This window comes from Kribbella yunnanensis (assembly GCF_039529655.1).
In the GTDB taxonomy this organism is placed as follows: domain Bacteria; phylum Actinomycetota; class Actinomycetes; order Propionibacteriales; family Kribbellaceae; genus Kribbella; species Kribbella yunnanensis.
Genome location: NZ_BAAANF010000008.1, coordinates 101607 through 213524 on the forward strand (window position 1 = coordinate 101607; position 111918 = coordinate 213524).

108 protein-coding genes, 8 tRNA genes and 2 pseudogenes (1 of these 118 cut by a window edge) are annotated in these 111918 nt (G+C 67.0%); 63 read left to right on the top strand and 55 right to left on the bottom strand.

Annotated features, from left to right (window positions below; translation table 11 throughout):
• The first annotated feature begins 117 nt into the window (after positions 1-117).
• Together ABD231_RS11915 and ABD231_RS11920 are read left to right on the top strand one after the other, a co-directional pair.
• Positions 118-1200, top strand: a complete 1083-nt coding sequence (locus ABD231_RS11915) for an FAD-dependent monooxygenase (RefSeq protein ID WP_344149497.1) — start codon at positions 118-120, stop codon at positions 1198-1200.
• A 15-nt stretch (positions 1201-1215) separates the two neighbouring features.
• Entirely contained in the window at positions 1216-2091 is an 876-nt protein-coding gene (locus ABD231_RS11920) for a phosphoribosylaminoimidazolesuccinocarboxamide synthase (protein ID WP_344149499.1), read from the top strand.
• On the opposite strand, the gene ABD231_RS11925 is transcribed toward ABD231_RS11920, so the two are convergent.
• The 6 genes from ABD231_RS11925 to ABD231_RS11950 are packed head-to-tail and all read right to left on the bottom strand — an operon-like array spanning position 2088 to position 7098.
• A complete protein-coding gene (locus tag ABD231_RS11925; RefSeq protein ID WP_344149501.1) occupies positions 2088-2618 on the bottom strand; it encodes a hypothetical protein in 531 nt (176 codons plus the stop codon). The two genes, ABD231_RS11920 and ABD231_RS11925, sit on opposite strands and share 4 nt — an antisense overlap.
• Positions 2619-2620: 2 nt before the next feature.
• Positions 2621-3244, bottom strand: a complete 624-nt coding sequence (locus ABD231_RS11930) for a CDP-alcohol phosphatidyltransferase family protein (protein WP_344149503.1) — start codon at positions 3242-3244, stop codon at positions 2621-2623.
• Entirely contained in the window at positions 3241-4572 is a 1332-nt protein-coding gene (locus ABD231_RS11935; RefSeq protein ID WP_344149505.1) for an FtsX-like permease family protein, read from the bottom strand. The genes ABD231_RS11930 and ABD231_RS11935 overlap by 4 nt, the downstream gene beginning before the upstream one ends.
• On the bottom strand, positions 4572-5915 hold the full coding sequence (locus ABD231_RS11940; protein WP_344149507.1) for an FtsX-like permease family protein: 1344 nt from the start codon (positions 5913-5915) through the stop codon (positions 4572-4574). Before ABD231_RS11940 ends, ABD231_RS11935 begins: the two co-directional genes overlap by 1 nt.
• The gene (locus ABD231_RS11945) at positions 5915-6586 is read right to left on the bottom strand and encodes an ABC transporter ATP-binding protein (RefSeq protein ID WP_344149509.1); all 672 of its coding nucleotides are present in this window, start codon (positions 6584-6586) and stop codon (positions 5915-5917) included. Before ABD231_RS11945 ends, ABD231_RS11940 begins: the two co-directional genes overlap by 1 nt.
• Positions 6583-7098, bottom strand: a complete 516-nt coding sequence (locus ABD231_RS11950) for a PadR family transcriptional regulator (RefSeq protein WP_344149511.1) — start codon at positions 7096-7098, stop codon at positions 6583-6585. Before ABD231_RS11950 ends, ABD231_RS11945 begins: the two co-directional genes overlap by 4 nt.
• A gap of 116 nt (positions 7099-7214) precedes the next feature.
• Between ABD231_RS11950 and purS the strand changes: the two genes are divergently transcribed.
• The 5 genes from purS to ABD231_RS11975 all read left to right on the top strand — a co-directional run bounded on the left by purS (position 7215) and on the right by ABD231_RS11975 (position 13002).
• Positions 7215-7466: a phosphoribosylformylglycinamidine synthase subunit PurS gene (gene purS / locus ABD231_RS11955; RefSeq protein WP_344149513.1), complete on the top strand. Its 252-nt coding sequence runs from the start codon at positions 7215-7217 to the stop codon at positions 7464-7466.
• On the top strand, positions 7463-8131 hold the full coding sequence (purQ, locus tag ABD231_RS11960; RefSeq protein ID WP_344149515.1) for a phosphoribosylformylglycinamidine synthase subunit PurQ: 669 nt from the start codon (positions 7463-7465) through the stop codon (positions 8129-8131). Before purS ends, purQ begins: the two co-directional genes overlap by 4 nt.
• Positions 8131-10206 (top strand): hypothetical protein, encoded by a 2076-nt coding sequence (locus ABD231_RS11965; protein WP_344149517.1) that lies wholly within the window; start codon positions 8131-8133, stop codon positions 10204-10206. Before purQ ends, ABD231_RS11965 begins: the two co-directional genes overlap by 1 nt.
• A complete protein-coding gene (gene purL / locus ABD231_RS11970) occupies positions 10196-12457 on the top strand; it encodes a phosphoribosylformylglycinamidine synthase subunit PurL (RefSeq protein WP_344149519.1) in 2262 nt (753 codons plus the stop codon). The genes ABD231_RS11965 and purL overlap by 11 nt, the downstream gene beginning before the upstream one ends.
• 68 nt (positions 12458-12525) lie before the next feature.
• Entirely contained in the window at positions 12526-13002 is a 477-nt protein-coding gene (locus ABD231_RS11975) for a DUF1707 SHOCT-like domain-containing protein (RefSeq protein ID WP_344149521.1), read from the top strand.
• Here the strand turns inward: ABD231_RS11975 and ABD231_RS11980 are convergent.
• Entirely contained in the window at positions 12991-13971 is a 981-nt protein-coding gene (locus tag ABD231_RS11980; RefSeq protein WP_344149523.1) for a LacI family DNA-binding transcriptional regulator, read from the bottom strand. The genes ABD231_RS11975 and ABD231_RS11980 overlap by 12 nt on opposite strands.
• A 90-nt stretch (positions 13972-14061) precedes the next feature.
• Here ABD231_RS11980 and ABD231_RS11985 point away from each other — a divergent pair, with 90 nt between their 5' ends.
• The 5 genes from ABD231_RS11985 (at position 14062) to ABD231_RS12005 (ending at position 19534) form a co-directional block, all read left to right on the top strand.
• Positions 14062-16491, top strand: coding sequence for a beta-L-arabinofuranosidase domain-containing protein (locus tag ABD231_RS11985; RefSeq protein WP_344149525.1), 2430 nt, complete (start codon positions 14062-14064; stop codon positions 16489-16491).
• Positions 16492-16501: 10 nt separating this feature from the next.
• Entirely contained in the window at positions 16502-17218 is a 717-nt protein-coding gene (locus ABD231_RS11990) for a methyltransferase family protein (RefSeq protein WP_344149527.1), read from the top strand.
• A 73-nt stretch (positions 17219-17291) separates the two neighbouring features.
• Positions 17292-18335: a DUF1707 domain-containing protein gene (locus ABD231_RS11995; RefSeq protein WP_344149529.1), complete on the top strand. Its 1044-nt coding sequence runs from the start codon at positions 17292-17294 to the stop codon at positions 18333-18335.
• A gap of 9 nt (positions 18336-18344) precedes the next feature.
• Positions 18345-18890 carry a GNAT family N-acetyltransferase gene (locus ABD231_RS12000; RefSeq protein ID WP_344149531.1) on the top strand — a complete coding sequence of 182 codons (546 nt, stop codon included), beginning with the start codon at positions 18345-18347 and terminating at the stop codon, positions 18888-18890.
• Positions 18887-19534, top strand: coding sequence for a cupin domain-containing protein (locus ABD231_RS12005; RefSeq protein WP_344149533.1), 648 nt, complete (start codon positions 18887-18889; stop codon positions 19532-19534). The genes ABD231_RS12000 and ABD231_RS12005 overlap by 4 nt, the downstream gene beginning before the upstream one ends.
• On the opposite strand, the gene ABD231_RS12010 is transcribed toward ABD231_RS12005, so the two are convergent.
• The 6 genes and pseudogenes from ABD231_RS12010 to ABD231_RS12035 form a co-directional block, all read right to left on the bottom strand.
• The gene (locus ABD231_RS12010) at positions 19531-21435 is read right to left on the bottom strand and encodes an HPr family phosphocarrier protein (RefSeq protein ID WP_344150109.1); all 1905 of its coding nucleotides are present in this window, start codon (positions 21433-21435) and stop codon (positions 19531-19533) included. The two genes, ABD231_RS12005 and ABD231_RS12010, sit on opposite strands and share 4 nt — an antisense overlap.
• Before the next feature lie 51 nt (positions 21436-21486).
• Positions 21487-21888, bottom strand: a pseudogene (gene dhaM / locus ABD231_RS12015) (dihydroxyacetone kinase phosphoryl donor subunit DhaM); the annotation flags it as partial.
• Positions 21885-22496, bottom strand: coding sequence for a dihydroxyacetone kinase subunit DhaL (gene dhaL / locus ABD231_RS12020; protein ID WP_344149535.1), 612 nt, complete (start codon positions 22494-22496; stop codon positions 21885-21887). The gene dhaL and the pseudogene dhaM, both read right to left, overlap by 4 nt.
• Positions 22493-23497 (bottom strand): dihydroxyacetone kinase subunit DhaK, encoded by a 1005-nt coding sequence (gene dhaK / locus ABD231_RS12025; RefSeq protein ID WP_344149537.1) that lies wholly within the window; start codon positions 23495-23497, stop codon positions 22493-22495. Before dhaK ends, dhaL begins: the two co-directional genes overlap by 4 nt.
• Before the next feature lie 40 nt (positions 23498-23537).
• On the bottom strand, positions 23538-23669 hold the full coding sequence (locus tag ABD231_RS12030; RefSeq protein ID WP_344149539.1) for a hypothetical protein: 132 nt from the start codon (positions 23667-23669) through the stop codon (positions 23538-23540).
• Between the two features lie 113 nt (positions 23670-23782).
• Positions 23783-24343 (bottom strand): RNA polymerase sigma factor, encoded by a 561-nt coding sequence (locus ABD231_RS12035; RefSeq protein WP_344149541.1) that lies wholly within the window; start codon positions 24341-24343, stop codon positions 23783-23785.
• A 91-nt stretch (positions 24344-24434) separates the two neighbouring features.
• Between ABD231_RS12035 and ABD231_RS12040 the strand changes: the two genes are divergently transcribed.
• A complete protein-coding gene (locus ABD231_RS12040; RefSeq protein ID WP_344149543.1) occupies positions 24435-26180 on the top strand; it encodes a protein kinase domain-containing protein in 1746 nt (581 codons plus the stop codon).
• 276 nt (positions 26181-26456) lie between these two features.
• Here ABD231_RS12040 and ABD231_RS42155 read toward each other — a convergent pair whose 3' ends face one another.
• The 5 genes from ABD231_RS42155 to ABD231_RS12060 all read right to left on the bottom strand — a co-directional run bounded on the left by ABD231_RS42155 (position 26457) and on the right by ABD231_RS12060 (position 30861).
• On the bottom strand, positions 26457-26927 hold the full coding sequence (locus ABD231_RS42155) for an RICIN domain-containing protein (RefSeq protein ID WP_425554171.1): 471 nt from the start codon (positions 26925-26927) through the stop codon (positions 26457-26459).
• Between the two features lie 160 nt (positions 26928-27087).
• Positions 27088-27819 carry a hypothetical protein gene (locus ABD231_RS12045; protein WP_344149545.1) on the bottom strand — a complete coding sequence of 244 codons (732 nt, stop codon included), beginning with the start codon at positions 27817-27819 and terminating at the stop codon, positions 27088-27090.
• 116 nt (positions 27820-27935) lie between these two features.
• Positions 27936-28643 (bottom strand): hypothetical protein, encoded by a 708-nt coding sequence (locus tag ABD231_RS12050; protein WP_344149547.1) that lies wholly within the window; start codon positions 28641-28643, stop codon positions 27936-27938.
• A 43-nt stretch (positions 28644-28686) separates the two neighbouring features.
• Complete coding sequence (gene ybiA / locus ABD231_RS12055) at positions 28687-29247, bottom strand: riboflavin biosynthesis intermediates N-glycosidase (RefSeq protein ID WP_344149549.1); 561 nt, start codon at positions 29245-29247, stop codon at positions 28687-28689.
• 183 nt (positions 29248-29430) lie between these two features.
• A complete protein-coding gene (locus tag ABD231_RS12060; RefSeq protein ID WP_344149551.1) occupies positions 29431-30861 on the bottom strand; it encodes a family 43 glycosylhydrolase in 1431 nt (476 codons plus the stop codon).
• A 139-nt stretch (positions 30862-31000) separates the two neighbouring features.
• Between ABD231_RS12060 and ABD231_RS12065 the strand changes: the two genes are divergently transcribed.
• The 14 genes from ABD231_RS12065 (at position 31001) to ABD231_RS12130 (ending at position 45305) form a co-directional block, all read left to right on the top strand.
• A complete protein-coding gene (locus ABD231_RS12065; RefSeq protein WP_344149553.1) occupies positions 31001-31225 on the top strand; it encodes a hypothetical protein in 225 nt (74 codons plus the stop codon).
• A gap of 103 nt (positions 31226-31328) precedes the next feature.
• Complete coding sequence (locus ABD231_RS12070; protein WP_344149555.1) at positions 31329-34037, top strand: patatin-like phospholipase domain-containing protein; 2709 nt, start codon at positions 31329-31331, stop codon at positions 34035-34037.
• A 263-nt stretch (positions 34038-34300) separates the two neighbouring features.
• Positions 34301-34534, top strand: coding sequence for a hypothetical protein (locus tag ABD231_RS12075; RefSeq protein ID WP_344149557.1), 234 nt, complete (start codon positions 34301-34303; stop codon positions 34532-34534).
• Positions 34535-34700: 166 nt separating this feature from the next.
• Positions 34701-36029 (top strand): FGGY-family carbohydrate kinase, encoded by a 1329-nt coding sequence (locus ABD231_RS12080; RefSeq protein ID WP_344149559.1) that lies wholly within the window; start codon positions 34701-34703, stop codon positions 36027-36029.
• Positions 36026-36631 carry a histidine phosphatase family protein gene (locus ABD231_RS12085; protein ID WP_344149561.1) on the top strand — a complete coding sequence of 202 codons (606 nt, stop codon included), beginning with the start codon at positions 36026-36028 and terminating at the stop codon, positions 36629-36631. The genes ABD231_RS12080 and ABD231_RS12085 overlap by 4 nt, the downstream gene beginning before the upstream one ends.
• Positions 36628-37419 (top strand): DeoR/GlpR family DNA-binding transcription regulator, encoded by a 792-nt coding sequence (locus tag ABD231_RS12090; protein WP_344149563.1) that lies wholly within the window; start codon positions 36628-36630, stop codon positions 37417-37419. Before ABD231_RS12085 ends, ABD231_RS12090 begins: the two co-directional genes overlap by 4 nt.
• Positions 37420-37432: 13 nt before the next feature.
• Positions 37433-38887: an FGGY family carbohydrate kinase gene (locus tag ABD231_RS12095; RefSeq protein WP_344149565.1), complete on the top strand. Its 1455-nt coding sequence runs from the start codon at positions 37433-37435 to the stop codon at positions 38885-38887.
• Complete coding sequence (locus tag ABD231_RS12100; RefSeq protein ID WP_344149566.1) at positions 38887-39912, top strand: 2-hydroxyacid dehydrogenase; 1026 nt, start codon at positions 38887-38889, stop codon at positions 39910-39912. Before ABD231_RS12095 ends, ABD231_RS12100 begins: the two co-directional genes overlap by 1 nt.
• Positions 39913-39980: 68 nt before the next feature.
• Positions 39981-40856, top strand: a complete 876-nt coding sequence (locus ABD231_RS12105) for a carbohydrate ABC transporter permease (RefSeq protein WP_344149567.1) — start codon at positions 39981-39983, stop codon at positions 40854-40856.
• A complete protein-coding gene (locus tag ABD231_RS12110; protein WP_344149569.1) occupies positions 40853-41668 on the top strand; it encodes a carbohydrate ABC transporter permease in 816 nt (271 codons plus the stop codon). Before ABD231_RS12105 ends, ABD231_RS12110 begins: the two co-directional genes overlap by 4 nt.
• 2 nt (positions 41669-41670) lie before the next feature.
• Positions 41671-42978 (top strand): ABC transporter substrate-binding protein, encoded by a 1308-nt coding sequence (locus ABD231_RS12115; protein ID WP_344149571.1) that lies wholly within the window; start codon positions 41671-41673, stop codon positions 42976-42978.
• Positions 42975-43712, top strand: coding sequence for a glycerophosphodiester phosphodiesterase (locus tag ABD231_RS12120; protein WP_344149573.1), 738 nt, complete (start codon positions 42975-42977; stop codon positions 43710-43712). Before ABD231_RS12115 ends, ABD231_RS12120 begins: the two co-directional genes overlap by 4 nt.
• A 43-nt stretch (positions 43713-43755) precedes the next feature.
• Positions 43756-44949, top strand: coding sequence for a Gfo/Idh/MocA family protein (locus tag ABD231_RS12125; RefSeq protein ID WP_344149575.1), 1194 nt, complete (start codon positions 43756-43758; stop codon positions 44947-44949).
• 17 nt (positions 44950-44966) lie between these two features.
• Positions 44967-45305 (top strand): VOC family protein, encoded by a 339-nt coding sequence (locus tag ABD231_RS12130; protein WP_344149577.1) that lies wholly within the window; start codon positions 44967-44969, stop codon positions 45303-45305.
• 244 nt (positions 45306-45549) lie between these two features.
• On the opposite strand, the gene ABD231_RS12135 is transcribed toward ABD231_RS12130, so the two are convergent.
• Entirely contained in the window at positions 45550-45960 is a 411-nt protein-coding gene (locus ABD231_RS12135) for a hypothetical protein (protein WP_344149579.1), read from the bottom strand.
• On the bottom strand, positions 45957-46640 hold the full coding sequence (locus ABD231_RS12140; RefSeq protein WP_344149581.1) for a GntR family transcriptional regulator: 684 nt from the start codon (positions 46638-46640) through the stop codon (positions 45957-45959). Before ABD231_RS12140 ends, ABD231_RS12135 begins: the two co-directional genes overlap by 4 nt.
• A 131-nt stretch (positions 46641-46771) precedes the next feature.
• On the opposite strand from ABD231_RS12140, the gene ABD231_RS12145 reads away from it, so the two are divergent.
• From ABD231_RS12145 to ABD231_RS12180, 8 genes are read left to right on the top strand one after another with little or no spacing between them, the layout of a single operon-like run.
• Positions 46772-49483, top strand: a complete 2712-nt coding sequence (locus ABD231_RS12145) for a UxaA family hydrolase (RefSeq protein WP_344149583.1) — start codon at positions 46772-46774, stop codon at positions 49481-49483.
• An 11-nt stretch (positions 49484-49494) separates the two neighbouring features.
• On the top strand, positions 49495-50385 hold the full coding sequence (locus ABD231_RS12150) for a fumarylacetoacetate hydrolase family protein (protein ID WP_344149585.1): 891 nt from the start codon (positions 49495-49497) through the stop codon (positions 50383-50385).
• Entirely contained in the window at positions 50382-51833 is a 1452-nt protein-coding gene (locus ABD231_RS12155; protein ID WP_344149587.1) for an aldehyde dehydrogenase (NADP(+)), read from the top strand. The genes ABD231_RS12150 and ABD231_RS12155 overlap by 4 nt, the downstream gene beginning before the upstream one ends.
• A complete protein-coding gene (locus tag ABD231_RS12160) occupies positions 51830-53773 on the top strand; it encodes an IlvD/Edd family dehydratase (protein ID WP_344149589.1) in 1944 nt (647 codons plus the stop codon). Before ABD231_RS12155 ends, ABD231_RS12160 begins: the two co-directional genes overlap by 4 nt.
• Complete coding sequence (locus ABD231_RS12165) at positions 53773-55068, top strand: nickel pincer cofactor-dependent isomerase, group 22 (protein WP_344149591.1); 1296 nt, start codon at positions 53773-53775, stop codon at positions 55066-55068. Before ABD231_RS12160 ends, ABD231_RS12165 begins: the two co-directional genes overlap by 1 nt.
• Positions 55062-55931 carry a U32 family peptidase gene (locus ABD231_RS12170; RefSeq protein ID WP_344149593.1) on the top strand — a complete coding sequence of 290 codons (870 nt, stop codon included), beginning with the start codon at positions 55062-55064 and terminating at the stop codon, positions 55929-55931. Before ABD231_RS12165 ends, ABD231_RS12170 begins: the two co-directional genes overlap by 7 nt.
• Positions 55928-57301: an FAD-binding oxidoreductase gene (locus ABD231_RS12175; protein ID WP_344149595.1), complete on the top strand. Its 1374-nt coding sequence runs from the start codon at positions 55928-55930 to the stop codon at positions 57299-57301. Before ABD231_RS12170 ends, ABD231_RS12175 begins: the two co-directional genes overlap by 4 nt.
• Entirely contained in the window at positions 57298-58578 is a 1281-nt protein-coding gene (locus ABD231_RS12180) for an alpha-L-fucosidase (protein ID WP_344149597.1), read from the top strand. Before ABD231_RS12175 ends, ABD231_RS12180 begins: the two co-directional genes overlap by 4 nt.
• Before the next feature lie 353 nt (positions 58579-58931).
• Here the strand turns inward: ABD231_RS12180 and ABD231_RS12185 are convergent.
• The 9 genes from ABD231_RS12185 to ABD231_RS12225 form a co-directional block, all read right to left on the bottom strand.
• Positions 58932-59015: transfer RNA gene (locus tag ABD231_RS12185), tRNA-Tyr, on the bottom strand.
• 4 nt (positions 59016-59019) lie between these two features.
• Positions 59020-59108 (bottom strand) — tRNA-Ser (locus ABD231_RS12190).
• A gap of 38 nt (positions 59109-59146) precedes the next feature.
• Positions 59147-60343, bottom strand: coding sequence for an RtcB family protein (locus ABD231_RS12195; RefSeq protein ID WP_425554172.1), 1197 nt, complete (start codon positions 60341-60343; stop codon positions 59147-59149).
• 106 nt (positions 60344-60449) lie between these two features.
• Positions 60450-60522, bottom strand: a tRNA-Gln gene (locus ABD231_RS12200).
• 33 nt (positions 60523-60555) lie between these two features.
• The gene (locus ABD231_RS12205; protein WP_344149599.1) at positions 60556-61002 is read right to left on the bottom strand and encodes an HNH endonuclease; all 447 of its coding nucleotides are present in this window, start codon (positions 61000-61002) and stop codon (positions 60556-60558) included.
• A gap of 65 nt (positions 61003-61067) precedes the next feature.
• Positions 61068-61141: transfer RNA gene (locus tag ABD231_RS12210), tRNA-Leu, on the bottom strand.
• A 35-nt stretch (positions 61142-61176) separates the two neighbouring features.
• A tRNA-His gene (locus ABD231_RS12215) sits at positions 61177-61250 on the bottom strand.
• A gap of 2 nt (positions 61251-61252) precedes the next feature.
• Positions 61253-61326, bottom strand: a tRNA-Arg gene (locus tag ABD231_RS12220).
• Positions 61327-61369: 43 nt separating this feature from the next.
• A tRNA-Pro gene (locus ABD231_RS12225) sits at positions 61370-61445 on the bottom strand.
• A 519-nt stretch (positions 61446-61964) separates the two neighbouring features.
• On the opposite strand from ABD231_RS12225, the gene ABD231_RS12230 reads away from it, so the two are divergent.
• Positions 61965-62040, top strand: a tRNA-Thr gene (locus ABD231_RS12230).
• A 91-nt stretch (positions 62041-62131) separates the two neighbouring features.
• On the opposite strand, the gene ABD231_RS12235 is transcribed toward ABD231_RS12230, so the two are convergent.
• Together ABD231_RS12235 and ABD231_RS12240 are read right to left on the bottom strand one after the other, a co-directional pair.
• The gene (locus ABD231_RS12235) at positions 62132-63478 is read right to left on the bottom strand and encodes a tyrosine-type recombinase/integrase (RefSeq protein ID WP_344149601.1); all 1347 of its coding nucleotides are present in this window, start codon (positions 63476-63478) and stop codon (positions 62132-62134) included.
• Complete coding sequence (locus tag ABD231_RS12240; RefSeq protein WP_344149603.1) at positions 63475-63969, bottom strand: hypothetical protein; 495 nt, start codon at positions 63967-63969, stop codon at positions 63475-63477. Before ABD231_RS12240 ends, ABD231_RS12235 begins: the two co-directional genes overlap by 4 nt.
• A 147-nt stretch (positions 63970-64116) precedes the next feature.
• Here ABD231_RS12240 and ABD231_RS12245 point away from each other — a divergent pair, with 147 nt between their 5' ends.
• From ABD231_RS12245 to ABD231_RS12280, 8 genes are all read left to right on the top strand, one after another.
• Positions 64117-64314, top strand: coding sequence for a helix-turn-helix domain-containing protein (locus ABD231_RS12245; RefSeq protein ID WP_344149605.1), 198 nt, complete (start codon positions 64117-64119; stop codon positions 64312-64314).
• On the top strand, positions 64304-65092 hold the full coding sequence (locus ABD231_RS12250) for a hypothetical protein (RefSeq protein ID WP_344149607.1): 789 nt from the start codon (positions 64304-64306) through the stop codon (positions 65090-65092). Before ABD231_RS12245 ends, ABD231_RS12250 begins: the two co-directional genes overlap by 11 nt.
• A 280-nt stretch (positions 65093-65372) precedes the next feature.
• Positions 65373-65660, top strand: a complete 288-nt coding sequence (locus ABD231_RS12255) for a hypothetical protein (protein WP_344149609.1) — start codon at positions 65373-65375, stop codon at positions 65658-65660.
• Positions 65647-65841, top strand: a complete 195-nt coding sequence (locus ABD231_RS12260) for a hypothetical protein (protein ID WP_344149611.1) — start codon at positions 65647-65649, stop codon at positions 65839-65841. The genes ABD231_RS12255 and ABD231_RS12260 overlap by 14 nt, the downstream gene beginning before the upstream one ends.
• Positions 65842-65858: 17 nt before the next feature.
• On the top strand, positions 65859-66389 hold the full coding sequence (locus ABD231_RS12265) for a hypothetical protein (RefSeq protein WP_344149613.1): 531 nt from the start codon (positions 65859-65861) through the stop codon (positions 66387-66389).
• A gap of 464 nt (positions 66390-66853) precedes the next feature.
• Positions 66854-67240, top strand: coding sequence for a P27 family phage terminase small subunit (locus tag ABD231_RS12270; RefSeq protein ID WP_344149615.1), 387 nt, complete (start codon positions 66854-66856; stop codon positions 67238-67240).
• Positions 67224-67472: a hypothetical protein gene (locus ABD231_RS12275; protein ID WP_344149617.1), complete on the top strand. Its 249-nt coding sequence runs from the start codon at positions 67224-67226 to the stop codon at positions 67470-67472. Before ABD231_RS12270 ends, ABD231_RS12275 begins: the two co-directional genes overlap by 17 nt.
• Before the next feature lie 124 nt (positions 67473-67596).
• Positions 67597-71256: a phage tail tape measure protein gene (locus tag ABD231_RS12280; RefSeq protein ID WP_344149619.1), complete on the top strand. Its 3660-nt coding sequence runs from the start codon at positions 67597-67599 to the stop codon at positions 71254-71256.
• A 14-nt stretch (positions 71257-71270) separates the two neighbouring features.
• Here the strand turns inward: ABD231_RS12280 and ABD231_RS12285 are convergent, their stop codons facing one another.
• The gene (locus ABD231_RS12285) at positions 71271-71462 is read right to left on the bottom strand and encodes a hypothetical protein (RefSeq protein WP_344149621.1); all 192 of its coding nucleotides are present in this window, start codon (positions 71460-71462) and stop codon (positions 71271-71273) included.
• A gap of 168 nt (positions 71463-71630) precedes the next feature.
• On the opposite strand from ABD231_RS12285, the gene ABD231_RS12290 reads away from it, so the two are divergent.
• Entirely contained in the window at positions 71631-72392 is a 762-nt protein-coding gene (locus tag ABD231_RS12290; protein WP_344149623.1) for a GntR family transcriptional regulator, read from the top strand.
• On the opposite strand, the gene ABD231_RS12295 is transcribed toward ABD231_RS12290, so the two are convergent.
• The 3 genes from ABD231_RS12295 to ABD231_RS12305 all read right to left on the bottom strand — a co-directional run bounded on the left by ABD231_RS12295 (position 72389) and on the right by ABD231_RS12305 (position 73241).
• A complete protein-coding gene (locus tag ABD231_RS12295; protein ID WP_344149625.1) occupies positions 72389-72619 on the bottom strand; it encodes a helix-turn-helix domain-containing protein in 231 nt (76 codons plus the stop codon). The genes ABD231_RS12290 and ABD231_RS12295 overlap by 4 nt on opposite strands.
• 134 nt (positions 72620-72753) lie before the next feature.
• Complete coding sequence (locus ABD231_RS12300; protein ID WP_344149627.1) at positions 72754-72996, bottom strand: hypothetical protein; 243 nt, start codon at positions 72994-72996, stop codon at positions 72754-72756.
• Between the two features lie 5 nt (positions 72997-73001).
• Positions 73002-73241 carry a hypothetical protein gene (locus ABD231_RS12305; protein WP_344149629.1) on the bottom strand — a complete coding sequence of 80 codons (240 nt, stop codon included), beginning with the start codon at positions 73239-73241 and terminating at the stop codon, positions 73002-73004.
• A gap of 551 nt (positions 73242-73792) precedes the next feature.
• Between ABD231_RS12305 and ABD231_RS12310 the strand changes: the two are divergent.
• Both ABD231_RS12310 and ABD231_RS42160 read left to right on the top strand, forming a co-directional pair.
• Positions 73793-75304: pseudogene (locus ABD231_RS12310) on the top strand (TOTE conflict system archaeo-eukaryotic primase domain-containing protein); the annotation flags it as partial.
• 136 nt (positions 75305-75440) lie between these two features.
• Entirely contained in the window at positions 75441-75992 is a 552-nt protein-coding gene (locus tag ABD231_RS42160) for a DEAD/DEAH box helicase (RefSeq protein ID WP_425554173.1), read from the top strand.
• A gap of 416 nt (positions 75993-76408) precedes the next feature.
• On the opposite strand, the gene ABD231_RS12315 is transcribed toward ABD231_RS42160, so the two are convergent.
• From ABD231_RS12315 to ABD231_RS12340, 6 genes are all read right to left on the bottom strand, one after another.
• Positions 76409-77386: a nucleotidyl transferase AbiEii/AbiGii toxin family protein gene (locus ABD231_RS12315; RefSeq protein WP_344149633.1), complete on the bottom strand. Its 978-nt coding sequence runs from the start codon at positions 77384-77386 to the stop codon at positions 76409-76411.
• Positions 77379-78035: a type IV toxin-antitoxin system AbiEi family antitoxin domain-containing protein gene (locus ABD231_RS12320; protein WP_344149635.1), complete on the bottom strand. Its 657-nt coding sequence runs from the start codon at positions 78033-78035 to the stop codon at positions 77379-77381. The genes ABD231_RS12315 and ABD231_RS12320 overlap by 8 nt, the downstream gene beginning before the upstream one ends.
• Positions 78036-78288: 253 nt before the next feature.
• Positions 78289-80919, bottom strand: coding sequence for a PKD domain-containing protein (locus ABD231_RS12325; RefSeq protein WP_344149637.1), 2631 nt, complete (start codon positions 80917-80919; stop codon positions 78289-78291).
• A 565-nt stretch (positions 80920-81484) separates the two neighbouring features.
• The gene (locus ABD231_RS12330; protein ID WP_344149639.1) at positions 81485-81847 is read right to left on the bottom strand and encodes a ribonuclease E inhibitor RraB; all 363 of its coding nucleotides are present in this window, start codon (positions 81845-81847) and stop codon (positions 81485-81487) included.
• 8 nt (positions 81848-81855) lie between these two features.
• On the bottom strand, positions 81856-82350 hold the full coding sequence (locus ABD231_RS12335; RefSeq protein WP_344150113.1) for a DNA-3-methyladenine glycosylase: 495 nt from the start codon (positions 82348-82350) through the stop codon (positions 81856-81858).
• A gap of 55 nt (positions 82351-82405) precedes the next feature.
• The gene (locus ABD231_RS12340; protein ID WP_344149641.1) at positions 82406-83347 is read right to left on the bottom strand and encodes an LLM class F420-dependent oxidoreductase; all 942 of its coding nucleotides are present in this window, start codon (positions 83345-83347) and stop codon (positions 82406-82408) included.
• 145 nt (positions 83348-83492) lie between these two features.
• On the opposite strand from ABD231_RS12340, the gene ABD231_RS12345 reads away from it, so the two are divergent.
• The 5 genes from ABD231_RS12345 to ABD231_RS12365 all read left to right on the top strand — a co-directional run bounded on the left by ABD231_RS12345 (position 83493) and on the right by ABD231_RS12365 (position 87053).
• Entirely contained in the window at positions 83493-83816 is a 324-nt protein-coding gene (locus tag ABD231_RS12345) for an NIPSNAP family protein (RefSeq protein WP_344149643.1), read from the top strand.
• On the top strand, positions 83813-84778 hold the full coding sequence (locus ABD231_RS12350; RefSeq protein ID WP_344149645.1) for an RNA polymerase subunit sigma-70: 966 nt from the start codon (positions 83813-83815) through the stop codon (positions 84776-84778). Before ABD231_RS12345 ends, ABD231_RS12350 begins: the two co-directional genes overlap by 4 nt.
• Positions 84779-84857: 79 nt before the next feature.
• Complete coding sequence (locus ABD231_RS12355) at positions 84858-85220, top strand: YciI family protein (protein ID WP_344149647.1); 363 nt, start codon at positions 84858-84860, stop codon at positions 85218-85220.
• Positions 85217-86446, top strand: a complete 1230-nt coding sequence (locus ABD231_RS12360; RefSeq protein ID WP_344149649.1) for an RNA polymerase sigma factor — start codon at positions 85217-85219, stop codon at positions 86444-86446. Before ABD231_RS12355 ends, ABD231_RS12360 begins: the two co-directional genes overlap by 4 nt.
• 40 nt (positions 86447-86486) lie before the next feature.
• Positions 86487-87053, top strand: coding sequence for a dihydrofolate reductase family protein (locus ABD231_RS12365; RefSeq protein ID WP_344149651.1), 567 nt, complete (start codon positions 86487-86489; stop codon positions 87051-87053).
• On the opposite strand, the gene ABD231_RS12370 is transcribed toward ABD231_RS12365, so the two are convergent.
• Complete coding sequence (locus tag ABD231_RS12370; RefSeq protein WP_344149653.1) at positions 87026-87343, bottom strand: hypothetical protein; 318 nt, start codon at positions 87341-87343, stop codon at positions 87026-87028. The genes ABD231_RS12365 and ABD231_RS12370 overlap by 28 nt on opposite strands.
• A gap of 124 nt (positions 87344-87467) precedes the next feature.
• On the opposite strand from ABD231_RS12370, the gene ABD231_RS12375 reads away from it, so the two are divergent.
• Both ABD231_RS12375 and ABD231_RS12380 read left to right on the top strand, forming a co-directional pair.
• A complete protein-coding gene (locus tag ABD231_RS12375) occupies positions 87468-88880 on the top strand; it encodes an MFS transporter (protein WP_344149655.1) in 1413 nt (470 codons plus the stop codon).
• Positions 88877-89848: a sigma-70 family RNA polymerase sigma factor gene (locus ABD231_RS12380; RefSeq protein ID WP_344149657.1), complete on the top strand. Its 972-nt coding sequence runs from the start codon at positions 88877-88879 to the stop codon at positions 89846-89848. The genes ABD231_RS12375 and ABD231_RS12380 overlap by 4 nt, the downstream gene beginning before the upstream one ends.
• Here ABD231_RS12380 and ABD231_RS12385 read toward each other — a convergent pair.
• Genes ABD231_RS12385 through ABD231_RS12405 form a run of 5 tightly spaced genes read right to left on the bottom strand, consistent with a single transcriptional unit; the run spans position 89845 to position 92725 of the window.
• Positions 89845-90246: an arsenate reductase ArsC gene (locus tag ABD231_RS12385; RefSeq protein ID WP_344149659.1), complete on the bottom strand. Its 402-nt coding sequence runs from the start codon at positions 90244-90246 to the stop codon at positions 89845-89847. The two genes, ABD231_RS12380 and ABD231_RS12385, sit on opposite strands and share 4 nt — an antisense overlap.
• On the bottom strand, positions 90243-90980 hold the full coding sequence (locus ABD231_RS12390; RefSeq protein ID WP_344149661.1) for an aquaporin: 738 nt from the start codon (positions 90978-90980) through the stop codon (positions 90243-90245). Before ABD231_RS12390 ends, ABD231_RS12385 begins: the two co-directional genes overlap by 4 nt.
• On the bottom strand, positions 90977-91633 hold the full coding sequence (locus ABD231_RS12395; protein WP_344149663.1) for an arsenate reductase ArsC: 657 nt from the start codon (positions 91631-91633) through the stop codon (positions 90977-90979). The genes ABD231_RS12390 and ABD231_RS12395 overlap by 4 nt, the downstream gene beginning before the upstream one ends.
• Positions 91630-92325: an arsenate reductase/protein-tyrosine-phosphatase family protein gene (locus ABD231_RS12400; protein WP_344149665.1), complete on the bottom strand. Its 696-nt coding sequence runs from the start codon at positions 92323-92325 to the stop codon at positions 91630-91632. The genes ABD231_RS12395 and ABD231_RS12400 overlap by 4 nt, the downstream gene beginning before the upstream one ends.
• Before the next feature lie 37 nt (positions 92326-92362).
• Entirely contained in the window at positions 92363-92725 is a 363-nt protein-coding gene (locus ABD231_RS12405) for an ArsR/SmtB family transcription factor (RefSeq protein WP_344149667.1), read from the bottom strand.
• An 81-nt stretch (positions 92726-92806) separates the two neighbouring features.
• Here ABD231_RS12405 and ABD231_RS12410 point away from each other — a divergent pair, with 81 nt between their 5' ends.
• The 4 genes from ABD231_RS12410 to ABD231_RS12425 are packed head-to-tail and all read left to right on the top strand — an operon-like array spanning position 92807 to position 96642.
• The gene (locus ABD231_RS12410; RefSeq protein ID WP_344149669.1) at positions 92807-94141 is read left to right on the top strand and encodes an FAD-dependent oxidoreductase; all 1335 of its coding nucleotides are present in this window, start codon (positions 92807-92809) and stop codon (positions 94139-94141) included.
• Complete coding sequence (locus ABD231_RS12415) at positions 94141-95337, top strand: MFS transporter (RefSeq protein ID WP_344149671.1); 1197 nt, start codon at positions 94141-94143, stop codon at positions 95335-95337. Before ABD231_RS12410 ends, ABD231_RS12415 begins: the two co-directional genes overlap by 1 nt.
• A 34-nt stretch (positions 95338-95371) precedes the next feature.
• A complete protein-coding gene (locus ABD231_RS12420; protein ID WP_344149673.1) occupies positions 95372-95773 on the top strand; it encodes a MerR family transcriptional regulator in 402 nt (133 codons plus the stop codon).
• Positions 95770-96642, top strand: coding sequence for an alkylmercury lyase family protein (locus ABD231_RS12425; protein ID WP_344149675.1), 873 nt, complete (start codon positions 95770-95772; stop codon positions 96640-96642). The genes ABD231_RS12420 and ABD231_RS12425 overlap by 4 nt, the downstream gene beginning before the upstream one ends.
• Here ABD231_RS12425 and ABD231_RS12430 read toward each other — a convergent pair.
• Positions 96639-97448 (bottom strand): NAD(P)H-binding protein, encoded by an 810-nt coding sequence (locus ABD231_RS12430; protein WP_344149677.1) that lies wholly within the window; start codon positions 97446-97448, stop codon positions 96639-96641. The two genes, ABD231_RS12425 and ABD231_RS12430, sit on opposite strands and share 4 nt — an antisense overlap.
• Positions 97449-97539: 91 nt before the next feature.
• Between ABD231_RS12430 and ABD231_RS12435 the strand changes: the two genes are divergently transcribed.
• Positions 97540-97923 carry a winged helix-turn-helix transcriptional regulator gene (locus ABD231_RS12435; RefSeq protein WP_344149679.1) on the top strand — a complete coding sequence of 128 codons (384 nt, stop codon included), beginning with the start codon at positions 97540-97542 and terminating at the stop codon, positions 97921-97923.
• Here ABD231_RS12435 and ABD231_RS12440 read toward each other — a convergent pair whose 3' ends face one another.
• Both ABD231_RS12440 and glnII read right to left on the bottom strand, forming a co-directional pair.
• Positions 97924-98778, bottom strand: coding sequence for an alpha/beta fold hydrolase (locus ABD231_RS12440; protein WP_344149681.1), 855 nt, complete (start codon positions 98776-98778; stop codon positions 97924-97926).
• 53 nt (positions 98779-98831) lie between these two features.
• Positions 98832-99851, bottom strand: coding sequence for a glutamine synthetase (gene glnII / locus ABD231_RS12445; protein ID WP_344149683.1), 1020 nt, complete (start codon positions 99849-99851; stop codon positions 98832-98834).
• A gap of 136 nt (positions 99852-99987) precedes the next feature.
• Here glnII and ABD231_RS12450 point away from each other — a divergent pair, with 136 nt between their 5' ends.
• Positions 99988-100428, top strand: a complete 441-nt coding sequence (locus ABD231_RS12450) for a hypothetical protein (protein WP_344149685.1) — start codon at positions 99988-99990, stop codon at positions 100426-100428.
• On the opposite strand, the gene ABD231_RS12455 is transcribed toward ABD231_RS12450, so the two are convergent.
• Positions 100425-101009 carry a TetR/AcrR family transcriptional regulator gene (locus ABD231_RS12455; RefSeq protein ID WP_344149687.1) on the bottom strand — a complete coding sequence of 195 codons (585 nt, stop codon included), beginning with the start codon at positions 101007-101009 and terminating at the stop codon, positions 100425-100427. The two genes, ABD231_RS12450 and ABD231_RS12455, sit on opposite strands and share 4 nt — an antisense overlap.
• Before the next feature lie 112 nt (positions 101010-101121).
• On the opposite strand from ABD231_RS12455, the gene ABD231_RS12460 reads away from it, so the two are divergent.
• Entirely contained in the window at positions 101122-101664 is a 543-nt protein-coding gene (locus tag ABD231_RS12460) for a hypothetical protein (RefSeq protein ID WP_344149689.1), read from the top strand.
• Here the strand turns inward: ABD231_RS12460 and ABD231_RS12465 are convergent.
• Positions 101632-102183: a hypothetical protein gene (locus tag ABD231_RS12465; protein ID WP_344149691.1), complete on the bottom strand. Its 552-nt coding sequence runs from the start codon at positions 102181-102183 to the stop codon at positions 101632-101634. The two genes, ABD231_RS12460 and ABD231_RS12465, sit on opposite strands and share 33 nt — an antisense overlap.
• Positions 102184-102496: 313 nt before the next feature.
• Here ABD231_RS12465 and ABD231_RS12470 point away from each other — a divergent pair, with 313 nt between their 5' ends.
• Positions 102497-103063, top strand: coding sequence for a mycothiol transferase (locus tag ABD231_RS12470; protein ID WP_344149693.1), 567 nt, complete (start codon positions 102497-102499; stop codon positions 103061-103063).
• Here ABD231_RS12470 and ABD231_RS12475 read toward each other — a convergent pair.
• From ABD231_RS12475 to ABD231_RS12485, 3 genes are read right to left on the bottom strand one after another with little or no spacing between them, the layout of a single operon-like run.
• Positions 103052-103453 (bottom strand): hypothetical protein, encoded by a 402-nt coding sequence (locus ABD231_RS12475; RefSeq protein ID WP_344149695.1) that lies wholly within the window; start codon positions 103451-103453, stop codon positions 103052-103054. The genes ABD231_RS12470 and ABD231_RS12475 overlap by 12 nt on opposite strands.
• Positions 103454-103462: 9 nt before the next feature.
• Positions 103463-105274: a heparinase II/III domain-containing protein gene (locus ABD231_RS12480; RefSeq protein WP_344149697.1), complete on the bottom strand. Its 1812-nt coding sequence runs from the start codon at positions 105272-105274 to the stop codon at positions 103463-103465.
• Positions 105274-106134 carry a GDSL-type esterase/lipase family protein gene (locus ABD231_RS12485; RefSeq protein ID WP_344149699.1) on the bottom strand — a complete coding sequence of 287 codons (861 nt, stop codon included), beginning with the start codon at positions 106132-106134 and terminating at the stop codon, positions 105274-105276. The genes ABD231_RS12480 and ABD231_RS12485 overlap by 1 nt, the downstream gene beginning before the upstream one ends.
• A 435-nt stretch (positions 106135-106569) precedes the next feature.
• On the opposite strand from ABD231_RS12485, the gene ABD231_RS12490 reads away from it, so the two are divergent.
• A protein-coding gene (locus ABD231_RS12490) for a DNRLRE domain-containing protein (RefSeq protein ID WP_344149701.1) crosses the window boundary here: on the top strand, positions 106570-111918 show its 5' portion. The gene runs 1218 nt beyond the window's last position; the window shows 5349 of its 6567 coding nt (coding positions 1-5349); its start codon is at positions 106570-106572; its stop codon lies off the right edge, out of view.

Here is a 111918-nt window from a genome sequence, read left to right on the forward strand (position 1 = left end):
AAATGGTCGGTGGCTTCTCAAAGATGCGCTGCGCGCACAAAGATGCGCGCACAAAGGTGGGTGGGCTGCTCTTTGGGCGGGAGACAGGAGGGGCTCTACAGATGTAGAGTCGCAAATATGAGTACAGCGATCGTGGTGGGAGCGGGGATCGGCGGGGTGACTGCGGCCGTCGCGCTGCAACGCTGTGGCTGGGAGGTCACGGTGCTGGAGCGCGCGGCGGCACTGGGTGAGGTCGGCGCGGGGATTTCGGTCTGGCCGGGGGCGGCCGCCGTACTCAACGACCTCGGGGCGAAGGGCATCGACCAGGCGGCTGCGCTGTCCGGCCCGACCGGCCTGCGGAAGCCGAGCGGCCGCTGGGTGGTGGCGGCGACCCACCTCGGCATCGACCTGCCCGTGATGATCCATCGGGCCCAGCTGCATGACCTGATCACCGCGGAGTTCGGTCCGGCGGTAACAGTCCGCACCGGCTACACGGTCGAGACCGTGACGCAGGACGACAGCGGTGTGCTGGTCAACGGCTCACTGCGCGCAGACCTGCTCGTCGCGGCTGACGGACTCCGCAGTGTGATCCGCACCGCGCTCTACCCGCAGTACGCCGGACCGCAGTACTCGGGCTACACGGCGTACCGGGGTCTTGCCGATGTGAAGGCCAACGACGGCGGTGAGACCTGGGGACCGGCGCAGCGCTTCGGAATCGCCCAGCTGATCGACGGCCGCACGTACTGGTACGCCACGGCCAACCAGCCCGCCGGACAAGGCGGCGACCTGGCCGCTGTCATCCGCAGGTACGGCAACTGGCACGACCCCATCCCACAACTCCTGGCCAGCACCGACACCGCGCTTCAGAACGACATCTACGACCTGCCACTACCCCTGGTCCCGTTCGCAGCCGGCCGCATCGCACTGCTCGGCGACGCCGCCCACGCCATGACTCCGAACATGGGCCGAGGCGCCTGCACCGCCATCGAAGACGCAGGCGCCCTAGCCAAACACCTCACCGCCACACCCGACCTAGTCACCGCTCTGACCCAGTACGACGCCGAACGCCGCCCCGCCGCCACTCAACTGGTCAAGCGCTCCCGCCAGATCGGCCGCATGGGCCAACTCGAGAACCCAGTAGCGATCGGAGCGCGAGACACACTGATGTGGGTGGGCGGCGGAGTGGCACGTGGTGCTGCAGCACTGCGCAGAAAGCGCTAATGGAACAATCGGCGTGTGACCACACCTCCGCAGGCTCCTGAGATTCCTGGTGCGAAGCACATTCACTCCGGCAAGGTTCGTGACCTGTACGAGCTGGAGTCCGGTGAGCTGCTGATGGTGGCCAGTGACCGGCAGAGTGCGTTCGACTGGATTTTGAGTACGCCGATCCCGGACAAGGGCAAGGTGCTCACGGCGATGAGCTTGTGGTGGTTCGAGCAGCTCGGGGTGCCGAACCACATCCTGTCCACCGACGTGCCAGCTGTGGTGGCCGGGCGGGCGGTGATTTGCGAGAAGCTGGAGATGTTCCCGGTCGAGTGTGTGGCGCGCGGGTACCTGACTGGTTCCGGTCTGCTCGACTACCAGGCGACCGGCGGGGTCTGCGGGATCCCGCTGCCGGCTGGGCTGGTTGAGGCGTCGCGGCTGGACGAGGCGATCTTCACACCGGCGACGAAGGCCGAGATCGGCGAGCACGACGAGAACGTCTCGTACGACGCTGTGGTGGCGACTGTCGGTGCGGAGACGGCCGCGGCGCTGCGGGAGACGACGCTGGACATCTACACGCGGGCTCGAGCGATGGCCGAGGAGCGGGGGATCATCCTGGCCGACACGAAGTTCGAGTTCGGTGCGCGGCCGGACGGGACGATCGTGCTGGCCGATGAGGTGCTCACGCCGGACTCGAGCCGGTTCTGGCCGGCTGAGCAGTGGGAGCCGGGGCGGCTGCAGCCGTCGTACGACAAGCAGATCATCCGGGACTGGCTGCAGTACGAGTCCGGTTGGGACCGGCACTCCGGTGAGGCGCCGCCGCCGCTGACCGACGAGGTGATCGAGCGCACCCGTTCGGCGTACATCGGGGCCTACGAGCAGCTGACCGGCCGGACCTTCGTCGCTTAGAAGAGGCCGACACCGAGCGCCAGCAGCACGAAGCGGGCGCCGCGGCCGATCAGCACGGACACACCGAAGGTGACCACGCCCATCCGAGAGGCACCGCCGATCAGGGCGACGCCGTACAGGGGTGGGATGCCGACGGAGGCGCTCAGCAGCGTCACCGGGATGCCCCAGCGGCGGTCGCTCATCGCATCCAGGAGGCGCTTGCTGACGTCGCGGTTCCACTGCACGAACCGGCCCCAGCGAGTGTCCAGGTCGACCGGCTTGGGCTCCTTGGACTTCCGCGCCGCGTAGCCGGGGCGGTAGCGGACGGCGAGGAACATGGCCACCTTGCCGATGGTCTGGCCCACCGACACCCCGATCGCCGCCACCACCGGGTCAAGGGCACCGGAGACGCCGACGCCGAGGACATACGCCTCGGCGTTCATCACCGGGATGATGGCGGACCCGATCCCGAAGCCGACCGCCAGCAACAGCTGCCACACCCACATGATCTCGAGGCTATGCGCTGTTGCCTGAGCAATCACGAACATTTTCAGACTCTGGGTACGGCGGCTCGCCGGCCACGGAGGATCGCGATCAGCCGGTACGACGAGGCGATCTTCACCACGCACGCTGCGATCGCCATCGTGTACGGCAGCCACTGCGCCCCGGTCTGGTGTGCGATGACTAGTGACACGACTACGGCCGCGGTGTTGACCGCCTTGGCCGGCTTGGACCAGTTCCAGAGCCAGATCGGGTAGTCGACCTTGTAGAAGTAGTTCGGGCTGAGTGTTCCGCGCCACAGCAGGAACGCCAGCGACAGCATCGTGTCCAGCACGCCGAACTGCACCAGGAAGATCGCCAGCGGCCCGATAGTCAGCGGGAACGTCGCCATGAACGCAGCAGCCAGCAGGAACGAGCACGCGCGGTCACAGACGATGTCGAAGACCGCACCGCCCTCGGACTCCTCGTCGCGGTACCGCGCGACCGCACCGTCGGCGATGTCACCGATCCAGTACGCGGCGTACCCGACAATCAGCCAGCTCAGCGCACCGGTCCGGAACGCGACCGCAGCGATCACCATGGCGAGCACGGTCCGGATAAGCGTGATGCGGTTGGGGACTCCGAGCAGCAGTGCCGGTCGGACCGGAAGCGGAACAGGAACGGTGGCCATCATGCAGCCCTCAGATTCTCGGGATCGAGTGCATCCCGCAGTTGGTTGCGAAGCAGGTAGCCGGCCAGAGCAGCACCGCCAACGGCGAAGCCCCAGGACAGCAACAGCAAGCCGGCCAGACCGACTGCCAGGAACGGCAGTGAAGGGAGATCGACCTGAAAGCCGATCAGCCCCTGCGGACCCATCAAGAGCCCGACACAGCTGCCGATCATCAGCGCCGGTGTCGCGACCAAGGAGATCTGGTCACGGACCACTCGGTGCAGGAAGCGGCCGTCGACACCCAGTGCCGTCAGACAGGCGAGCTGCCGGCGCTGTTCGACGAGTTGGTCGGCAACGCCGACCGTCAGGGATGCCAACGCGATCCCGGTGAGCAGGGCCAGGCCGAGCGCGCTCATCCCGAAGCCGGCGACGTAGAAACCAAGGCTGTCGGGATCGTTCTTGCCGGTGATGGTGACGAGCCCCTCGTGGACCAATGCACCGACCAGAAAGGCGCAGCCGAGGAGCAGTCCACCCATCCGCGCGGCTGACCGTGCGTCGGCGACGATGCGGGCACCGGCCAGCAGACGGCCTGCCTGACCTGAGCGGGCGAGCCAGCGTCCAATCGGTCCGACCGACCTGGGGATCTGAGTCGCCCACACTACGGCCAGGCCGATCAGGATCAGGGGCGACGTGAAGAAGCCGAACCCCGCCGCCGTCAGCACCGCGAGCACCAGGCACACCAAGCCGGCGATCACTGCGAGCGGAGCCGGGAACCCGGATGCCGGCCTGCTCGCCGACGGATCGCGATAGGTCAGGTATCCCATCGCCGCACCACCCAGGGGGAGCGCGACGGCAACAGCAACCCACACCAGGAGGTCCGAAGAGCTGAGGCCAGGAAAGACCTGAGTTACCCGAGGCAGCCCACTGAAGAGCACAGTGAGGATGGCGTAGAGCGGACCGGACAGCAGTCCGCCGCTCAGACCGATCAGAGTCGCGTCGGCCGTCGAAAGCCGCCGTACCTGCCTTGAGGACGCACCGGCCAACTGCAGTGCCGCGAATCGCCGCTCGCGTGCAGCTGTGCCGAGACGCAGCGCCTGAACCGACAGAGCCCCCGCAAGCACCGCCAGGATCGCTAGAGCCGCGGTGAGGCCGGGACGCAGACCGGACTCGGCGACGTAGTTGCTGTAGTGGTCCTTGGACAACTCACCACGTCCGAGCGAGCCGATATGTACGGCGTTGATCAGTAGGGCGCCGCTGAAGGACAGGGCTGCGGTGGCGAGGCGGACGCGGCTGCGGTCGGCGGGGGTGCGGGAGCGGGCCAGCAGGAGGGTGGTGCTGAGTGAGAGGCTCATCAGGCGGCCCTCAGGTTCTCGGGGTCGAGAGCGTCCTCTAGCTGGTTGCGCAGCACGAAGCCGGCCAGGACACCGCCGGCTGTGCCGAGAACCAGGCCGAGTGCGATGACTGCGGTCGCTGCGACGAGGTAGATGCCGTAGTACGGCTCGGGCTCGTCGCCGACGATCGAGCCGCCGACCACTCGGCCGAGCGTGATCAGCATGCCCAGTCCCATCCCCACTGCGAGAGCTGGTGCACCGACGATCGTCAGTTGCCGGGTGATCATCCGGCGCAGGAACTGGATGTCGACTCCGAGTGCCGTCAGACAGGCGAGCTGGCGGCGCTGGTCGACCAGTTGATCGGCGACGCCGACGATCAATGCGGCCATGGCAACTGTCGTCACGAGCAGCAGGGCGAAGATGGCCAGCGCGAAGCCGGTGATCTCGAAGGTATTGTCGAAGAACTCGTCCCTCATGATCACGACCGCGATCAGGCCGTTGCCGAGCGCACCGATCAGAAACCCGCAGCAGCCGAGCAGAGTGCTCATCCGCGTGGAGGGACGGGCCTCGGTGACGAGGCGGGCGCCGGTGAGCAGGTAGAGCGGGTTGCCGGAGCGGGCGAGCCGCTGACCGACCATCCGGATCCACGCCCGGTTCAGGTTGTAGAGCACGAAGGCCAGACCGACCACCAGCGCGGTGGTGGCGACGTACCCGAGGAACGGCGCCAGGATCACCGCAACGACGATGAGTCCGATCCCGGCGACGACTGCCGGGCGACTCGCCTTGCCGAGCGGGTGCTCTGCTCGCGGCAACAGGTCGTCCCGATGCAGTACGGCGGCAATCACCGCACCGGCCGCGGTCATCGTCACGACCACCGGGATCCAGGTCAGCAGGTCCACCGGCTGTACTGGGGGCAGGACCTGAGCCATTCGGGGCAGCAGGCTCAAGAACAGGCTGAGGACCAGATAGAGCGGTCCCGCGACCAGACCGCCGGCCAACCCCGCCATGGCCGCGTCGGTGATGGACAACCGCCGTACCTGCCGACTGGATGCACCTGCCAGGGTGAGAGCGGCCATCCGGCGCTCGCGAGCCGCCGTACCGAGTCTCAAGGCCTGTACGGCGAGGCCGGCGGTGAGCGCGGCCAGGAGGACAAGGATCGCGGCGAGTCCCGACCGCAGATCCGGCTCGGCGATGTAGTTGCTGTAGGTGGTCGCGGAGAGCTCGCCGCGACCGAGCCGGGCGATCCGGAGAGCCCCGAGCAGGAACGCCCCGCTGAGTCCCAGGGCCCCGACCGTCAGCCGGGTGCGGCTGCGGTCCGCGGGTGTCCGCGACCGGGCCAGCAGGAGCAGGGTCTCGACTTTCATCAGAGGGCCACTTCGTGCTGGATGACACCGTCGCGGAGGCGGATCTCACGGTTGGCGGAGGCGGCCACGAGGTTGTCGTGGGTGACCATCACCAGAGCCGCACCGCGGTACTTGGCGGTCTTGATGAGGACGTCGAGCAGTTCCTTGCCGGCCCGGCTGTCCAGACTGCCGGTGGGCTCGTCCGCGAGCACCACAGAGGGCCCAGTGATGAGCGCCCGGGCGATGGCAGCCCGCTGGGTCTGACCGCCGGACAGCTCGGACGGTACGGCGTCCGCCTCGTCCTGGATGCCTACCTGGGTTAGCCACTCCCGTGCATGGCGGTGGGCCTCGGAGCGCTGGTGTCCGGCGAGCAGCAACGGCAGTGCGACGTTGTCGATCAGCGGCAGGTCCGGAACCAGTTGGCCGAACTGCAGCACGACTCCGATCTTGGTGCGCCGCAGCTCGGCCCGGTTGTCCGGCGACAGGGTCGCGAGGTCCTGACCGTCCAGCCGCACCGAACCGGCGTCCGGGCTCAGGATTCCAGCCGCGCAGTGCAGCAGTGTGGACTTGCCGCAACCGCTGGCACCGGTGATGGCGACGATCTCCCCGGCCTTGACCTGCAGCGAGACGCCGCGCAGGGCTGTGTTGCGCCGGTACGCGAACTCGACGTCGGTCAGCTCAAGAGCGTTCATGAGTTCTCCTGCTCAGAAATGCGGTCAAGAGCGCTGTCGAGCCAGCGCAGGTCGGCATCGAGGTGGGCGACGATGTAGTCGCGAACGATCGGGGAGGTCGGGTCCTGACCGGCGGGGGTCTCCTGCAGCTCGCGGATGCGGCGCAGGTGACTGGCACGCTGCCGGGCCAGGAAGGCGGCGGCGTCACCGCCGGTGCGGACCGCTGCGACGAGCTTGCGGAGCACCTCGTCCGCACTGCCCCAGGCGGGCGGCACCGGGTCGACCAGCCAGTCGGCCAGGTGCTGGCGGCCCTTGTCGGTGAGCGCGTAGACCGTCCGGTCCGGACCGCCGCCGGAGGTCTTCTCGACCACCTCGACCAGTCCGTCCCGCTCCAGCCGGCCGAGCGTTGTGTACACCTGCCCGAATGCCAGCGGACGCCCGTCGGGGAACCAGCTGTCGTGGCCGCGCTTCACGTCGTACCCGTGCGCAGGACCTGCCGAAAGCAGGCCCAGGACGAGTTCAGCGGTTGCCATGCGAACGACTATACACCGCGTGTATGTACTGAGTGAATAGTCCGGCGAATGCGGGATTCCGGCGCCTGGTCGGTAGGATTCAGGGCGTCACCCCGGAACGAGACCTGGAGTAGTCAGTGGCTCGCGTTGTCGTCGACGTCATGCTCAAGCCCGAGATCCTCGACCCGCAGGGCAAGGCGGTGCACGGCGCGTTCGGCCGGCTCGGCTTCGACGGCGTGGCCGACGTCCGGCAGGGAAAGCGGTTCGAGATCACCCTGGACGGTGAGGCGACCGAGGAACGGGTCGCCGAGATCCGCCGGGCCGCCGACACCCTGCTGGCGAACTCGGTGATCGAGGACTTCACCTTGCACGTCGAGGACGCACAGTGAAGATCGGCATCGTCACCTTCCCCGGCTCGCTGGACGACGCCGACGCCCGCCGCGCCGCCGCGGTGGCCGGCGCCGAGGCGGTCGCGCTCTGGCACGGCGACGCCGACCTGCACGGGGTCGACGCGGTCGTCCTGCCCGGCGGCTTCTCGTACGGCGACTACCTGCGCGCCGGCGCGATCTCCCGGTTCGCCCCGGTGATGGAGACCATCATCAAGAAGGCGGGCGAGGGTCTCCCGGTGCTCGGGATCTGCAACGGCTTCCAGGTGCTGTGCGAGTCGCACCTGCTGCCGGGCGCGCTGATCAAGAACCACCACCGCAAGTTCATCTGCAAGGACCAGGGCCTGCGGATCGAGAACAACCGCACCGCGTGGACCAGCGACTACGACGCGAACCACGAGATCACCATCGTGCTGAAGAACCAGGACGGTTCGTTCGTCGCCGACGAGGCCACGCTGGACCGGCTGGAGGGCGAGGGCCGGGTGGTCGCCCGCTACCTCGGCAACCCGAACGGCTCGTACCGAGACATCGCCGGGATCACCAACGAGCGGGGCAACGTGGTCGGCCTGATGCCGCACCCGGAGCACGCCGTCGAGACTCTCACCGGACCGACCACGGACGGCCTGGGCTTCTTCACCTCGGTGCTGAAGGCCGTCGTCGCCTCCTGATGAAACGCTCAGGGCTGCGGCGCTTCCTGCTCCGCACCCTCTTTGTCGCTACTGCCGGTCTCCTCGCCTGCGCCGGAGCCGGTACGGCGTCCGCCCAGCCGACCAGCTTGATCGCGAAGGTCGTGGTGATCGGCGTACCGGGTCTGACCTGGCACGACGTGCAGGCGTCCCCCGAGCTGACCGCCCTGGTGAACCAGTCGCACGTCGGCTCGATCACCGTAAAGTCGGCCGGTCCGAACACGTGTCCGGTCGACGGCTGGCTCACCATCAGCGCCGGCACCCGCGCCTGGGGCAGTGTCCTCGGCCAGCCGTGCGCCCAGCTGCCTGCAGTGACCGACGGGAAGATTGCCGACTGGCAGACGTACGTCGATCGCCAGGCGCAGCACCATACCGGTGCACCGCTGGGCCGGCTCGGCCAGGCCGGGTACCCGATGTGCGGCTTCGGCCCGGGCGCTGCGGTCGCACTGGCCCGCACCGACGGTACGGTCAACAACTGGTGGCCGCAGTTCGACCAGCAGCGTTTGGCGAGCAACCAGTGCCGTGACGCGATCATCGACGCGGGTGCAATGCCGCCGCGCGAGGGTCGCGAGGAAGCGCGCCGGAAGGTCGCAGAGCTGGTCGCACAGGCTCGTGCGGCCGATGGCTGGGTACTGCTCGTCGGCGTCGCTCAGGAGTTGGCCAACGCACACCAAGAGCCGCTGGTCGCGATGCAGCTCCCACCGGACGACGGTCCGCGCTGGCTGACGAGTGACAGCACCCGTCGGCCCGGTCTGATCCAGCTGACCGATGTCACCGCGACGATCCTGCGCGGGCGGGAGGCGCCCACTGTCGACCCCGCCGGCGCCGAGACCGCCGGACCGCTCGACGGAACGCCGATCGGGTTCGACGGCGATCGCCATACCGATGCGGCTGCGGTGATCGAGGACCGGTTGGACACGAACCAGCGGTTCGAGCAGCCGCGGCCGATGCTGGTTGCGGTGTCGATGACCATCCTGGTCGCTGAACTGCTCGCCCTCGCCTGGTTCTGGTTCACCCGGAGCCCCCGCGCGCGCCGTACCTTCAACTTCACGCTCCTGACCCAGGGCGGCTTCTTCATCGCGGTCTTCTTGTCCACCGCGACCGTCTGGTGGCGCTGGCCGGCACCTGGTTTCTCCTTGTACTGCGTGGTCCTGGGCATCAGCGCACTGTTCGCCGTGCTCACCCAGGTCTTCTTGAAGAGCTACGCGTTCCTCGGGATCGCACTGGCCGCCTACGCCATCCTCCTGGTGGACGGTGTGCTCGGTACGCCGTTGCAGTTCGGCAGCATGTTCACCGACGGACCTGTGATCGGTGGCCGGTTCTATGGCTTCGGGAACTCGACCTTCGCCACGCTGGCGGTCGCAGCGCTCGTGGTTGCCGGCTGGGCCGCGCAGAAGCTGATCGACAAGAGCAGAGTGCAGGCAGCCCTTGCTGTGCTGGCGATTGGCGGCGCTGCGATCGTCGTGGACGGCAGACCGGGCTGGGGGACCGACTTCGGCGGCATCATCGCGCTGACCCCGGCGGTGCTGCTCATGGCCTGGCTCACCTGGCGCGGCAGCATCACCTTCCGCGCACTGATCGGTGTGGGCGTGGCCGGCGTACTGGCTGTGACTGCGGTTGCCTTCCTCGACTATCTGCGACCGGCCGACGAGCGCAGTCACTTCGGCACGTTCTTCGCGCGGTTGCTCGACGGTGACGTCAGCGACGTGCTGATCCGCAAGCTGCAGATGGCTCTCGCGTTCTTCAACGGTCCGGCCGGCTGGGCGATGCTCGTCGGGGTGGTGCTCGCCATGCTGGCGACTGTGCTCCCCGGGCGGGTCCCGTTCCCGGCGTACCGGTCCTTCTACACCAGTCTGCCGATGATCCGGCCGACTCTGCTGGCGCTGTCGACCTGTGGCCTGGTCGGCATGCTCCTGAACGACGCCGGGGTCGCACTGCCCGCGATCATGACCGGCTTCGCCGCACCACTGCTGGTGGCGCATCTGATCACCGCTGAGCAGCCCAGTACCGTTTCACCTGAGTCCCACCTAGTGCAGGAGTCCAAAAGTGTCGACTGACACCGTCACCAACGCCGAGAGCACCCCGGACGTCGAGCAGCCGTGGGCCGAGCTCGGTCTGAAGCCGGACGAGTACCAGCGGATCCGCGACATCCTGGGCCGCCGTCCCACCAGCTGCGAGCTGGCGATGTACTCGGTGATGTGGAGCGAGCACTGCTCGTACAAGTCGTCCAAGGTGCACCTCAAGCGGTTCGGCGAGATTCCGCAGGAGACCCCGGCCGGCAAGATGCTCGCCGGTATCGGTGAGAACGCCGGCGTGATCGACATCGGCGAGGGCTACGCGGTCACCTTCAAGGTCGAGTCGCACAACCACCCGTCGTACGTCGAGCCCTACCAGGGCGCGGCCACCGGCGTCGGCGGCATCGTCCGCGACATCATCGCGATGGGCGCCCGCCCGGTCGCGGTGATGGACCCGCTGCGCTTCGGTCCGCTGGACGCTCCGGACACCAAGCGCGTGCTCCCGGGGATCGTGTCCGGGATCGGCGGCTACGGCAACAGCCTCGGCCTGCCGAACATCGGCGGCGAGGTCGTCTTCGACCCGACGTACATCGGCAACCCGCTGGTGAACGCGCTCTGTGTCGGCGTGATGCGGCACGAGGACCTGCACCTGGCCAACGCGACAGGCGTCGGCAACCAGATGATCCTGTACGGCGCCAAGACCGGCGGCGACGGGATCGGCGGCGTCTCGATCCTGGCGAGCGAGACCTTCGCGGACGGCGGCCCGACCAAGCGGCCGGCGGTCCAGGTCGGCGACCCGTTCATGGAGAAGCTGCTGATCGAGTGCACGCTCGAGCTCTTCCAGGCGAACGTGGTCGAAGGTATCCAGGACCTCGGCGGCGCCGGGCTGTCCTGCGCGACCTCGGAGCTGGCCAGCGCCGGTGACGGTGGGATGCGGATCGAGCTCGACAAGGTCCCGTTGCGCGACGCCTCGCTGTCGCCGGAGGAGATCCTGATGAGCGAGTCGCAGGAGCGGATGATGGCCTGCGTCACGCCGGAGAACGTCGAGGAGTTCCTCAAGATCTGCGCCAAGTGGGACGTGCAGGCCGACGTGATCGGTGCGGTCACCGGCACCGGCAAGCTCGAGATCGACTGGCACGGCGAGCGCGTGGTCGACGTACCGCCGCGCAGCGTCGCCCACGACGGCCCGGTCTACAACCGTCCGTTCGCGCGGCCGGACTGGCAGGACGACCTGCAGGCCGACGGCGCCGAGAAGTTGCCGCGTGCAACGACCTCGGCCGAGCTGCGGGACACCCTGCTGCAGCTGGTCGGCTCGCCGAACCTGTGCGACAAGTCCTGGGTCACCGACCAGTACGACCGGTACGTGCTCGGCAACTCGGTGCTCGCGCAGCCCGAGGACAGCGGGATGATCCGGGTCGACGAGACCAGCGGTCTCGGCGTCGCGGTCTCCACCGACTGCAACGGCCGCTTCACCAAGCTCGACCCGTACACCGGCGCCAAGCTCGCACTTGCCGAGTCCTTCCGCAACGTCGCCACCACCGGCGCCCGCCCGGTCGCCGTCAGCGACTGCCTGAACTTCGGTTCCCCCGAGGACCCGGCCGTGATGTGGCAGTTCACCGAGGCCATCCGCGGCCTGGTCGACGGCTGCAAGGAGCTCGGTATCCCGGTCACCGGCGGCAACGTGTCGTTCTACAACCAGACCGGTGACGTGGCGATCCTCCCGACGCCGGTCATCGGCGTACTGGGTGTCATCGACGACGTCACCCGCCGTACGCCGATCGGCTTCACCGGCGAGATGGAGGGCCACCAGCTCTACCTGCTCGGTGAGACCGCCGAGGAGCTGTCCGGCTCGGAGTGGGCGCACGTCGTCCACGGTCACCTCGGTGGCCGTCCGCCGGCCGTCGACCTGGCGGCCGAGCAGCAGCTCGCGGACATCCTCATCAACGCCTCCCGCGACGGTCTGATCGACGCTGCGCACGACGTCAGCGACGGCGGTGTCGCCCAGACCCTGGTCGAGTCGGCACTGCGCGGCGGTGTCGGTGCGCGCGTCTGGGCGCCCGACAACCTGGACCCGTTCCTGTTCCTGTTCGCGGAATCCGCCGGCCGCGCGGTCGTCGCCGTACCGCGGACCGAAGAGGTCCGGTTCACCGACATGTGCACCGCCCGCCGCTTCCCGCACACCAAGATCGGCGTCATCACCGGCGACACCCTGGACGTCCAAGACCACTTCGAGATCCCCCTCACCGAACTCCGCGACGTCTGGACCGCCACCCTCCCCGCCGCCCTGGCCTGACCCTTACGTGCACTTGGCGCTGCCCCATCGTCTGGCACACTCGAAGGAGAGAGTGTGAGGTGAGGTGGATGGTGGAGCGGCGCCCGGTGAAGCCGGCTGACCTGATGGGTCGTGCGGCAGCGGCCGGACAGGAGGCGCGCGTTGTCGCGGCGCGGCGACGCATGGCCAACGTCCGGCTGACCGATGAGGAACGCCGGATCGCCACGGACGAGCTGGCTGAGCAGTTCGCGGTGGGGCGGCTCGACGAGGCTGAGCTGCACCTGCGGGTGGACCGGCTGCATGAGGCGGTCACGCATGCCGACCTGCAGCCGATCTTCGCCGGCCTGCCCACGCCGTCGCTCTATCGGCCGACACCCCGGCCGACGGGACGTTGGCGCTGGGCCGCGTTCGTCGGCGCAGTGTGGCTGGCAGCGCCGTTTTTCCTGCTCGGACTCGTGTTCCTGGTCTTCGGCCGCGAGGTCGCAGCCGCCGTGTTCGGCATCCCGGCTCTCCTGTGGACGGCCGTCGCGTTCCGCTGGGCTCGCCGAGGCCAGTCAGGCTCCTAGCGTCGACTCCCGCGGGACCAGCTGAGCAGGGAGTTCCAGTACGCCGTGGTGTGGGTTGCCGGCGATGGCGTCCAGGAGGAGGTTCGCGGCTCGGCGGCCGAGCTCCTCGAGCCGTAGGTCGACCGACGTGAGTGGCGGCCGGCTGGCTAGTGCCATCACCGGCCAGTTGTCGTAGCCGGTGACGGCGATCTCACCCGGTACGGCGCGGCCCAGCTCGCGGAGGCGGTCGCACACACCGCGAGCGATCTGGTCGCTGCCACAGGTGATCGCGTCGACGTCCGGATGCGCGCGCAGAACCAGGTCGGTGGCCTGCCGACCCCACTGCTCACTCCACTCGCCGAAAAGCGGCTCGCCGACGAGCGTGCTGCTGCTCATCGCCTGAGCCCGTTCCACGGCGGACCGGTGATCCGCAGGACCGGTGATGTGGGCGATCCGGCTGCGGCCGAGAGTGCGCAGGTGGGTGATGACAGCGGCCGCACCGGCGGCGTCATCTACGATCACCGAGGCATCTGCCGGATCGGTCGACGCAGCCAGCGCATAGACGACAGGCAGCGGTACGTCGATCGGCGGGCGCGGCTCGGTGCGGCGACCGGTCACGACGATGCCGTCGACACCTCTCGCGACCATCGACCGCAGATAGCTCTGCTCACGCAGCGGGTCGTCGCGGGTGTCGCACAACACGGTCGCCAGCTCGCCCGCACTGAGCACATCCTCGACCCCACGCATGATCGGGATGCTGAACCGACCAGAGCTGTCGGTGGTCAGCAGGGCGACTGTGAACGTGCGCCCCGACGACAGGGCGCGGCCGCGAACGTCAGGGGTGAAGCCGAGCTGAGCCGCAGCACGGCGTACTCGCTCTCGGGTGTCCTGGCTGAGCTGGCCGGTGTTGTTGAGGGCCTTCGAGGCCGTCCCGGCGGAGACCCCGGCCAGTGCCGCGACATCCGTGATCCGTACCGCCGGGCGTTTCATGGTGTTACTTTAGCAGGACGGAAAACGTGTGCCGTATTTCCGTGCTCGTGTGATCGTCCGCCCCCGAATCACCCGAAAGCAGGGACTGCCATGACCGTTCCGAAAGGACTCCCGCGTCGTGAATTCCTCGGTGTCACCCTTGCCGCGGCGGCTGCCGTGAGCGCCGTCGAACCGTCCACCGCCGAAGCCGCTCGACCATTCGGCCCACCCGCCGGCCGTGGCGGGCACTACGTTCCGCAGCGGGCGCCGCTGCGACCGGTGCCGTTCCAGAAGTTGCCGCCGGGTGCGATCGAGGCCCGCGGCTGGCTGGCCCAGCAACTGAAGCTGCAGGTCAACGGCCTCAACGGCCGGTACGACGAGATCTCCGACTTCCTGGTCTACGACAGCAACGGCTGGGTCGACCGGGCCAAGGACGCCTGGGAGGAGTTGCCGTACTGGCTCCGTGGCTTCGGCGATCTCGGCTACGTCACCGGTGACACCGGCGTACTGACCAGAGCGCAGCGCTGGATCGACGGCATCATCCGGACGCAGGCAGCAGACGGCTGGTTCGGCCCCGACCGGCTGCGGACCTCTCTGCAGGGTGGACCCGACTTCTGGCCGGGCATGCCGTTGCTGGCGGCCATCCGGTCCTGGTACGAGTACTCCGGCGACCAGCGCGTCATACCGTTCATGACGAAGTACCTGCGGTTCCAGAACACGCAGCCGCCAGAGGTGTTCAACCGGTCGTGGGGCGCGTTCCGCTGGGGCGACAACATCGACAGTGCGTACTGGCTCTACAACCGCACCGGTGAGCCATGGCTGCTAGACCTGGTCAACAAGATGCACTCCGGCTCGGCTGACTACGTCAACGGCATCCCGACCTGGCACAACGTCAATCTGGCCCAGGGGTTCCGAGAGCCCTTGCAGTACTGGCTTTTGTCGGGCAACGAGCAGCACCGGGCGGCGACGTACCGGAACTATGCGACGGTGATGGGACAGTACGGTCAGTTCCCGGGCGGTGGGTTCGCGGGGGACGAGAATTCGCGGCCGGGGTTCGGTGATCCGCGGCAGGGGTTCGAGACCTGCGGCATCGTCGAGCTGATGCATAGCTTCGAGATGCTGTCCCGCGTCACCGGTGAGACCGTGTGGGCCGACCGGTGCGAAGAGCTGGCGTTCAACTCGCTCACAGCGTCATACGACCCGCAGCAGAAGGTGATGCACTACATCACCTGTGCGAACAGCGTGGAGCTCGACGACACCATCAAGCACGGGCAGTTCCAGAACGGGTTCGCGATGCTGGCCTACAAGTACGGCATCCACCAGTACCGGTGCTGTCCGCACAACTACGGCATGGGCTGGCCGTACTACGCCCAGGAGCTCTGGCTGGCCACCACCGACAACGGCCTGGCCGCCTCGCTCTACGCGGCCAGCAAGGTGACTGCGAAGGTGGGTGGCGGTGAGACCGTCAGCATCGTGCAGGACACCGAGTACCCGTTCGGCGACACCATCAACTTCACTGTGCAGGGCACCTCACGTTTCCCCTTGTATTTAAGGGTCCCTGGCTGGGCAGACGAGTACTCAGTCACAGTCAATGGCAAGCGCTCCCGAGTCCATGCCGAAGGCGGCTGGATCCAGCTAGACCGCGCATGGCGGTCCGGTGACCGCGTGAAGCTCGTGCTACCGATGCAGGTCCGCACCAGGCAGTGGGACGACAACCAGGACTCGGTGTCGGTAGACCGTGGCCCGCTGACCTACTCACTCGCAATCAGCGAGCGCTACGAGCGCATCGGCGGTACGACGGACTGGCCCGAGCTCGCCGTACACCCGGACTCCCCGTGGAACTACGGTCTGCTGCCAGATGCCGGATTCACCCTCGTACGGCGGACTCCCACACCCGGCGCGGACCCGTTCACCACCGCAGGTGTCCCGCTGGCGCTAACCACGAAGGCCCGCCGCATTCCCCAATGGGAGGCCGACAGCGAGAACGTAGTCGGCCGACTGCAACCAAGCCCAGCCCAATCCACCCAGCCCGACGAAACAGTCACCCTGATCCCTATGGGTGCCGCCCGCCTCCGCATCACCTCCTTCCCCCAGGTCTCCTCCACCGGCGCCGAGTGGCGTCGCCGAACCCGCATCACCGCCTCACACGTGTGGGACGGCGACTCCCTAGAGGCCCCCGACGACGGCCGACTCCCGTCGTCTTCCGCCGACACATCCATCCCTCGCTTCACCTGGTGGGACCGACGCGGTTCCACCGAGTGGATCCAGTACGACCTGCGAGAGGTCCGCGAGCTGCGACAGGCATCGGCGTACTGGTTCGACGACACCGGCTTCGGCCAGTGCCGCGTCCCGGCGTCCTGGCGCGTGCTGTGGCTCGACGGTTCGACTTGGCGCCCGGTCGCGAATCCCACGCCGTACGGGGTCGACCGCGACCGCCTGAACACCACCACGTTCACACCGGTCCGAGCGCAGTACCTCCGAGTGGAGGCCGCACTGCGCCCGACATTCTCCGGAGGACTCTTGCACCTAGCGTTCGGGTGAGAATGTCCAGGTGGGGACTACTGCGCTGGAGCTCGCCGTTCTGGCGCACCTGGAACACGCCGACCTGATCTGCGCGCAACTGGCCCGCCGGACCGGATCTTCGGAGAGGGCTGTGCAGCGACTCCTCGACCACCTGGTTTCCGGCGAGCTGGTTGACGCCAAGCCGGACGAGCAGGAGCCGACGAGCTACCACCTCACACACCGTGGCGCCGCGCGGCTGATGCGGCTCCGTGGCTTCTCCGAGGAACAGGCGGCAGCCGACTGGAAGCACGCCGCAGCGCGCAGGGGAGAGGTGCTGACCAGGGCGGACGAGCAGCCGACGAGCAGCGCGAACCGGGCGGCCGTGGAGCACGCGGTGATGAGACACCTCGAGCACTCCAGCTTGACCAGAGATGAGCTGGCGCAGCGCACCGAGACATCGATTGGTGTCCTGCGGCCGGCTCTGGACGCTCTGGTCGCGTGGGAGTGCGTCGCTGTGCGACTGAACGATGGCCGGCCGGATGCCTACGTCCTCACTCCAGCCGGTCGGAGCCGGCTCATGTTCATCCGCAGCATCCTGGCAACGCCGGACGGTGCAGCCGGCAAGTTCGTGTTCGTCGCGCTGCAGCAACAGCGGCGGCCCACGCAGGAACCGCCTTCGGTCAGTCCGCCGCGTCCGGTGGACCAGGTCCCGCGGGTACCGGCGTGGCGACGGATCCGGTCGTGGGCTCGGCGCAGGACGAATTAGCCGCTGCAGCTTTTGGCATTCGGGTGAGGCAGCGCCGGGCCCTCGTTCTGCGGGAGGATGAGGGTCTGGGGCTATGGAGGGGGTTCGGGTGGGGAACTCGGCGCTGGAGTTTGCGGTGTTGGCGCATCTGGAGGGGGGAGAGCTGGTTCAGGCCGAGCTGGCCAGGCGGGCTGGGGTGTCTGAGACTGCTGTGCAGTTGGTGCTCGATCCGTTGGTGGCGCGTGGGCACGTTGCCCGCCAGCCGCAGGGGACCTTCAGGTTGACGATGACCGGGGTGAAGCGGCTGAAGGGCCACCGCGAGTACTCCGAGGCTCGGGCTGGGCAGGAGTGGCGGCGGGTGCCGGTGGAAGAGCCGGAGAAGCCGAAGCTGGTCACCTGGACCTGGGCGGGGGAAACGCCACCGCAACAGCAAGGCAATCCGGCGCTGGAGCAGGCGTTGATCGAGCAGTTGGAGCACGCTGCGCTCGACCAAGCCGAGCTGGTACGACGAACGGGTGCGTCGGCGAACGACGTACGGGAGGCACTCGACAAGCTGGTCGCGGAAACGTTCGTAGTCCGCCTGGAACAGGACGGTCTGGAGACCGAGTATGAGCTGACCGAAGGTGGGGTCGGGCGGCTGAAGCTGGTGCGTGAGTTCGCAGAGTCGCCGATGAGCGCGCTGGGGAAGGTGCTGGGTGCGGCTGCCACCGAGCGGGGGCGCCGTCGTCCGGCTGCCGTGGTGCGGTCGTCGAGGATGCTGCTGAGCGACAGCGACCGGGAGGTGTGCTCCACTGCGTTGGCTGAGCAGTTCGGAGCCGGGCGGATCGACATCACGGAGCTGCAGCGCCGGACCGACCTGTTGTACGCCGCGAGCACGCGTCGCGATCTCGGTGCCGTCTTCGAAGGTCTGCCGGCTCCGTCACTGGACCAGGAGTCGGCAGGGAAGCCCGCACCTGGGTGGCGGTCAGGGGCGGCAGGCTGCACGTCCATCGTGTCGGTGTTCTTCGGGTTGATGGGGTTGGCGCTGATCAACGGCCACGACGACGTCGATGATGTCGTGTTCGGACTGGTGCTTGTCGGCGGTGCGGTGGTGTGGAACTTCCTGGTCTGGTCCTGGGCTCGCCGCAGGGTGAATTAGCCTGGGGGCGTGGAGCCTGTGTTGCGGTTGGCGGTGCGGGAGGACAGCGCCGCGGTGGCGGCGTTGGGGCGTGCGTCGGTGCTGGAGTTGTTTCCGGCGTTCCATGACGCTGTTGAGACGGCCAGTGCGGCTGAGCACATCACCACGCTGGATCCCGCGCTCATCGACGACGGTACGTACTACGTGCACGAGGTTGGCGGGGAGATCGTGGCGTGCGGTGGGTGGAGCCGGCGCAACAAGCTGTTCAACGCCAGTACGGCGGGTGCCGACGAGCGACTGCTGGATCCGGCGACCGAGCCGGCGCGGATCCGCGCGATGTTTGTGCGCAGCGACTGGACGCGTCGAGGACTGGCCCGGGCGATCCTGACCGCTTGCACCGACGCAGCGCGGGCAGAGGGGTTCACGCGGCTGGCTCTGATGGCGACGCTGCCCGGAGTGCCGCTGTACAAGGCTTTTGGGTTCGTCGAAGTGGCGCCTGCCGAGTTGCCGATGCCGGACGGCGTCGTACTGGCAGGCGTAGCCATGGAACGATCGATCGAGGAGAAGACCGCATGACTGCTGGGACTATCGCCACCGCTCCCGACGGCACCGAGGTCGTACTCGGTGAGATCGGGACTCGCGTGCTGCTGAAGAACTCCCGTGTGCGCGTGTGGGAGGTCGCACTGGCGCCGAAGGAGGCGCAGGGCTGGCACCTGCACCACAACCCGTACGTCGTGCTCTGTCTGTCCACCTCTCCGTGTCACATGGACTGGCTCGACGGGAGTGCGGCGCGCGAGCTGAGCGAGACGGTGGGCGGTTCGGTCTACCGGCCGGTGTCCCCGGTTCACATGCTGACGAACGACGGCGACGCGCCGTACCTGAACCGTCTGATCGAGCTGCTGGATCTGGGCGAGGAAGCGTGCGGCGAGCCGTACACCGCGGCCGCTACCGCTGAGGCCGGGTTCGACGAGGTCGGTGAGGTCCCGGCGAAGGTGGTCGTCGACGAGGACGACGTACGGGTGCAGCACGTCACCCCGGACGCGGGGGAGTCCTACACCTGGCACACCGGCGCTTACCCGGCGCTGGTGGTCGACCTGGACCTCGACAACCCGGACGTGACCTACCTGGAGCCTGGGGAGAGCTACACGCTCCCCACCAAGCCCCAGCGCACGTCCGGCTTCAACCTGGTCGAGCTCCGCTACTACAGGCTCCGCAACTAGAGGAGGCCACGCACCTGATCCCCATCGCGCGCAGCCAGCACTGCGGCGGTGTCGATCAGTCTGAGATCGGCCTCCCGCAGTCTGGCCTTCACCAGCGGGACCTGCGGAGCGATAGCACTCAACTCGTGCACACCTAGCGCAGCGAGGATGACGGCGGCCTGCGGGTTGCTGGCCAGGTCACCACACACACCCACCGGTACACCGGCGTTGCGGACGACGTGATCGACCAGCTGCAGCACGGCCGGGTCCAGCCCGTCCGCCAGCGCAGCCACCGCCGGGTTCGTCCGGTCGGTCGCGGTCACGTATTGCGTGAGGTCGTTCGTGCCGATGCTGACGAAGTCCAGGTCTGGGGTCAGCGTGGCGACCCGCAGCGCGGCCGCGGGCACCTCGATCATGATGCCGACCTTGAGGCCGTCGGGGCGCGGTCCGAGCTCGTCCAGCGCCCAGGCGACCTCGTCGGCCGTGGTGACCATCGGGAACATCACGTGCACGGGGATCTCGGCCGCGATCTGCCGGACCGCCTCGAGCTGGTCCCGGAGCAGCTCCGGTTGCCGCCGGAACGCTCGCAGCCCGCGCTCACCGAGGAACGGGTTGTCCTCGTGGTCCTGCGGCAGGAACGGCAGTGGCTTGTCGCCGCCGACGTCCCACGTGCGGATCGTGATCGGCTTGCCCGGCAGCGCCGCGGCCACGGCCCGGAACGCCTCGACCTGCTCGGCAACGGTCGGCGCCGTACGGCGTTCGCCGAACAGCAGCTCAGTCCGCACCAGCCCGGATCCGTCCGCGCCCCGCACCGCGAGCGCGTCATGCACCGTACCGACGTTCACCAGCACCGCAACCGTGCGGCCGTCAACGGTTACGGCCGGCAACTCCGCCTCGATGGCCGCCTGCTCCTGCTCGGCCACGCGCTCCGCGATTGTCGCCCGCACACGCTCCACGTCGGGCTCGATCTCGAACGACCCCTTGCGGGCATCGAACGCCACCACAGCACCGGCCGGCACGTCCACGTCGCCGATCCCGGTGATCAGCGGGATCCCGCGCGACCGCGCCACGATCACGCCGTGCCCAGTGGCTCCGGCCGCCCGGACCGCAACGCCCGCAAACCGCTTCCCGTCCAGCGTTGCCGCGGTCGCCGCGTCCAACTCCGGTACGACGAGGATGGCGGGCTGCTCGGTCTCGACCTCGATCGGGCTGTCCTCCGTGGTGTGCGTCAGATGCCGCAGCACCCGGTCACGCACCGCCCGCACGTCCTGCGCGCGCTCCCGCTGGTACGCATCGTGCAGTTCCTCGAACCGCTGGGCCAGCCGATCGAAAACCTTCTGCCAGACATTGACCGCGGATGCCCCGCGGTCGAGGACCTCGCGAATCTCCTTCAGTTGCTGGGGATCCGTCAGCAGCGCGAGCTGAGCCTCGAAGATCCCTCCAAGGTCCGGACTCGCATCGCGCAGCCTCCGCAGCTCGCCGGCGACCGCCTCGACTGCCGCGTCCAGCCGCGCCGACTCGTTGTCACCGGCAACATATCCGCTCACGTCGACGAGGCCGCTGGCAAGCACGGCCGGACCGAACGCGACGTCCAGTCCGGAGCCTCCGTTGTCCCCCTCGACCGGCGCGCCGAGGCGCTTGGGGAAGCGGGCGGGCTCGTCGTCCCCGAAGTTCTCCGTGGCCAGATCCTGGATTGCGGCCAGGGCTTCGTCCGCCTCCGGACCTTCGGCAGCGAACCGCAGTAGGTGCCCACGGATCGCGTTCAGCGTCGCAACCATGCTGAGACTGCCGGCGTCGACCGGCCCGTGACCGGTGTCGACGTCCGTCACGGTGACCCGGGCGTCGAATCCATTCACCAGCCCGACGAGTCGGGCCGCCGGCCGGGCATGCAGGCCGTGCTGGTTGCTCACGACAACCTCCACGCTCTGCCCGGATTCGACCGCAGCAGCCGTCTCCGGAGCAGGGCCTGCGCCGAGGTGTTCCTGCTTCCCCAGCAGCCCACGCTCAGCCTCAGTAGCGACCGCGTCCAGCGACGCACCGGTCGCCGCCGTCACGACCGCGGCCACGAGCCCCTCGACCAGCGGAGCACTGGTCAATGTGACCCGCTCAGCGACCTCAGGATCAATGAACTCCAGCGCCAGCTCTGCACTGAGCACCGCACTCCCCAGATCAAGCAGAACCAGTACGCCGTCCGCCGAGTCCGCCGCCGCGATCGCCTCGGACACGGACACCGCGTCCGTACCGAACGTCGTCTCGTCCAGCCCAGCCGCCACGACGATCACCGGCTGATTGCCATCAGCAACCATCTCGGACGCCAGCCCGACGGCCGCGGTCGCCAGCGCATGACTGTGCGACACCACCACGATCCCGATCATGCGAGCGTCCGTGCGGCCGACTCGAGCAACAGTGTGGTACTCGTCGCGCCCGGATCCTGGTGACCGATACTCCGCTCGCCCAAGTAACTCGCCCGCCCCTTCCGCGCCTCCAACGGCACAGTCGCATCCCGCCCCTTCGCCGCCGCCTCGGCAGCGGCCGCGAGCGCCGCCGCGAGTCCATCCCCGACAGCAGCGTCGTACGCATCGAGCGCCGGCGCCCAGGCGTCGTACATGGTCTTGTCTCCCAGCTCGGCCTTGCCCCGCGCCAGTACGCCGTCAACCCCGGCCCGGAGCGCTGAGCCGATCGCGGCCGGGGTGAGCTCGACCCCGCTCAGGGCCGTACCGAAGCGCAGGAAGAATGTCCCGTACAACGGCCCACTCGCCCCGCCGACCTTACTGACCAGCGTCATCCCGGCCTTCTTCAGCAACTCGTCGACCGATTCGAACGAGGTCTCGTCCAGTACGGCGACCACGGCCGCGAACCCACGATCCATATTGGCCCCGTGATCCGCGTCCCCGATCGCCGAATCGAGTTCAGTCAGGTACGCCGCATTCTCGTGCAGCACCTTCGCCGAATCCCGCAGCCAGTCGGTGAACTTGTCGATCATGCTCCCCACCGTAGGCCGGGGGTGTTAACGGGCGCGTCCCAGAGGCGGACCAGTTCGTCGTCGACCTTCAGCAGCGTGACCGAGCAGCCGGCCATCTCCAGTGAGGTGATGTAGTTGCCGACCAGCGAGCGGGCCACGGTGATGCCCGCGCGGTCGAGGATCTGCGCCACCTCGTTGTACATCAGGTAGAGCTCGAGCAACGGCGTACCGCCGAGACCGTTGACGAAGGCAACGACCGAATCACCTTGTGTATAAGGAAGATCCGACACCACTGGGTCGACGAGCAGCGAGGCGACCTCGCGAGCTGGTGCCAGCGGCAACCGTTGGCGGCCGGGTTCGCCGTGGATGCCGATGCCGACCTCCATCTCGTTCTCGGCCAGGTCGAACGTCGGCTTCCCTGCCGCCGGAACCGTGCACGACGTCAACGCCATCCCCATACTGCGCCCGTTGTCGTTCACCTTCCGGGCGAGGTCCGCGACCTCCTGCAGCGAACGCCCTTCCTCGGCCGCCGCGCCGACGATCTTCTCCAGCAGCACGGTCACGCCAACCCCGCGGCGACCGGCCGTGTACAGGCTGTCCTGCACCGCCACGTCGTCGTTCGTCACCACGGACAACACCTCGGTGCCGGCATCGGCCGCAGCAAGCTCAGCAGCCATCTCGAAGTTCATCACGTCGCCGGTGTAGTTCTTCACGATGTGCAGTACGCCGGCCCCCGCGTCGACCGCCTTCGTCGCCGCCATCATCTGGTCGGGCACCGGCGAGGTGAACACCTCACCCGCACACGCCGCATCCAGCATCCCCAGCCCGACAAACCCGCCGTGCAGCGGCTCGTGCCCGGATCCACCCCCGGAGATCAGCCCGACCTTCCCCGGTCGCGGCGCCTCCTTGCGGTAAACGATCCGGTTCTCATGGTCCACCCGTAAGCGGTCCGGATGCGCCGCCGCCATACCGGCCAGCGCTTCACTCACAACATCGGCAGGGTCGTTGATGAGCTTCTTCATGCCCCCATCTGAGCACAAGCACAGCCCCGGCGGGAGCCCGTCAGTGCGTCCAGTTGTAGGTGCGGGCCAGATGCAGTCGCACGACCTGCTCGTGCCGGCGCAACACCTCGCGCGCGTCGTCCAGCCGCCATCGCCACCGCAGGGCACGGCTCACTCGGAGTCGATCGGGCATCACACACCCTCAGATCTACTGACACGACTGTTTCAGTAGAAATAGTACGGCGGATCGCGGGAACGCAAAAGCCCCCGGTTCAGGACCGGGGGCTCGAGCGGTTGGAGCTGGGGTCAGTCCTTGGGGCGCAGGAGCGGGCGGACGACCTCGCGGGCGTCGTGGATGCGGGACTTGACCGTTCCCAGCGGGGCGCCGACCTCGGCTGCGATTTCCTCGTAGGAGAGGCCGTAGACGTCGCGGAGGACGAGGGGGGTCACCATCTGCGGGCGGTCGCGTTCGAGCGTCTCCAGGGCTTCCAGGAGGTCCAGGCGGGTGCCGGCGATGACGGAGGTGGTCCGGGGGTCCGGCTTCTCCATTGTCTCGGGGTTGTGCGCCGCCTGGGCGGTGCGCTTCAGCTTGCGGTAGGTCGAGCGGGCCGAGTTGGCCGCGACCGAGTGCACCCAGGTCGAGAAGCTGCTCCGGCCTGAGAACGACCCGATCTTGGTGGCGATGTTGAGCAGGGCCTCCTGGGCCGCGTCCTCGGCGTCCGCGGAATACGGCAAAACACTGCGGCAGATCCGCAGGACGCGCGGGTAGACCAGCCGGAGCAGGTCGTCCATCGCGTTCTTGTCGCCCGCCTGGGCCTGCTCGGCCAGCGTGGCGAGCTCGTCGGTCGGGCTGGTGCTCTCGCTCATCTGCGCCTTTACTGTCTCGGCCCCGGTCAGGGACTCTCCGTACTACATAATGCCTTGTATGGGGGTCCCAACCAGACTAGGCCGTTACGTCGTGCGCCGACGCCTGGGCTCAGGCGGTTTCGCTACGGTATGGCTCGCTCGCGATGAGCAACTGGACGCCGAAGTGGCGATCAAGGTGCTCGCCGACAACTGGGGGCACGACGACACCGTCCGCCGCCGGTTCCTCGAGGAGGGCCGGTTCCTGCGCCGGGTCGAGTCCGAGCACGTCGTCCAGGTCCACGATGTGGGCGAACTGGAGGACGGCAGGCCGTTCCTGGTGCTCACGTACGCCGACCGCGGCACGCTCGCGGACCGCCTGAAGAAGGAGCCGCTGCCACTCGCGGCGGCCGTCGACGTCGTCGTACAGGTCGGCCGCGGGCTCCAGGCGCTGCACAGGCGCGGCCTGCTGCACCGCGACGTGAAGCCGGCCAACGTGCTGTTCCGCAGCACCGATGACGACGGCGAGCGCGCGGTCCTGTCCGACCTCGGCCTCGGCAAGTCCCTCGACGAGGTGTCGAGGATCACGCTCCCCGGCGGCACCCCGTCGTACGTCGCCCCTGAGCAGGCGATGGGTGAGCGGCTCGACCAGCGCGCCGACCAGTACTCGCTGGGAGCCGTCGCGTACGCCGCTCTCACCGGCCGCTCGCCGCACCAGGTGGACGGCCTGGGCGCTGCCGGCCGGGTGACCGCCCCGCCGCCCCCGAGCACTCTCGGCTTCGAGCTGCCAGACCAGGTCGACGCGGCGATCGTGCGTGCCCTCGACCCGGACCGGACGAAACGCTGGCCCGACGTACCGACGTTCACTCGTGAGCTCGTCGGCGCCCTCGACGAGACCACCCACGGCATCCTCACGAAGGTCCGCCCCACCATCACGATCGGCGAGGCGGAGGACGACGGCGAGGTCACCGCCCTCAGCGACGCCAACCAGCCCACCATCGTGAAGTCCGGCGAAATGGTCGCGGCCGACGACGACGAGACCGTCGCCAACCCCACGGCCGCCCTGGCCACGACAGCTCCTGCGGAGACGGGCAAGAAGAAGCCCAAGTCCAAGAAGGCCCAAGCCGAAGCCAAGGCCGCCGAGCCGGGCACCCCATCCGCCAGCAGCGCGACCGTCGAGAGCGAATCCAAGTCCAGTACGACGGCATCCGCATCCAAGGCCGGTACGACGGGCTCCGGCTCCGCGGGCGATGAGTCGGCGACGGTCGAGGCCGCATCGGTCGGCATCGCGAGCGGTCTCGGTGAAACCACAGCCCCCGCGAAACCCCTTAAGCGGCGACGCGGTCGCTGGGTGATTGCCGCCGTACTGGCCCTGCTGATCGGCGGCGGCGCCGGCTTCGCCGGCCAGCGGTACCTGTCGGCCCACGAGTTGGTTGCCGTGAGCTACAGCGGTATCGGGCTCAACGTGCCCAGAGGCTGGCTGCAGTCGGTCGCCGAGGAGCCGTGGCAGCCGCCAGGCGCCAAGGCGCAGAGCCCGGCGGTCCGGATCAGCAAGACCGGCCAATGGGGTTCGAGCGCCGGCGTGTTCGTCGGTCTGGCCGGGATCAAGGCCGACCAGTTCAAGCTCACCACCGACGACAACTTCAAGTGCGAGATCAAGGAAGAACCGACCGCGTGGGGTCAGGGCGACGGCACGTTCAGTGAGCAGTTCTGGCAGAACTGCGGTCCCAACAGGGGTATGCTCCTCCAACGAGTTGTGGTGACGGGGACCAACAACTCGATGCTCATCCAGGTTCTGCTACCGGGTGACGACCGCGACCTGGCCCGCGAAATCGCCAGCTCGGTCAAGTACACCGGCTGAGGCCACAGGGGGGATGAGCGCCTGCCCCTGTCGTTCGACCTGTCCGAGGAAACCCCTGTGCGTGTCACCACGGAACGGCTCCGCCCGTCCCCTGCCCTGATCCAGTCCACCCGCCGCCGCTTCTACCGGCTGCGCTCCAGCATCTTCCGCACCATCTGGCCGGTCGACTGCTGAGCTACGGCCAAGGTCGTGATGGAGGCGGTTCGCGTGTTGTTTCGAGGTATTTGGACAACACGCGAATCCGTCTTAGATGAAGTGAAAGTTAAATCCGCTCTGTCAGCGGTTAAGATTCGTCCACTCTTGGTATGGGCTAGTGAAGTCTGGAGCTTTGATGGCTACGCCCTGGGAAATGCTTGCGTCAAGGACTTTGTTGCTTTGTCGGTGGACCCATTGCCTCGCTTCAAGATCGAACGACCAGTTCTGATATATGCTGCCATTGCAGCGTTTTAACGTAACGCCCGCAGACGCGCTCGCGTCTAGACAGTCTCCGCTAGAATTCAGGTGCTCCAAAGGTCCTGCTGCGGCGACTCTCCTCCACTGCTGATATGTGCTCTCGGAATTGCAGGGCTGGAGTCTGACGCCCTGCGATGCGCTGGCATCAAGGCAGTATTGGGTGCCAGCGTTTCGTGCCGAAAAGTACCCCTCGATGGTTGGTCCCATGCGTGGGGTTTTGGCTTGAGCCTGCGATGGCAGCAAAGCTGCAGCGGTTATGACGACAAGCGTCGCGACGGCCAGAGGCTTCCGCATCGATGAATCCTTTGGGTTCGAGGTGAGGTTCTACAGTCTGTCCGCGACATCCTATTTCCATCCATGGGTGGCTGGCGACCGTCACGACAGAACTGCACGTTGTTGCACCAGAGACTGGGCAGTGCTGACTTTCAGCTGCAGAGATCCGGAGAGTTGACCGTCAGGATGGCGCGAGCGGGATGTCGCGCCGTTCGACACTTTCCGAGGCGTGATCCAGGATGTCGCGCAATGCCGCGACATCCTGCGGAAGCCCGGTGACGGCGATTTCCACCATCACGTCGCCACTGTCAGCCGCGACCCAGCGGATGAACCCGTAGCGCAAGATCGCGTTCGGCGACAGGTCGCGACCGGGCACGTACTTGTAGGTCAGGGTGGCCGTATTGCCGTCGTCGACCTGGGAGAGGATCTCCACGTGCTGGTTCTTGGGCAGTCCGAGCAGTTTCTTGACCCGAGCCGCCATCGAGGCTGCCGGCGGCCGAGTCTCCGGGAAGCCGGCTTCGATCCTGACCCAGCGCTTGCCGAGGGGCTCGTTGAAGCGCGCGTTCTTCGGCGGGTCCTGTTCGATGTATGCCCAATCGTCGGGGAGATCCAGCGTCACCACCGACTTGAGTGTGCCCTGCACCGTGAAGGTGCGCGATCGGTAGGTCAGATCGTCGGCCCGCAGTGGCTTGCTGTTGTCCGGGATCGGAATGCGCGGATCGGTCGAGTCAGGCGTGGGGGTCGGGCTTGGTGGTGTCGCTGCTTTGATCTGGCCGAGCGGCATCGCCTTGCCGGTGGCCGAGATTGAGCGGTCCAGGGCGGTCAGCCAGCCCACGCCGTACCCGCCGGCGCCGCCGATGGCGATCATCGCCATCAGACCTGACGCCAGCACCGCAGTCCCCCGACGTGCCATGCGTGCCCCACCTCCCCAGAAACCCGTCTACTGGAGAAGACCGCGGACACCGGCGCAAGGTTGCATCAGCCGAGTAACAATTCCGTGAAAGTCCACCAGTACGAACTGAGATTGTCTCAGTCCTTCGGCGTCACCGATGCGGCCGCCTCCTCGGCGATCCGGTCGAGGGCCTTCTGGTCCTGTGGCAGTCCGACGACCGACATCTCGACGTTGGCCCCGTCCTGGCCGGGGGTGTTGATGTACTGCACAATCACCGGCCGGGTCCACTGGTCGGGAATGTAGCGGTACCTCAGTACCGACACCTGCCGCGGTTGGCCATCCGTACCGGTGATGCTGTCATCGGACTGCCCGAGGAACTCCAGGGTGTTCTCGTACGCGACGTTGGCCTTCAGCCCGGGGATCAGTTGGTCGCGCTTCTGCTTCGGGGTCAGCTTGATCGGGTAGACGGTTGCCAGCCGGATCCAGCGCACGCCCTTCGGATCGGTGATCTTGATCTGGCCTTTGTCGATCACCGAGTCCTTCCACCCGACCGGCACCCGCATCCGCAAGCGAACTGCCGGCTGCCCCGGCATCTCGACGTTGTACGTCTGCCAGTGGAACTTGAGGTCCTCGGGGAAGAGGGCTTCATAGCCGTTCGGCACCGGGGTCTTCCGGGGCAGTGGCGCAGTGGTTGGTGGGACCGAGACTCCGCCCAATGGAGCAGGCACTCCGGACGCGATCGGGTACGACGGTTTGGTCAGCTCGCCGGCGTAATAACCTCCGGCGACGCCGAGGGCGGTCGCGAGCAGCAACCCGCCGACCAGTACCACCCGCTTCACCCGCACCGAGCCATCTTCTCAGGCACCCCACCCACCGAACCAAACCGACTCATCCTGGGGTGTCGCCCGCCAGCTCCCGCCGTACCGCCATCAACGCGAAACCCAACAGGTTGAGTCCACGCCACTGCCTAGGCTCCTGAGCCCGTACGTCGTCCGCCGCCAACCCGATCCCCCAGATCCGATCCACCGGACTGGCCTCGACCAGGACCCGGTCCTTGGTCCCGAGCAGGTACGCACGCAGATCGTCGTACTGACTGAATTTCGCCGCGTTCGCCGCAACCACGATGTCGAACCGATGCTCCGCCCAGATCGCCGTGTCGAAGTTCCGCACCTTGCGGCCAAGGGCCTTGGCCTGTGCGGGACTCGGTACGGCGAGGATCTCGGCGAGTGTCTGCTCGTCGCCGAAGGTCCTCGCCTTGCCGGCCATCATGAAGTGCTCGGTCGTCGCATACCTGACGCCGTCCACGACGAACGGCGCCGGCCACCACTGGCTCAAACAGCCCGGACCCAAACTCCCGTCCCGCTCCGGCTCATGCCCCCAGAACAGCACGTACCTGAACCGCTTCCCGGCAGCAACCAGCCGCTCAAGCTCCACACGATCACGAACCATCAACTCAGCTTGCCAGCTCCTGCGACCCGGCCCGAGTGTGTGGAGTGTGTCGCCGACTGCGACCACCGTGCCGTTGTCCAACGATTACCCACGACACAGTCCCCCCAGTCGAGGAAGGGCGGTCGCTGTGACGCGCGACCGAAGCCACCGTGCCCCGCGGAGCGGTAGGAGGTCAGCCCTGGGTCAGTAGACCTCGATGCGGTCGAGGCTGATGACGGTGCTGCCGGAGGACGGGTTCTTGTCGCCGGTGACTCGGATCTTGAGGGTGTGCTCGCCTGGGGACAGGGTCGGGCTGATGTAGGTGAGCTGTTCGCCGACGCGGATGGAGCTGTAGTAGTCGACGCGTTGTTCGGGGCCGCCGTCGATGGAGATGCCTGCGATGCCGTTGCCGACGTCGGCGACGCTGAGGAGGGCGACCTTCGTGCCGGAGAAACGGATGGTGGCGGAGGCGGTCGGGTCGCTGCTCCAGTGGTCGTCGCCCCAGAAGCACTGGTTGCCGCAGCCGGATCCGGAGCTCCAGTTGCCGGCGTACTCGACCTGGTTGAGGCCGGTGCCGGTCTGGGTGTCGTTGATCCAGTAGTTGGCCGAGCCGGGGTCGCCGGAGGGCAGGGTCTGGGTGGCGCCGGCGGCGAGTGGGCTGCCGAGGTTCGGCGTACCGTCCGCGTTCCAGCTGATCTTCTGCGCGCGGGAGGTGCGGAAGGCGTAGGTGTAGGTGCTGGTGTTCTTGCCGTGGTAGGCGATCCAGTCCTGGGTGCCGTCGGGGGACTTGAAGAACGAGTGGTGGCCGGGACCCCAGACGCCAGTGGAGTCGTTGCGGGAGAAGATCGGGCCGGGGTGCTGCTTCCAGTTCGCCGCGACCATCGGGTCGGCGTTGTTGGCCAGGCTCTTCATCCACAGTTGGTAGTCCGGCTTACCGGTGTCGCAGCTCGAGTACGTCAGGAAGATGCGGTCCTTGCCGTACAAGGGTGTCGGTCCTTCGCGGACCTCGCTGCAACCGCCGTCGGCCGGGATCGCGACGCGTGAGCCGGTAGACGTCCACGGGTTGCTCATCCGGACGATGTAGAGCTGCGCCGGTCCGCCCTGACCGCGACCGGGTCCGGTCCAGACGAAGTACTGCTTGCCGTTGACCGTGATCGGCTCACCGTCGATCGCGTACTCACCGAAGTCGGCGATCTTCGCCTTGAACGTGTACGGGCCGAGCGGGTCGTCGCCCTGCGATTCGAGCACGTACATGCGGTGGTTGGCGTCCACACCGTCGGAGGCGGTGTAGTAGATGTACCAACGGCTCCCGACATGGCGGAACGCCGGCGCCCACATCTGCGTGTTGCGACTGGGGTCGCTGTCGCGGAAGACCACCTTCTCGGGCTGGACCAGCAGCGTCGCGAGGCTGTCCGACGACCAGATGCCGATCCGGTCGCCGCGGGTGGTCGCGACGTAGTACTTGCCGTTGTAGTACATCAGCGACGGATCCGCCGACGGGTTCACCGGGTTCCGGAAGGTCTGGGACTGCGCCACAAAGCCCTCCTGGACTTCGACTGCTGGTGCGGTGCTCGCGACGGTCCCGATCAGGACGGCGGCGAGCAACGTGCTGAGGATGGGGCGGACGAACCTCATGGCAGGACCTCTTTCGAGCCGCTGTGCCAACGTTGTAGAGGCCTTTCTACGATGCCGCTACCAACGTTGTAAACAGTTCACACCAGGATCGAACAGCCGGCCCCGGAACCACGGCCCGGCAGCAGGCGTCGTAGCTCGCATGAAGCTCAAGGTGCGGGTCGTGCACTACCGGGAGGACTCCTGGTACGCCGACATCGACGACGCCGACGATCGTCAGCCCGACGATCCCTACTGGTACGCCGCCGGTTGCCGCTCCCAGGCGGAGGCGATCGGGCTCGCTTGCGCGCAACTCGCCGTACTGGACCAGGCCGTTGCCGCGGGCACTCGCCTGAACCGGGTCAGTGCGATGGCCAGCGCTGCCTGACCGGGGCGGTGGGGTGGGGAAGGTATTAAGTTGGCCGGATCGATACCTGCGGATGCCCGTTGAGCCCTGGTAGCGGATGGTGACCGCCCGTCATCATGGAGCGATGTTGGGGGAATCGGAAGGTACCAAGGGTGAGGCCACGATCGAGCAGATCGGGCGACGCAGAACCTTCACCAGGACACTGCAGCTCGCGCTCGTCCTGGCCGTCGTGCAATGGCCGATGCGGAACGCGGTCCAGGCCGGTGCTGATTGCGAGATCCCGGGTCGACTGTCGTTGCTGGTCGACGGCACGTTCATCATGGCCTACGTCTATGCGGCGTACCGGGGCTACAAATACGTCCGGTTCCTGAATCGCCAGCGCTGGCAGACAGTCGCGGCGGTCGGTTCGTGGCTGGTCTTCCTCGCCGCGGTCCTGGACGTCGTCGAGGACGTCACGCTGTGGTCGGACTTCGGCGCCGGTGCCTGTTCGGACCTGTCAGCCGGCTGGCTCACCACGGTCATGCATGTGACCTTCGTGGTCGGCTGGCTGGTCCTCGCGCTCTGCTACTTCGCGACCAGCCGCTTCGGCCAGCAGAAGCTGCACCATGTCGAGGTACCGCCGCCGGCCACGTTCTCGCCGAGCCAGAACGGCAGTCCCGACGCCGGCAAGCTGGTGATCACGTGCTCGGGCGGTGGCATCCGGTCCGCGTCCTTCTGCCTGGGCGCGCTGCAACACCTGCGCGAACAAGGCTTCTACGACAAGGCTTCCACCGTCATCGGCGTGAGCGGCGGCGGCTACACAGCGGCCGCCTTCCACGTCCTTCGTCGTGCCGTCCCGGACCCGTTCGCCCAAGGTTCGCCCGAACTCGCCCGCCTCCGCCGCCAGACGCGGTACCTGCTGCAAGGCGGTCGCGCGATCTTCCTGGCCGGCCTGTCGGTCCTGTTCGGACTCATCGTCAACCTGCTGCTGATCGGCATCGTGCTGCGTTCGATCGCGTGGGTCCTCGGCTGGTTCCTCGGCAACCAAGGAGTGATCAGCGAGGGCTTCACCGAGATCAACGTGACCTGGCGGCCGAACGGCTCGTGGAACTTCCTCGCGCTCGCGGTCGGTCTGCTCGCGATCAGCGCGGCCGTCTTCCTGATCGAGAAGGTCTGGGACCGCTGGGCGCGAATGCCTGACGTCGTGCGCAAGGTGCTGAACTCGATCAGCACCTTCTCCCTCCGGTACGGCGTTCCGGTCGCGGTACTGCTCCTCGGCGTACCAGGCGGTCTCTATCTGGTCGGCCAACTCCCCGGCGATACCGGATTGCCGTCCGAATTGCTGGCGCTGGTGGATCCGACCAAACAAGGTGTCGCGTCGTTCGGTGCGTTGGTCGTGGTGCTGATCGGTCTCGGCCGCTCGGTGTGGAACGGGTTGGCGACCGAAGGCAAGGAGTCGTCCAAGCTGAGGGATCGGCTGCTCGCGTTCGCGCGGACCAAGCTCGCGCCATGGGCCGGTACGGCGATCATCGTGCTCGCGGCAACCATCGTGCTCCTGCGCTGGACCGGCGGTTACGCGACCGACAAGGACTTCGCGAGCGACTGGGGTGTCGCGGTGATCCTCGGGGCGATTGCCGTTGGCATCAAGGTGTTCACCGACGCGAACCGCACGTCGCTGCACTCGTTCTACCGCGAGCGCTTGTCGCGCGCGTTCCTGGTCGAACGCAAGCCCAACGGTTCGGCCGCCTCGATCGACTACTACAAACGCCTCCGCTACTCCGAATGGGCCACGCCAAAGATGGAGGAGCCGCAGCCCGTGGAGGAGCCGCAGCCCGTGGAGGGCGCCCCCAAGGTGGCGACGCCGAAGATGGTGGGTCCGCGGCTGGTGATTGCGGGTGTTGCGAATGTCGAGGATGCGGACTTTGTGCCGACGCAGCGGGACTGTGTGCCGTTCGTGTTCGACTCGGACTGCATCGGCATCATCGGCGACCGGTCGCTCCCGGACGGCGGTCGTCGCCGGACCGCGGACTACGAGCGCGAGGCCGACGTCCTGCTGCGCGAGGTGACGGTGCCGGCGGCGATGGCGATGAGTGGTGCCGCGCTCAGCCCGTTGACCGGTCGGGTGAACGGGCGAACGCGCCCGATTCGCCTCCTGCTCGCCGTACTGAATGCGCGCCTCGGCGTCTGGCTGCCCAACCCGTACTGGAACAACCACGAGGACGACGCCTTCCCGCCGGTCACGGGGTTCTTCCCCAAGCTCAGCCGGTACGTCGGCAGTGTCATCGACAAGCCTGGTCCGTACCGGCTGCTGCGCGAGGCGATCGGGTCGCCGTCGATGTACGACCGGCGGATCTATGTCACCGACGGCGGTCACTACGACAACCTCGGTCTGGTCGAGGCGCTGCGCCGCAAGCCGGCCCAGGTGATCGTGATCGACGCGTCGAACGATGCCGAGGACCGGTTCAGCGCACTGGCCGAGGCGATCGCGACCGCGCGGATGGATCACGGCATCGAGATCAACATCGATCCGTCGCCGATGATCCGCGGGAACAAGGCTCGTGCGGATCGTGCCTGGGTCTACGGCATCGCAACCCATCCGCAGACCGAGGAAGAGGCCAAGAAGAACGAGGATCCGTACAAGACGGAGATCTTCTTCGTGAAGGCGGTGCTCGCGGGTCAGCTCGACTGGGACCTCGAGGTCTACGCCAAGCGGCATGAAGACTTCCCGCGGCGGACCACCAGCGACCAGTTCTACGACGAGTGGGACTTCGAGGCCTACCGCTCACTCGGCTTCGCCCTGGCCGAATCGCTCACCGGCCACCACCGCGTCAAGGACCGCCTGAACGCGCCCTAGGCAACGGACTGTTACTGAACCGGTTGTCTCTGTGGATATCCCCACAGCCTGTGGATAAACCAACATCCGATCCTGCGGCTGCACGTGCAGTCCGCAGGGTGAGCGATCGCTTGCCGTGCCGCGGTCCTGGTGATTCGATGTGTGGCTGTGCCGGAAAACTTTACGAAGATTTAGTCGTGACCTTCGGCGCGCCAGGTCGTTGATCTGTCAGACAGTTTGGATCAACGGCACAGATTTGCTGGGGAATCTGGGAAGGACCGCCCGTGTACCGATTCAATCCGCCACCTGATTGGCCCGAGCTGCCCAGTGACAGCTGGCGGCCGCCGCCAGGCTGGGAGCCGGACCCGGAGTGGCCGGACGCCCCTGATGACTGGGGTTTCTGGCTCAGCTGGACCGGACGCCCGGCCAGCGGTCCGCTCGGCGCGTTCGGATCGGTTGATGCGGGCCGCCTGGAGCTGGCCGCCGTCGATCCCTCACTCGTTCTGATGCACGCCTGAATCACCAGCTGTTCGCCCCGCCTACTACAGGCGCAGTCGGCGGGCGGCGAACCGGCTCCCGTCCGCCCCCGTGGGGACGGGAGCCGACTCATACTGTCATCTTAACGCCGTTCGGTGTTATCTTCTCACTTGACCTAACAGTGGGAGGGGGATCCGGGTGGCCTGGATGGGCATCGACCTCGGCACGCAGAGCGTGCGGGCCGTGCTCGCTGGTCCCGACGGCGCTGTCCTGGCCCGGGCGGCGCGGCCGCTGACCAGCGTCCGAGACGGTGTCCGCCACGAGCAGGATCCGCAGCAGTGGCTCGACGCCGTCGATGCGTGCCTGGCCGAGATCACGCCGTACACGGAGGCCTTGCAGGGCATCGCAATCTGCTCGACCTCCGGCACCTTCCTGCTGACGGACCGCGCCGGCCGCCCGATCACACCTGCGCTGATGTACGACGACGCTCGCTCGGCCGCCCGTCGTGTCCACATCGTGGACGCTGACCCGGACCGCTGGGCGACCTCGATGCAGCCGACCTGGGCCCTGCCGAAGATCCTCGAGCTGGTTGCCGACAGTGATCAACGAGTTATCCACAGTGCTGATTTCGTCGCTGCCCATCTCGCCGGGCACCCCGTTGCGACCGATACGAGCCACGCCCTGAAGACCGGCTACGACCTGGTCGCGGGCAGTTGGCCGACCGCGGCCTTCGACAAACTCGGCCTGCCGAGCGAGGTCTTCCCCGAGGTCGTCCGCCCTGGCACCGAACTCGGCCGCACCTCGGCCGGTGTGCCTGTGTACGCCGGAATGACCGACGGCTGCGCGGCCCAGATCGCGGCCGGTGCACTCTCTCCGGGCGCCTGGAACTCCGTGCTCGGTACGACGCTCGTCCTCAAAGGCGTCAGCGAGAAGTTGCTCGACGACCCGACCGGCGCGGTCTACAGCCACCTCCATCCGGATGGCGGCTGGCTTCCCGGCGGCGCATCCAGCAGCGGCGCCGGCGTACTGACCGAACTCCTGCCGGGAGTCGACCTCGATGCGTTCAAACCTCAGCCTGTCGATGCGGTGATCTACCCGCTGACGAAGCCGGGTGAGCGCTTCCCGTTCGTCGCGCCGCAAGCCGAACGCTTCACGCTGGGCGCGATCGACAGCGACCTCGACCGGTACGCCGCGATCCTGCAGGGCGTGGCGTTCGTCGAGCGACTCGCCTTCGAGCATCTCGTCGGGCTCGGGGCTGACCCGGTTCGCACGGTTTCGCTAACCGGTGGCGCGACCCGCAGCGAGTATTGGAATCAGCTCCGCGCCGACACCCTCGGCGTACCGGTTGAGCTTCCGGTGGCCGCAGACCCGGCGTACGGGATGGCTGTCCTTGCCGCGTCCGCTGGGGGCAGCGTCACCGAGACTGCTCGGCGGATGGTTCGCGTCGACCGCGTTCTCGAGCCGCGACCGAGCCGCCTCGACGACCTGTACGACGCCTTCGTGGCGGAGCTCGATGCGCGGGGGTATCGCGGATGAGGACCACGATCGTGCTGGCCCGGCATGGGCGGACGGCCTGGCATCACGGCAACCGCTACACCGGTTCGTCCGACCTGCCGATCGACGAGGTCGGCCAACAGCAAGCCCAGCAACTGCGCGAGTGGGCGATCGACTTCGCGCCTGACGCGTTGTGGTGTTCGCCGATGCTGCGGGCTCGGCAGACCATCGCCCCGACCGCCGAAGCGCTCGGTTTGGAGCCGACGCTGGACGCGCGGTTGCGAGAGGTCGACTTCGGATCCGCCGAGGGCAAGCGACTCTCGGAGCTGCCGCCCGCAGTGGCCAAGGCCTTCGAGCTCGACCCCGTCCGCGACCACTTCCCCGGCGGCGAGGACCCGGCCGAAGCCGCCGACCGGGTGGCCGAGGCGTTCGCCGAGATCGAGGGCAGCAAGGTCCTGGTGGTCGCCCACAACACGCTGATCCGGCTGTTGGTGTGCAGGGTGCTCGGCCTCCGTTTGAATGACTACCGCAGACTTCTTCCTGCACTCGGTCCCGCGGCGCTCGTGCGCTTCCGACGTCAGGACGGCACAGTGGGACTCGAGTCGTACAACGTTCCCGCAGGACGAATGGAGAACCCGTCATGACCACAGAGCCCGAGGGTGAGCTCAGTCGTCCCGCGCGCCGGCAGGCGGAGATCGCGGCGTACGTCGTCGAACACGGCTCGGTGTCGGCCAGTGATCTGGTCGAGGCGTTCGGGGTGAGTGTGATGACGGTGCATCGCGATCTGGACGAGCTCGAACGGCAAGGGGTGGTTCGCAAGTATCGCGGTGGGGTGAGTGCGCAGCCGACGAGCGTCTTCGAGAGCAATGTCGCGTACCGGCTGAACACCGCGCAGACCGAGAAGGCCGCGCTGGCCCGGTACGCCCGGACGATGATCGAGCCGGGGATGTCGGTGATGCTCGACGACTCGACCAGCGCGCTCGCCCTGGTCGACCTGCTCGAGGACATCACACCGTTGACCGTGGCAACGAACTTCCTGCCCGCGATCACCGCGCTGACCGGCCGGCGCGACATCAGCCTGGTCGCGCTCGGCGGGATCTATTCGGCGACGCATGACTCGTTCGGCGGGATGCCGTGTGCGGAGGCTGTCGAGGCGCTGCACACCGACCTGCTGTTCTGCTCGGTGTCGGCGGTTTCGCCGACGCACGCGTTCCACCAGGAGGAGGAGATCGTCCTGGTGAAGCGCGCGATGCTGCGGGCCGCGAAGACCAAGGTGCTGCTGGTCGACCACGCCAAGCTGCAGCGCACCGCCCTGCACCGGCTCGCGCCGCTGAGCGACTTCGATGTCGTGGTGGTCGACGAGAAGACCCCCGAAGAGCTGATCCGCCCACTGCGCGACCACGGTGTAACCGTGGAGGTCGCCACCTTCTAGAGGGGACCCCGGTATGGACATCGGAGTCGATGTCGGCACCACAGTGACGAAGGCGGTGGCGTTCTCCTCGGATGGGCGGCCGCTGGCCGAGGCCTCCCGGCCGACGCGGCTGGTTCGCCCGTCGGTGGGCCGGTTCGAGCACGAGACCGCGGAGATTGTTGCCTCGGTCAACGAGGTCGTCGGCGAGCTGGCGGCTGCGGTGGGAACCCGGCCGGGCGTTCTCGCGATCACCGCGCAGGGCGACGGGCTTTGGCTGGTTGACGATGCGGGAGCTGCCGTTCGGCCGGCCATCTCGTGGCTGGATGCGCGCAGTAGCGGGATCCTCGAGCAGTGGACGGCGGACGGTGTCGCCGACCAGGTGTTCCGGCGCTCCGGGAACCGGATGTTCCCGGGCGCATCCGGTCCGCTGCTGGCCGCCGTACTGGCTGAGGAGCCGGCGGTGATCGCGGCGGCCGAGACTGCCGCGTACTGCAAGGACGTGGTGATGCAGGCGTTGACCGGCGTCCGCGCGACCGATGTGTCGGATGCGTCGGCGCCGTTCCTCGACCCGCGGACCAGCTCGTATGACGAAGAAGCCTTGTCAGCAACGGGTTTGGGGGAGTTGCGCCACCTGCTGGCACCCGTGGCGTCGGATGGACCGGTGGGCGAGTTGCGGGATTCGTCGACCGGAATGGCTGCTGGGACGAGGGTTTCCGCGGGTCCCTATGACCTTCCGGCCGCCGCAGCTGGGGCTGGGGTGGAGACGCCCGGCGATGCGCTGCTGACCGTCGGTACGACGCTCGCCTGCCAAGTGGTGACTCGCAACCTGCCCGTGGATGGTGAACCGGCCGGGTTGTTCCTCGGCACGTGGACACCGGGGACCTGGTTGCGCGCGATGCCGGCCATGGTCGGTACGGCGGCGCTCGACCGCGTACTCGCCCTCGTCGGCGCGACCACCGAGCAGCTGCCTGCGTTCCTGGCCGAGAGTCCGCCCGGCGCTCAGGGTGTCACCGTGCTGCCGTATCTGTCCGAGGCCGGTGAGCGCGCGCCGTTCGTCGACACTCGGGCACGCGGAACGCTGGACGGCCTCTCGTTGTCCACGACCACCGCCGACCTGATCCGTGCAACCTGCGAGGGGATCGCCTACGCGGCCCGGCATTGCCTGGAAGCGGCCGGGTGGACCGGCCGGGTGACCGTGTGCGGGGGAGGTGCGCGAAGTGCCGAGTGGACGCAGATCCTGGCCGACGTACTGAACGCGCCCCTGCACACCACGGCCGCCGAGCAGGTTGCCGCGCGTGGTGCCGTGATCTGTGCCCGGCGAGCGGCATCCGACGAGGTCGGGCCGGAGTGGATCGCGTCGACTCGACAGGTTGATCCCGACCCGGGCCGGGCCGCGTTCTACGCCGAGGGATACGCCCACTACCTGCGCCGGATCGACAACGCCCGCGCCCGCTGGTCCGACCCCGCGCCGACGTCTTTAGGAGCTTGATGAGAACCGTCACCACTCTGCTCGCCGGCGACCACTTCGTCCGGAACTCGCTGCTCTCGTCAGCACTGCAGTCGCTGGCGGACGTGCGGTTCGACTTCCGCGAAATCACCTTGCCGTGGCCGCTGACGCCGTACAGTGCCGTGGCCGAGGTTGACGAAGCGAGTGACGCCGAGGAGCAGCTGATCGCGGCCCTGCCTGGGGTCGAGGTGGCGATCACGCAGATGGGACCGTTCACCGAGCGAGTGCTGGATGCTGCTCCGGATCTGCGCTTCCTGGTCGTCTGTCGTGGTGGTCCGGTCAACGTGAACGTGCCGGCCGCAATCAAACGCGGCATCACCGTTGCCTCCACCCCCGGACGCAACGCCGTGGCCGCGGCCGAACACGCGGTCGCGCTGATGATGGGGGCCTTGCGCAACCTTCCGCGACTACACCGCACGCTGGAGCTGGGCGAGTGGCGCAGCGACCTCTACGCGTACGACGAATGTGGCGCGGAGCTGGATGGTGCCACCGTCGGCCTGGTCGGGTACGGCGCGATTGGGCAACGAGTCGCTAGGGTCATGCTTGCCTTCGGCGCACACGTGGTCGTGGCCGACCCGTACGTCGACCCGTCGCGCGTCCTGCCCGGTATCGAGGTCGTCGAGCTGGATGAGCTCCTGCGCCGTTCGGACGTGGTCAGTCTGCATGCGCGGTTGACCGAACAGACTCGCGGCATGATCGGCGCGGACGAAATCGCGCGGATGCCGCGCGGCGGCGTACTGGTGAACACGGCACGTGGCGGTCTGCTCGACTATGAGGCGGCCGTAGATGCCCTGGAGTCGGGGCAGTTGGGCGCGGCGGCCTTCGACGTCTTCCCGGTGGAGCCGCTGCCGACTGGCTCACGGTTGCTCACCGCACCTAATGTCGTGATGACCCCGCACCTGGCCGGAGCCACCCGGCAGACCGCTCTGCGCGCGGGATCGATCGCCGCAGAGGCCGTTGCCGCGTACCTTGCGGGCGCGGAGCCTGCAGGGCTGGTCACTGCCTAATGTGAAATTGGCTAGAAAATCACAGAGATTCTCTATACCTCACCAGGATCTGGTGATAATTTCACGGCGTGCCAGAGAATCCGGTAGGTCTGCGGTCGCGGCGGCGACGCGAGTACTGGTTGTTCGCGGCACTGGTCGCCCCGAACCTCCTGGTGATCGCGGTCTTCGCGTACTGGCCGATCATCTACAACGCGTTCCTCAGCCTGACCGACTGGAACATGATCGCGGCCCGGCCGGCGTTCGTCGGGCTGGCGAACTACGGGCGGACGCTGACCGATCCGGCGTTCCATCGGACTCTGTGGATCACGGTCGTCTTCACCGGGCTGATCGTGGCCGGGAGTCTGGTGATCGGGCTCGCGCTCGCGTTCCTGTTCAACCTGCCGCTGAAGGGCCGAGGCGCGGTTCGGACGATCGCGTTCGCGCCGCATGTCCTCTCGGGCGCTGCGGTGGCGACCATCTGGTTGTTTATCTTCGACCCCGGCTACGGTCTGCTGCGCGGTCCGGACTGGATGAACAACTCTGACTACGCCCTGCCTGGACTTGTCATCGTCTACCTGTGGAAGAACGCCGGCTTCGCCGCGCTGATCTACCTGGCCGGCCTGCAGGGACTGCCGAAGGAGCTCGACGAGGCGGCGGTGATGGACGGCGCGAGTACGTGGCGGCGGTTCCACGCGATCAAGCTTCCGCTGCTGGCGCCGATCACGTTCTTCCTGTTGATCACCACGGTGATCGGGACCTTCCAGGCCTTCGACGTGATCGCGGTGATGACCGGCGGTGGGCCGGGTGACGCCACTACGACGTTGAGTTGGGCGATCTACAACGAAGGGTTCCAGGCCTTCAACGCCGGCCGGGCGGCCACGTTGTCGATCATCATGTTCGTCATCCTCCTGGTCGTCACCACCGTTCAGGCGCGAGTGCTGGAGAGGCGGGTGCACTACCGATGAAGGTGCGTGCGCTGCAGTACGTCGTACTGGTCGGAGTCGCGGCGGTGTTTCTCGGACCGCTGTACTGGCTGGTGTCGACGGCCTTCAAGGAGTCGGCGGAGATCTACCAATGGCCGCCTGCGTGGTGGCCTGATCACTTCACCTGGGAGAACTTCGCACTGGCGTGGAAGGCCGCGCCGTTCGACCGGTTCTTCGTGAACTCGACGGTGATCACGGTGGCTGGAACTGCGCTGAAGGTGACGAATGCGGTGCTGACGGCGTACGCGTTCGCGTATCTGCGGTTCCCGGGGAAGAAGGTGCTGTTCTTCCTGGTGCTCGGCGCGATGATGGTGCCGGGACATGTGACGCTGCTGCCGAACTACTTGACTGTGGCAACGTTGGGTTGGATCAATACCTATGCAGGGTTGATCATTCCGGGGATCGGGTCGGCGTTCGCGACGTTCCTAATGCGGCAACACTTCCTCACCTTGCCGTCCGAGGTGACGGATGCTGCGGCGGTCGACGGCGCCGGTCACTTGCGGACGTTGTGGCGGGTCGTGCTGCCGATGTCGCGGCCGATGCTCGTCACGGTCGTCGTGATCACTGCGGTCGAGGAGTGGAACAACTTCGTCTGGCCGTTGATCGTCACCAACACCGCGTCGATGCGGACGCTGCCGGTCGGTCTGCTGATCCTCAAGGACGAGGAAGGGCTGGCCAACTGGGGGACGATCATGGCCGGGACGCTGCTCGTGCTCGCGCCGATGCTGCTGATCTTCCTGATCGCCCAGCGGTACATCGTCGGTGGAATCACCCAAGGCGCGTTGAAGGGATGACGATGCGACGCAGGGGATTCCTCGGACTGGCCGCCGGTTTGTCGTTGGCCGGCTGCGGCTATCGATCGGTCGACGCGGTCTATTCGCAACCGGCCGGGGCAGTGCCACCTCAGTACGCCGGGCGCGTGCGGATCGTGTTCTGGTCGCCGTACGGCGGTGTGAATGGGAAGGCGCTCGACGGACTCGTTGCCAAGTTCAACGAATCCCAGGACGACGTGTACGCCGAAGTACAGTTCCAGGGCAGCTACGACGATGTCGCGCAGAAGGTCGCGGCCGCGTTGATCGCCAAGCAGGCGCCCGATCTCGCCGTACTGTCGGATGTGACGTGGGAACGGTTCTTCCTCAACGAGGCACTGGAACCGTTGAACGGGTACCTCGCGGATTCGTCGGTGTATCAGCCGAAGCTGTTCGGTGAGTATGTCGTCAAGGGACAGAGCTGGTGTGTGCCGTTCGCGCGGAGTACGCCGATTCTGTACTACAACCGGGATGCGTTTGCTGCGGCCGGGTTGCCGGATCGTGCGCCGCGGACGTGGAGCGAGCTGCAGTCGTGGGGGCCGTCGTTGGCCAAGGTGCAGTCGGGTGGGCGTTCGTTGCGGGCGTTGGCCTTCGCGAAGGTTGATGGGGACTGGCAGTTCCAGGGGAACGTGTGGCAGTTCGGTGGTTCGTATTCGCGTGGGCTGGATGTGACCATCGCCGAGTCCGGGGCGGTGGCGGCGGGTGAGTGGCAGCGGTCGATGGTGCACTCGTCGAAGCTGGCTTATATGGCGAGTAGTCCGAGCACGGACTTCGCGAACGGGCTCGTGGCGACGATCCAGGAGTCGACCGGTGGGCTGAAAAGCATGACCAGCAAGGCGAAATTCCGGGTCGGAGCTGGGTTCATTCCTGGCGAGGTCGCGTCCGGGATCGCCACTGGCGGCGGTGGGATCGGGATGCTGCGCAACATCTCGGCGGAGCGGAAGCAGGCGGCGGCTGCGTTCTTGGGCTTCCTGGCGCGGCCGGAGAACGCAGCCTGGTGGACGATCCAGACCGGCTACCTCCCGGTCGTGGAAGCGGCGCGTGAGGTGCCGGAGCTCCAGAAGCTCATCGCCGAACAGCCCAACTACGGTGTCGCGATTGCCCAGTTGGCGAACGCCCGCCAGCAGGACGCCATCCGCCTTTACGGCCGCAACGCGAATGTCGCCATCTACACCGGCCTGCAGCAGATCTACGCCGACAATGCGTCACCCACCAAGGTGTTCAGCGCGGTAGCCCGCCGGCTCGACGCAATCGGCGACGAGGTCCGCCGCCTCTACGAGGAGAAGGTCCTGTGATCATCACCGGCCACCGAGGCGCCCTCGGCACCGAGCCCGAGAACACTCTGCGCTCCTTCCGCCGCGCTGTCGCGGAGGGCTGCGGCGAGCTCGAACTCGACCTCCGCGTGACCGCCGACGGGCAGCTGGTCGTCCTCCACGACGCCACCGTCGACCGAACAACCAACGGCACCGGCGAAGTCGCAACCATGACGTACGCCGAGGTCCGCCGGCTCGACGCCGGGCGTGGCCAGCGCGTCCCCACCTGGGACGAGGTGGTCTCGGCGGTCGATCGGCACCAGGCCGAGATGGACGTTGTCACCAATCGGCCCGAAATCGGCCGCTACCACCGGCCGGTCCGTTTCCAGGCCGAGGTCAAAGCACCGGCCGCCGTTCCTCTGCTTGCCGATTCGCTGCGGGCCGACCCCGACTTGGCCGCTCGTACGCTCGTCACCTCGTTCCACCCCGAGATCCTGCTGGCGGTCCGGCGGGCGTTCCCCGGGGTGACGACCGGGCGGATCTTCGGTCGCACGACTCCCGACGTACTGGCTTTGACTCGAGAAGCCGAGGCGAGCTGGGCGTTGTGTGGGATCACCGGCCTGACCTCGGCGTTTGTCGGCGAACTCCACGCCGCCGGGCTGTCCGTCACCGCCTGGCCGGTGCCCGACACCGCGACCCTCGCCCAGGCGGTCGAGCTCGGCGTCGACGGGATCACCACCGACAATCCACACCTGCTCACACGTTCCAACGTCTGAATATGTTCTTCCGTGGAACATAAATGTGTGATTGCCTAGTCGTATGGGAATCAGCATCGGTGTGGTCGGCGCCGGCCAGTTCGCTCCTTCGTTCCTGCGGCTGTGGTCCGCGCACCCGGACGTGTCCGGTGTGCGGCTGACCGACGTCCTGCCTGATCGACTGGCGGAGGTGGCGGCCAAACAGGGGGTCGCGGTCACCTACCAGTCGTTCGAGGACATGCTCGAGTCCGACGTGGACGCGATCGCGATCTTCACCCAGCGCTGGTTCCACGGCGAGATGGCGATCAAGGCCCTCGAGGCCGGGAAGCACGTCTACTCGACCGTGCCGATGGCGATCGAGGCCGACCAGATCGCGCGCATCATCGAGCTGGTCAAGGAGACCGGCCTGACCTACATGATGGGCGAGACGAGCTTCTACTACCCGTCGTCGGTCTACTGCCGGCAGCGCCTGGCGGCCGGTGACTTCGGCCGGGTGTTCTACGCCGAGGGCGACTACGTCCACGACATGGATCTCGGTTTCTATGCCGCGTACCAGTACAGCGGCGGCGAGAACTGGAAGCAGACCGCCTCGTTCCCGCCCATGCTCTACCCGACGCACGCCGTCGGGAACGTCCTGTCGGTGACCGGCCAGCACGCCACCCACGTGTCCTGCATCGGCGTCCAGGACGACCGCGGCGACGGCGTCTTCGACAAGGAGATCAGCCAGTTCGACAACGACTTCTCGAACGCGACCGCCCTGTTCAAGCTCGCCGACGGCGGCATCATGCGCACCAACGAAATGCGCCGCGTCGGCTACCCGTCACACATCCGCGAGTCGCGACTGCGCGTCTTCGGTACCGAAGGCAGCTTCGAGCAGCTCGCCACCACCACCGTCTGGCAGAACAAGCAGGGCGTCGAGGACGTCAGCCACCTGATGGAAACCTCCGCGGGTTCGCTTGATGACGAGGACCTCGCGAACGTCGACCCGGCCCTCCGCGACGCGTTCCGCTCCGGCCTCTCCCCGGTCCACGACCGCACCCGCCTCCCCGCCGAATTCGACGGCCTCCACAACGGCCACGAAGGCTCCCACCACTTCCTCGCCGACGACTTCGTCCGCGCCGTAGCCGACAAGACCCTCCCACCCGTCAACGCCTGGGTCGCCGCCCGCTACACCCTCCCCGGTATCTACGCCCACCAGTCCGCCCTCCAAGGCGGCGTACAACTGGAAATCCCCGACCACGGAGACGCCCCCGCCTGACGCGCTACCGTTCAGCGATGGACCTGTTCGCCGGAATCTCCGTCAGCGACTACGTCACCGCCACCGCCTGGTACGAACAACTACTAGGCGCCCCACCAGCCTTCCTCCCCAACGACATCGAGGCAGTCTGGGAGCTGGCCGAACACCGCTACCTCTACATAGAGGTAGTCCCCGAACACGCCGGCCACGCCCAACACACCCTCTTCGTCGCCGACTTCGACAAAACCCTCCGCGAAATCGCCGACCGTGGCCTCGAACCCACCACCCGCGAAACCTACGAAAACGGCGTCCGCCACGCCACCTTCTTCGACCCCGACGGCAACGAAATCTCCTACGGCGGCGCCCCCGTCAGCTGACAACCCCGAGCCTTCCCCCAACCCGCCCCAACCGGCTCGAGGGAGCGTCCACCCCCTCTCGTGCCCAAAGGTGGGTCGCCTTCTCTTTGTGCACGAGATCAAACTTTGTGCACCCACCAACCATTTTCGTGGGCTCTGCGTGGTTGGTGGGTGCACAAGGATGAGCTGGATGTACAAAGAGCAGCCGGGTGGTTGGGGAGTGGGGGGCTGCTCTTTGGGCGCGGGGCGAGGGGTGGGAAAGGGTTTAGGGACGCACCGCGATGTCGTCGAACTGGGTCGAGTTGAGGAGGCGGGCTGACAGGAGTGGTTGGGTCACCAGTTCCGCCTTCAGGAGGCGGTGGATGCCGTCGAGGATGGTGATTCGGCCGTCTTCTCGGCGTACGGCGTCGATGGGGTGGTTGAGGTCGGCGGCGAGGGTGCGGGCGAACTGGGCGTGGTAGCGGTTCGGGTTGGCGGCGACTTCGTGTGGGGTGACCTGGAAAGGGCGGCCGTTGTAGGCCCAGAACGGGAGGTCGAGGTGGTGGGCTAGTTCCGCCACCACGAACTCGGTTGTGGGTAGCTCGAGGGCGTGCAGGCGCTCGAGGTCCCAGTGGAAGTCGAGGATGTAGGGCCGCAGGATCGGGGGGATCGGGAGCGGGAACGGCTTGCGGTTCACTCGTAGATTTTGCGGAGGCGGGATTGCATGGAGTTTTGGATGTGGCGGGTCATGGCGGCTTCGGCGGCGGGTGGGTTGCCGGAGGTTATGGCGTCTACGAGGGTGCGGTGTTCGGTGAGGACTTCGGGGCCGATGTCGCGTTCGTAGTGGAGGCGGAAGATGTGGAGGTGGCAGTGGGTGCGTTGGAAGGCGAGGCGGACCTGTTCGCTACCCGATAACGTAGCGATGAGGGTGTGGAAGCGGTTGTCGTGGACCGTGAGTGACTTGTAGCCGGCGTAGTCGACTGAGGTGGGTTCTACGGCGGTGGCCAGTTCGGCGCGGAGGCGGTCTCGGCCTTCGTCGGTGATGAGTTCGGCGGCGCGGCGGGCGGCCCAGGGTTCCAGGAGCAGGCGGAAGCGGTAGAGGTCGTCGAACTCGGCCAGTGTGAGCAACTGCGTCGCGCGGTAGCCCTTGAGTGGTTCCTTCAGGGCGAGCCCCTCGGACTCGAGCCGGGCGAGCGCCTCGCGCACCGGTGTCGACGACACCTGGAATTCACGGGCGAGTCCGTCGATCGAAATGCGTGCACCGGGGCGTACGACATGGTCCATCAGCATCGTTTTGATCGCCTCGTACACGTCGTCGGCGAGCATCTGCCGGCGCAGTACCCGTCGGTCGGCGCCCTCCACAGCGTGATCAGTCACCCGTGGTCACCTCCGGATCCTGAGCGCGGTCTTGACCCGGCCGGTCGTCTTCGGCAGGGTGGATCATGCATCATGCACGATCTGGCCCACGGTAGCGCCGGAGTACCCAGCTACGGAAGGCGGACACGGCTGTGAAGTTCGAAGACATCGGCGTTCTCCCCGAACCCGAGGACAATGCCGCGATCTGTTCCCGCCGCCTCGACGCGGGGACCCAGATCGAACTCGACGGCACCACCGTGACGCTCCCACACACCGTCCTCGAGGGCCACAGATTCGTCGTACGGCGAATCCCGCAAGGCGAAGCGATCACGTCCTGGAACACCCCCTTCGCGCGAGCATCGCGTGACCTGTTCCCCGGTGACTACGTCTGTACGCCGACCAGCCTGCAGGCGGTCACCGCCCGCGGCGTCGAGGGCCTTCCGACCGAACCGTCCGCGACCAACGAGCCCCTCGATCCCTTCGAACTCGACGAGAACGCGCTGCACCTCGGTCAGCAGGTAACCAGCGTCGAGCAGCCCGGCACGTTCCTGGGCTACCCCCGCGCAACAGGACCAGCCGGTACGAGGAACCACGTGGTCGTGATGGCGACCAGCTCCCGGAGTTCCGGCTTCGTCACGGAACTCGCCCGCCGCTTCGACGGCGCGGCCGCCGGCGATGGCGTCGTACCGGTCGCGCACACCGAGGGCGGAGAGGACGAGGTGCCGAACAACCTGCACTTCCTGCTCGCCACCCTGGCCGGCTTCACCCTGAACTCGAATGTCGGCGCCGTGCTGATCGTCGACACCACCGACGACGTCGTTTCCGGCCGGGCGATCCAGGACTTCATGGCCGAGCACGACTACCCCGAGATCAAGGTCCCGCACGCGTTCTTCACCCGCGAGGCTGGATTCGAGCACGACCTCACCACGGCCGGCGCCCTCGTCGAACCCTGGCTGCCGATCGTCGACGCGCAGGAACGCACCGAGGTCCCACTCGCAGACCTCAAGATCGCCTTGCAGTGCGGCGGTTCAGACGCCTTCTCCGGCATCTCCGCCAACCCACTGGCCGGCCTCGTCGGTGCCGAGGTGATCAAGCACGGCGGCGCCGCCGTACTGGCAGAGACCGACGAGCTCATCGGCGCGGAACCGTATGTGCTCAAGAACGTCCGCGACCTCGCCACCGCGCGTCGCTTCCTCACCACGATCCGTTCGTTCAAGGAGCGCGTCGGCTGGCACGGGCACACCGCCGAGGGCAATCCGTCCGGCGGCAACGTGTACCGCGGTCTCTACAACATCGTCCTCAAGTCGATCGGCGCCGCCCGCAAACTTCCCCGTGAGGTCCGCCTCGACCACGTCATTGACTACGGCGAACCGCTGCCTGGCAACGGCTACATCTTCATGGACAGCCCCGGCAACGACCTGGAGTCGGTGGCCGGTCAGATCGGCAGCGGCTGCAACCTGATCTTCTTCACCACTGGCAACGGCTCGATCACCAACTTCCCGTTCGTCCCGACGCTGAAGTTCGTCACCACCAGCGAGCGGTACGAGCGTCTGCACGCCGAGATGGACGTGGACGCGGGCCGCTACCTGACCGGTACGTCGATGGCCCAGCTGACCGCGGACACGTTCGACCTGACCGTCCGAGTCGCGTCCGGCGAACCCAGCGCGGGCGAGCGCGCCGGCCACAGCCAGGTGTCGATCTGGCGGAACTGGAAGCAAAGCGGACCGCGCGAGGGCATCTCGATCAGCACCGACGGTCGGCAGAGCCGCGCGCTGACCGACCTCCCGGCCGATGACCGCGACGCCCCACTCGACGGCCTCCCACTGCCCGGCACCACCAGTGGCACCCGCACGCCAGCTCGGCTGCTGCGCGTCGACGATCGCGACCTCCCCGAAGCGGTCGGGCTGATCCTGCCGACCAGCCTGTGCTCCGGTCAGATCGCACTTCGCCTTGCTGCACAGGCCGAGCTGGAGAAGTGGGCCGGTGACGCGGTCACCCGGATGGTCGCACTCCCGCACACTGAGGGCTGCGGCAGCAGCGGCGGAGCTTCCGAGGAGACCTTCGCCCGGATCATGCTCGGCTACCTCCTGCACCCGAACACCCGGATGGCGCTGCTCCTGGAGCACGGCTGCGAGAAGACGCACAACGACTACTTCCGCTCCCGACTCGTTGAGGCGGGCAAGGATCCGGCGCGATTCGGCTGGGCCAGCATCCAGGCGGACGGCGGTCTCGAAGCCGTCGGTACCAAGGTCAAGGACTGGTTCAACAGCTTCGACCTGCCGAGCCCGGTCGAGCACCAAGGCGATCTCGGCGCCCTGACGATCGGCCTGGAGGCGCGCGGTCCACTGACCGCCGACACCGCCGAGGCGCTCGGCCTGGTCGGTGCCGAGATCGTCGGCTCGGGCGGCTCAGTCGTGCTGTCGTCCCGCGGCACACTGCTTGCTGATGGCAACTTCCGCCGTACGGCGTTCGGTTCGGCCGCTGAGGTTGGTCCGACGATCGCGCACGGGCAGCGGCCCAGTGCCCCGGGATGGCACGTGATGCGGATGCCCGGTACGGACTGGATGGAAACCGCGACCGGGTTCGGGGCGTCCGGCGTACAGCAGATCCTCGCGCACGTTGCCGGCGGCACCTTGTCGGCGCAGCGATTCGTCCCGGTCGTCGAGTTCAGCAGGGACCCTGAAACTGTTGCCCGGTACGGCGATGATCTCGACGCGGTCGCTACCGGGGACGCGGCGGATCAGGCGCGGATCGGGCTGGAGACGATCGCCCTGGTCGCGAGTCGCCAGCTCGTCCCGAAGGCCGTTGCTTCCGGCAACGTCGGCTTCCAGATCACCCGTGGCTTGCTCGGCACATCTATGTGAGAGGTGGACTCATGCACTTGGTCCGTTACCAGCTGCCCGGCGGGCGGCCGGTCGTAGGCGTCCGTACCGGTGACACGGTGGCACCGGTCGAAGGAATCGCCAGCATGGCCGAGCTGCTCCGGCTCCCGCTTGCCGACCTGCAGACAGCCGTTGCCAAGACCGGTACGGCGGTTTCTGTCGACGGGCTGAAGTGGTTGCCGCCGATCGATGGTCGGGGCGAGGTCTGGTGCGCGGGGGTCACGTATGAGCGTTCGCGGGGCGCGCGGATGGAGGAGAGCACCGAGCAGTCCGTCTACGACAAGGTCTACACGGCGGACCGGCCGGAGCTGTTCCAGAAGGCGCCGGCCTGGCGGGTCGTAACCGACGGCGAGCCGGTCGGGATCCGCGTCGACTCGGGGCACGACGTACCGGAACCGGAGCTCGCGGTCGTTGCCAACAGCCACGGTGAGATCGTCGGCTACACGGTCTGCAACGACATGAGTTCGCGCTCGATCGAAGGTGTGAACCCGCTGTACGTCCCGCAGGCCAAGCTGTTCGCCGGCGGATGTGCGCTGGCGACCGGAATCCGCCCGGCTTGGGAGGTCGCGGATCCCAAGGATCTGACGATCGACATCGTCATCCGCCGCGGTGACGACGAGGTCTTCAGCGGTACGACGTCGACCGGCAAACTGGTCCGCGATCTGCAGGATCTGATCGACGTGCTCTTCCTGCCGAATGACTTCCCGGACGGCGCGATTCTGGCGACCGGGACCGGCATCGTGCCCGAACTCGACTTCGCGTTGCGTGAGGGTGATGTCATCGAGATCAGCATCGATCAGCTGGGTACCTTGACGAATACCGTTGCCACCGGCCGGGAGCCGTTTGCGTTCCTGGCCGAACAGAATTCTGAGGAGAAGCGATGACCGCCGACACCACGCCCGCCGAGCTCGAGCACGCCCTGGCCGAGGCGGCCGGCGCCGCGACCGCGCTCGGGACCGCGGAGCCCGCCGTACGGGCCGGGTGGATCCGGGCTGTGGCCGATGCGCTGGATGCGGCGGTCGACGAACTGGTCCCGATCGCGATGCGGGAGACGTCGTTGCCGGAGGCGCGGTTGCGTGGTGAGGTCGGGCGGAGTACTGGGCAGCTGCGGATGTTCGCCGATGCTTTGGTGGAAGGGTCGTTGCTCGAGGTCGTCATCGATACTGCCGACGCTGCCGCCAAGCCAGTACCGCGGCCGGATCTGCGGCGGGTGCTGGTGCCGCTCGGGCCGGTGTTGGTGTTTGCCGCTAGCAACTTCCCGTTCGCTTTCAGTGTTTGTGGTGGGGACACTGCGTCGGCGTTGGCTGCCGGGTGTCCGGTGATCGTGAAGGCGCATCCGGGGCATCCGGAGCTGTCGGCGCGGACAGCCGCAGTCATGATCGAGGCGCTGCGGAGGGCCGGGGCGCCGGATGGTTCGCTCGGGTTGATCCAGGGCTTTGACGTGGGTGTTATTGCGCTGAAGGACCCGCGGATCACGGCGGCTGGGTTCACCGGTTCCGTCCCGGCCGGCAAGGCGCTGCACGAGATTGCGGTGACTCGGCCGGAGCCGATTCCGTTCTACGGTGAGCTCGGTAGTCTCAACCCTGTCTTCGTTACGCAGGCCGCAATCGATGCCCGGGGCAAGGATATCGCTGCCGGGTATGTCGGTTCGTTCACTCTCGGGGTTGGTCAGTTCTGCACCAAGCCCGGGCTGCTGTTCCTGCCGGCCGGTCATGGTCTGCAGGATCAATTGGTTGAGGCCGCCGGGGGAGTGGCGTCGGCGAACATGCTGAACGACCGGATCAAGGACACCTTCGACTCGGGTCTCGACCGGCTGGGCAAGGTCGACGGGGTTCGCGTCTGGTCGACGGGCGCGGCGACGCTGTTGCAGACAACGGTTCCCGAGCTGCTGGCGCGTGCGGACGAGATCCTCGAGGAGTGTTTCGGCCCGGTGTCGATCGTCGTCGAGTACGACGGCCTCGACGAACTGCGGACCGCGATTGCCGCCTTCGACGGTAACCTCACCGCGACCCTGCACGCCGAGGAGTCCGACAACGAGCTCGCGACTGAGCTCCTCCCGCTGCTAACCGCAAAGGCCGGGCGGGTTTTGTGGAACGGCTGGCCCACCGGGGTCGCAGTCTCCTGGGCACAGCACCACGGCGGTCCGTTCCCCTCAACGGTCGGATCGATCCACACCAGCGTCGGCGTGACCGCCGCTCGCCGCTTCCAGCGCCCAGTGGCCTACCAGGACGCGCCCGACGCCGTCCTTCCCGCCGTACTGCGGGACGCGAACCCGATCGGAATCACCCGTCGAATCAACGGCGTGGTGACCACAGGCGAGGTGACCCGATGACCGACCGCCCACCCACAAACGACGACCCCCGCGACCCGGCCAACGGGCCGACCCCCGACCCCGCCGCCGACTCGGGCACCCCGCCCACCGCCGACTCCGGTACCCCGGCGACTGCCGATCCGCGGGATATCGACGTACCGGATTCGGGGGGTGTGCCTACTCCTGAGAAGGGGAGCGGGGTGCCTTCGGGGGCGGCGAACGGGTTGCGGAGTTATGAGCATTGGTTTGGGGAGGAGGGGCGGAACGGATTCATTCACCGGTCGTGGATGCGGGCTCAGGGGTTCTCGGAGGAGGTGTTCGACGGGCGGCCGGTGATCGGGATCTGCAACACGTGGTCCGAGCTGACGCCGTGTAACGCGCACCTGCGACGGCTTGCGGAGTCGGTGAAGCGCGGGGTTTGGCAGGCTGGTGGGTTCCCGCTGGAGTTCCCGGTGATGTCGCTTGGCGAGACGATGCTGCGACCGACTGCGATGCTGTTCCGGAACCTGCTCAGCATGGATGTGGAGGAATCGCTGCGGGGCAACCCGATCGACGGCACCATCCTGCTGACCGGCTGCGACAAGACCACACCCGGTTCGATCATGGGCGCCGCAAGTGTCGACCTGCCCACGCTGGTGGTGACCGGCGGTCCGATGCTGAACGGGAAGTTCCGCGGCTGCGACATCGGCTCCGGTACGGCGGTCTGGCGGTTCACCCAAGATCGGAACGCCGGCCGGATGACCGAGGAGGATTACGCGGCCGCCGAGTCCGGGATGTCCCGCAGCAACGGCCACTGTATGACGATGGGGACGGCGTCCACGATGGCCTGCATGGCCGAGGCGCTCGGTCTCCAGCTGACCGGATCAGCCGCCATCCCGGCCGTCGACTCACGGCGGTATTCGCTGGCTCAGCAGGCCGGTCGGCGAATCGTCGAAATGGTGCACGAGGACCTGAAGCCCTCCGACATCCTGACCCGCGATGCGTTCGCCAACGCGGTTCGCGCGAACGCCGCGATCGGTGGTTCGACCAACGCGGTCATCCACCTGCTCGCGATCGCCGGACGGGTCGGCGTCGACCTGTCGCTGGACGACATGGACGAGTGGGCGCGCGGCGTACCGTGGCTGGCCGACCTGCAGCCGTCGGGGCAGTACCTGATGGAGGACTTCTACTACGCAGGCGGCCTTCCCGCAGTACTGAAGGAGATCCTGCCGCTGCTCAAGGCGGACGCGATCACCGTCACCGGCCGAACCATGGGCGAGAACGTCGCCAACGCCGAGCGCATCGACTGGGTCGGCCAGGAGAAGGGTCGCCCGGGTGCCGCGGTCATCCGCCCGGTCGGCAATCCGCTCGGCAGCGGCGCCGGAACCGCCGTACTGAAGGGGAATCTGGCACCGGACGGTGCCGTGGTCAAGCAGTCCGCGGCATCGGAGCGGTTGTTGCAGCATCGCGGGAAGGCGCTGGTCTTCAGCAGCATCGAGGAGTACGACCTGGCAGTCGACGACCCGGACCTGGACGTCGACGAGGACACCGTCCTCGTCCTGCAGAACGCGGGACCACGCGGCTACCCGGGAATGCCGGAGGTCGGCAACATGACGATCCCGCGCAAACTGGCCGAGATCGGCGTCGACGACATGGTGCGGATCTCGGATGCGCGGATGAGCGGTACGGCGTACGGAACCGTCGTACTGCATGTCACGCCCGAGGCCGCGGTCGGCGGACCGCTGGCGCTCGTGCGCACCGGCGACTGGATCGAACTCGACGTCCCAGGCCGGCGACTCCACCTCGACGTATCCGACGAGGAACTCGAGAAGCGTCGCGCTGACTGGCAACCCCCTGCCCCACCAACAGACCGCGGCTGGGCCCGCCTGTACGTCGACCACGTCACCCAGGCCAACCAGGGCTGCGATCTCGACTTCCTGGTAGGCCGCACCGGCTCCGCCGTAGCAAGACAGAGCCACTGATGAACTGGGGACCGTTCGAGGGTATTCGGGGGCTTCGGCCCGCCGGGGTGATTCCGCAGGCCACGCCGATTCGGCGGCTGTTGCCGGATCTGCCGGCTGTGGACGACCCGGCTGCGGCTACTCACACGGCACTCGAACCTCTGCGCGTGCAGATCCAGCCCGGCGCTCGCATCGCGGTCACGGCGGGCAGTCGCGGGATCCACGATCTGGTGCCGGTGGTTCGGGCGGCCGTCGAGTGGCTCAAGGCAGCTGGGGCCGACCCGTTCGTCGTACCGGCGATGGGTTCGCACGGTGGCGCGACGGCTGATGGGCAGCGCGAGATGCTGGCCGGGCTCGGGATCACTCCATCCAGCGTTGGCTGCCCGATCGAGGCGACCATGGAGACTGTTGTCGTCGGCAAGCTTGACGACGGTACGCCGGTTCATCACGACGCGATCGCGGCAGCCGCTGACGGCGTGCTCGTGATCAACCGGGTGAAGCCGCATACCGACTTCCACGGGGCGATCGAGAGTGGGCTGGCGAAGATCCTCGCGATCGGTCTCGGCAACCACGCAGGCGCCGCGGCGCTGCACGCCGGTGGGATTCCGTCGCTGGGAAGTTCGATCGAAGCGGCTGCGCGAGTGGTCGTTGCGCAGGGCAAGATTCTTGGTGGACTAGGCATCCTGGAGAACGCCCTGGAACACACGGCCGCGGTCGAGTTCGTACCGGCCGACGGCATCGCGGGCGCGGCTGAGCACGCCCTGCTGCAGCGGGCAGGCAGCCTGCTAGGCCGCTTGCCGTTCGACGAGCTGGACGTGCTGGTGGTGGACGAGCTGGGCAAGGACAAGTCCGGCGCCGGCATGGACACGAACGTGATTGGGCGTTGCTGGGTACACGGCATCCCCGAATTCGAATCCCCGTCAATCGCAGCCATCAGCGTGCACTCGCTCTCCGAGGCCTCGCACGGGAATGCCTCCGGGCTCGGCCTGGCCGACGTGATGCCGGCCAGGATCCTCGAGCAGATCGACCTGCAGGCCAGCTATGTGAACGCGTTGACCTCCGGCGCCGGCGGAGCTCGCCGATCCCGCCTACCGATGGTGATGGAGGACGACGAAGCGGCCGTCCTCGCCGCCATCACGATGTGCGGCCGCCGCGACTGGTCCGAACTGCGGCTGGCGCGGATCAAGGACACGTTGTCCCCGCACGAGCTGCTGGTCACGCCCGCTCTCCTGGCCGAAGCCGGTGACCGGTTCGATCTGGAGATCACCGGTGCAGCCGGCGAGCTGACTGTCGATGGGAAGCTGTCACCATGGTGACCATTCGCGAAGCACACGCTCTGCTGGCCGACCGCGGCTTCCGCCCCGGCGGCGCATCCACGGCGAGGTTTCCGGACGGTACGCCGTACAAGGTGGAGATCCCGTCGTGTGAGGGACCGCGGGTGTTCGAGGCCGTCCTCGACGAGGCGGCGCGGCGTGCGGTGACCGTCGATCGGGTGTCGCAGGGCAGCGGCGTGATGATGCTGACCGACGCCGAGATCGAGGAGATGCTGTCGCTCGGCGCCTCGGCCGGTGTCGAGGTGTGCCTCTTCCTCGGTCCTCGAGGTGCGTGGGATATCGGCGGGCAGGCGAAAGTCTCGGCCGCGGTCGGAGGTGTTGCGCGCGGCAACGAGATGGTTGCCGCGTCGCTGTGTGACGCCTTCCGGGCGGTCGAGCTGGGTGTACGAAGTCTGCTGGTCGGCGACATCGGTGTCTTGGAACTCCTTAGCCAGTTGAAGGTTGACGGCTCGTTGCCTGCCGACCTCGTGCTGAAGACCTCGGTTCTCATGCCGTTGCCCAACGCACCGACTGCGCGGCTCTACGAACGCCTGGGGGCAACGAGTTTGAACGTGTCGACGGATCTTCCGGTGCCGGTGCTCGCGGAGATCCGGTCGGTGACCTCGGTGCCGATCGACATGTACATCGAGGTCCCGGATGACCAGGGCGGGCATGTGCGCTTCTACGACGTACCGGAGATCGTGAAGGTGGCGGCGCCGGTCTATCTGAAGATGGGGCTGCGGAACGCGCCGAACATCTACCCGGTCGGCGCGCATCTGACCGCGACCGCCGAGGCATTAGGGCGTGAGCGAGTCCGCCGGGCCGAGTTGATTCTGCGTCTGCTGGCCGAACAGGATGAGGTATGACCGATCTCTTCGTTGCCCGGTTGAAGTCCGCCCTGGGGGACAACGCGGTGGTCGACGATGCCGACGTACTGGATGCGCATCGCAACGATCATGCGACCTTCTGCAAGGCCGGAGTACCGCGGGTTCTCGTGCGGCCGTCGACCACGGCTGAGGTGTCCGAGGTGCTGAAGGCTTCGGCGGAGTACGGCGTACCGGTTGTGACGCAGGGGGCGCGGACCGGGCTGTCTGGCGCGGCCAACGCGATCGACGGCTGCCTGTTGCTGTCGACCGCGCGGATGAACCGGATCCTGGAGATCTCCGCCGAGGACCAGGTCGCCGTGGTCCAGCCGGGTGTTGTGAACGCCGAGCTGTCGCGGGCTGTTCTTGAGCAGGGGTTGTTCTATCCGCCGGATCCGTCGTCGTGGGAGATGTCCACGCTGGGCGGCAACATCGCGACCAACGCCGGTGGGTTGTGTTGCGTGAAGTACGGCGTGACGTCGGACTTCGTGCGTGGTTTGGAGGTCGTGCTGGCGTCCGGCGAGGTCGTCCGGACCGGCCGCCGTTCGGCGAAGGGCGTCGCTGGATACGACCTGACCCGGCTGATCGTGGGCTCCGAGGGGACGCTGGGCGTGGTCACCGAGGCGACGCTCACGCTCCGGCCGGCGCCCGAGATGGCGCTGACCGCGGCCGCCACGTTCCTGTCCATCGAGGACGGGATCGCTGCCGCTGCCGCGGTGATGGCATCTGGTCTGCGGCCGTCGCTGCTGGAGTTCCTCGATGGGCCTACTGCGCGGGCGATTCAGGACTACCGGGACATGGGGCTGCCTGCGGATGTCGGTTCGCTGCTGATCGCGCAGTCCGACCGCGGTCCGCGAGCTGCTGAGGATGTCGCGCAGATCGCGGCGATCTGTACGGCGCATGGCGCGGTCGAGGTGGCCGAGGCTTCGGATGCCGAGGAATCGCGGATGCTGCTCGAGGCCCGACGGCTGGTCAACCCGGCATTGGAGCCTCTCGGTGTCACCCTGATCGATGATGTCTCCGTTCCGCGCTCACAACTCGTCCCGCTCCTGCGCGGAATCGCCGAGCTTGGCGCGAAGCACGACGTACTGATCTGCTGTCCTGGTCACGTCGGCGACGGCAACATGCACCCCACGGTTGTCTTCGATCGCGACGATCCGGCCGCTGAGGCCAGGGCGTTGGAGGCGTTCGGCGCGATCATGCAACTCGGCCTGTCCCTTGGCGGGACCATCACCGGTGAGCACGGGATCGGTACGTTGAAGGCGCGCTGGCTCGAGGACGAGCTCGGCCCGGTCGGTCTCGATCTGCATCGGCGCATCAAGCAGGCCTTCGACCCTGACGGATTGCTCAACCCAGGAAAGGTGCTGCGGTGATCGATCCGTCAGCGGTGCGACCATCGGCTCGGCAGCTCGCGTGGCAACGGCAGGAGCTGACGGCGTTCGTGCACTTCGGTATCAACACCTTCACGGATCTGGAGTGGGGGACCGGGCTGGACGATCCTGCTGTGTACGACCCGGCCGAGCTCTCGTGTGATCAGTGGGTGCGGGTGCTGGTCGATGCCGGGTTCAAGAGCGTGATCCTGACGGCGAAGCACCACGACGGCTTCTGTCTGTGGCCGAGCCGCTTCCTGCCGCACACCGTCGCCGCGAGCCCGTCCGGGCGCGACGTGATGGCCGAGCTGTCTGCGGCCTGTGCCGAGCATGGGCTCGGGATGGGGTTCTACCTGTCGCCGGCGGACCTGTACCAGGAGAAGGCTCCGGGCGGGTACTACGGCAACGGGAGTCCGGCGGTCGCTTCCGAGATCGGCGACTTCGTCTACGAGGTGGACGACTACAACCGGTTCTATCTGAACCAGCTGTATGAGCTACTGACGCAGTACGGGCCGATCACCGAGGTGTGGCTGGACGGGGCCAACCCGACGAGTACGGCGCAGGAGTACGCCTTCGACGCGTGGTTCGACCTGATCCGCCGATTGGCGCCTTCGGCAACGATCGCTGTCGGTGGACCGGATGTTCGGTGGGTCGGCAACGAGGACGGGTTCGCGCGGGAAACCGAGTGGAGCGTCGTACCGTTCGCGTCCGGCAGCATGGTCGCCCAGCAGACCGCTGCTTCAGTGGCCGGGCCTGCCGAGTTGGCAGCGGCCGACGAGTTGCGGTGGTACCCCGCTGAGGTTGACGTGTCGATCCGGCCGGGCTGGTTCTACCACGCGTCCGAGGATGATGCGGTGAAGTCGCTGCCCGAGCTGCTCGACATCTACCGCAAGTCGGTCGGGCGAAACGCCGTACTGCTGCTGAACGTCCCGCCGGATCGACGCGGGCTGTTCGCGGATCCCGACGTACAGGCGTTGGCTGCCTTTGGTGAGGCGATCCGGTCGTACTACGACACGGCTGTTGAGCTGCCGGGATCCTTCAACGTGCTGAGCCTCCGCGAGGACATTGCCGCCGGCCAACAGGTCGAGTCCTTCGCCGTCGACGCCCTGATCGACGGCTCGTGGACCGAAGTTGCCGTCGGCACCACCATCGGCCACCGCCGCCTGATCCCACTGGACAGTTCGGTGACCGCTGCCGCCGTACGCGTCCGCATCCTCGCCACCCGAGCTCCTGACCCCTCTGTGGCCCTCACCGTCCACCACGACCCGACGCTGTCCTGAAGTCCCCCTGCCTGGAGTCGAACCAGGAACCGAGCCTTCGGAGAGCCCGGCGTACATCCGTTACCAGGGGGGCCGGCGCCACCACCCACCTGAATGGCGGCGCCTTGTCCTACTCCTCCACCGAGACAACCCGCATCCAGTCGGAGCATTCGCCCTCACACCAGACATGATCACCACGGTGCGCCAGCCGATCCCGCTGCACGTGCCCACACGCCAGCAAGACCCGCCGCAACGCATGCCCTTGACTGACCGGAGAACCGGTCCGCCCACCAGGCACGCGCTTCCTGTTCCTGAGTCCAGCCATAGCCGGTCCTCCCCTCATTTAGTTGCCCCGAGCACCTTTGCCCGAGTAGTGCAGGAGGCAGGATTCGAACCTGCTAGGCCCGAAGGCACCGGGGTTACAACCCGGCCCACCCCTCCAACGGTGGCGCTCCTGCTGGGCGGTGAGAGTGAGATTCGAACTCACGGATCGGCCGTAGTCGATCGACGGTTTAGCAAACCGTTGCCCCTGCCAACAGGCGGACCTCACCTCGGGAGCTGCCGTGTCCCCTGAACACGGCAGTCCCCGTCAGCCCTTGACGCAGATGACCTGCTTGAGGTGGGCAACTACCTCGACCAGGTCGGACTGGGCGGCGATGACGGACTCGATGTCCTTGTAGGCCGCCGGGAGTTCGTCGAGCACCCCGGCGTCCTTGCGGGACTCGACCCCGGCCGTCTGGGCGATCAGGTCGTCGACCGTGAACCGGCGCTTCGCCTCGTTGCGGCTCATCCGCCGGCCCGCCCCGTGTGAGGCCGAGTAGAACGAACGCTCCGAGCCGAGACCGCGAACGACGTACGAGCCTGTTCCCATCGAGCCCGGGATCAGGCCGAGGTCACCGGCACCGGCCCGGATCGCACCCTTGCGGGTGACGAGCAGGTCGAGGCCGTCGATGGTCTCCTCGGCCACGTAGTTGTGGTGGCACGAGATCGGCTCGTCGAACCGGACCTCCTGGGCGAAGGACTCCCGCACCGCCCGCATCACGAGCGCCAGCATCGTCGCCCGGTTCTGCGACGCGTACGTCTGCGCCCACGTCAGATCCCGCCGGTACGCCGTCATCTGCGGCGTACCGGACAGGAAGACGGCCAGATCGCGATCCGGGAGATCCGCGTTGTGCGGCAGGTCCCGGGCGATCGACATGTGCCGCTCCGCCAGTTCCTTGCCGATGTTGCGGCTCCCGGAGTGCAGCATCAGCCACACGCGGTCCTCGTCGTCGAGACAGACCTCGATGAAATGGTTACCCCCACCGAGCGACCCCATCTGCTTGCGCGCCTTGCTCTCACGCTGCTGCACGCCCTTGTGCAGCTCGTTGAACGACCCCCACAGCCGGTCCGAGACCCGCGGGTCCAGCCCGAGCCGCCGGATGCTGACCGGCTCGTCATGAGCCCGGAAACCAACCGGTACGGCGGCCTCGATCCGGGACCGGATCCCGGACAGGTCATCCGGCAGGTCCGCCGCCGTCAGCGACGTCAGCACACCCTCCATCCCGCACCCGATGTCGACCCCGACTGCAGCCGGCGACACGGCCTGGTACATCGCGATCACAGACCCCACCGTCGCGCCCTTACCGAGGTGCACATCCGGCATCACCCGGACCCCGTGCACCCACGGCAGCGCAGCAATGTTCCGCAGCTGCTGCAGCGCCTGCGCGCCCACCTCGTACTCATGAGCCCACATGAGCGTAGAGCTCTTCGCTCCGCTCAGCTCAACCGGAAACTCCACGTTCATCCCCTCATCCCTCGTTTGTCGGCTTACCAGTCCCAGGCACGCGTGTAGCCGCGGATCATCTCCTCACCCTGTTCGTGTCAATGCCGGTGCCGGACGCACCGGAACGCTGCCAGGGCAGGGCTCGAACCTGCGGGACCTCGGGTCAGAACCGAGGGTGGGACACCGTCGCCCACCTGGCATCGCGCTCCAACGCGACACCGGGTGGTGTCACGTCAGAGCGATATCTCCGCACGCGAAGGAATCCACGGCTGCCACAACAGCGGCATACCGGCTTCCTCGGGCGTGCGTGAGCCCTTCTTCTCGTTACAAGCCGCATGCGCAGCCACAGCGTTCAGCCACTCACCACGTCCACCACGAGACCGCGGTACGACGTGGTCCATCGTGGTCGCACCCTTCAGACCGCAGTACGCACATGTGTGCTTGTCACGCTTCAGTACGCCGGCCCGCGTGTACTGCAACCGGCCAGACGCGTAGCGCCACTTCGTGACGACGTAGCGAACCAAACGCAGTACACGGGGCAGAGGGAACGGTCCGATGCTGGCGCCGTCATGCGCTTCCTCGACAACGGCAACCTCGCGCACCAGCATCCGGATGGCGTGTTGAATAGACACGACATGCAGCTGCTCGTACGACGCGTTGAGAACGATCACACCGCTCATGTGCTCCCTCCTCCCCTCCAGTGTGCCCGACCACGCCACGCGAGGTCGGCTGTTGTTGGTGTCGGTGCGGCCCCAGGGAGTCGAACCCTGAACCTCCTGGACCTAAACCAGGTGCCTCTGCCAATTGGGCCAGAGCCGCAAGTACTACGCTGCGTGCCAGTACGACGTACAGCGGGTGTCCGGCGGGACTCGAACCCGCTTCCTCCGGGGTCACATCCCGGCGCCTCGACCGCTTCGGCCTCGGACACAGCACGCTCGGCAGGACTCGAACCTGCAACCTCCTGCTTCGTAGACAGGCGCTCTCTCCACTTGAGCCACGAGCGTTCGTGGCGCCCGCTCGGCCGGTAGCAAGCATCCTGCGGGCGCCTGGTCCAGCTGGAGGGACTCGAACCCCCGTCTCCCTCAACCCAAATGAGGTGGCCTGGCCACTGGCCCACAGCTGGCAAACAGATGTAATTGTCAATTCTGCGAATGGGCATCCGTGAATACCCGAAGAATGCATCGGCGCAGCGAATCAAATGGCACACCGAAGAAGGTCCGTCTGTGGACAAAACAAAAGAGCCGCCTGCCACCGGTTGCCCGGCCCAGACGGCTCCTGAGGTGTCTCCCTCGCGGGATCACCCAGGCGGACCGCCCGAACGCAGGCTCAGCTCGAGGCCCAGTTCGTGATAGAAGGCATCGATACGCACGGTTCGCAGGCACGACGGCAAAGCCATGGGGCTACGCCGCCACGCTTTCCTCGTGTTCTGCTTCCCGGTCACGATCGTCTCCTAGTCAGTAGTCCTTGCGGGGAATAGTCTCACCCACCCCGCTATGCGAAGTCAACGCATTTCCCGCACAATTTCTTCCCACCCATTTCCCCGCCCTTTCACTCCTACGTGCCGCACCACACACCCCCACCCCCGCCATCCGATTCGAACTCACCCCCCACCTCCCGCTACACTCTTCCCTCGGTACCACCCGCCGCCTTAGCTCAGTCGGCAGAGCGTCTCACTCGTAATGAGAAGGTCGTCGGTTCGATTCCGACAGGCGGCTCCACCAGAACCCCGCAGTGACCTGCGGGGTTCTGTCATTTCACTCCGGTCCGTCGCTGCGACTGGTTGCAGTTGCGGTTGCAGTTCGCCAGCGTTCATCGCGTGCCACCCCACAGTGCCCGGCCCATCTGCTGCGCTGCATCCTGCGCCATTGGCGAGGCGACGTGGGTGTATCGCTGGGTCACCCGGATGTCGCTGTGTCCGAGGATCTCCTGCACGGTCCGGATGTGTACGCCCATCTCGAGCAGCACCGTACCGGCGGTATGCCGACCGTCGTGCACCCGAGCGTCGCGGACGCCAGCCGCCGCGAGCAGCTGCTTCCAATCGTCCCAGTCGCGCCGCGGATCGATCGGCCGCCCGTCTGGCCGGCAGAACACCAGGTCGTAGTCCTCCCATACGGCGCCAGCCGCCAGCCGCTCGGCGTTCTGGGCGACACGGTGCGACCGCAGCATCGGCACGAGTTCAGGTGGCAGCGGCACCGTGCGCTTGCTCTTGCCCTTCGGCGGCCGGAAGACCAAGCCACCGCCGCGCCGTTCCGGGCACGTGCTGGCGTGGCCCTTGCACCCTGGCTTGCACAGCCCAGCCGCGTCCTTGGCAACGCAGCGATGACGGCGTCCTGACGTTCGCTGGGCCTTCGGGCAGTCAGCCGGACATGGCTGCCGGTGCCTGGGCTCGGAGCATGCAACGGGATCCGCGCAGCCGTGCTGCCACTTGCTGCGCTGCAGCTGCCACCACACGCGAACCGCTCCCGCCTCCAGGTCGACGTACTCCCATCGCAGCCCGATCCCCTCGCCCTGCCGTAGGCCGAGCGCGAGCCCCAGAGCCCACCGAGTGCCAGTACGACGGTTCGCTGCAGTGGCGAGCAGTTGCCGTGCCTCGGCCTGGGTCAGCGGTTTGATCTCGGAATCGCCCCCGGCTGGCGCGTCGATCAGCTTGGCGATGTTCCGCCCGACCTTGTCGCGTCTGTGCGCAACCTCGAGTGCGCGGCGTACGACGGCGTGCACCTTCAGCACGGACGACTCCGCGCGGCCGGCCGCCGCCATCGCGGCGTACAGCTCGTCCAGGTGCTCCGGCAGTAGACGGTCGAGCCGATGCTTGCCCAGCTGCGGGATGATCCACACACGGTTCAGCGAGTGGTAGTCGTTCAGCGTTCCGGGCGACATCTTGCCCGTGGCAACGAGTCGTGCGCAGATCGTCTCCAGGTACGTCGTCATCCACTCGGCGACGGTCGGCTTCCGCCCGGGCTTGCTCGTCTTGCCTGCGTCGCGCTCCTGCTCGAGCTTGCGCACCTTCCGCGTGACCTCGGGCTCGCTCGACCCGACCCGGTGGCGCCTATCCGGGGAGCCGTCAGACTTGACACCCATCGTCACCCAGCCGTGCCAGCGCCCGTCCGTATCACTCTGGTAGATCGAGCTTCGTAGATTCGGTTTCCTGGTACTCATCGAGCGCCTCCCTTCCCTCGCTGCGCCGCTGGCAGCAGGCCGCGCAGGCGAGCTTCACGGATCCATGTGTGCACAGTGGGTACTTTCAGCCCCCATTCGGCCGCGATCGCTGCCGCCGGATGCGGTACGTGTCGTGCCCAGGCGTTGTAGTGCTGTGCCACCAGCTGCGAGAAGTCCTCGGCTGCCATACCTGTGGACCGCTCGAGCCGGGGCAGTGCGTCGATCTCCTCGCGCCAGTTGTCGCCGGGCTTGGACAGGTTCCAGGCATTCTCGATCGCGGCGATCGGGACCTTCCGCAGCTGATCGGCCGCGATCGCGTCCCCCATCAACAGCAGGCCGGTCAGTACAAGACGACCTGAGTCGTTCCTGCCGAGCTGTACGTACGCCGTCAGGCCTGGGACGTCGGCCGACACTGCCCAGCGTCCCCCGAACTGCTGGTCGAGCATTTCCTCGACCGCGGCGGGGTCGAGATCGTCCGGGTTCTTCGTCATGAAACGTGACCGTACGCGCGTACGCAATCGTTCGTCAAGGTCCGCAGGACACGCCAATGAATCCAGCGGGGTTTGACATCTAGTTGTGATCGTTGTTCTCTTGTCTCGCTGGGCCAGTGAGGCCCGCTGGATTCATTGGAGGATCTGGTGCAGACACCGTTGCTGCTAGTCCCCGAGCAGGCAGCCCAAGAACTCGGGATCGGACGTACCGCGATGTTCGCCCTGATCAAGGAGGGCGCCGTCGAGAGTGTGAAGATCGGCCGCAGCCGCCGGATCCCCCGAGTCGCACTCGAGGAGTACGTCGCGCGCCTCCGCAGTCAGCCGGCCGGTCCGGATGCCGCATGACCTGCCGGCTGAGTTGCGCGGCGCCGCCGTCGATGAGTGGACCGACGTCGTACGTCGCGCATGGCTCGGCCGAACCACCAAGTTCGTCGCGCTACGCCGATGCCGGCGGACCCGGTGCAGCGTGACGTGGTTCAAGGTCGACGACGCGTTCGCCTTCCACCTGAAGGTGATCCGTGCTGGGAACTCGGCGATCGGTCTGTGGGTGCGCGCTGGATCGTGGAGCGCACAGCAACTGACCGATGGGCTCGTTCCTGCGGACATGGTTCAGGCGCTCGGCGGCAACCTCGGCGACGCCGAGCAGTTGGTCACGGTGGGCCTCTGGGAGGAATCCCCCGGGGGCTACAAGTTCCACGACTGGCACGACTACCAGCCCTCGAAGGCGGAGGTCGAGTCGGACCGCGAGCGCGCCCGGAAGCGCAAGCAGGAGTGGCGTGAGAACAAGCGGTCCGCTGTCCGTCCTCCTGTCCGTCCCAGTGGGACACATGCCGGGACACCACCAGGGACGGACAGCGTGACGGACGCACGGACGAACGGTGGTGTCACACCTACCCCGACCCGTCCCGCCCGACCCGGCCCGAAGGAGCCGGGGTCGGGCGGGGTGCTGAGCACGACCGGACTCTGCAATCACTGGAACGGCCGGCTCAATAGGGCGAACCTGAGCGCCGACGGAGAATGCCTCCGCTGTAAGGCCGGTGGCCTCTGTGCTGGCTGCGTCAAGACGCAGCTCGAGCGCGGTCCGGCCAGTCGCTGCTCCGAGCATCCCGAGACGGTGGCGTGATGGCACTCGACCGGTACGGCGAACCTCAGGCTGAGCAGCTTGAGGAGGTTGCCGTCGACCACGACCCCCGCTGTGTCAATGGCTGGCTCGATGGTGTCGACGCCACAGACCCCGTGCCGTGCCCGACCTGCAAGCCGTGGCTGGCTGCATGTACGACCTGCGGCGCGAGCAAGAAGCGCTGTGAGTTCGACCGTGCAAAGCTCCGCGGCCGGTGCTGCTCGAACTGCCCCCACACCCCGCCCGCTCGCCGCCGGCGGCCCGGTCGACAGGAGACGCGCCGATGACCGACAGCCTCGTACTCGATGCCGCCCGCGCCCTCCTACTGCCTGCAGCACAGCGCGACGCTGCGCTCCTCGAGCTACATGACTGGCTCGCGCTGCGGGCCGACTACGGAACCGATCCGACGCCCGCTCACGATCAGGCCGCCTACGAAGCCGCCCGGCGGCTCGAGGCCGGCGACGAGACCGGCCACCTGTGGGCCGCGGCCACCGAATCCATGTACCTGCGCGCCGCAACCGCCGAACTCGAAACCGCCACCCAAGAAGGAGACCCCGATGCCGCCGAATGACCTGACCGGTGCCCCCCTGCTCCACGTCCAAGACCAGGCCGACTTCGCAGTACGGCGCCATGCCGTCGCCGAAAGCATCCACGCGAAGTCCGCACAGATGCTCGAGCGGCAGCAGCACGTTGATGCCAACGGCCACTACCGGCCCCCGGCTGCAGCTGCCCCGCAGACTCCCGCTTCCTGACCCGAAGGGATACCCGCATGTCCACAGCTGTCACCGACCTCGCCAGCACGGCACTGAAGCTGCAGAAGACCGCGTCGACCCAGCGCAGTGAGGCAGAGATCCGAGCTGCCGATGCGTCGGTCGAGCTCGAGCGCGCCGAGCGGGCCGCGAGAGCAGCCGCCCGCGCCGCGCAGATTGCCGGCATCACCAACGGGCGCGAGTTCACCACGCTCCTGCACGGGCTGACAGAAGAGGTCCGTGTGGCGCGGCAGAGCGCGGAGGCCGCCGTACGCGACGGCGGTGACGCCCTTGCTGCATGGGTCGAGTACCGCCGCCTGCGCGCCGAGAACCAGGGCAAGTGGCGGATCCTCGGCGGCAAGTACACCGAGGTAACCGGCAACGAACCACCGCCCGGAGCATGGGGCCCTGAGATCCACGACCCCTCCCGACCCGGCGCAATCGAGCCGTTCCAGACCTTCGTGACCAACGTCGTACTGGCGCTTGAACTCGCCGAGCGTGAGCGCAGCACCTACGACATGCAGAACGCTCTCTTCGACAACGACGACTGACCCCCGAACCAGCGTCTCCGAGGCCTGGCTCCGAATCGCCGCGGAGCACAGGGTCGCAGGCCGAAGGAGTGCGCACCCCTGTGGGTCCTCTCCCCACAGGGCAAGGGCGTTGCCAGGTGCAGCGGGCACCTTCGGCCACTCGCTGCACCTGGCAACCCCGAACCATCCGTACGAGGCCGAAAGGAGAGAGACGATATGCCGTACGACGGAGGAGTGTGGCTTGATCCGTACGTGGCACCGAGACTGCGTCCGCTGCCAGCTGGCGCGCGGATCGTGAAGACCACCACGTTCGGCCAGTCGATTCACATCGTCGGGGTCGACGTCGACGAGTACGGAGAACCCCTGGCGGAACTGAGCGGCGACCACCAGCCAGGGGAGGTACCCCCCGACCGGCCCCCTACGGAAACCGCCGGAGAGGCGGAAATCGGTCTGTCTGATCCCACACGCTCGTTTTTGGGGCCCCGATGACCCGGCCCCGGAAGCCGCGGCCGCCGGCCGATCTGCAGGCCCCAGGTAAGGCCTTCTGGTCGAGGACCGTCAGCACGTTCGAGCTCACGGACTCGGAAGTCCAGTTGCTGCGGGCAGTCTGCCGTCTCCTCGACGAGATCGAGCTTCTCGAGGCCGCGATCGACCGGGACGGTGTAGTCGTGCGTGGATCCACGGGGCAGATCCGGGTACATCCGGCCGTGGCCGAGGCGCGAGGGCATCGCGTCGCCGCGGCAAGGCTCATCGCCCAGCTCGCACTGCCAGATCAAGACGACAACACCGTGCTGACGGCACTCCAGGCTCGGAGCCGCCGAGCAAACGACACCCGATGGGGCAAGGCGGTGAGCAATGGCCAGGCGTCGTGAGGTCGTGCGGCGTACCGCGGCGGGGACGGCCGCCATCCCCCGCCGGCTCATCGACACCGCCCTCCTAGCACCGGAAGAGGTCCACGAACTGCGGGCCGAGAGAAACGCCTGGCTCGATGAGCATGGGCTCGGCGGCATCTCGTTTCGCGAGTACCACGAGCTGCTGACGGCCTCGCGGGAGTTATACGGCATCGAAGTGGCAGATCCGCGCTCGATGTTCAAGGACTACTGACCCCCCGAACACCCAACAACCCAAACACGCACGCCGAGTCGGAAGCCAGTGACGCAGCCCGACAACTGCGGTTCCCGATCAGGGAAAGCCCTCGGTTCCTCGGAACTAACAGGGAGATCCTGGCATGACCAACCGCACCGTCTCAGTGAACCTTCTCCTCCGGAACAACGCGTTCATCGCCGGTCTGCGCGAGTCCGGTGCCGCGGTGAAGAGGTTCACCGGCCAGGTCTTGGACGAAACGAAGAAGAACAAGGTGCAGCTCGACGACGTCGCCAATGGCTTCGCATCCGTCGGTCTCGCTGCAGGTGCGGCGTTTGTTGTCGCGGTCAAGCATTTCGCTGACTTTGACCAGGCCATGTCGAAAGTGCGTGCCGCGACGCACGAGACCGCCGGCAACATGGCCGCGCTGCGTGACGCGGCGCTGGATGCGGGTGCGAAGACGGCGTTCTCCGCGACCGAGGCCGCGGGCGCGATCGAGAACCTCGCGAAAGCCGGCGTCGCCACCAAGGACATCCTTGGTGGCGGTCTGAAGGGTGCCCTCGACCTCGCGTCGGCCGGGGAGCTCGCGGTCGGTGACGCGGCCGAGATCGCGGCCACCGCGATGACCCAATTCAAGCTGTCCGGCAAGGACGTACCGCACATCGCTGACCTGCTTGCGGCCGCGGCCGGCAAGGCACAGGGGGAAGTGTCCGACGTCGCGCAGGCGCTCAAGCAGGGCGGTCTGGTTGCGTCCCAGTTCGGGCTGTCGATCGAGGAAACCACCGGCACCCTCGCCGCGTTCGCATCGGCCGGTCTGCTCGGGTCTGACGCTGGTACGTCGTTCAAGACGATGCTGCTGCGGCTCGCGAATCCGGCTGCGGACGCGGCGGCCGAGATGAAGAAGCTCGGCATCGCGGCGTACGACACGAAGGGAAACTTTGTTGGGATCGCGCCGCTGGCCGAGCAGCTGCAGGCGAAGCTGTCCAAGCTCACCCCGGCCCAGCGCGACGCGGCACTGGCGACGATCTTCGGGTCGGACGCGATCCGGGCTGCGAATGTCCTGTACCAGAACGGTGCCAAGGGCATTGCCGAGTGGACCACGAAGGTCAACGACCAGGGGTACGCCGCTGAAACCGCCGCGCTGAAGACGGACAACCTGAAGGGCGACATCGAACGCCTCGGTGGCGCTCTGGACACCGCGCTGATCAAGGGCGGGTCCGGCGCCAACGACACCCTTCGGGCGATCACGCAAACCCTCGACAACGCCGTCACCGGGTTCTCTGAGCTGCCCAGCTGGGTCCAGCAGGGGGCGACCGCGATCGCCGGGTTGGCCGCTGTCGGCGGTCTCGGCGCGGCCGGGATCATCAAGACCACGCAGGCTGTTGCTGATCTGCGGGAAGCATGGTCCGGGCTGAGCAAGACCGGCCGGGGCCTGTCCCTGGCGGCTGGCGGTGTCGGGATCGCGCTGCTCGCCGCGACTGCGATATACGGGGCGTTCGCGAAGAAGAACGCCGAGGCGAAGCAGCGGGTCGAGGACCTCCGCGGGACGCTCGACGAGCAGACCGGTGCGATCACCGGCAACACCCGCGCCTACGTCAGCAACCAGCTCGCCCAGTCCGGCATGCTGGCGTCCGCCAAGGGCATCGGGCTGGCGTTGACGACGGTGACCGATGCCGCGCTCGGCAACGAGGCCGCGCTGAAGAAAGTCGTCGCACAGCTCGACGCCGTGATCGAAGCCGGCAAAACGCAGACGAACACCGGCAAGTCCGGCATCATCACGACCTACACCGACAGCGCGAACGCCGCCAAGAAGCTCAAGGACGAGTTGACGGGGATGAACTCGTCGCTGACCGACGCACAGTCCACGACGCGTCTGGCGTCCGAAGCCAGCGCGCAGCACAAGTCGGCGGAGGAGCTCGCGACCGAGGCGACGCGGAAGGCCAACGAGGCAATCCAGGAGAAAGTCCAGTCCCTGCAGGATGACATCGCGGCGATGCACAAGGCATCCAACGCCGCACTCGAACTGTCAGGGTCACACATCGCGGTGCAGGCCGCCATCGACGACGCGACAGCGAGCCTCAAGGAGAACGGCCGGACCCTCGACATCGGCACCGAGAAGGGCCGCGCGAACCGGACCGCGCTGAACGAGCTCGCCGGCTCGGCGAACCGGCAGACCGACGCGATGCTGAAGGCCGGCGAGAGCAACCGGAAGGCAGGCCAGGCCGCGCTTGGTGCACGGGCCAGCTTCGTCAAGATCGCGATGCAGATGGGTCTCAGCAAGAAGGAAGCCGACGCGCTCGCCAAGTCGCTGATCGACCTGCCGCCGACCGCCAAGACCACCGTGTCGACCCCGGGCGCGAAGGGGTCGAAGACCGACGTCGACGGGCTCAACACCAGCCTGAACAACCTGCCAAAGTCGAAGACGGTCAACGTCACGACCAACATGTACAAGAACCTGATCGAGACCCACACGGTCAAGCCGATCGGCGTTCTCGCACCGGGCCGGGCCGCTGGCGGGATCCTGCCGGGGTCGCCCTCGGCGAGCGACAACATGATCATCAAGGCGGCCTCCGGCGAGTTCGTGGTCAACTCCCGCCAGAACAAGAAGCACCGCGGTCTCCTCGAGGCGATCAACTCGGGTCTGGATGGGTTCGCGACCGGCGGCTTGGTAGGCGGTGGGAAGCTGGTCGATCCGGCGTACCTGCTGCGGCAGCTGAACACGCCGTTCAACCCGCTGGCCGGCATCAACTTCTCCGGCACCCTCGCAGCCCTCAACCGGGCGAACGCAGCCGCGGCTCCTGCGCGCGCGAACGCCGTACGGGCCGAGGCAGCCGAGTCCGCAGCGAAGGCACGCGTCGCACAGCTGCAGCGGGCTATCACACTGCAGCAGCGGTACGTCGCTCAGCTGCGAGCTCAGGGCGCGTCGGAGGCGGAGATCCGCCGCGAGCAGAAGGAGACCATCGGTCTCCAGGACCAGCTGTACGCCGCGCGAGGCCGGGTCACCGCGGCGACGAAGGCCTCCGCCGCCGCTGACGCGGTGTACCGGACGAAGGCCGACGCCGCAGCGAAGGCAGCCGCGGCGCACCGGGACTCGATCGAGAGACTGATCGCGGTTCAGGAGGCCGCGGTCCAACTCGCCCAGCAGGTCGCCTCCGGCCTCACCGGCGCGGTAGACATCGGCACGCTGTTCAGGGGATCCGGAGAGAACCTGCTCGCCGGGCTGCAGCAGCAGGGCGCCGGGCTCGAGTCGTTCCGCAAGCTCATCGACCAGCTCCGCGCCCGGAAGCTCTCCGAGGACCTCATCGGGCAGATCGTCGGCAAGGGCGCCGGGCAAGGCAGTGTCCTCGCCCAGGCGATCCTCGATCAAGGCCTCAGCTATATTGCTGCGCTGAACGCGGCCCAGAAGAACCTGCAGAACCAGGCCAACCTCATTGGTGCCGGCGCCGCGAACGCCCAGTACGGCGTCAAGGTCTCCGGCGCCCGCGCCGCCGGCGGGTACGTCGCCCCGTACAGCAACTACCTGGTCGGCGAGACCGGACGCCCGGAGATCCTGCGCATGGGCTCGCAGGCGGGTTGGGTCGCGCCGACCCAGATCGACGCGAACCGGTTCATGAGGTCGTCCTACGGAGCCAGTGGCGGTACGACGATCGTCCGGCTCGATGCCCGCGACCTGCAGACCATCGCCCAAGCCGTCTCCAGGGTCGACGTCAGACTCGACGAGGGCAGGCTCACCCGTCTCATCGACGTTCGTGCAGGGGAACTCGATGACCGGCAGGCCCGGGAGTTCCAGGTTGGGAGGCGCTGACGCTTGGGACGGGGTCAGGTGTGAAGCTCTGACGGGAAGTCGTCTTCCTCGCCGTCGAGCCAGCGGGCGCCGGACTCGTCCCGGTGGTAGCCCCGGTGATCGCCGACGACGCATGCCTTGTGTGTTAGCGGGTGCACCCCGTCGCACTGCAGATCCTGTGCCGCGCGAAGGATCGGCCAATCGTGCTCGTTCTTCGCTGCTGCCATGGCTGCCCCCTGCGTCTGTTGATCACGATCAGTGGTCATGTCGTCATGACCAGTTAGGAGTGTGCCAATTCCCATGGCGAACCGTCAATCCCAAGGGGTTGGTTCTGCTTCGGCGAGTGGCAGACTGTCCCGATCAGGACGACATGACGAGGGTGCGGAGTGGGTTCGATGATCGACCGCGTCAGCGGTGTTCCGGCGTACCGCCAGGTGGCGGCCGACCTGCGGGGCAAGATCAGCGACGGCACCTATCCAGCAGGCGCCAAGCTGCCGTCAGAGCGGACTCTGATCGGCGCCTACGATGTCTCACGCATCACGATCCGGGAAGCGATCGCCGTGCTGCGCTCAGAAGGGCTCGTGGTCGCCGAGCACGGCCGCGGCGTGTTCGTTCGCGCCACAGCATCCGTCGTACGCCTCAGCCGCACCAGACTGAGCAAGGCGGCACGTGACGCCAACCAGGCATACTTCCTCGGCGATGCGACCGCGAACTCGTTCAACCCGACTGTGCAGGTGACGATCCGGTTCGAGGAGGCGTCACCTGACCACGCCGCGGTGCTCGACGTACCGGCTGGCAGTGAACTGCTCGTGCGCGAACGCCTGATGCTGGCCGACGGTCAGCCGATGCAGCTCGCCACCTCACGACTGCCGCGCGACCTGACGAGGGGCACGCAGGCCGAAGAGATGGACACGGGCCCTGGCGGCATCTACTCGCGTCTCGAGGAAGCCGGCTACAAGCCGAGCCGGTACACCGAACTAGTGAAGACCCGGATGCCGAACCGGGACGAGACGACGGCACTCCAGTTGCGCGCCGGCGTCCCGGTGCTGGTCGTGCAACGAGTCGCCTACGACAGCAGCGGCCGTCCCATCGAGGTCAACGAGATGACCCTCACGGGCGACCGCTACGAGCTGGTCTACGAGATCCCCGCCGACTAGTACCGTCGCCGCCGGCGGCGACGGATGTATGCCGCGGGTGCAGGTGGCCGCATCGCCTCGACCAGCGCTTCGATGTTGTCCTCGGTGAACCGCATTCCGGCGTTCCGGGCTGATGACAAGCGCAGCGGCCGGATGACACCGTCGCGCACCTTGTCGTAGATGAACCGCTGACTGACTCTGAATGCCACCGCGATCTCAGCGGTCGTGTACAGCTTCGGAAGGCTCACGACAAGCAAACGACTGATTCTCGATCGAGGCACGGCAAGGGACGAGGCCGGCTACTTGCCCAGCGGCCCGCTCGCCGCCGGACTTGCGCCAGCCTCGCCCCGCTCTCGGATTCAGGCCGCGTTGCGCGCCCGCACTACCCCCTCTTCTGTGCCCGCTCGTACTCGTCCAGGTCGATCCCGAGCTCAGCGGCACGGCCCTCGGTGTACTCGTCCAGCTCGGTGACGAGCTCCCGGAAGCCCTCTCGCCACTGCTCAGCCGGGACCTGGCTCAGCAGGGCGAACAGCTCCGCCCTCCGGGCGTCCAGATCCCGCTTGAACTGGACGAGTACAGCCGCCGGCACGTTGGGCCTGTCGCCTTCCTCGAACGTCGCGGTCATGACGATCAGCCCCTCGTCGCGTCGAAGCGATCGACCTCGGCCGCAAGGACCCGCCGCTGCGCCGCCAGATGCCCCGTAGCGGCGTCGATCCGCTCCAGAGCCATACCAGCCGCGGCACGCGCCGCGCTCTTGTCCTGGGCGGCGTCACGGACGCGCCACATGGCCAGGTAGGCGCCGATGTCGTCGACGGCCTCGCGGACGAACGTCATGGGGCTGGGGGTACTGCTGGGAGATACTTCGTTCATGGTCGGACCTCCAGTGTCCGGTTCTAGGCCTCGGCCGGCGGTTGAGTCGCCGTGCCGGGGCCGTCTTTGTGGTTGCAGTTGCGGTTGCAGTTCGCTCAGATCCTTAGAAGTTCGCTAAGGTTCGAATCCCTTGTAAATAAGGAGGTTCGAATGACTGCGGACCACGGTGGACCACGTGCCCGGGCACTCGTAATGAGAAGGTCGTCGGTTCGATTCCGACAGGCGGCTCCACCAAGGCCCCTCTGGCCGGGCAAAACGCCCGAATCAGAGGGGCCCTGCCTCTTGCCTCGGGTGCCCGCAGATACGCACGGACGTCGGGGGCGCGCGTCGGCGTTGAGGGACGAGGGCGGTCTTCGCCCTGGCAGGATAGTCTCGGTGACGATGACGGCGGCGTTGCCCTGCGCCGTGAGCTGTCTGAGCTCCGGGCCGAGCGAGACCGGCTCCGGGTCGAGAACGTGCGGCTGTCCCGTCTGCTGGAGCTGCGAGGCCAGGACACCACACCTGTTGTTGAGCAACTCGCCGCGCCCATCGGGCCTGGCGGGCTGGTATCGATGGCAGGCTCGACGCCGCAGCAGAAGCTTGCCCTCTACTTGGACCTGTTCCGTGCCAGGAACGACACGTACGCCAAGCGCTGGGAGGACCCGCGCACGGGAAAGAAGGGATGGATGCCTGTGGCGGCGGGTGGGTGGCGCAGGGGTATGACGCGCGCGACCGCCCGTCTTCTCCCGCTTACTCCGGATGTCGTTGCGGAACACCTGGCCGCGCGGTCGCGGCAGGATTTGTTCATCGGCCTCTACCCGATACTCCCGGACAACACTTGCTGGTGGTTGGCTGCCGACTTCGACGGCAAGACCGCGATGCTCGACGCCCTGGCATACGTCAAGGCCGCCAGAAGTGCCGGCATCCCCGCGGCGCTGGAGATCTCCCAGTCTGGTGCCGGGGCACATGTGTGGATCTTCTTCACCGCGGCGATCCCCGCGCAGACGGCACGCGCGGTCGGCACCGCGCTGATCCATGAGGCCATTCTGCAGCGCGGCGCCATGAGCCTGGGCTCCTATGACCGTCTGTTCCCGAGCCAGGACGTACTGCCCGGCTCTGGACCTGGCAACCTGATCGCCGCACCGCTCCACGGCAATCGCCGTAAGAACGGGCTCACGCTCTTCCTCGACCCGGCCACGCTGGAGCCGTACGAGGACCAGTGGGCGTTCCTTTCGACGCTGGACAGGCTTACCCCGGGGGACGCAGCCCGTCTGGCCCGTAAGGCGTCACGCGCGACCGTCGGCCGCGATGTCACGACCCTGGCACGAGCCGAATCCACGAAGGTGCACCCGCCCATGCCGCCGGTGGTGCGCGCCGAACTCGCCGCCGGCATGGTCTTGGACGTGACCGCTCTCCCGCCTGCTGCTCTCGCGACGTTCAAGCATGCCGCATCGATGGCGAACCCGAAGTTCTACGAGCTGCAACGGCTGCGCAAATCCACGTGGGATACCCCGCGGTTCGTTACCGGGTACGACCTGACCCTGGACGAGAGGCTCGTACTGCCTCGCGGACTCCGGCACCTGGTCGCCGGCATCGTCGAGCGCAGCGGCGCCCGCCTCGATGTCACCGACAACCGGATTGCGGGCACGGAAATCGACGTCGCGCTCATCGGCGAGCTCGCCGACCGGCAGGCCGCGGCCGTCGGCGAGCTACTCGCGCACGACGATGGCGTCCTGGTCGCCCCGCCAGGATCGGGCAAGACCGTTATGGCGTGCGCGGTCATCGCCGAACGGGCGGTGTCCACACTGATCTTGGTGGACCGCAAGGCCCTCGCCGACCAATGGCGGACTCGACTGACCGAATTCCTCGGCCTCAAACCAGGACAGCTGGGCGGCGGGCGGACCAAGCTGACGGGGATCGTCGATGTTGCCATGCTGCCCACCCTGGCCAGGCATGACGACGTCGAGAACCTGACTGCCGGATACGGGCAGGTCATCGTCGACGAAGCTCACCACATCGCCGCAGCCGCCTACGACCACTCGGTCAAGAAGATCGCCGCCCGGTACTGGCTCGGTCTCACTGCTACCCCTGACCGCCGCGACGGCCTCGGCGAGCTCCTGCGGTGGCAGCTCGGACCAGTACGGCACACGATGACCGACGAGATACCCGGGACGCTTGGCGAAGCAGCCGGCGCCACTGCAGGACCGGCGCGCGTGCTGCATGTGCACGACCATCTTCACCGCAGACATCGCTCAGGACGCCCCGTCACCCATCGCCGAGGCTCACCGGGCACTCACCGTCGACAGAGACCGCAACAAGCAGATTCTGGACGACGTCCACGCCTCTCTCACCCAGGGGCGCAACTGCCTGGTCCTGACCCGCCGGGTAGCCCACCTCGAAACGCTGACGTCGCTCCTGACCGGTTGCGGCCACGAACCGCTTGTGCTCCAAGGCGGGATGCCGGCCAAGGAACGGCGTGCCATCGTCGAACGACTCGCCGACGTGAAGGCCGGGGACGGTGTCCTGGTCGTGGGTACGACACCGTTCGTCGGTGAAGGGTTCGACGCACCGGCCCTGGATACCCTGTTCCTCGCGGCGCCGATCTCCTTCGATGGACTCCTGCTCCAATGTGCAGGGAGAGTCGTGCGCCCAGCACCCGGCAAGACCGTCGCGGAGGTCCACGATTACCATGACCCGCTCGTCCCGTTGCTGGCAACCTCGCTCCAGCGACGCATGCCCGGGTACAAGCGGCTGCGATTCGAGCGGGTCTGACGACGGCCGGCTCAGGGCGGGGCGTCAGTCGTCGCACTGACTCAACTCGATCGAGCGCCCTGCAGGATCCCGGTCCGCGTCTGTCCGGTTCAGCGAACGTTCCCCAAGCCGCCGAGTTCGTTGGCGGTGGACAGTTTTCTCGACGATGACGGTGGTGAGTGCATAGCCGAGGATGGTGAAGGTGCCAGCCTCCAGTAGCTGCTGGTTGCGATGAGTTGGGGCTCAGGCGTGATGGAATCATCCATGCTGACATCAAGCTGAAAGCTTGAGTTGCGCAGGGGCGATCGTGGCAGGTATGATGAGCCGTGGTCCGTCGTAACGGCCGTCATCTCGAATCGGCGCGGTTCTCAGACTTGCGCCGTCGAATGTGACATCGTCGCCGTCGGTGGCGGCGATGGCCCTGACGCGATCGCGCATCACTCGTTTCCGGGTATCGATCCTGAGTCGTCGCGGGCCGATGACCAGGTCAGGTGCTGCGGGTCCCAGGTTGCGTTGTTCGAGTTCTTCTCGAGTGTGGGGTCGATGAAGGCGGCGACGAGTTCTGCTGCGGTCTTGGCGGTAAAGGGTTCGGCTATTGGTACGCCTTTGGCTGTTCTGGGGTATGTCCGGGTCCAGTCGGCGGGGATGTCGAAGTGTTCGAACGGTTCGATGTTGCTGAGGTTCTGTTTGGCGGCGATTGCGAGCTGTAGCTCATGCAGGTCGACTGTCTGGGTGTGGGCCAGTACGACGAGGTCGACCAGGTCTTTGACGCGACTGCTGTGCTTGCCGCCGGGATAGTTGGTGTCCATGGTCGCGCAGACTTTGTCGGCGATCTGGTCGGCGGCAGGGTAGAGCCGGTAGGGGTGAGTGACGAGTGGTCGGCGCAGATGGAGCCGGTTGGCCGGCTCGATCACTTCGGGTCGACCGATCGGCGGCGGTCCGACTACGACGTCGACCACGATGGTGTCGATCTGGTTATCGTGGTCGACGTCGATGCAGGCAAAGACATAGCGCCGCGTCGCTACGCCGGGCTGGTTGTCGCCGAGGCCGGTGGGCGTGGAGCGGATGAGCCGGAACGTGAGATGGTCGCCGAGCTCCACGTCGACCAGTTCGGTCAGGGCTTTCTCGGCTTCGGCGAGATTGGGCGCTTGCTGAGCTGCAAGGTCTACGTCCTTGGTGGTGCGCGAACGGGGCACGCGGGCGAGCATGCTCATCCCGCCCTTGAGTAGCCACTCGGACCGCTCGCCGTGGGCGAAGACGCGAGAGAGAAACCGGTCGAAGCGGGCCTGCCGGATCGTCGCGTCGACGCTGGCAGCACTGACTCCGGGGCCGGCGTGCTGGGCGGCCTTCTTGGCGGCGTCCTTGATCGCCAGCTCCAGTGATCGCCAGTCGGCGTAACCTTCGTTCTCAGCCACGATCCCATCCTTCCGGGCTCACGCCAGCCAGCTCGAACAGGTCGTTTGCCAGAGAGCTGCCGTCACCCTTGCGCTGTGCTGCGATGGAGTCGAGGTAAGCCGCGAACCGGGCGGGTGCCACGAGCTTGTCGGTGCGCACTGCGTCGCGGACGGCGTCGGCGACCAGAGACAGGTCGGTGCCGAGTTCGACCAGGTCTGCGAGGGTACGCTCGATGGTCAGGGTGGGGAGTCCGTCAACGGGTATGACCTCGGCACGGGTTAGTTGCCGGATGCGTAGGTGAACCCCGGGAAGCCGGGTTCCTTTACGTGTGGGCACGATGAAGTCGAGGCCGTCGAGGAAGAAGTCGCCGACATCGTGGACTATCGCCGCCGTGATGCCTGCCCCTACGACCGATGCGACCCCGGTCTTGGTGCGGTGTGCGGTCGCTCCCCCCAGCGCCAGCCAGGTCGCGTAGATCGCCTCGTGATCCTGTGGTGGTGCGCCGGCCATGCGGTACACGCCCTGTGCGACACGCTCAATCGCGCCGGCTGAAGCCATCCTGGAGAGCTGCTTACGGGAGACACCAGCATCCTCGGCCTGGGCAGTAGTGACCAGGCCCCACCGGTGTTCCGCGATGGAGCCGAGCCGTACCAGCGTCGAATCAGCCATGGCAACTATTGTACCCAGTTTCGGGTACAAATGTTGTAATCTGCTGGTTCGCCTAACCCCAGTAGACGACCTCGTCCCCCGGACTCTCGGACCGATCCGAGGTGCGGGTCGTATACCCCACCCGTACCCCTTGGAGCTCCTAAAGGGTGCGATTTGGCGCACGATTCAGACATACGACCCGCAAAAGTACGGGCCAGAGTATGAAAAGTTAGAGCGTCGATGGAACGAACTGAGGCGGATCCCTGGTCATGCGTCAGTTGGGCTGGGTGCCTGTCACTGTGACCTCGGCCAGGCTGATCACACCGGCGGTGGTGGCCGGCGACTGGACCTTGACGTAGCGGGCCACGGTGTTGGTCGGCAGGCTGGTGACTGCGCCCGGCGTGGCCCCGAGGTTCAGCTTGGTCACCGTGGGGTCGGCGATCAGTTGGGCGTAGGTCCGGCCGGAAATGCTGGCGGTGGAGAGGAACACCACCGCGTTGTTCAGCTTGTCAGCCGAGGCGTCGGTCCGGTTGTGCACCGTGACGTTGCTGAGCCGGGAACTGGTCAGCAGGTCGACCTGCCACCAGGGCTGTGAGCTGGACGCCGTCCGGCTGACGGACCCGGCGGCGAAGACGCCGTTGGTGTTCCCATCCACGGCCCGGGCGGCGGTGCCGACGTCGGTGGACGACTGCGTGGCCGGCCGGTTGGTGGACAGGTTCACGGCGCCGGTGGTGCCGGCGACCTGGACCTCGGCCAGGTTCAGGGTGGTGAGGATGCTCGACAGTTGCACCCGAACGTACCGGCCGGTGGCGTTGCCCGCGTTCAGGGTCAGGCTGTTGGTGGTGGACGAGAACGCCGAGAACGGCATCTCCTTCACCGAGGCGTCGGCCCGCAGCGACGACAACGACCGGCCGGTCATGTCGGTCGAGGAGATGAACACCGAGCCGCTGCCCAGCCGGTTCGAGTCGGTCCGGCTCCACAGCGTGACGGTGGAGACGGCCGCCGCGGAACCGAGGTCGACCTGCCACCACGGCTGGGTGGAGAGGTTGGTCTGGCTCACCGAGCCGCTGGAGAACACGCCGTTGGTGTTGCCGTCCACCGCCCGGGCCGCCACCGCGGAACCGCTGGTGCTCGACTGGGTGGCGGTCTTGCCTTGGGCCAAATTCGGCGGACCGGTGACGGTCACCGTGGTGGTCGACGCCGCGCTGTCCGCCTTGCCGTCCCGCACGACCAGGCTGAAGGTCAGCGTGGATGCCGTGGACGGAGCGGTGAAGGTCGGCTTCGCCGTCGTCGTACTGGACAGCGTCACCGCGGGTCCACCGGTCTGGGTCCAGGTGTAGGTCAGCGGGTCGTTGTCGGCGTCGGTACCGGACCCGTTCAGGGTCACCGCGGTACCCGTGTTGACCGTCTGCGCCGTACCGGCGTTCGCGACCGGTACCTGGTTGACCGGGGTGGTGGTCACCGTGGTGGTCGACGCCGCGCTGTTGGCCTTGCCGTCCCGCACCACCAGGCTGAAGGTCAGCGTGGATGCCGTGGACGGAGCGGTGAAGGTCGGCTTCGCCGTCGTCGTACTGGACAGCGTCACCGCGGGTCCACCGGTCTGGGTCCAGGTGTAGGTCAGCGGGTCGTTGTCAGCGTCGGTGCCGGACCCATTCAGGGTCACGGTCGTACCAGCAACGACCGACTGCGGCGCACCGGCGTTCGCCACCGGGACGTGGTTGGCCGGCTCCGAGAGCGGCTGCGGGGTGCAGTTGCTGATCGAGACCGTGAAGGGCTCGAGGTCGTTGTTCGTCTCGATCATGGCGCCGTTCTCGGAGCCGCTGAGCGAGATGGTGTACGTCTCGCCGGCGTCCACGAGGGTCTCCCGCCACACGTCCGTACCGCGCTCCCACTCGATGATCAGGACCCGGCCGGTGACCACGCGGACAGTGCAGCCGTCGGCCCAGGCGCCCATGTACGGGTAGAGCGGAGCGCCCGACTCCGAGTAGACGGTGCGCGCGTTGTAGCCGGAGCGGCCGTTGCCCTGGTAGGCCGTGCCGACCGGCCAGGTGACCACGCCGCCGTACCAGTCACCGGGGTCCTCGCCGGTTCCGGCGTAGCGCCAGCGGGCGCTGACCCAGGAGACCGGGTCGCAGGTGGTGGGGTCGGTACAGGCGGGCGGTGGCGGCGGGCCCGGCTCGCCGGGCACGAGGACGTACTCGAACGGCGAACCGCTCTGCACGCTGACGATGCTGCTGCTATTCAGGGCACTCGACACGGTGTAGCTCTCGCCGTCCGACAGCGTGGCCAGCGACGAGTGCGGACCGTCGGCCGCACCCGCGTAAACCGTGGCGCTGCCGGATGCGACGGTGATCTTCCAGCCCGCCACCTTGGACACCGGGGCGTACACGTCGTGGGAGACGGTGTAGCCGTAGCGGGCCCGGACCGGCTCGGCCGCGGCCGGCCAGACAGCCGCGTTGCTGGAGTCCGACGGACCCCACGGGCACGGGCTGCTGGTGCAGTCCCAGGTGGCCAGCACCGAGCTGTCACCGGAGGCCAGTGGCGCTTCGGCCGGGGTGCCGGGGGTGATCGTGTACTCGAACGGTGAGCCGTCCTGCACGCTGACGATGCTGCTGCTGCTCAATGCGCTGGACACGGTGTAGCTGTCGCCGGCCGACAGCGCGGCCACTGGCGAGTGGGAATCGTCGGCCGGGCCCGCGTAAACCGTGGCGCTGCCGGATGTGACGGTGATCTTCCAGCCTGCCACTTTGGACACTGGCGCGTACACGTCGTGGGAGAGCGTGTAGCCGTAGCGAGTCCGGATCGGCTCGGCCTCGGCCGGCCAGACCGCCGTGTTGCTGGTGTCCGACGGGCCCCACGGGCACGGGCTGCTGGTGCAGGACCACGTCGCCACAACGGACGGCACAGGATCACCCTCGGCTGCCCGCGCGGGCAAGGCGGTGAGGCCTAGCACCATCACGACCGTTGTAGTCAGAACGAAAAATGCGGTCGCGAAACGTCTCGACATGCCGGCCCCCCGGATTGTGCTTCTCCCCTTGCGGCAAACCGTAGCCCAAGTCGCTCGCTGTCAACTGAAAAAAGATGCAACTACGAGCCATTTGTTATGGACTGCATCACGCTACGAAAAACCTCCATCACTCATCGATGAAACCCCATTACCCATCGATGAGAATGGGCGAGATCGCGGGACTGGTTGCCGGTGGCGCTGAACGGCGCAGGTGCACCCTCGAGCATCCGCAGGAGCTCGAGCAGCCGCCTGCAGATGTCGATCCGGGCCGCGGGCAACATCCACGGTGTCGTTCAACGCGGGAACGGCAAGTCCGCCACGAGTAACAGCCTGAAGATGCTCCCCCGTAAGGCAGCGATTCGGAGCAGTTGCTAACGGCCTAGCTGACAAGGGCGTAGACGAAGATGGACGATCTATGCCCCAGCCCTGGTGCTGTCAGCAATGGCCGGCGTGGGTGTGGCGACTAGGTGTCCGAAACGTCCGCTCCCCACCCGTCGAACTCCAAGCCGTACTGGGCGCCTGCACGCACCATTCGTTCCACCCACTCCCGAAGGTGAGGCAGGGATACGGGCTGAGGATTAGTTGTCCCTGTCACCGTCCAGACCCGGCGTCTCCTGAAGATCCCAGTCTGATGAACCGTCACCTGGACTGACGCGACCTCCGGTGAGAGGGCTGATTCAAGTTCCTCCGCAGCTCGCTGTTCCCCGCCGAAGAACGTGAAGTCGAGCCTCAAGAGGCTGCCACCGGTCACACCCGCACGTTGTAGCGCAGCCCAGGTGTCGTCCGTCATGGCCAACTGCACAGCTACGGCGTCGTCAGTCGTCATACGAGGAATCATGGCCCGTTGTGCCCTTCCAGACGTAGTGACCCGTGATACCTGAGCGGGGCGTCATGGCCGTCACGCCGAGGGTTGCCGACACGTTCGGCGGTGCGGATGCTAGCGGAGTCGATGGATAGGCCCTCGCCGCCTGTCAGATCCGCGCCGTACAAATCCTTGGTGATCTGGAAGGACTTGCACAGCTTGATCAGATACACGGACGCCACGCCGCCTGACTCCCACATGACCTGGGTTCGCGGCGTCTTCTTGTTTCCGTGGTGGACCTCGTCGGCGAAAGCCGGATAGGACTCAACATCACGGATCACCCCGGCTGCGCGACCAGACGTCGTGTGATGCACCAGGACCTTGCCAAGGAAGTCGGTGGCGCACTCAGCCGCAGGGCGTAGGTAGAACTCTTTGCCTAGCCACGTAGCCGAGGAGGGGCGAGCAAGCTGCGTCAGGTCGGTGCGAACAAGGCCCTGGACGAGAGTGGACAGCGATGGAGCGGCCAGCCAGGGTCACCGCTCGCTCCTCCGCCCTCAAGACGCCGAGACGCCTGTCGCGCTCTCAGAGGGCGACTGCCTGGGCGAATTCCTGGATTGCTTTGGGGTCGGTCGAGTGGTGGAAGCCGACGGCTAGTTCGGTGACTCCGGCTTGTTCGTAGGCGGCGATGCGGTTCCGGATCGTTTCGGGTGTGCCGTAGAGGAGGTAGGAGGCGAAGTCGCCGGGGTAGAAGGCGCCCATGCTCGGGTGGAGCAGGGCCTGGGCAGCTTTGTCGGTGTCGGTGAGGAGGGCTGCGGTGGTCACGGTGATTCTGATTGACGCGAAGTCGCGGCCGACGTCGGCGGCGTGGGCGCGCAGGATCTGGAGCTTGCGCTCTACCTCGGCAGGTGAGGTCATCAGGTTGCAGGCGTCCGCGAACTCGGCGGCGATCCGCAGCGTGACCTTCTCGCCGCCGCCGGCCACCAGCAGCGGGATGCGGGGTTCCTGGACTCCCTTGGGTTGCGCGTAGGCGTTCTTCAGCGTGTAGAACTTGCCGTCGAAGTTGGTGACCTCGTCGGTCCAGAGGGACTGGATGATCTGTACGGCCTCGCGTAGCTCACGTAGTCGCTGGCCGGCGGTTGGGAACTCGTAGCCGAAGGCGTCGTAGTCGGCCTCGTACCAGCCGGCCCCGATGCCGAAGGTCAGGCGACCGTGGGACAGGACGTCGAGGGTCGATGCCATCTTGGCCTGGAGGGCCGGGTTGCGATAACCGTTGCCGGTCACCAGCTGTCCGACCCGGATGGTGTCGGTCGCCCGCGCCACGGCCGTCAGCAGGGTCCAGGCTTCGAAGAGATAGCCGTCCGAGGGCGGGATCGTCTGCAGGTGGTCAGGCAACCAGACCTCCGAGAACCCGGACTTCTCCGCGGTCCGGGCGAGCTCGATGACGCGCTCGGCGGCCTCGACGGGATCCTTGAAGGCGGTGAAATCGGAACCGAAGCCGGTGGGAAGGAACAGGTTGTACTTCATCGTCGAGCTCCCGCGGTGTCAGGGCCAGTAGGTCTCGACGTACTGACCCGGAGGCGCTGCCGAAGAGATCGGTCGATCGCCGATTCCTTTCGGGTCCCGGCGAGGTCAGTAATCTGAGGACAGAGCCACGCACGATGGAGGCCGCATGCCGGACGACAACCAAGTGACCGAAATTCGCACCTACCGGCTGCACGAGTCAGGGCGGGACAAGTTCCATCAGGTGATGGCTTCCCAGGCCGTGCCGCTGATGACGGCCGCCGGTCTGAAGGTCGTGTACTTCGGTCCTTGCGCGGCTGATCCCAACGCCTATCTGCTGATCCGCGCCTTCGCGTCGCCGGCCGATCGCGAGCTCGAGAAGGCAGCCTTCTACGGGAGCGCGGCGTGGAAGGACGGGATCGAGGCCGAGGTGATGAGCTGCATCGACACCTACTTGACGGCAGTCGTCCACGGACCGATTGGTGTGCGATGACCATGCTCGAGGAGAACGTTCTGCTGAGCGAGCTCGAGCGTCGGCGGCACGAGCTGCTCGCGCATTGCTACCGGATGATGGGGTCGGTGCACGAGGCCGAGGACATGGTCCAGGAGACGTCACTGCGCGCCTGGAAGAGCTACCGGACGTTCGACGGCCGCGCCTCGATGCGGGTGTGGCTCTACCGCATCGCGACCAACGCCTGCCTGACTGCGCTCCAGCACCGCAGCAAGCGGTTCCTTCCGTCCGGCCTCGGTGCGCCGTCGGATGACCCGGATGCTCCGGTGGTGGAGTTCGACAGTGACGTCGGGATGCTGCAGCCGATCCCGCAGGCGCTGCTCGATCCGGCGACGATCGTCGGCTCACGGGAGACGCTGCGGCTCGGGGTCATTGCGAGCCTTCAGCACCTTCCGGTCTCGCAGCGGGCCGTTCTGCTGCTGCGGGACGTCCTGTCGTTCTCGGCGGCCGAGACGGCGGAGGTCCTGAACACCACGACGACGGCCGTGAAGAGCACGCTGCAGCGTGCCCGCGGCAAGATCGCCGCGGTGACCCCGCGGCTCGACGACATCGCGGAGCCGGAAGATCCGGCGTACGGCGAATTGCTCGACCGGTACATCGCGGCGATCGAGACGAGTGACGCTTCGGCGCTCGCGGACGTCCTGCGCGACGACGCGACGCTGGAGGCAGCTGGGACGAAGACGTGGTTCTCCGGGAAGAAGACCTGCCTCCCGTACCTGGTGAATCAGGTGCTCGGCGCACCGGGCGACTGGCGGATGCTTCCGACCGCTGCCAACGCGCAGCCGGCCGCCGCGGGCTACCAGCGGCAGGCCGACGGCTCGTACGCCGCGTACGGGCTGGTCGTGCTCGACCTGACGCCGACCGGGATCCGGGGGATCACGTCGTTCCCCGAGCCTGATCTGGTGACGAGGTCTGGTCTGAGGCTGGTGCTCGAAAAACTCTGAGCGAGGTGTCGATCGACGGGGTGGCCAGCACGTCGTTGGGGTAAGCGGTCCAACCGGGGCCTCTGCGAAAGGAAGCACGATGGCGAAATACCTGATCCTCATCTACGGCGACGCCAGCGAGTGGGGTGCGATGACCGAGGAGCAGTGGGTGGCGCACGGAGCGGCACACGAGAAGTTCGCGGCCGCGGCTGGTGCGAAGGTCCTCGGCGGCGCAGAGCTGGAGTCTTCGGCGGTCGCGGCGACGACGCTCCGGACCGATGCTTCCTCCGGGCGGGTGACGACGACCGACGGGCCGTTCCTGGAGACGAAGGAGGCCGTCGGCGGCTACTACCTGCTGGAAGCCGCGGATCTGGACGAGGCGATCGCCCTGGCGGAGCTGTTGCCGGAGGTGCACGCCTCGCACAGCGGAGTGGAGATCCGGCCGGTGGTGCAGAACGGATGAGTGATGAGGTCCTCGCTGCGGTGGCGCAGGCTCACCGCAGCGAGTGGGCTCAGGTGCTCGCGACCACCGCGCAGCTGATCCGCGATCTCGACCTCGCCGAGGAGTGCACCCAGGACGCGTTCGTCCAGGCGCTCGAGGTCTGGCCGCAAACCGGCATCCCGCGGAATCCCGGCGCCTGGCTCACGACCACGGCGCGGAACCGTGCCAGGGACCTGCTGCGCCGGGATTCGGTCGCGCGCCGAGCGTTGCCGCTGCTTGTGCCGCCCGAGTCCGTGACCGGACCTGAGAATGAGCGCGACGACGACCGGCTCCGGCTGATCTTCACCTGCAGTCACCCTGCCTTGGCGCCTGATGCGAGGGCGGCGCTGACGCTTCGGCTGGTGTGCGGGCTCTCGACGCCTGAGGTGGCCCGGGCGTTTCTCGTGCAGGAGTCGACGATGGCGGCCCGGATCACCCGGGCGAAGAAGAAGATCAGCGTCGCCAAGATCCCGTACCGGGTGCCGTCGCCGGAGCAACTCGGTGACCGGGTCCGCGTCGTGCTCGACGTCGTACACCTGATCTTCAGCACGGGGCACACGGCTCCGATCGGCGCCGAGCTGGTTCGGCAGGATCTGATCGACAGTGCGATCGACCTCGCTCGTCTGCTGCACTTCCTGATGCCGACCGACGCCGAGGTCAGTGCGCTGCTGGCCTTGTTCCTGCTCGTCGACGCCCGCCGGGGCGCGCGGATGTCGGAGAGCGGCAGCCTGGTCCTCCTCCCGGATCAAGACCGATCACTCTGGGACGCCGACATGATCAACGAGGGCACCGCCTTGCTGACCGATGCGCTGCGGCGACGACCACCCACGAGGTACGCGATCGAGGCCGCGCTCGCCGCCGTCCACGCGGAGGCGCCGACCTGGCACGACACGGATTGGTCGGAGATCGTCAGCCTGTACGACGTCCTGCTGCGACTGTGGCCGAATCCCGTGGTCGAGCTGAACCGCGCAGTCGCCATCGGCGAGCGTGATGGTCCCGAGGCCGGTCTGGTTGCGTTGCGGCCGCTCTTGTCCGAGCCGGCGCTGGCCACCTATGGGTACCTCAGCGCCGCTCGGGCTGAGTTCCTGCGTCGACTGCAGCGCTGGGACGAGTCGGCGGAGGCGTACCAGGAGGCGCTGGCGCTCACCGACAACGGCGTCGAGCGGACATTTCTCAGCGGGCGACTCGCCGACGTACGAAAGCGCTAGTGCACCGATTCCTTTCCGGAGCGGGAGGGGTCAATAGTGCATGACTGACAACAAGAATCGACGATTGGTGCAGGGTGTGCTCGTGTCGCTCAACGGGATCACGAGCGAGCCGCTGACCTGGGCCGGGCCGTATTTCGGGGACGGGAGCGCGGAGCATTCGCTGGCCGCGTTGGAACGCAGCGGCGGGATGCTGATGGGACGCCGTACGTACGAGGTCTTCTCGCGACAGTGGCCGAAGGCAACGGGTCCGTACGCCGACTTTCTCAATCGGATGCCGAAGTTCGTGTTCTCGTCGACCCTGGCGAAGGCTGAGTGGAACAACACCACCGTCATCGGTGGTGACGTGGCGAAGGAGGTTCGAGCGCTCAAAGAGGCCGAGGGCAATGACTTGGTTGTCTACGGCCACGGACGCTTCGGTCAGACGCTTGTGGACGCTGGTCTCGTGGACGAGCTGAACCTGACGATCGTGCCGGTCTTCGTTCCGGACGGTGTTCCCTTCTTTCGCGAGGGTGGGGACGAGCATCGCTGGGAGCTGGTCCGGGCCGGGCAAGGCCACGACCCGGGCCTGGCGAACCTCACCTACCGCCCGGTGGTCACCGAGCGCTGAGAGGTGTAAGAGCCGACGCGATGGGCGGGGGAGCGCTGTGGGTCTGCGGCCAGTCGGTCGCCGATCGTGCGCTGGAACGCTTGGAACGCGGGTAGTTGCGGCAACGGGTCGACATCGTCCTCGGCCTCGACCACGTGGACGAAGGTGATGCCGTCGTCGAGGCGGAAGCTTTGGTACCGGAATCCTGCAGGGCCAGTGGTTTCCAGCTCTGCGAACACCTGCTCGATCAGGTGCTGGTTCTCGTCCGCGGTGTCGACGGTCGTGCGGTAGGTGATGACGGTCGTTCGCATGGCAACTCCTCGGTTCGGCTGTCTTGCCGGTATGGACAGCCGAAGCCCGCGGGATTCATCGCAGCGATGAGTTTCGGTGCTCCAACCGGTCTACCCACCTGAGAACCGAACTGATGGAGGATTGATGAGCAAGGGAACGGGCCTGACGACCCAGCAGCGCTGGGTGCTCGCCCTCACATCGCTGGGGTCCATGGTGGTCGCGCTCGACTCGCTGGTGGTGGCGACGGCACTCACCACGATCCAGGAGCAGCTCGGCGCATCGCTGGCCGACCTGGAGTGGACGGTCAACGCGTACAACCTGACCTTCGCCGTACTGATGCTGAGTGCGGCCGCGGCTGGGGATCGCTGGGGGCGGCGCCGGGTCTTCGCGGGTGGATTCGCCCTGTTCACGCTGGCTTCGGCCGCTTGCGCCTTGGCGACGTCGGTCGACTGGTTGATCGCGGCCCGGGCCGTCCAGGGCGTGGGTGCGGCTGTGGTGATGCCGCTCGCGATGGGGCTTCTGGGCGCTACCTTCCCGCCGGAACGGCGTGGCTGGGCGACCGGTGTCTTCAGCAGCCTCACCGGTCTTGCGGTGCTCAGCGGGCCGGTCGTCGGTGGCGCGATCACCCAGGGGCTGGATTGGCACTGGGTATTCTGGATCAATGTCCCGGTCGGGTTGGTGCTCGTCCCGTTGACGCTCAAGCAGATCCCCGAGAGCCACGGCGGCAACCGCCGGCTCGACCTCGTCGGAGCCGGGCTGGCCGCCGTCGCGCTCCTTGGCGTGGTGTGGGCGCTGATCCGGGGACCGGAGGTCGGCTGGTCGACCACCGAAGTCCTGGGCTCCCTGGTGATCGGTCTGATCGTTGGTGTCGCGTTCGTCGGCTGGGAGCGTCGGGCTCCGGCGCCGATGCTGCCGCTGAGCTTGTTCAAGGTGCGCTCGTTCGTCGCAGTTAATTTGGCCGGGCTCCTGCTGGCCGCCGCTCTGATCGGCACGTTGTTCTTCCTGTCGCAGTTCGTTCAGGTGGTCCTGCATGACGGTCCGTTCGCGGCCGGACTGCGGTTGCTGCCGTGGACGGCGACGTTGTTCGTCATCGCGCCGATCGCCGGGCGGCTCGTCGATCGCGTCGGCGAGCGACCTCTCGTCGTACTGGGGCTTGCCGCCCAAGGTCTCGGGTTGCTCGCGGTGGCGGCGCTCTCGGCCAACGGGCTGACGTACGGCGAATTGCTGGCGCCGATGGTCATCGCCGGAGCCGGTGTGTCGGTGGCGATGACCGCGGCGCAGAGTGGCGCAGTGGCCGCCGTACCGGGGGAATCGGTCGGCGTCGGATCCGGCGTGTACGGAATGACGCGGCAGGTCGGGAGCGTGGCCGGGATCGCGATCGCGGCCGCAGCGTTCGCCTGGTACGGCGGTTATGCGTCGCCGCACGAGTTCGAGCGCGGCTTCACGGCGGCGATGGTCATTGTCGGGGCGCTGTCGCTGGCCGGGGCTGTCGCCGGAGCCGGTCTGTCCCCCCGCGCTGCTGATCGGCCGAGCGCAATGGCAATGGATCGCGCATGAGTTTGCAGACCGAGGAGTTCGAGGCTCGGACCGAACCTCATCGCGGTGAGCTGGTCGCTTTCTGCTACCGGATGCTCGGCTCACTCCACGACGCGGAGGACGTCGTACAAGAGACGTTCCTGCGTGCTTGGCGTGGCTATGGTGAGTTCGAGTTCCGGGCGTCGATCCGGACGTGGTTGTTCCGGATCGCGACCAACCAATGCCTGAATCTGTTGCAGCACAGCAGTCGTCGGCTGATTCCCTCCGCGCTCGGCAGCCCAGGTGACCCGAGGGAGATCGCACCGGCAGCATCGGACCTGCCGTGGCTCGAGCCGTTTCCGGATCTGCTGTTCGCTCCGCCGCCGGCCGACCCCGGCGTACTCGTCGTCGAACGGCAGAGCCTGCGGCTGGCACTGGTCGCGGCTCTCCAGTACCTGCCACCGCGGCAGCGCGCCGTACTCGTCCTTCGCGAAGCGTTCGGCTGGCCGGCCGCGGAGGTTGCCGAGCTCCTGGGTACGACGGCGGCCGCGGTGAACTCAGCCCTGCAACGAGCCCGCGCCGAGCTGACGCGCGCGGCGCCGGATGAGGAGTTGCTGACCGAGCCGGCGGAGTCGGACAGGCGAGCGCTCCTGGATCAGTACGCGACGGCCTTCGAGAAGGCAGATCTGGAGAGTCTGAATCGGCTGCTGGCTGACGAGGTGCGGTGGGAGATGCCTCCGATCCCCACGTGGTTCGAAGGGCGGGACGACGTACTGGAGCTGCTGCGCCGCAAGCTCGACCCGCGGGCGAAGCGTCGGCTGGTGCCGGTCTCGGCGAACGCGCAACCGGGCTTCGCGGTGTACGACGAAGTCGGCGGGCGTCTCCGGGCGCACATGCTGCAAGTGGTCACGATCGGCAGCGGCGGGATCCGGGCGATTCACAGTTTCCACCGCCCGGACCTCTTCCCCAGCTTCGGCCTGCCACTGCAGACCACCGTGGGATTGCCTTAGCCGGCGTGGAGTTCGGTGACCAGCTTCTCGACGTGGGCGCGGATCTCGTCGCGGACCTGGCGGACTACCTCGATGGACTGGCCGGCCGGGTCGGTCAGCTTCCAGTCTTCGTAGCGCTTGCCGGGGTAGAAGGGGCACGCGTCGCCGCAGCCCATCGTGATGACGACGTCGCTGGCCTGCACGGTTTCGGTGGCCAGCAACTGCGGGGTGTTGCCGGTGATGTCGATGCCGACCTCGCGCATGGCCTCGACGGCAATGGGGTTGATCTGGTCCGCAGGTGCGGATCCGGCCGAAAGGACGTCGACGGTGTCGCCGGCCAGGTGCCGGAGCCAGCCGGCGGCCATCTGGGAGCGGCCGGCGTTGTGGACGCAGACGAACAGCACGGTGGGGTTGCTCACTGGGTAGCTCCGGTGGTGTCGGTGTGTGGGGTGACGATGTCGGCGGCGGCACGGCCCGCATCGGGGTACAGCAGGGCGACGAGTCCGGCGCCGACGATGCCGCCGAAGAGCTGGAAGGCGATGAAGGGGAGGACCGAGCCGGGCGCGATGCCGGCGAACGTGTCGCTGAAGGCGCGTCCGATGGTGACGGCGGGGTTGGCGAAGGAGGTCGACGAGGTGAACCAGTACGCCGAGCCGATGTAGGCGCCGACCGCGGCGGGTGCGATGTTCGCGCGTCCGGTCCAGGCGAGAGCGAAGATGAGCAGGATGAGGCCAGCGGTGGCGACGACCTCGCTCAGCCACAGGTGCTCGGCTGACCTGTCGGTTGTTGACCACGAGACCGCGGCCCGGTCGAACATCAGGTTGGCGAGGACCGCGCCGCCGATGCCGCCGAGGATCTGAGCGGGGATGTAGGCGGCGAGGTCGCGTGCGGTGATGCCGGTGCCGCTCGCTTGCCCGAGCCGCCAGTCGACGAGTGACACGACAGGGTTGAAGTGCGCGCCGGAAATGGGGCCGAGGGCAAGGATCAGGACGGCCAACCCGAGCGCGGTGGCAAACGCGTTTTCCAGCAGTTGCAGGCCGACGTCACCCTTCGACAGCGAAGCTGCCGCGATCCCCGAGCCGACAACCACGGCGACCAGTAGTCCGGTACCGAGCGCTTCGGCGGTGGCGCGGCGCCACAGTGGCTGGCTCACACGTGCTCCAGCGGTACGGCGAGTTCGCCGAGCAACCGCCGTACGCGGCGCTCGATCTCGTCGCGGATCGGGCGGACATCGGCCACCTCGAGACCGTGCGGGTCGTCGAGATCCCAGTTCTCGTAGCGGGTACCGGGGAAGATCGGGCAGGCGTCGCCGCAGCCCATGGTGATGACGACGTCGGCGGCGCGGACGATCTCGTCGGTCCACGGCTTGGGGTATTCGCCGGAGATGTCGATCCCGCGTTCGGTCATCGCTGCGACGGCCGCGGCGTTGATGGCGATTCCCGGCTCGGTTCCGCCGGACCAGGCGACGGCGTTGTCGCCGGCGAGGTGCTGGAAGAACCCGAGTGCCATCTGGGAGCGACCGGCGTTGTGGGTGCACAAGAACAGGGCGACCGGCTTGCCGTCGTCGTGGCGGCCTTCGACTCGCGCGAGCGCGGTGAGGCGTTGCCGGGCGAAGCGTTCGGCCAGCAGGGGAAGGAAGTTCGGGATGGTGCTGCCGGTAGCGAACTGATCGTAGCTGGAGTGCAGGAACCGCTCGATCGTTTCCGGCCCGTAGTACTGGGAGAACTCGTCGCGCAAGCGCGCAGCGGCGGTGTGCAGCGCGAGGTTCTGATCGATGGACAGGTCTTCGCGTTGGTGGACGGTCATGGTCGGCTCCTCGGGGAGTCTGGGTCTGCGAAGGCGGGGGCGAGGCGGTCGACACGGTCGGCGATCTCGCGGTAGGCGGCGTCGAAGGCCGCGTCGGTGCCGACGGGTGTGGGGTCCGGCACGGACCAGTGCAGCCGCGGCCGTACGTCGGGATGCAGGTGCTCGTAGGCGTTGTCGCAGACCGCGATGACGAGGTCGTCGGGCTGGACGACGTCCTCGACCCGCGAGGTCTGCCAGCCGGCCGGATCGAGCCCGTGCCGACGGGCGACCTTCACCGCGCCGGGATGAACGCGGGTCGCGGGTTCGGTGCCGGCGGACAGGGCGGGAACGTGGCTTCGTCTGGCCCAGACGGCTGCGGCGAGCTGTGAGCGGGCCGAGTTCCGCGTGCAGACGAACACCACCCGTGGCGCTGACAGGACGGGCGCGGCGATGGTGGTGAGCGCATCGGGGACGAGACGCACGTAGGTCCGGCGGCGGTCGCCTTCGGAGCGGGTGCGGATCACCACGCCGGCCTCTTCGAGCACCTTGAGGTGGTGGGCGACGAGGTTGGTCGGCATGTCGAGCGCCGTACCGAGTTCACCCGGTGCGACGTCCCCGGCGATCAGGGTGTCGACGATCGCCAGCCGGCCGGGATCGCCGAGTGCGGCGTGAATCCGGGCTCGGGCAGCGAGAGGTGATAGCTCAGCGTTCATTGACTCAATGATCACTGAGCTATTTAATCCGTGTCAACTACCCCGGGTTGATGGGAGTGGCGAGTAGGCCGGCGATCCACTGGATGCGCTCGGGGATCGGCCAGTAGTAGACCCAGGTGCCGCGGCGCTCGCAGTCGACCAAACCGGCCTCGCGCAGCACCTTCAGGTGGTGGGAGATCGTCGGCCCGGAGACGTCGAACTGCGGCGTGATGTCGCAGACGCAGATCTCACCACCGGCCGAAGCGATGATCGACAGGAGTCGCAGGCGCACGGGGTCGGCGAGCGCTTTGAAGGCTGCCGCGCCTGCCGCCGCCTGCTCCGCGTCGAGCGCGGCGGACGAGATCGGGGCGCAGCATCCGGCTGCCGGGGGAGCGGTCAGCGTGAGCTCCTGTTTAGACATAGGTCTATCTTGACTTCTATCGAATCAGGAGGCAAGCTGGGCGCTGATTAGATGAACTTCTAGACAGCTGGGATGGGGATCATGATCGAAGCACCGGTAGTGGTGATCGGCGCCGGCCCGATCGGCCTCGCGGCGGCGGCGCACCTGGCCGAGCGCGGGATCGACTTCACGGTTCTGGAGGCTGGGCCCGGCGTGGCCGCGGCGGTCGCCGAGTGGCGGCACGTGAAGCTGTTCAGTCCGTGGCGCTACGACATCGACTCGGCGGCTCGACGCCTGCTCGAACAGGCCGGCGGCTGGACTGAACCCGCGCCCGGCAAGCTGCCTACCGGTGGCGATCTGATTGATGCCTATCTCGAGCCCCTCACCAAGACCCCGCAGTTGTCCGGGCGCATTCGGTACGACGCCGAGGTCGCCGCCGTCACCCGTGTGGGCTTCGACCGAATCCGTACCGCCGGACGCGAGAACGCGCCGTTCCTGATTCGCCTTGTCGACGGGACCGAGCTGACGGCCTCCGCGGTCATCGACGCGGCCGGGACTTGGCGGCGCCCGAATGTCCTCGGGGGCTCCGGTATCCCCGCCCGGGGCGAAGCGGTCGCGGCCGACCACATCGCGCGTGCGCTGCCCGACGTACTGGGCCGGGATCGCGAGCGCTTCGCAGGTCGTCGTACGGCGGTTCTTGGTGCTGGTCACTCGGCCTCGACAACCCTGCTGGAGCTGGGTGAATTGGCCAAGGATGAACCTGGAACCGAGGTCCTGTGGGTCGTGCGGGGTACCGACCAGGCTCGTACGTACGGCGGTGGGGACGCGGACGAGCTTCCGGCTCGGGGAGCGCTCGGTACGCGGCTCAAGGCGCTAGTGCAGTCCGGGGCTGTCACCTTGGTGAGCGGCTTCCGCACCGAGGAGCTTGCGCCGACCGCCGACGGTCGGGTGGAACTCGTGGCCGGGGGTCAGCGGATCGTCGTGGATATAGTCGTGAACTCGACCGGCTTCCGTCCCGATCACGACATGGTCGCCGAGCTCCGCCTCGACCTGGACCCGATCATGGGCTCGACCCGCGCCCTCGCGCCACTCATTGACCCGAACCAACACTCCTGCGGCACGGTTCCCCCGCATGGCGTCGACGAGCTCACCCACCCCGAGCCCGGCTACTACGCAGTCGGCGCCAAGTCCTACGGTCGCGCCCCGACCTTCCTTCTAGCCACCGGCTACGAACAGGCCCGCTCAGTCGTGGCCGCGCTGGCCGGCGACTGGGACGCCGCCCGCGACGTACAACTCGACCTCCCCGAAACCGGCGTGTGCTCGTCCAACCTGGCGTTCGATGAGACGTCGGCGGGGAGAGGCCTCGCCACCGGCATCAGCGGTGGCCTCCTGACCGTGATCGACGGCTCGACCAAGCAATCGGGCTGCTGCAACTGATGGTCTCCACCGCCTCCGCGACCGGCCGTACGGCGACCGGTCGCGGAGGCATCCGCCACGAAGTAGTCGCCGCGCTCGCGGTCACGACCACCATCGGGTACGGCGTTCTGTACTACGCGTTCGGCGCACTCCTGGAACCGATGCGCGCCGAACTGAACATTTCCGCCACCACGGCGACCGGCGCACTCACGCTCGCCGCGCTCACGGCCGCCGTACTGTCGATCCCGGTCGGTCGCTGGCTCGACAGACGAGGCGGACACGGCCTCATGACCACCGGCTCGATCATCGCGGCAGGCGCCGTACTCGCGTGGTCCCGCGTCGACAACGCTGGTCAGCTGTACGTCGTGTTCGTTGCCATCGGCATCGCTTCGGCCATGGTCCTCTATCCGCCGGCCTTCGCCGTCATCGTTGCGACCACCGCACCAGCGCGGCGGACAACCGCGCTACTGGCAGTCACCCTGGTCGCAGGTTTCGCCAGCTCGATCTTCATCCCGCTGACCGGCCAACTCATTCACGCCTATGGGTGGCGTCAGACGCTTGTCGTCCTCGCCTGCATAGTTGCCGTCGGCACCATTCCGCTGCATGCGCTGGCGATCCGCCGTACCGGCCCAGCTGCCGCGGCGTCGCGAGCGCACGAATCACGGCAGGCCCTTCCCGGATTCTGGCTGCTCGCGACCGCGTTCGTCCTGCACAGTGCGGCCCTCGCCGTGATCGGCGTACACGTTGTCACCTACCTGACTCGGCTCGGCCACAGGCCGACCACAGCCGCAACTCTGGCCGGGCTACTCGGCCTGTTGTCGGTCACTGGCCGAATCACCGTCACGATCCTCCGACGCCGGCTCCCGATGACCGCGATCAGTGCCGCCATCATCAGCATGCAAGGCATCGCGCTCGCGCTCCTCCCCGCGGCCGGACGAAGCACCGTCGGAGCTGCGGCTTGCCTGACCGCCTTCGGACTCGGGTTCGGTGTCGCGTCCATCGCCAAACCCGCCATCATCCTCGACCGCTACGGCGACCAGGGCTACGCCACCATCGCTGGCATCCTCGGCACCCCCGTCAGCATCGCCGGAGCAACCGCACCCCTCGCTGCCGCCGCCATGGCAGCCGCCCTCGGATACACCCCGCTGATCCTCACCGCCGCCGGCGGATGTCTCCTCGCGGGCCTCGCGCTCTATCGCCTTCACGTGAGGGCTTGACTCCGTACTTGGGTCCGGGGTTCAGCATGGGGTTATGCGAACCAGTGAGTTGGCCGACCGGGCCGGGGTGAACGCCGAGACGCTGCGGTACTACGAGCGTCGCGGCCTGCTGACCGAGCCTCCTCGTACGGCGGGTGGGTATCGCGACTATCCGTCCGGTGCCGTGGAGCTGTTGCGGTTCATCAAGCGGGCGCAGGAACTGGGGTTCACGCTCGATGAGGTCGACGAGCTACTGCATCTCGACGGTGGTGGGCCGGAGAGTTGTGACGCTGCGCGGGTCTTGGCGGTACGTCGTCGTGCCGATCTGGAAGCGCGGATCCGCGACCTGCAACGGATGCACGACTCGTTGTCCGAGTTGGTCGCGACCTGTGATCTGCCGCGACCGGATCGGCGCTGCGCGTTGCTCGATGCAATCTCAGAGGGGGAAACCCAGTGAAGCTTGAGGTTTTGCATGTGCCGGACTGCCCGAACCTCGCGCCCATGCTCGATCGGTTGCGTGCGGCAACCGATCTGCCGGTGAGTACCCGCGTGATCGAAACCGAGGCTTCCGGTATGGCGGGCTCGCCGACACTGCTGATCGACGGGATCGACCCCTTCGCCGCCGAAGGCGATGACGTCGGCTCGGTGTCGTGTCGTCTGTATCGCGATGAGGCCGGGCGGACCGTCCCAGCGCCGTCGGTCGAGCAGTTGAGGGCCGCCGTACAGAACGCCGTACAGAATGTACTGAGCGCCTGGAGGACCCGGGCGTTGCCGCTCGACCCGACGGAGAAGGCGCTGCATCAGACGATCCTACGAACCTTCGCCAGCACCGGACATCCGCCGGAATCAACGGCCGGCAAAGCAATGCAGGCGCTGCACGACGCCGACGCGATTCGGCTGGATGCCGATGGGCAGATCGCGCTTGCCTATCCGTTCTCGGCGACGCCAACTCGCTATCGCGTCCGAATCGGTCAGGCAGTCGACGTCTTTGCGATGTGCGCTATCGACGCGCTGGGCATTGCTCCGATGCTCGGCGCCGATACGCACATCGACTCGACGGACGCGACCACCGGCGAGGCCGTAACGGTGATAACGACCGATGGCGTCACCCGCTGGGATCCGGAGGGGACAGTGGTGTTCGTCGGCGCGGATGCGGGCGGCGGTCCGTCGGTGGACTGCTGTTGCGACTATCTCAACTTCTTCGCCACCCAGCAGGCCGCTGACGAATGGACCGCAGCCCACCCGCACATCCCGGGGACAGTCCTCGACCAGGCCGACGCCGAAGCCCTTGCCGGCCGACTGTTCGGCCACCTCCTGGATGACTAGGCAAAGGCGGGCGCGTTGCGGGCGGCCCAGTCGGTGAAGGGCCGCGCCGGGCGGGCGAGGATGCGTTCGACGTCCGGGTTGACGGCTTGCTCGGCGGCGGACGGCGTACCGAGGACTCCTAGCGTCGCGTCGACGACGGGCTCGGGCATGTAGCCGAGCATGCGGGCCCGAGCCTCGTCATGAGTCAGTTCGACGAACTGCACCGGCTCGCCGATTGCCTTCGCGATCGCCGCGGCCATCTGCCGGGGTCCAATCGCTTCTGGGCCGGTCAGCGTGTAGATGTTGCCGCCGTGGCCGGGCTCACGCAGTGCCACGGCAGCGACGGCGGCGATGTCGGCCGGATCCACCGCAGGCAGGCCGACGTCGCCGTACGGCGCCTCGACCACGCGACGGGTTCGTACCGACTCGGCCCACTGGAATGCGTTGGAGCTGAAGTTGCCGGGCCGCAGGATCGTCCAGTCCAGACCCGATTCCGTCACGGCGTCCTCCAACGCAGACGGATGGCGTTTCGTGCCCACGCCCTGGGAGGACAGCAGTACGACGCGCTGTACGCCGGCCGCTCGTACGACGTCCACGACGGCGCCGAAATCGCCGTTCGCCAAGAAGTCCGGCGGGGTCATCAGGAAGGCAGCTTCCGCACCGTCGAGCGCGGGCTTCAGGGTCTCCGGCTGGGACATGTCGGCGGGGTAGGACTGCGCCCCGGCGACGGCCTGTCGGGAGACTGCCCGCACCTGTTCGCCGGCCGCCGCCAAGGTCTCGATGAGAGGTCGTCCGACGTTCCCCGTCGCACCAGTCACCACGATCATTTTGTGCTCCTCGTTCAATCGACTGGTGAGGACGCTACTGGCGCTGAGATAGTAGGTACCTAGGGGAAAGTACTGGCGAAAGGGGGTTGTTGTGACCGAGGACACAAAGGTTGATCCGGTGCAGGCCTGCCCGATCGCGCCGGTGATCGACGTGGTGTTCAGCCGCTGGACGACGCCGATCCTGTGGACGCTCAACGAGTTCGGCAAGCATCGCTTCGTCGAGCTCGAGCGGCGGATCGGGGTGATCACGGCGAAGGTGCTGACCCAGCGGCTGCGTCAGTTGGAGCGGGACGGGCTGATCGTGCGGACGTACTACCCGGAGGTTCCGCCGCGCGTCGAGTACGAGATCAGCGACCTCGGCCGCAGCCTCGCGCCGCTGTTCCAGTCACTGTCCGAGTGGTCGCCCAACCTGGACAAGGTCGCGGAGGCCCGCCAGCACTACGACACCCACGAGCCAGCTCATCGCCGCCCCTGATCACGTGACGCGGGCGAGAAACGTGCGGATCAGCGGGACGACCTCGTCCAAGTGGCTCTCCAGGAGCCAGTGGCCACCGCCGCCGAACAGGTGCAGCTCGGCGTTCGGGAGGTCGGCGAGGTAGGCATGTGCTGACTCAGCCGGCATGTAGCCGTCCTCGGGACCCCAGACGATGAGGGTCGGCGGCTGATGCTCGCGAAGGTAGGCCTGGTACTGCGGATACAGGCGGACGCTCGAGAGGATCTCGAGGAAGAAGCCGACCATGATGTCTCGGTGCGGCTGCATCAGCGGCCACGACAGTTGCCACAGGTCCGGACTGATCCGCTCGGCCGTCTCGGGCGGAACCTCGCCGAGTACCTCGGCACGCAGGCCCTCGGCGCTGACCGCCTTCGCCAGTTCTGTACGGCGTTCGTCGGTCGGCGAAGCCCAGTATTCCTTCAGCGGCTCGTACTTCGGACCGAGCGTTTCCTCGTAGGCATCGCCGTTCTGGATGATCAACGCGGTGATGCGGTCCGGATCCTTCAGTGCCAACTGAAAGCCGACCTGCGAACCGTAGTCGAACAGGTAGAGGACGAATCGGTCTATGCCCAGTTCGCCGAGGAAGGCGTCCAGGAGCGTCGCGTAGCCGGCGAAGCTGTAGTCGAAGTCGTCTGGGGCCTCGCTGTAGCCGAAGCCGGGGAAGTCCGGGGCGATCACCCGCCAACGATCGGCGAGGGCCGGCAGCAGAGCGCGGTACTGGAAGGACGACGACGGATACCCGTGCGGCAGCAACAGCACGGGCGCGTCCGGGGGTCCGGCCTCGCGATAGAAGACGCGGACCCCGTCCACCTCGATCGTTCGGTACGCCACAGTCATCACTGCGGCGTACCCAGATTCTCCGTTCTTGAACGGACGCCGTACGGCGAAGGTCAGACCTGGCCGGCCTTTTCGAGCGCTTCGCAGCAGGTGTTCACCAGCAGGCGGGTGACCGTGTAGGGGTCGATGTTGGCGTTGGGGCGGCGGTCTTCGATGTAGCCCTTCTTGTCGACCTCCACCTGCCACGGGATGCGGACCGAGGCGCCGCGGTCGGAGACGCCGTAGCTGAAGACGTCGTGCGGGGCGGTCTCGTGGGCGCCGGTCAGGCGCTCCTCGATGCCGTGCCCGTAGCCGAGGATGTGCTCGTCGACCTTGCCGGGAGCGCCGAGCGACTCGCAGGCGGTGATGATCGCGTCGTAGCCCTCGCGCATCGCGCGGGTCGAGAAGTTGGTGTGCGCACCGGCGCCGTTCCAGTCACCCTTGGCCGGCTTCGCGTCCAGGGTGGCGGCGACGTCGTACTCCTCGGCGATGCGGTAGAGCAGCCAACGCGCGACCCACAGGTGGTCGGCGACGTCGACCGGACCGGCCGGGCCGATCTGGAACTCCCACTGACCGGGCATGACCTCGGCGTTGATACCGGAGATCGCCAGGCCGGCCTCGATGCAGGCGTCCAGGTGCTTCTCGACGATCTCGCGCCCGAAGACCTCATCGGCGCCGACGCCGCAGTAGTACGGGCCCTGCGGGGCGGGGAAACCGACGGCCGGGAAGCCGAGCGGACGGCCTTCCTGGAAGAAGGTGTACTCCTGCTCGATACCGAACCAGGAATCCTGCTCGGCGTACTGAGTGGCGATCGGCAGCAGTGCGGCGCGGTTGTTGGACGGGTGCGGGGTGCCGTCGACGAGGTAGACCTCGCACAGCACCAGCTTGTGGTCACCGCCGCGGATCGGGTCCGGGCAGGAGAAGACCGGCTTGAGCACGCAGTCCGAGTTGTCACCAGGTGCCTGGTTGGTGCTCGAACCGTCGAATCCCCAGTCCGGCAGTGCGGCGCCGTCAGCGAGAATCTTCGTCTTGGAGCGGAGCCGCGCGCTCGGCTCGGTGCCGTCGATCCAGATGTACTCGGCCTTGTAACTCAACCGTCCGTCCCTTCGTCGCGGCCGTCCCCTCAGGTGTTCCTGAACCGGCCACCATCGACAGTGTCAACGAGCTGTTTCGGACCTGTTGCTCGTCTGTGAACGCCGTGTGAACCGGCCTCCGGGCAGGATGCTCGGCATGGGTGTCCTGTTCGAGTACTTCGCCGCGAAATCCGACGCGGAAGCCGCCGCCGTCATCGACCTCGTCGGCGGTCCGGGGTCCTTGGAGATGGACACGTTGTCGGTCAACGGCATCGAACCCGTCGTACAGCTCGGCACGCTTGAGGCGCTGCTGACCAATCGCCCGTACGACGAAGTTGCCAACGACCCGCGGAGTGGGCATGCCGTGGCGGTGCGGGGGAATGGTGAGCGGCTGGTGCTGACCATCACGGACTCGCTGGCGACGGCTCTCGCGCAGGCGAGTGGTGAGGACCTCCAGCGGGTTGCCGTGCCGTGGTCGGAGACTGAGGAGTTCTGGGGTACGGCGGATCCCGACGTACTCGCCGACGTCCTGGTCGACCTGGCCGCATTGGCACGCCGTACCGACGGCAACCGTCTTTATTGCTGGGTCTGCGTCTAGGCGTTGGTGCGGAAGTCGAGGAGGCCTTCGACTCCGCGGAGGAAGGTCTCGCCGACTTGGGTTGGGTTGGTGAGGCAGCCGGCGGCCATGGCGCCGTCGCGGAGCATGACGAAGTGGCGGGCGGCGGGCTCGGGTGGCGTGTCGCCGATCTGGGCGAACAGGCTGGTGATCGTGTCGGCGAACCACTCGCGGTGGGCCAGAACTGCTTTGTGGACTGGGTGTTCTGCGTCGGGGTACTCCGCGACGGCGTTCAGGAAGGCACAACCGCGGAAGTGGCCGGAGGTGATGCCGTCGGTGATCGACTTCGCGACGGTTCGCACGATCTCGGTCGGCGGTTGGCCGCTGGTGACGGCGTCGTCGATCTGCGCGCGGTCCAGCTGGCTGACGGCCTGCAGGTAGGCGACGACCAGCTCTTCCTTGCTGGGGAAGTGCCGGTAGAGGGTCGCCCGCGTCACCTTGGCTTCGGCGACGATCCGGTCGATTCCGACCGCGTGGATGCCCTCCGTGTAGAAGATGCGCGTCGCCGTCTCGAGGAGTCGCGAGCGCGCCTCGGAAACCCGGCCTGTGGATGTCTGCACCATTCGTCCGAGCGTAGCAGGTCTAGGTAGAACGTTCTGTCTTGACAGGGGGTGACTCGCTTGCCATGCTGGCTTCGAGATAGAACGTTCGGTCTACTTCCTTGAAGGGCTCACCGTGACCACCACCATCGACACCACGTCCAGCGACCTCGCCAGCACCCTGCGCCGGTTGTACTTCGTCCGGTTCGCCTTCGCGATCGTCTGGGCGGTGCTGATGTTCGCCTCCCACTCCCGCCTCGGACCGGTCGGGATCGCGCTGCTCGTCGTCTACCCGCTGTTCGACGTCGGCGCCGCGATCGTCGACTCCCGTTCCTCCCGCGCTACCCGCGGGCTCTACGTGAACATCGCGATCAGCTCACTGGCCGCGATCGCGCTGGCCTTCGCGGGACCGTCCGGCGTACCGACTGTCCTGCGTGTGTGGGGTGTCTGGGCCGTGACCTCCGGCCTCGTCCAGCTGGTCGTCGGCCTCGGCCGCCGCAAGCTCGGCGGTCAGTGGCCGATGATCCTCAGCGGCGGCCTCTCCGTCCTGGCCGGCGCCTCGTTCATCGCCGGTGCCTCCGCCGCCAGCCCGACCCTGACCAACATCGCCGGCTACGCCGTACTCGGCGGAATCTTCTTCCTCATCTCAGCCCTCCGCCTGGGCCGAGCCGCGCGTTGAGCGACGGAACGCCGTACGGGCGGCACGCAAGGTCTTGAGCATGGAGTCGCCCTCGGTATGGCGGCCGACCACCGCGGCCAATGGGAAGTCAGCCGGCGTGACCGCGAAGTGAGCCAGCGGACGAACGGGGTCCGGGCTAACCCACTGCCCAGACTGCAGCACCCGGGCCAGTGCAGGCTCGCGCGTGAACCCGTGACGCGGCAGGACGTACATCCAGCCGTCGGTCAGCAGCTCACCATCCGGCAGATCACTATCCACCGAGAAGAAGTACCTGCTCCGACTATCGACCCGCACGGACCACACCCCGTTCCGCGTAGACCGAAGGTCCTCTCCACGAGGCATGAGCGCGAACCACATCGCCCACACCGGATCATCCGTCGCAAACACCGCCTGCTGACGCCCGTACGCCGTACTGTCCCCGGTCTCCCGGTCAGTCCGCAGCTCCCGCAGGTCCTCCCGCGGACTCCCATGAAACAGCACCTCACGATTGACCGCCAACCACCACAGGTAGTCCGTCACCCGCCCCGGCGGCTCCACCCGATCCGACGTACCAGGCGGATCGACATGCGCCCTCGTAAAGTCCTCAAACGCCTCACGAGCTGCAGCAGACAGCCCTGCCGCCTCAGGCACCCGAGGAAGCCCCAACAGAGCAAGCAGTCCAGCCCCCAGCGCACGCATCGTCAGAACCCGGTGAAGCGTGGATGGGTGAGGAGGGCTGCCTGTCCGTTGTACGTGGCCATCACTCCGCCATGCCGTCGCACTGTCATGCCTCTACCTTCTCGTGGATCGATTCCGGAAGGGGAGTGTCCGGTATTGGGTTTACGGTTTTGGCATGAGTGATTACTGGTGGGAACCGCCGTTGGCGGGGAGTGAGGTTGAGCAGTTGCTGGGGGCGTTGGAGCGGTTGCGGGTGACGTTTCGGTGGAAGGTTGATGGGCTGGATTCGGCTGGGTTGCAGGTGCGGATCGGGGCTTCGAGTGTGACGTTGGGTGGGTTGCTGAAGCATTTGGCGGCCAATGAGGACTACATGTTCAACGTGAAGTTGCGGGGGTTGCCGATCGGAGAGCCGTGGACTGAGAACGGGTGGCGGGACGACAACGACTGGGAGTTCAACTCTGCGGTGGATGACTCGCCGGAGGAGTTGTACGCGTTGTGGGACGGCGCTGTGGAGCGTTCGCGGGAGCGGGTGGCTGCGGCGTTGGCTGAGGGTGGTCTGGACCTGCCTGCGCACATCGCTTGGCCGGACGGGCGGCATCCGAGTTTGCGGCGGCTGTTGTGCGATCTGGTCGAGGAGTACGGGCGTCACACCGGGCATGCGGATCTGATCCGGGAGGCGGTCGACGGACGAACCGGTGAGGACCCGCCTGCTGGTTGGCGGCCGACTGTGTCAGTTCAGTAGCTGCAGGGCCTTGTCGTACTGGGGCCGGTCGAAGACGAACGGACCGAAGCCGCTGTAGTCCCGCTCCGGTCGGTGCGGCTGGTGGAAGCTGTCCCAGGTGACGGTGTCGGCGTCTGCGTGGATTCGCGCCTGCAGCGGCCAGCAACCCGTGTCACCGCAGATACAACCGAGCAGCGCGTACTGCGTGCTGGGCGCACCGAGCAGGTACTTACGGAGGCTGCCGAACGCAGCAGCGTCCAGCACCAGACCGGAGTACACGCCGGCCGGATCGAGCCCCTCACCGCGCTCGTAGCGGGCGATCAGGTCGATCAGGCTGACGCCGTTCACCAGAGGCACGAATTCAGTACCGCCGCCCTCCCGCGGCCGCAGCTCGAACCCGACCTTTCGCATCCGACCAGCCTAGGCGCGCCTCAGCGTCCCGTCAGGTGAAATAGCCACGGTCGCCCGCGCTGCTCCAACCTGCAGGTGGAGCAGCGTCTGACCACCCCGCCGGCTCGTGGTGTAGCTGACGGCTGCACCGGCCCGAGCAGGCACGATCACCGACAAAATCGAAGCAGTCCGCCCCGACCGCTCGAACCCCACAACAGGTGACGCGCTGCGCTTGTCGATCGTCCGGTACTGCCAGCTCGACGACACCCGAGGCCGCGTCGTCGGTTCGCCGTACGGGACCTGCAGCAGGACCGTCTTCACGGTGTCCCCAGTCCGCTGCGCCACGACCGAGCCAGCGCCGTACGGCGTGACCTTCTGCCCAGCAGGCAAATGCCACAGCGTCTCGTACTCACGCCGCACCGAAGACGTACCGCGGTCCAGCACCACCATCAGATCCGGATCCTTCAGCACCAGTACGCCGCGCGTCCGCCCCGCATCACGCAGTTCGTAGAACTCGGACTGCACGTCCGCCCGCGTCAACCGCGTCGCCGACGCCCCAGCACCCGACACAGTCATCACATTGTGCGCAGACTGACCCCTGGCCCACCGCTGCCACGCATCGCCCTTGTAACCGGCATGTCCACCGTCGACCAGCACCTCACGCCCCAACGACGTGTACGTGAGCGACATGTGGTCGTCATGCCCATGCAGTCGACGCACTCGCCCGAAGCGGATGCTGTACGTCGACTCCTGCGCAAAAGGCCGTTGCGTACCCCACCCGGTTCGCCCGAACACGTACCCAGCCGCAAAGACCCCGACCCGCTGAGTAGGCGCAGTCCCACGCTTCCCCGACGTACCGGCGTACTCGAGTGGTGTGCCAGCAACCGGCACTGTCCGCACAACCTCGGAGTCCCCGAGCTGATGCAGTTCTCCGAGTGAATTGGTCGCCAGCGCCAGCCAGTTCGCCTGCTGTTCCCGTCGCTCTCTGATCGTCGGACTGGCGTCGACACCACACTTCCCCAGTACGTCGATCGCCCGTCCCCAGAGCGAGTAGTTGTACTGCGCATAAGCCGTCGACTGTTCGTTCGTCGACCCCTGCGGATCGATCGCGGTCTTGATCCCAGTGGCGAGTCGGTCAGCCGCAGTCCGCTTCAGATCCGCACGTCCCAGCGTGCAACCGACTCCGAACAGCGCGAGGCTCTCCTCGGTGCCATGGTTCCAGTCACCACTCCAGTTCCGCTGCAGGTACTGCGCATGCTGCAGCAACGCGGTGTCGATCCACCTGTACGCCGGTGGCAGCCGCGTGACGTGCAGTCCCGACAACACCGCCTGTCGCAAGCAGATGAGCACGTTCGTCCGGTGCATGGTCGATTCCGTCGCACCTGCGTCGTTCTGCCACGGGTAGGGGTTGTCGCGCACCCAGTCGCGCGCAATCGCGTCAACGCGTTGCAGTGCACGCCGGTCGCCCTTACCTGCCGCCCGAATCCCCTGTCCCAGCCAGCGCAGCGAATGCAGCCACATGTACCAGCTGGGGTTGTCAGCTGGGTTGAGCCGCCAGTTCACATCGCCACGCCCATCACCGACCCGGTACGGCGGTGTGGTGCCCCAAGCGAACGTGTCGCGGTACAGGTTCCGCACTGGGTTCGGTCGCTCGATCCCGGAGTACGTCGCACAGGTGTAGCTGTTGCGCTGAACCGGAGCGACCGGAGCCGCTTGCGGGACATCCGCCTGCACAGGCCGCGCGGACGGCTCGGAGACCCGGTCCGGAACCGCCACCGACCCGATCACGACCGCAGCAGCCACCACCACAGCCGCATGACGCGCGCGTAGGGCGGCGGGCACTACTCCGCGCTTCCCAGGGCCTGCGCGATCAACGCGTTCCGGGCTCGCTGCCCAACCGGTTGCGTGGTGTGGATCCCGTCGCGCAGGTACTTCGAGACCTGACCAGACCGCGCTTTGAGGAACTCCGCCCACCGCACCACATGCAGGTTCGGGTGCCGTGCAGCCGCCCGGTTGAGCGCTGCGTTGATCACTGCGCTGTTGGCCCGATCGGCCGACGCCACAGCCGCGGAGAGCCCGACCCGGTTCGCGTGCACGTTCACCCAGTACACCGTCCGCTTCGGCCCGGCGATCTTCATCGCCTGCTCGACCTCGGTCGCGAACGCCGCCGGCGCGAAGATGTCGTTGGTCCCGACCGCCATCACGATCCGGTCCGGCAGCCCGTACTTCCGGGACCAGTCCGCCAGCGCATCCACCGCCGCGGACGCCGGCTGCCCCGACCAGTCGTGCACGGCAACCGGCGTACCGGTCTGTGCCGCCACCAGCTGCTCCAGCGCCGGCCCATCCTGTACGGCGATGCTGTCGCCGAACATGAACACCCCGTCACCGCGAACCGTCGCCCGGATCTTCGCGACACTGGAGATCCGCCGGCTCAAGTTCTCCCACGACCCGAGCCGCCCAGATCCAGAGCGCCCAGGCGGAGTCGGCCGAGGCACCGGTGGCACGGCAGTCGTCTTCGTCGCAGGTGCCGGGGTCGGCTTAGGCTTCACCGGCGGGGGCGTAGGTGTCCGGTCGTCCTGCGTGGATGACCCAGAGGCCGCCACATTGACCAGTGGCTGCTCCACTTCAGCAGCCGCGTTCACCACCGCGACCGCCGTACCGCCAACCAGCGCTACCGCAGTCAGCGCCCCACTGAGCGCCATCCACCGCCCGGTAATGAGCCTCCACGGACCGACAAACAGCTCACGGCCCGCATCCCGACGACTCAACCCGCCCTCCACAGCTCAGCTCCCGACCGCCCTAACTTACCCCGCCAGAGCGTCTACCAGACCGGGGTGGCGGGGCGGGGAAAGAATCAGGACAGCCCCACGAGCTCAGGACAGCCGCACCAGCGGCAGACCAACGGGATTGGATGCGGAGTGGTGTTGCTTGGCCCGCTCGCACTGCTGTGCACTCCTCATCGAGCTTGTCAATGGTTTCTGCATGTTCCTGCAAATCTAGTAACGGCGATTTGAGTACACCCGATGTAGCGAGCGCTGGCCCGGCTCGACGATCGTCCCATCGTCGGAGTCCGTCCCTCGGCCGGCGAGAGACGGGGGTCTTCCGTGTTTGATCTGAATCGTACTCAGCGTGTCCGCGTGCAGCGATTGCGAAGAGCTGTAGCCGCCCTCGCAGGGTTTGCCTTGCTGGCCACCGCTCTGGAGGCCCGACAGCCGGCGCAGGCGGCGCTGGCAACTGATCCACCATCGGCCGTGGCGAAGGTGCCGTCGCGGCCTGACCTGGTGTCGGCGGTCCTAACCGCGCGCTCGCAGGGGTCCAAGGTCGAGGTCGAGTCCATGCGGACAGAGACTGCGACGACGTGGGCGAATCCGGATGGCACGTTGACGACTGAGGCCCACATGGCACCGGTTCGATACAGGAATGCGTCTGGGCAGTGGCGTTCGATCAACCTTGAGCTGGCTAAACGTCAGGACGGGACGGTCGCGCCGAAGGGACACAAGCTCGGTCTGCGTCTGGGCAAGCGCTCCGCGACGACAGGAGGGATCTTCGCCACGGCGTCCGCGGGGAGCGGCCGTCAGATGGAGTGGATCGCGCCTTGGAGACTGCCGGAGCCGACGATCGCGGCGACGAAGGCGACGTACGCTGACGTGCAGCCGGGGGTGGATCTGACTGTAGATGCGCGCCGCAATGGCTTCGAGACCGACCTCGTTGTGAAGAGTCGCCCGACGTCAGCGCCGGTGTGGCGTTTTCCCCTGCGCACCAAGGGGCTGACCGCCCGTGCGGGCAAGGGTGGGGCGATCGAGTTCGCCGACGCGAAGGGCGTCGTTCAGGCGCGCATTCCCGTCGCGTACATGTGGGATTCGGCCAAGGAGCCTGTGACGGGCGAGCCCGTCAGTAAGACGATCGTGAAGGTGTCGGTCGAGCAGGTGTCGCCGGGCAAAGCAACTCTTGTAGTCGCGCCGGACGCAAAGTGGTTTATGGATGCCACGCGGATCTTCCCAGTGACAGTCGACCCGACGTACGTGACGGAGTCGGTCCTGCCGAGTTTCGACACTTATGTCAGCACCTCGCTGGAGGCGGACGTCTCGACCGCGGCTGATCTGCGGGTTGGTAAGGAAGGGACACACCAGGAGCGGACGTTCTTCAACTTCCCGACGGCGCCTTTCGCAGGCAAGGACGTCGTGGACGCCTATTTGTCGCTATATCAGACTGGTGCCACGACGTGTACGCCGACGACCGTGAACCTGCATTCGGCCGACCCGGCGTCGACATCGACACGTTGGTCGGCGCAGCCTGTCACGAGCGCGACAATATCGGGCTCGGCCACGGCGGCCAAGGGTTTCTCGAGTTCGTGTGCAGCTGGCCGGATCGGGATCAATCTGACGCCGCTGGCGAAGACATGGTCCTCGGCGTCATACGCTACCGCCGGCATCGCGCTGAAGGCGGCGAACGAGTCGGATCCCGCTGCGTGGAAGCGATTCGGGTCGAGCGAGTCATTGACTGACCCGTTCGTGTCTTTCACGTGGAACCGGCCCCCGAACGCGCCGGCGATCGTGGAGCCAACGAATGCCGTGGCCTACGCGGCACCAGGCGAATCCGCTTCGACACTGTACTCGGGATCCTTGCGGCCGATGGTAAAGACCAAGGCCACAGACCCGGACGGCAACACGGTCAAGTACATCTTCGAGTTCTACACCGGCGCAGGCTCTACGTTCAGTGTGAAGGGTACCTGTACGTCTGCGGTCGTTCCGTCGGCCAACGTCGCCGGGTGTAGTCCAGCTACGGATCTGCCAGACAACACGCAGCTGTATATCCGAGCTAAGGCGAACGACGGCCGGGTAGACGGGCCTTGGGTTAGCTTCAACCAGCGGCTGCGGACCGGCACGGCTACGCCCGCGCCGCCGGTGGTGTCGTGCCCGGCGCCGTATGCGAACAATTCGTGGCAGGATTCCGCACCTGCTGCCGACATCAGTTGCACAGTCACCGCGACTGGAATCGGTTACAACGCCCCTGGGTACCTTCGGCTGATCATTGACGGTAAGCGTCCGCCGGCGACTGGTGATGGCGCAGAAGGCCAGGTGAAGATCACGCCGTCCAGCGACCCGGCGGTCGCGAAATACACAGTGACCTTCCCGCGTGACAAGGCCGGGTTGCACCTGATTCGAACACAGGCTGAAACCCCGGCAGGCAAACTGTCTTCGAGCGTGTCGTACCAGTTCGGGTGGGGCGGATCTGCGTTGACCTCGCCGACCGCGAATCCACGGATCACCACCGCCGACAATGTCCGCATCACTGCGTCCGGGCCACCCAAGGGCACAGCCTCGTCTGTGACTGCGCTGGTGAGATGGCGCGTCTCCGGGTACGGCGGTTCGGATGATTTGATCGGCTGGAACGACTCAACTGAACTGCCAGTCACAGACAATGGCGCCGGTGGCGTCACGGTCAACACCCTCTGGGACACGCTCAAGGCCGAGACTGACATCCATCTGGATGCGAATCCCAACACTGCAGTCATCGAGCCGACGCTGCTGAGTAACCGCGTCCCGGTGAAGCTCGATGTCCAAGTCTGCTTCAAGTACGGCTCAACCGAGCAGTGCACCTGGTCACAGACTCCTGACACCACCGTCCAGCGTTTGCCGCATGCCTTCGGTAATGGGTTCCCGACGTCCGAAGCAGGTCCGGGACAGGTAGCCCTGTGGACCGGTGAGTTCAACATGTCGGCGACCGATATCACCGTTCCCGGGTACACCGGTGAGCTGTCGATCTCTCGCTCGCACATGACTTACGAGTCGCCGAGTAACCAGATCACGGGCGCGTTCGGCCAAGGCTGGGTCGCGCGGTTTGATGGTGCAGATGCCGGAGCCGCAGGCATGGAGGTCGTCGACTCGACCCGCCTGGATGGCACTTTGGCACTCGTGGACGACGACGGTAGTTCTCTCATCTACGAGTCTCCGTCCGGCAATCGCCGGACGACTGCCGCCTTTGAGACCGGCGACTGGGTTCCGGTCGAGGAGGGCACCGAGCAGGACGGCTCCCGACTGACGGTCACTGGTACCGGCACGAACACGGTGCTGTCGTACTTTGAAGAAGACGGCACCGTGACCACTTGGTCGCCGAACGCGGCGTTGGCTGCCGATGCGGCAACCCTTTTTCGGGCGACCGGGGTGGCGGAGCCGGGGATCGCCGCCAAGACGACATACTCCTACAACGGCAGCGGACAGGTCGTTAGGATCCTCGCGCCGGCTGCTCCGGGCGTGATCTGCGGGGCCTACAACGCGGCCGCGCCGTTGGCTGGCATGAATCCTGGCTGCCGCGCACTGCGGTTCGTGTATGCGCCTATTGGCGACTCGCAGAGCAGGTTAACCGAGGGTTGGTTGGACATCTTCAACCCGGACAAGGCTGGTGGGGCCGGCATGGACTCGATCAAGGTCGCTGCCTACAGCTACGATAGCGACGCCCGATTGATCAAGGTCACCGATCCACGCTCGAACCTCTCGACGGGGTACACCTACACCTCTGCGGGCGATATTTCGACCATCAAGCCGCCCGGTCAGGTGCCGTTCCAATTGAACTATGTCGCCATAGACCAGCTCCAAAAGCTCGATTCGGTCACCCGGGCGCGCCCTGACGGTGACCCAACCGGTGGTTCGGCGACACTCGGCAAGTACGTGTACGACGTCCCGCTGGCAGGCGATGGGCTTCCGGACCTGACGTCCACTTCAGTGGGCCGTTGGAACCAGAAATCCGCACCGACCCACGGCTTCGCAGTCTTCGGCCCTGACCACCCGGTCTCCGGTGCTCCGACGGCAGCCGACTGGCCGTACGCCGACCTGCAGTACACCGACGCGGCCGGCTACACGGTCAACTCGGCCAAGTTCGGGGCTGGCGCCTGGCAGCACACCTCGACTGATTACAACGAACAGGGCAACACTGTTCGCGAACTCGACGAACGCGCATTGCGCGCGATCATCGACGACGCCGTGCCGGCCGGGGCTACCGCTGACCAGCTCGCCACGGTCACCGTCTACAACCCTGACGTCAAGAACGCCGTCGGAGACGCGGTTTTGACCCCGGCCGGGACCCTGATCACCGACACCTACGGTCCGAGTCGCTACGCCACGATGAAAGATGGCGCCATCGCCTGGATCCGCCCGCACTCCCACACCACTTACGACCAGGGCGCACCGAACGCAGGAATCAATCCGGAAACCTCGCTGCCGTACCGCCTGACGACCAGTGAAACCTCATACGCGCATGATCCGGGCGCAGGCATCGACCTGGAGATCACCGGTCGGACGTTGACCGACTACTCGGCGCCTGTGTCTGGCGACTCTGATGGCTGGGCCCTCGGTCAAGCAGGTAAGACGATCACAGACGCCGACCTCGACGGAACCAACAGCGCGGGTGACATCGTGAAGGTCACTCGTTATGACGTGGAGGGCCGCGTCGTCGAAACCAGGCAGCCAGCCTCAAGTGGCGCGGATGCCGGTACGTCGAAGACTGTCTACTACACCACCGCCGCGAACTCAACGTTCGCCGAGTGTGGCGGGAAGCCGCAGTGGGCAGGGTTGGTCTGCAAGACGTACCCTGCGGCCCAGCCAACCGCAGCTTCGGGTGCGACACCGACGTTGCCGTCGACAACGTCTTCTGCATTTACCTATCTCCTGTCTCCGAAGAATGTCACGGAAGTATCCGGGCCGGTGACCCGAACGAGCACGTCGACATACTTGTCCGATGGCCGCGTCGAGTCCGCCGCCACCACTGTCACTGGTCTGTCCAGCTCGACGCCGAACACCAAGAAGATCACCACCTACGATGCGGCGACCGGTCTGGCGACCCTGGTAACCGCAAGGAATGCGGACAACACGACGGCAGGGACGATCAGCAGCGGTTACGACACCTGGGGCCGGCTGACTTCATACCAGCCGTCAGGTGAGTCCGCGACCGCGACGATCTACGACTCCGCTGGCTCGGTTGCAAAGGTCACGGATGCCAACGGATCGACCACTTATACCTATGACGGAACGGACGCCGAGGGCCAACAAGAACGCCGCGGTCTGGCGACCAAGGTCGATGTCACCGCTGCCGGGTCGACCTGGAGTTCGGCTGGTGCGTACGATTCCGACGGCTCGATATCCACTCAGAGGCTCCCGGGTGGTGTGACGCGGCACAGCGATACGGACAACGCTGGTGAATCACTCAGCCTCCGGTATACGGGCCAGGTAACAACCATCAACCAGGATGGTTCTGCAACTGTCGATCCAAGCGGTCCTTGGCTGTCGTGGTCTTTGGAGAACGACATCGCGGGTAACGTCACCCACGAGTGGACTCCCGACGGTGCTGCCTTTTCCACGCCGACAGGAGGGGCGCTGCCATATGATCGTCGCTACGGCTACGACAATGTCAGCCGGCTAATTCAGGTCAACGATCGGACCGCAGGCGCTGCTGGGGTCGACATCAACGACCCAGCAGAGGTTCCAGCGTGT

What these genes read in the sequence shown, in the direction of transcription:
- ABD231_RS12350 (WP_344149645.1), top strand. Translation starts at nt 83,813, where the DNA reads ATGACCATGCTCGAGGAGAACGTTCTGCTGAGCGAGCTCGAGCGTCGG.
- ABD231_RS12045 (WP_344149545.1), bottom strand. Translation starts at nt 27,819, where the DNA reads ATGGCACGTCGGGGGACTGCGGTGCTGGCGTCAGGTCTGATGGCGATG.
- ABD231_RS12305 (WP_344149629.1), bottom strand. Translation starts at nt 73,241, where the DNA reads ATGAACGAAGTATCTCCCAGCAGTACCCCCAGCCCCATGACGTTCGTC.
- ABD231_RS12440 (WP_344149681.1), bottom strand. Translation starts at nt 98,778, where the DNA reads ATGACTGTGGCGTACCGAACGATCGAGGTGGACGGGGTCCGCGTCTTC.
- ABD231_RS11940 (WP_344149507.1), bottom strand. Translation starts at nt 5,915, where the DNA reads ATGAAAGTCGAGACCCTGCTCCTGCTGGCCCGGTCGCGGACACCCGCG.
- ABD231_RS12300 (WP_344149627.1), bottom strand. Translation starts at nt 72,996, where the DNA reads ATGACCGCGACGTTCGAGGAAGGCGACAGGCCCAACGTGCCGGCGGCT.
- ABD231_RS12205 (WP_344149599.1), bottom strand. Translation starts at nt 61,002, where the DNA reads ATGAGCGGTGTGATCGTTCTCAACGCGTCGTACGAGCAGCTGCATGTC.
- ABD231_RS12255 (WP_344149609.1), top strand. Translation starts at nt 65,373, where the DNA reads ATGACCGACAGCCTCGTACTCGATGCCGCCCGCGCCCTCCTACTGCCT.
- ABD231_RS12400 (WP_344149665.1), bottom strand. Translation starts at nt 92,325, where the DNA reads ATGAACGCTGAGCTATCACCTCTCGCTGCCCGAGCCCGGATTCACGCC.
- ABD231_RS12470 (WP_344149693.1), top strand. Translation starts at nt 102,497, where the DNA reads ATGAGTGATTACTGGTGGGAACCGCCGTTGGCGGGGAGTGAGGTTGAG.
- ABD231_RS11975 (WP_344149521.1), top strand. Translation starts at nt 12,526, where the DNA reads ATGGTGGAGCGGCGCCCGGTGAAGCCGGCTGACCTGATGGGTCGTGCG.
- ABD231_RS12475 (WP_344149695.1), bottom strand. Translation starts at nt 103,453, where the DNA reads ATGCGAAAGGTCGGGTTCGAGCTGCGGCCGCGGGAGGGCGGCGGTACT.
- ABD231_RS12455 (WP_344149687.1), bottom strand. Translation starts at nt 101,009, where the DNA reads ATGGTGCAGACATCCACAGGCCGGGTTTCCGAGGCGCGCTCGCGACTC.
- ABD231_RS12380 (WP_344149657.1), top strand. Translation starts at nt 88,877, where the DNA reads ATGAGTTTGCAGACCGAGGAGTTCGAGGCTCGGACCGAACCTCATCGC.
- ABD231_RS11925 (WP_344149501.1), bottom strand. Translation starts at nt 2,618, where the DNA reads ATGTTCGTGATTGCTCAGGCAACAGCGCATAGCCTCGAGATCATGTGG.
- ABD231_RS12085 (WP_344149561.1), top strand. Translation starts at nt 36,026, where the DNA reads ATGAGGACCACGATCGTGCTGGCCCGGCATGGGCGGACGGCCTGGCAT.
- ABD231_RS12130 (WP_344149577.1), top strand. Translation starts at nt 44,967, where the DNA reads ATGGACCTGTTCGCCGGAATCTCCGTCAGCGACTACGTCACCGCCACC.
- ABD231_RS12345 (WP_344149643.1), top strand. Translation starts at nt 83,493, where the DNA reads ATGCCGGACGACAACCAAGTGACCGAAATTCGCACCTACCGGCTGCAC.
- ABD231_RS11965 (WP_344149517.1), top strand. Translation starts at nt 8,131, where the DNA reads ATGAAACGCTCAGGGCTGCGGCGCTTCCTGCTCCGCACCCTCTTTGTC.
- ABD231_RS12070 (WP_344149555.1), top strand. Translation starts at nt 31,329, where the DNA reads ATGTTGGGGGAATCGGAAGGTACCAAGGGTGAGGCCACGATCGAGCAG.
- ABD231_RS11935 (WP_344149505.1), bottom strand. Translation starts at nt 4,572, where the DNA reads ATGAGCCTCTCACTCAGCACCACCCTCCTGCTGGCCCGCTCCCGCACC.
- ABD231_RS12360 (WP_344149649.1), top strand. Translation starts at nt 85,217, where the DNA reads ATGAGTGATGAGGTCCTCGCTGCGGTGGCGCAGGCTCACCGCAGCGAG.
- ABD231_RS12330 (WP_344149639.1), bottom strand. Translation starts at nt 81,847, where the DNA reads ATGACGACTGACGACGCCGTAGCTGTGCAGTTGGCCATGACGGACGAC.
- ABD231_RS12100 (WP_344149566.1), top strand. Translation starts at nt 38,887, where the DNA reads ATGAGAACCGTCACCACTCTGCTCGCCGGCGACCACTTCGTCCGGAAC.
- ABD231_RS11945 (WP_344149509.1), bottom strand. Translation starts at nt 6,586, where the DNA reads ATGAACGCTCTTGAGCTGACCGACGTCGAGTTCGCGTACCGGCGCAAC.
- ABD231_RS11980 (WP_344149523.1), bottom strand. Translation starts at nt 13,971, where the DNA reads ATGAAACGCCCGGCGGTACGGATCACGGATGTCGCGGCACTGGCCGGG.
- ABD231_RS12485 (WP_344149699.1), bottom strand. Translation starts at nt 106,134, where the DNA reads ATGGCGCTCAGTGGGGCGCTGACTGCGGTAGCGCTGGTTGGCGGTACG.
- ABD231_RS11985 (WP_344149525.1), top strand. Translation starts at nt 14,062, where the DNA reads ATGACCGTTCCGAAAGGACTCCCGCGTCGTGAATTCCTCGGTGTCACC.
- ABD231_RS12125 (WP_344149575.1), top strand. Translation starts at nt 43,756, where the DNA reads ATGGGAATCAGCATCGGTGTGGTCGGCGCCGGCCAGTTCGCTCCTTCG.
- ABD231_RS12365 (WP_344149651.1), top strand. Translation starts at nt 86,487, where the DNA reads ATGACTGACAACAAGAATCGACGATTGGTGCAGGGTGTGCTCGTGTCG.
- ABD231_RS12165 (WP_344149591.1), top strand. Translation starts at nt 53,773, where the DNA reads ATGAACTGGGGACCGTTCGAGGGTATTCGGGGGCTTCGGCCCGCCGGG.
- ABD231_RS12005 (WP_344149533.1), top strand. Translation starts at nt 18,887, where the DNA reads ATGACTGCTGGGACTATCGCCACCGCTCCCGACGGCACCGAGGTCGTA.
- ABD231_RS12115 (WP_344149571.1), top strand. Translation starts at nt 41,671, where the DNA reads ATGCGACGCAGGGGATTCCTCGGACTGGCCGCCGGTTTGTCGTTGGCC.
- ABD231_RS12170 (WP_344149593.1), top strand. Translation starts at nt 55,062, where the DNA reads ATGGTGACCATTCGCGAAGCACACGCTCTGCTGGCCGACCGCGGCTTC.
- ABD231_RS42155 (WP_425554171.1), bottom strand. Translation starts at nt 26,927, where the DNA reads ATGCGGAAGCCTCTGGCCGTCGCGACGCTTGTCGTCATAACCGCTGCA.
- ABD231_RS42160 (WP_425554173.1), top strand. Translation starts at nt 75,441, where the DNA reads ATGTGCACGACCATCTTCACCGCAGACATCGCTCAGGACGCCCCGTCA.
- ABD231_RS11995 (WP_344149529.1), top strand. Translation starts at nt 17,292, where the DNA reads ATGGAGGGGGTTCGGGTGGGGAACTCGGCGCTGGAGTTTGCGGTGTTG.
- ABD231_RS12405 (WP_344149667.1), bottom strand. Translation starts at nt 92,725, where the DNA reads ATGTCTAAACAGGAGCTCACGCTGACCGCTCCCCCGGCAGCCGGATGC.
- ABD231_RS12090 (WP_344149563.1), top strand. Translation starts at nt 36,628, where the DNA reads ATGACCACAGAGCCCGAGGGTGAGCTCAGTCGTCCCGCGCGCCGGCAG.
- ABD231_RS12270 (WP_344149615.1), top strand. Translation starts at nt 66,854, where the DNA reads ATGACCCGGCCCCGGAAGCCGCGGCCGCCGGCCGATCTGCAGGCCCCA.
- ABD231_RS12265 (WP_344149613.1), top strand. Translation starts at nt 65,859, where the DNA reads ATGTCCACAGCTGTCACCGACCTCGCCAGCACGGCACTGAAGCTGCAG.
- ABD231_RS12410 (WP_344149669.1), top strand. Translation starts at nt 92,807, where the DNA reads ATGATCGAAGCACCGGTAGTGGTGATCGGCGCCGGCCCGATCGGCCTC.
- ABD231_RS12415 (WP_344149671.1), top strand. Translation starts at nt 94,141, where the DNA reads ATGGTCTCCACCGCCTCCGCGACCGGCCGTACGGCGACCGGTCGCGGA.
- ABD231_RS12195 (WP_425554172.1), bottom strand. Translation starts at nt 60,343, where the DNA reads ATGAACGTGGAGTTTCCGGTTGAGCTGAGCGGAGCGAAGAGCTCTACG.
- ABD231_RS12370 (WP_344149653.1), bottom strand. Translation starts at nt 87,343, where the DNA reads ATGCGAACGACCGTCATCACCTACCGCACGACCGTCGACACCGCGGAC.
- ABD231_RS12290 (WP_344149623.1), top strand. Translation starts at nt 71,631, where the DNA reads ATGATCGACCGCGTCAGCGGTGTTCCGGCGTACCGCCAGGTGGCGGCC.
- ABD231_RS12110 (WP_344149569.1), top strand. Translation starts at nt 40,853, where the DNA reads ATGAAGGTGCGTGCGCTGCAGTACGTCGTACTGGTCGGAGTCGCGGCG.
- ABD231_RS12160 (WP_344149589.1), top strand. Translation starts at nt 51,830, where the DNA reads ATGACCGACCGCCCACCCACAAACGACGACCCCCGCGACCCGGCCAAC.
- ABD231_RS12275 (WP_344149617.1), top strand. Translation starts at nt 67,224, where the DNA reads ATGGCCAGGCGTCGTGAGGTCGTGCGGCGTACCGCGGCGGGGACGGCC.
- ABD231_RS11915 (WP_344149497.1), top strand. Translation starts at nt 118, where the DNA reads ATGAGTACAGCGATCGTGGTGGGAGCGGGGATCGGCGGGGTGACTGCG.
- ABD231_RS12260 (WP_344149611.1), top strand. Translation starts at nt 65,647, where the DNA reads ATGCCGCCGAATGACCTGACCGGTGCCCCCCTGCTCCACGTCCAAGAC.
- ABD231_RS12095 (WP_344149565.1), top strand. Translation starts at nt 37,433, where the DNA reads ATGGACATCGGAGTCGATGTCGGCACCACAGTGACGAAGGCGGTGGCG.
- ABD231_RS12395 (WP_344149663.1), bottom strand. Translation starts at nt 91,633, where the DNA reads ATGACCGTCCACCAACGCGAAGACCTGTCCATCGATCAGAACCTCGCG.
- ABD231_RS12155 (WP_344149587.1), top strand. Translation starts at nt 50,382, where the DNA reads ATGACCGCCGACACCACGCCCGCCGAGCTCGAGCACGCCCTGGCCGAG.
- ABD231_RS12285 (WP_344149621.1), bottom strand. Translation starts at nt 71,462, where the DNA reads ATGGCAGCAGCGAAGAACGAGCACGATTGGCCGATCCTTCGCGCGGCA.
- ABD231_RS12240 (WP_344149603.1), bottom strand. Translation starts at nt 63,969, where the DNA reads ATGACGAAGAACCCGGACGATCTCGACCCCGCCGCGGTCGAGGAAATG.
- ABD231_RS12150 (WP_344149585.1), top strand. Translation starts at nt 49,495, where the DNA reads ATGCACTTGGTCCGTTACCAGCTGCCCGGCGGGCGGCCGGTCGTAGGC.
- ABD231_RS12375 (WP_344149655.1), top strand. Translation starts at nt 87,468, where the DNA reads ATGAGCAAGGGAACGGGCCTGACGACCCAGCAGCGCTGGGTGCTCGCC.
- dhaK (WP_344149537.1), bottom strand. Translation starts at nt 23,497, where the DNA reads ATGAAGAAGCTCATCAACGACCCTGCCGATGTTGTGAGTGAAGCGCTG.
- ABD231_RS12430 (WP_344149677.1), bottom strand. Translation starts at nt 97,448, where the DNA reads ATGATCGTGGTGACTGGTGCGACGGGGAACGTCGGACGACCTCTCATC.
- ABD231_RS12280 (WP_344149619.1), top strand. Translation starts at nt 67,597, where the DNA reads ATGACCAACCGCACCGTCTCAGTGAACCTTCTCCTCCGGAACAACGCG.
- ABD231_RS12450 (WP_344149685.1), top strand. Translation starts at nt 99,988, where the DNA reads ATGGGTGTCCTGTTCGAGTACTTCGCCGCGAAATCCGACGCGGAAGCC.
- ABD231_RS12035 (WP_344149541.1), bottom strand. Translation starts at nt 24,343, where the DNA reads ATGAGCGAGAGCACCAGCCCGACCGACGAGCTCGCCACGCTGGCCGAG.
- ABD231_RS12320 (WP_344149635.1), bottom strand. Translation starts at nt 78,035, where the DNA reads ATGGCTGATTCGACGCTGGTACGGCTCGGCTCCATCGCGGAACACCGG.
- ybiA (WP_344149549.1), bottom strand. Translation starts at nt 29,247, where the DNA reads ATGGTTCGTGATCGTGTGGAGCTTGAGCGGCTGGTTGCTGCCGGGAAG.
- ABD231_RS12250 (WP_344149607.1), top strand. Translation starts at nt 64,304, where the DNA reads ATGCCGCATGACCTGCCGGCTGAGTTGCGCGGCGCCGCCGTCGATGAG.
- ABD231_RS12420 (WP_344149673.1), top strand. Translation starts at nt 95,372, where the DNA reads ATGCGAACCAGTGAGTTGGCCGACCGGGCCGGGGTGAACGCCGAGACG.
- ABD231_RS12030 (WP_344149539.1), bottom strand. Translation starts at nt 23,669, where the DNA reads ATGCCCGATCGACTCCGAGTGAGCCGTGCCCTGCGGTGGCGATGGCGG.
- ABD231_RS11930 (WP_344149503.1), bottom strand. Translation starts at nt 3,244, where the DNA reads ATGATGGCCACCGTTCCTGTTCCGCTTCCGGTCCGACCGGCACTGCTG.
- ABD231_RS12060 (WP_344149551.1), bottom strand. Translation starts at nt 30,861, where the DNA reads ATGAGGTTCGTCCGCCCCATCCTCAGCACGTTGCTCGCCGCCGTCCTG.
- ABD231_RS12340 (WP_344149641.1), bottom strand. Translation starts at nt 83,347, where the DNA reads ATGAAGTACAACCTGTTCCTTCCCACCGGCTTCGGTTCCGATTTCACC.
- ABD231_RS12355 (WP_344149647.1), top strand. Translation starts at nt 84,858, where the DNA reads ATGGCGAAATACCTGATCCTCATCTACGGCGACGCCAGCGAGTGGGGT.
- ABD231_RS12175 (WP_344149595.1), top strand. Translation starts at nt 55,928, where the DNA reads ATGACCGATCTCTTCGTTGCCCGGTTGAAGTCCGCCCTGGGGGACAAC.
- ABD231_RS12065 (WP_344149553.1), top strand. Translation starts at nt 31,001, where the DNA reads ATGAAGCTCAAGGTGCGGGTCGTGCACTACCGGGAGGACTCCTGGTAC.
- ABD231_RS12080 (WP_344149559.1), top strand. Translation starts at nt 34,701, where the DNA reads ATGGGCATCGACCTCGGCACGCAGAGCGTGCGGGCCGTGCTCGCTGGT.
- dhaL (WP_344149535.1), bottom strand. Translation starts at nt 22,496, where the DNA reads ATGATCGACAAGTTCACCGACTGGCTGCGGGATTCGGCGAAGGTGCTG.
- ABD231_RS11950 (WP_344149511.1), bottom strand. Translation starts at nt 7,098, where the DNA reads ATGGCAACCGCTGAACTCGTCCTGGGCCTGCTTTCGGCAGGTCCTGCG.
- ABD231_RS12235 (WP_344149601.1), bottom strand. Translation starts at nt 63,478, where the DNA reads ATGAGTACCAGGAAACCGAATCTACGAAGCTCGATCTACCAGAGTGAT.